87 protein-coding genes, 1 rRNA gene, 1 other RNA gene and 3 pseudogenes (1 of these 92 running past the window's edge) are annotated in these 115,343 nt (G+C 66.8%); 51 read left to right on the top strand and 41 right to left on the bottom strand.

Annotated elements, in window-relative coordinates; translation table 11 throughout:
• The 4 genes from gyrB to dnaA form a co-directional block, all read right to left on the bottom strand.
• A protein-coding gene (gyrB, locus tag ABQ137_RS00455; protein WP_349780923.1) for a DNA topoisomerase (ATP-hydrolyzing) subunit B crosses the window boundary here: on the bottom strand, positions 1-1,165 show its 5' end (the start). 1,280 nt of this gene lie to the left of the window's left edge; only the first 1,165 of its 2,445 coding nucleotides appear in the window; its start codon is at positions 1,163-1,165; its stop codon lies off the left edge, out of view.
• A 114-nt stretch (positions 1,166-1,279) separates the two neighbouring features.
• Positions 1,280-2,386 carry a DNA replication/repair protein RecF gene (recF, locus tag ABQ137_RS00450; RefSeq protein ID WP_046345195.1) on the bottom strand — a complete coding sequence of 369 codons (1,107 nt, stop codon included), beginning with the start codon at positions 2,384-2,386 and terminating at the stop codon, positions 1,280-1,282.
• 1,089 nt (positions 2,387-3,475) lie between these two features.
• Positions 3,476-4,576, bottom strand: coding sequence for a DNA polymerase III subunit beta (gene dnaN / locus ABQ137_RS00445; protein WP_016901842.1), 1,101 nt, complete (start codon positions 4,574-4,576; stop codon positions 3,476-3,478).
• Between the two features lie 277 nt (positions 4,577-4,853).
• Positions 4,854-6,182 carry a chromosomal replication initiator protein DnaA gene (dnaA, locus tag ABQ137_RS00440; protein WP_024939149.1) on the bottom strand — a complete coding sequence of 443 codons (1,329 nt, stop codon included), beginning with the start codon at positions 6,180-6,182 and terminating at the stop codon, positions 4,854-4,856.
• A gap of 242 nt (positions 6,183-6,424) precedes the next feature.
• On the opposite strand from dnaA, the gene rpmH reads away from it, so the two are divergent.
• The 5 genes from rpmH (at position 6,425) to mnmE (ending at position 12,944) form a co-directional block, all read left to right on the top strand.
• Positions 6,425-6,565 (top strand): 50S ribosomal protein L34, encoded by a 141-nt coding sequence (gene rpmH, locus ABQ137_RS00435; RefSeq protein ID WP_002805908.1) that lies wholly within the window; start codon positions 6,425-6,427, stop codon positions 6,563-6,565.
• A 38-nt stretch (positions 6,566-6,603) separates the two neighbouring features.
• The gene (rnpA, locus tag ABQ137_RS00430; protein WP_039512801.1) at positions 6,604-7,050 is read left to right on the top strand and encodes a ribonuclease P protein component; all 447 of its coding nucleotides are present in this window, start codon (positions 6,604-6,606) and stop codon (positions 7,048-7,050) included.
• Positions 7,051-7,065: 15 nt separating this feature from the next.
• Complete coding sequence (yidC, locus tag ABQ137_RS00425) at positions 7,066-8,787, top strand: membrane protein insertase YidC (RefSeq protein ID WP_349780922.1); 1,722 nt, start codon at positions 7,066-7,068, stop codon at positions 8,785-8,787.
• A 93-nt stretch (positions 8,788-8,880) separates the two neighbouring features.
• Complete coding sequence (locus tag ABQ137_RS00420; RefSeq protein ID WP_184614943.1) at positions 8,881-11,583, top strand: polysaccharide deacetylase family protein; 2,703 nt, start codon at positions 8,881-8,883, stop codon at positions 11,581-11,583.
• 20 nt (positions 11,584-11,603) lie between these two features.
• On the top strand, positions 11,604-12,944 hold the full coding sequence (gene mnmE, locus ABQ137_RS00415; RefSeq protein WP_166771427.1) for a tRNA uridine-5-carboxymethylaminomethyl(34) synthesis GTPase MnmE: 1,341 nt from the start codon (positions 11,604-11,606) through the stop codon (positions 12,942-12,944).
• A 161-nt stretch (positions 12,945-13,105) separates the two neighbouring features.
• On the opposite strand, the gene ABQ137_RS00410 is transcribed toward mnmE, so the two are convergent.
• Complete coding sequence (locus tag ABQ137_RS00410; RefSeq protein ID WP_184515138.1) at positions 13,106-13,966, bottom strand: acid phosphatase; 861 nt, start codon at positions 13,964-13,966, stop codon at positions 13,106-13,108.
• A gap of 195 nt (positions 13,967-14,161) precedes the next feature.
• Between ABQ137_RS00410 and ABQ137_RS00405 the strand changes: the two genes are divergently transcribed.
• Positions 14,162-16,462 carry a TonB-dependent receptor gene (locus tag ABQ137_RS00405; RefSeq protein WP_184515135.1) on the top strand — a complete coding sequence of 767 codons (2,301 nt, stop codon included), beginning with the start codon at positions 14,162-14,164 and terminating at the stop codon, positions 16,460-16,462.
• Positions 16,463-16,712: 250 nt separating this feature from the next.
• Entirely contained in the window at positions 16,713-17,813 is a 1,101-nt protein-coding gene (locus ABQ137_RS00400) for a glycerophosphodiester phosphodiesterase (RefSeq protein ID WP_024939156.1), read from the top strand.
• Positions 17,814-17,899: 86 nt separating this feature from the next.
• Here ABQ137_RS00400 and ABQ137_RS00395 read toward each other — a convergent pair whose 3' ends face one another.
• Complete coding sequence (locus ABQ137_RS00395) at positions 17,900-18,685, bottom strand: rhomboid family intramembrane serine protease (protein ID WP_024939157.1); 786 nt, start codon at positions 18,683-18,685, stop codon at positions 17,900-17,902.
• 401 nt (positions 18,686-19,086) lie between these two features.
• A complete protein-coding gene (locus tag ABQ137_RS00390; protein WP_024939158.1) occupies positions 19,087-20,043 on the bottom strand; it encodes a TerC family protein in 957 nt (318 codons plus the stop codon).
• A gap of 261 nt (positions 20,044-20,304) precedes the next feature.
• On the opposite strand from ABQ137_RS00390, the gene ABQ137_RS00385 reads away from it, so the two are divergent.
• A complete protein-coding gene (locus tag ABQ137_RS00385) occupies positions 20,305-21,471 on the top strand; it encodes a class I SAM-dependent rRNA methyltransferase (protein WP_024939159.1) in 1,167 nt (388 codons plus the stop codon).
• A 31-nt stretch (positions 21,472-21,502) separates the two neighbouring features.
• Entirely contained in the window at positions 21,503-21,820 is a 318-nt protein-coding gene (locus ABQ137_RS00380; RefSeq protein ID WP_102585320.1) for a hypothetical protein, read from the top strand.
• A 224-nt stretch (positions 21,821-22,044) separates the two neighbouring features.
• Here ABQ137_RS00380 and ABQ137_RS00375 read toward each other — a convergent pair whose 3' ends face one another.
• Entirely contained in the window at positions 22,045-22,542 is a 498-nt protein-coding gene (locus tag ABQ137_RS00375; RefSeq protein ID WP_349780921.1) for a hypothetical protein, read from the bottom strand.
• Between ABQ137_RS00375 and ABQ137_RS00370 the strand changes: the two genes are divergently transcribed.
• From ABQ137_RS00370 to ABQ137_RS00305, 14 genes and pseudogenes are all read left to right on the top strand, one after another.
• Positions 22,533-22,892 (top strand): DUF3088 family protein, encoded by a 360-nt coding sequence (locus ABQ137_RS00370; protein ID WP_349780920.1) that lies wholly within the window; start codon positions 22,533-22,535, stop codon positions 22,890-22,892. The two genes, ABQ137_RS00375 and ABQ137_RS00370, sit on opposite strands and share 10 nt — an antisense overlap.
• Positions 22,893-22,993: 101 nt before the next feature.
• Entirely contained in the window at positions 22,994-23,581 is a 588-nt protein-coding gene (locus ABQ137_RS00365; protein WP_104543847.1) for an RNA polymerase sigma factor, read from the top strand.
• Between the two features lie 2 nt (positions 23,582-23,583).
• Positions 23,584-24,552, top strand: coding sequence for a FecR family protein (locus ABQ137_RS00360; protein ID WP_024939164.1), 969 nt, complete (start codon positions 23,584-23,586; stop codon positions 24,550-24,552).
• 156 nt (positions 24,553-24,708) lie between these two features.
• Complete coding sequence (locus ABQ137_RS00355; RefSeq protein WP_349780919.1) at positions 24,709-27,471, top strand: TonB-dependent receptor domain-containing protein; 2,763 nt, start codon at positions 24,709-24,711, stop codon at positions 27,469-27,471.
• A gap of 11 nt (positions 27,472-27,482) precedes the next feature.
• Positions 27,483-29,609 carry a penicillin acylase family protein gene (locus tag ABQ137_RS00350; RefSeq protein ID WP_349780918.1) on the top strand — a complete coding sequence of 709 codons (2,127 nt, stop codon included), beginning with the start codon at positions 27,483-27,485 and terminating at the stop codon, positions 29,607-29,609.
• Positions 29,610-29,691: 82 nt separating this feature from the next.
• On the top strand, positions 29,692-30,168 hold the full coding sequence (locus ABQ137_RS00345; protein ID WP_016904927.1) for a hypothetical protein: 477 nt from the start codon (positions 29,692-29,694) through the stop codon (positions 30,166-30,168).
• Between the two features lie 122 nt (positions 30,169-30,290).
• Positions 30,291-31,547, top strand: a complete 1,257-nt coding sequence (locus ABQ137_RS00340; RefSeq protein ID WP_127158663.1) for a dipeptidase — start codon at positions 30,291-30,293, stop codon at positions 31,545-31,547.
• 355 nt (positions 31,548-31,902) lie between these two features.
• Complete coding sequence (locus ABQ137_RS00335) at positions 31,903-33,213, top strand: MFS transporter (RefSeq protein WP_349780917.1); 1,311 nt, start codon at positions 31,903-31,905, stop codon at positions 33,211-33,213.
• Between the two features lie 25 nt (positions 33,214-33,238).
• The gene (locus ABQ137_RS00330) at positions 33,239-34,408 is read left to right on the top strand and encodes a glycerate kinase (protein WP_039518172.1); all 1,170 of its coding nucleotides are present in this window, start codon (positions 33,239-33,241) and stop codon (positions 34,406-34,408) included.
• A 164-nt stretch (positions 34,409-34,572) separates the two neighbouring features.
• Complete coding sequence (locus ABQ137_RS00325; RefSeq protein ID WP_349780916.1) at positions 34,573-35,751, top strand: sugar diacid recognition domain-containing protein; 1,179 nt, start codon at positions 34,573-34,575, stop codon at positions 35,749-35,751.
• Between the two features lie 121 nt (positions 35,752-35,872).
• Positions 35,873-37,624, top strand: a complete 1,752-nt coding sequence (locus ABQ137_RS00320) for a sensor domain-containing diguanylate cyclase (RefSeq protein WP_349780915.1) — start codon at positions 35,873-35,875, stop codon at positions 37,622-37,624.
• 137 nt (positions 37,625-37,761) lie between these two features.
• The gene (locus tag ABQ137_RS00315) at positions 37,762-38,154 is read left to right on the top strand and encodes a DUF2628 domain-containing protein (protein WP_016902101.1); all 393 of its coding nucleotides are present in this window, start codon (positions 37,762-37,764) and stop codon (positions 38,152-38,154) included.
• A gap of 578 nt (positions 38,155-38,732) precedes the next feature.
• A pseudogene (locus tag ABQ137_RS00310) lies at positions 38,733-38,954 on the top strand (hypothetical protein); the annotation flags it as partial.
• Positions 38,955-39,113: 159 nt separating this feature from the next.
• Positions 39,114-41,591 carry a GH92 family glycosyl hydrolase gene (locus tag ABQ137_RS00305; protein WP_349780914.1) on the top strand — a complete coding sequence of 826 codons (2,478 nt, stop codon included), beginning with the start codon at positions 39,114-39,116 and terminating at the stop codon, positions 41,589-41,591.
• 427 nt (positions 41,592-42,018) lie between these two features.
• Here ABQ137_RS00305 and ABQ137_RS00300 read toward each other — a convergent pair whose 3' ends face one another.
• Together ABQ137_RS00300 and ABQ137_RS00295 are read right to left on the bottom strand one after the other, a co-directional pair.
• A complete protein-coding gene (locus ABQ137_RS00300; RefSeq protein WP_065046939.1) occupies positions 42,019-43,434 on the bottom strand; it encodes an amino acid permease in 1,416 nt (471 codons plus the stop codon).
• A 180-nt stretch (positions 43,435-43,614) separates the two neighbouring features.
• On the bottom strand, positions 43,615-43,995 hold the full coding sequence (locus ABQ137_RS00295; RefSeq protein WP_104591313.1) for a hypothetical protein: 381 nt from the start codon (positions 43,993-43,995) through the stop codon (positions 43,615-43,617).
• A gap of 306 nt (positions 43,996-44,301) precedes the next feature.
• On the opposite strand from ABQ137_RS00295, the gene ABQ137_RS00290 reads away from it, so the two are divergent.
• The 3 genes from ABQ137_RS00290 (at position 44,302) to ABQ137_RS00280 (ending at position 47,123) form a co-directional block, all read left to right on the top strand.
• Positions 44,302-45,837, top strand: a complete 1,536-nt coding sequence (locus ABQ137_RS00290) for a DNA recombination protein RmuC (RefSeq protein WP_349781481.1) — start codon at positions 44,302-44,304, stop codon at positions 45,835-45,837.
• A 182-nt stretch (positions 45,838-46,019) separates the two neighbouring features.
• A complete protein-coding gene (locus tag ABQ137_RS00285; RefSeq protein WP_349781479.1) occupies positions 46,020-46,424 on the top strand; it encodes a hypothetical protein in 405 nt (134 codons plus the stop codon).
• Between the two features lie 153 nt (positions 46,425-46,577).
• Complete coding sequence (locus ABQ137_RS00280) at positions 46,578-47,123, top strand: glutathione peroxidase (protein ID WP_102252982.1); 546 nt, start codon at positions 46,578-46,580, stop codon at positions 47,121-47,123.
• Positions 47,124-47,370: 247 nt separating this feature from the next.
• On the opposite strand, the gene ABQ137_RS00275 is transcribed toward ABQ137_RS00280, so the two are convergent.
• From ABQ137_RS00275 to ABQ137_RS00250, 6 genes are read right to left on the bottom strand one after another with little or no spacing between them, the layout of a single operon-like run.
• A complete protein-coding gene (locus ABQ137_RS00275) occupies positions 47,371-48,420 on the bottom strand; it encodes an MlaA family lipoprotein (RefSeq protein WP_349780913.1) in 1,050 nt (349 codons plus the stop codon).
• Positions 48,421-48,430: 10 nt separating this feature from the next.
• Positions 48,431-48,730: an STAS domain-containing protein gene (locus ABQ137_RS00270; RefSeq protein WP_349780912.1), complete on the bottom strand. Its 300-nt coding sequence runs from the start codon at positions 48,728-48,730 to the stop codon at positions 48,431-48,433.
• On the bottom strand, positions 48,720-49,382 hold the full coding sequence (locus ABQ137_RS00265; RefSeq protein ID WP_024940545.1) for an MlaC/ttg2D family ABC transporter substrate-binding protein: 663 nt from the start codon (positions 49,380-49,382) through the stop codon (positions 48,720-48,722). The genes ABQ137_RS00270 and ABQ137_RS00265 overlap by 11 nt, the downstream gene beginning before the upstream one ends.
• Positions 49,379-49,924, bottom strand: a complete 546-nt coding sequence (gene mlaD, locus ABQ137_RS00260; RefSeq protein WP_016902127.1) for an outer membrane lipid asymmetry maintenance protein MlaD — start codon at positions 49,922-49,924, stop codon at positions 49,379-49,381. Before mlaD ends, ABQ137_RS00265 begins: the two co-directional genes overlap by 4 nt.
• An 11-nt stretch (positions 49,925-49,935) precedes the next feature.
• Positions 49,936-50,685: an MlaE family lipid ABC transporter permease subunit gene (locus tag ABQ137_RS00255; protein WP_016902129.1), complete on the bottom strand. Its 750-nt coding sequence runs from the start codon at positions 50,683-50,685 to the stop codon at positions 49,936-49,938.
• Positions 50,685-51,479: an ABC transporter ATP-binding protein gene (locus ABQ137_RS00250; RefSeq protein ID WP_102257241.1), complete on the bottom strand. Its 795-nt coding sequence runs from the start codon at positions 51,477-51,479 to the stop codon at positions 50,685-50,687. Before ABQ137_RS00250 ends, ABQ137_RS00255 begins: the two co-directional genes overlap by 1 nt.
• A 235-nt stretch (positions 51,480-51,714) precedes the next feature.
• On the opposite strand from ABQ137_RS00250, the gene ABQ137_RS00245 reads away from it, so the two are divergent.
• A complete protein-coding gene (locus ABQ137_RS00245) occupies positions 51,715-52,002 on the top strand; it encodes a DUF6916 family protein (protein ID WP_024940543.1) in 288 nt (95 codons plus the stop codon).
• On the opposite strand, the gene ABQ137_RS00240 is transcribed toward ABQ137_RS00245, so the two are convergent.
• From ABQ137_RS00240 to ABQ137_RS00225, 4 genes are all read right to left on the bottom strand, one after another.
• Positions 51,995-52,564: a GNAT family N-acetyltransferase gene (locus ABQ137_RS00240; RefSeq protein WP_184515098.1), complete on the bottom strand. Its 570-nt coding sequence runs from the start codon at positions 52,562-52,564 to the stop codon at positions 51,995-51,997. The genes ABQ137_RS00245 and ABQ137_RS00240 overlap by 8 nt on opposite strands.
• A gap of 4 nt (positions 52,565-52,568) precedes the next feature.
• Complete coding sequence (locus tag ABQ137_RS00235) at positions 52,569-53,108, bottom strand: phage tail protein (protein WP_024940541.1); 540 nt, start codon at positions 53,106-53,108, stop codon at positions 52,569-52,571.
• Between the two features lie 59 nt (positions 53,109-53,167).
• Positions 53,168-53,695, bottom strand: a complete 528-nt coding sequence (locus ABQ137_RS00230) for a phage tail protein (protein WP_104544315.1) — start codon at positions 53,693-53,695, stop codon at positions 53,168-53,170.
• 65 nt (positions 53,696-53,760) lie between these two features.
• Complete coding sequence (locus ABQ137_RS00225) at positions 53,761-54,306, bottom strand: phage tail protein (protein WP_126967920.1); 546 nt, start codon at positions 54,304-54,306, stop codon at positions 53,761-53,763.
• Between the two features lie 258 nt (positions 54,307-54,564).
• On the opposite strand from ABQ137_RS00225, the gene ABQ137_RS00220 reads away from it, so the two are divergent.
• From ABQ137_RS00220 to ABQ137_RS00195, 6 genes are all read left to right on the top strand, one after another.
• Positions 54,565-59,787, top strand: coding sequence for a putative Ig domain-containing protein (locus tag ABQ137_RS00220; protein ID WP_503021173.1), 5,223 nt, complete (start codon positions 54,565-54,567; stop codon positions 59,785-59,787).
• A 358-nt stretch (positions 59,788-60,145) separates the two neighbouring features.
• On the top strand, positions 60,146-63,550 hold the full coding sequence (recC, locus tag ABQ137_RS00215; RefSeq protein WP_184515092.1) for an exodeoxyribonuclease V subunit gamma: 3,405 nt from the start codon (positions 60,146-60,148) through the stop codon (positions 63,548-63,550).
• Entirely contained in the window at positions 63,547-67,869 is a 4,323-nt protein-coding gene (locus ABQ137_RS00210) for a UvrD-helicase domain-containing protein (RefSeq protein WP_349780911.1), read from the top strand. The genes recC and ABQ137_RS00210 overlap by 4 nt, the downstream gene beginning before the upstream one ends.
• A 353-nt stretch (positions 67,870-68,222) precedes the next feature.
• Positions 68,223-70,358 carry an exodeoxyribonuclease V subunit alpha gene (gene recD, locus ABQ137_RS00205; protein WP_349780910.1) on the top strand — a complete coding sequence of 712 codons (2,136 nt, stop codon included), beginning with the start codon at positions 68,223-68,225 and terminating at the stop codon, positions 70,356-70,358.
• Positions 70,359-70,496: 138 nt separating this feature from the next.
• Entirely contained in the window at positions 70,497-71,189 is a 693-nt protein-coding gene (rhuM, locus tag ABQ137_RS00200) for a RhuM family protein (protein WP_349780909.1), read from the top strand.
• Between the two features lie 494 nt (positions 71,190-71,683).
• Positions 71,684-72,046, top strand: a complete 363-nt coding sequence (locus ABQ137_RS00195; RefSeq protein WP_349781539.1) for a hypothetical protein — start codon at positions 71,684-71,686, stop codon at positions 72,044-72,046.
• A 60-nt stretch (positions 72,047-72,106) separates the two neighbouring features.
• Here ABQ137_RS00195 and ABQ137_RS00190 read toward each other — a convergent pair whose 3' ends face one another.
• The 5 genes from ABQ137_RS00190 to ABQ137_RS00170 all read right to left on the bottom strand — a co-directional run bounded on the left by ABQ137_RS00190 (position 72,107) and on the right by ABQ137_RS00170 (position 77,252).
• Complete coding sequence (locus ABQ137_RS00190) at positions 72,107-72,361, bottom strand: type II TA system antitoxin, ParD family (RefSeq protein ID WP_166771413.1); 255 nt, start codon at positions 72,359-72,361, stop codon at positions 72,107-72,109.
• Positions 72,362-72,940: 579 nt separating this feature from the next.
• Complete coding sequence (locus ABQ137_RS00185) at positions 72,941-73,273, bottom strand: lipoprotein (protein WP_039513672.1); 333 nt, start codon at positions 73,271-73,273, stop codon at positions 72,941-72,943.
• 156 nt (positions 73,274-73,429) lie between these two features.
• The gene (locus ABQ137_RS00180) at positions 73,430-74,677 is read right to left on the bottom strand and encodes a TIR domain-containing protein (protein ID WP_349780908.1); all 1,248 of its coding nucleotides are present in this window, start codon (positions 74,675-74,677) and stop codon (positions 73,430-73,432) included.
• Between the two features lie 117 nt (positions 74,678-74,794).
• Entirely contained in the window at positions 74,795-75,622 is an 828-nt protein-coding gene (locus ABQ137_RS00175; RefSeq protein ID WP_349780907.1) for a restriction endonuclease, read from the bottom strand.
• Between the two features lie 238 nt (positions 75,623-75,860).
• Positions 75,861-77,252: an alpha/beta hydrolase gene (locus tag ABQ137_RS00170; RefSeq protein WP_349780906.1), complete on the bottom strand. Its 1,392-nt coding sequence runs from the start codon at positions 77,250-77,252 to the stop codon at positions 75,861-75,863.
• A 175-nt stretch (positions 77,253-77,427) separates the two neighbouring features.
• On the opposite strand from ABQ137_RS00170, the gene ABQ137_RS00165 reads away from it, so the two are divergent.
• Both ABQ137_RS00165 and ABQ137_RS00160 read left to right on the top strand, forming a co-directional pair.
• Complete coding sequence (locus ABQ137_RS00165) at positions 77,428-78,324, top strand: pseudouridine synthase (protein WP_349780905.1); 897 nt, start codon at positions 77,428-77,430, stop codon at positions 78,322-78,324.
• Between the two features lie 118 nt (positions 78,325-78,442).
• Positions 78,443-78,781, top strand: coding sequence for a hypothetical protein (locus ABQ137_RS00160; RefSeq protein ID WP_167710189.1), 339 nt, complete (start codon positions 78,443-78,445; stop codon positions 78,779-78,781).
• Between the two features lie 28 nt (positions 78,782-78,809).
• On the opposite strand, the gene ABQ137_RS00155 is transcribed toward ABQ137_RS00160, so the two are convergent.
• Positions 78,810-79,265, bottom strand: coding sequence for a hypothetical protein (locus tag ABQ137_RS00155; protein WP_024939627.1), 456 nt, complete (start codon positions 79,263-79,265; stop codon positions 78,810-78,812).
• 302 nt (positions 79,266-79,567) lie between these two features.
• Here ABQ137_RS00155 and ABQ137_RS00150 point away from each other — a divergent pair, with 302 nt between their 5' ends.
• On the top strand, positions 79,568-79,969 hold the full coding sequence (locus ABQ137_RS00150) for an antitoxin Xre/MbcA/ParS toxin-binding domain-containing protein (protein WP_065033331.1): 402 nt from the start codon (positions 79,568-79,570) through the stop codon (positions 79,967-79,969).
• 69 nt (positions 79,970-80,038) lie between these two features.
• Here ABQ137_RS00150 and ABQ137_RS00145 read toward each other — a convergent pair whose 3' ends face one another.
• Positions 80,039-81,664: an alpha/beta hydrolase gene (locus ABQ137_RS00145; protein ID WP_104645513.1), complete on the bottom strand. Its 1,626-nt coding sequence runs from the start codon at positions 81,662-81,664 to the stop codon at positions 80,039-80,041.
• A 678-nt stretch (positions 81,665-82,342) separates the two neighbouring features.
• On the opposite strand from ABQ137_RS00145, the gene ABQ137_RS00140 reads away from it, so the two are divergent.
• Complete coding sequence (locus tag ABQ137_RS00140) at positions 82,343-82,903, top strand: hypothetical protein (RefSeq protein ID WP_349780904.1); 561 nt, start codon at positions 82,343-82,345, stop codon at positions 82,901-82,903.
• 93 nt (positions 82,904-82,996) lie between these two features.
• Here ABQ137_RS00140 and ABQ137_RS20635 read toward each other — a convergent pair.
• From ABQ137_RS20635 to ABQ137_RS00130, 3 genes and pseudogenes are all read right to left on the bottom strand, one after another.
• A pseudogene (locus ABQ137_RS20635) lies at positions 82,997-83,047 on the bottom strand (FitA-like ribbon-helix-helix domain-containing protein); the annotation flags it as partial.
• Positions 83,048-83,179: 132 nt separating this feature from the next.
• A complete protein-coding gene (locus tag ABQ137_RS00135) occupies positions 83,180-84,292 on the bottom strand; it encodes a type II toxin-antitoxin system RelE/ParE family toxin (protein ID WP_039513696.1) in 1,113 nt (370 codons plus the stop codon).
• Complete coding sequence (locus ABQ137_RS00130) at positions 84,279-84,485, bottom strand: hypothetical protein (RefSeq protein WP_349780903.1); 207 nt, start codon at positions 84,483-84,485, stop codon at positions 84,279-84,281. Before ABQ137_RS00130 ends, ABQ137_RS00135 begins: the two co-directional genes overlap by 14 nt.
• A 272-nt stretch (positions 84,486-84,757) precedes the next feature.
• Here ABQ137_RS00130 and ABQ137_RS00125 point away from each other — a divergent pair, with 272 nt between their 5' ends.
• Entirely contained in the window at positions 84,758-85,264 is a 507-nt protein-coding gene (locus ABQ137_RS00125; RefSeq protein WP_349780902.1) for a CcdC protein domain-containing protein, read from the top strand.
• 66 nt (positions 85,265-85,330) lie between these two features.
• On the opposite strand, the gene ABQ137_RS00120 is transcribed toward ABQ137_RS00125, so the two are convergent.
• Together ABQ137_RS00120 and ABQ137_RS00115 are read right to left on the bottom strand one after the other, a co-directional pair.
• Positions 85,331-86,596 (bottom strand): phospholipase D-like domain-containing protein, encoded by a 1,266-nt coding sequence (locus tag ABQ137_RS00120; RefSeq protein ID WP_054591711.1) that lies wholly within the window; start codon positions 86,594-86,596, stop codon positions 85,331-85,333.
• A gap of 178 nt (positions 86,597-86,774) precedes the next feature.
• Complete coding sequence (locus ABQ137_RS00115) at positions 86,775-87,323, bottom strand: RNA 2'-phosphotransferase (RefSeq protein WP_349780901.1); 549 nt, start codon at positions 87,321-87,323, stop codon at positions 86,775-86,777.
• A 392-nt stretch (positions 87,324-87,715) separates the two neighbouring features.
• On the opposite strand from ABQ137_RS00115, the gene ABQ137_RS00110 reads away from it, so the two are divergent.
• Positions 87,716-89,077 carry an MFS transporter gene (locus ABQ137_RS00110; RefSeq protein WP_024939637.1) on the top strand — a complete coding sequence of 454 codons (1,362 nt, stop codon included), beginning with the start codon at positions 87,716-87,718 and terminating at the stop codon, positions 89,075-89,077.
• A gap of 237 nt (positions 89,078-89,314) precedes the next feature.
• On the opposite strand, the gene ABQ137_RS00105 is transcribed toward ABQ137_RS00110, so the two are convergent.
• The 5 genes from ABQ137_RS00105 to ABQ137_RS00085 all read right to left on the bottom strand — a co-directional run bounded on the left by ABQ137_RS00105 (position 89,315) and on the right by ABQ137_RS00085 (position 94,663).
• Positions 89,315-91,516, bottom strand: coding sequence for an FUSC family protein (locus ABQ137_RS00105; protein ID WP_349780900.1), 2,202 nt, complete (start codon positions 91,514-91,516; stop codon positions 89,315-89,317).
• Complete coding sequence (locus ABQ137_RS00100) at positions 91,513-92,973, bottom strand: efflux transporter outer membrane subunit (RefSeq protein ID WP_126966931.1); 1,461 nt, start codon at positions 92,971-92,973, stop codon at positions 91,513-91,515. Before ABQ137_RS00100 ends, ABQ137_RS00105 begins: the two co-directional genes overlap by 4 nt.
• Positions 92,970-93,890, bottom strand: a complete 921-nt coding sequence (locus ABQ137_RS00095) for an efflux RND transporter periplasmic adaptor subunit (protein WP_046345151.1) — start codon at positions 93,888-93,890, stop codon at positions 92,970-92,972. The genes ABQ137_RS00100 and ABQ137_RS00095 overlap by 4 nt, the downstream gene beginning before the upstream one ends.
• The gene (locus ABQ137_RS00090) at positions 93,887-94,105 is read right to left on the bottom strand and encodes a DUF1656 domain-containing protein (RefSeq protein ID WP_024939640.1); all 219 of its coding nucleotides are present in this window, start codon (positions 94,103-94,105) and stop codon (positions 93,887-93,889) included. The genes ABQ137_RS00095 and ABQ137_RS00090 overlap by 4 nt, the downstream gene beginning before the upstream one ends.
• 102 nt (positions 94,106-94,207) lie before the next feature.
• Positions 94,208-94,663, bottom strand: a complete 456-nt coding sequence (locus ABQ137_RS00085) for a MarR family winged helix-turn-helix transcriptional regulator (protein ID WP_166772967.1) — start codon at positions 94,661-94,663, stop codon at positions 94,208-94,210.
• Between the two features lie 131 nt (positions 94,664-94,794).
• Between ABQ137_RS00085 and folE the strand changes: the two genes are divergently transcribed.
• From folE to ABQ137_RS00065, 4 genes and pseudogenes are all read left to right on the top strand, one after another.
• Positions 94,795-95,397 (top strand): GTP cyclohydrolase I FolE, encoded by a 603-nt coding sequence (folE, locus tag ABQ137_RS00080; RefSeq protein WP_016902173.1) that lies wholly within the window; start codon positions 94,795-94,797, stop codon positions 95,395-95,397.
• A gap of 19 nt (positions 95,398-95,416) precedes the next feature.
• Positions 95,417-96,886: a DUF3375 domain-containing protein gene (locus ABQ137_RS00075; protein ID WP_016902174.1), complete on the top strand. Its 1,470-nt coding sequence runs from the start codon at positions 95,417-95,419 to the stop codon at positions 96,884-96,886.
• Positions 96,873-97,574: a DUF4194 domain-containing protein gene (locus tag ABQ137_RS00070; protein WP_039518266.1), complete on the top strand. Its 702-nt coding sequence runs from the start codon at positions 96,873-96,875 to the stop codon at positions 97,572-97,574. The genes ABQ137_RS00075 and ABQ137_RS00070 overlap by 14 nt, the downstream gene beginning before the upstream one ends.
• Before the next feature lie 388 nt (positions 97,575-97,962).
• A pseudogene (locus ABQ137_RS00065) lies at positions 97,963-101,476 on the top strand (ATP-binding protein); the annotation flags it as partial.
• 659 nt (positions 101,477-102,135) lie between these two features.
• Here the strand turns inward: ABQ137_RS00065 and ABQ137_RS00060 are convergent.
• Positions 102,136-102,915, bottom strand: a complete 780-nt coding sequence (locus ABQ137_RS00060; protein WP_184380536.1) for a sulfite exporter TauE/SafE family protein — start codon at positions 102,913-102,915, stop codon at positions 102,136-102,138.
• An 82-nt stretch (positions 102,916-102,997) separates the two neighbouring features.
• Between ABQ137_RS00060 and ABQ137_RS00055 the strand changes: the two genes are divergently transcribed.
• Positions 102,998-103,387: a YchJ family protein gene (locus tag ABQ137_RS00055; RefSeq protein ID WP_104553812.1), complete on the top strand. Its 390-nt coding sequence runs from the start codon at positions 102,998-103,000 to the stop codon at positions 103,385-103,387.
• Positions 103,388-103,559: 172 nt separating this feature from the next.
• Here ABQ137_RS00055 and ABQ137_RS00050 read toward each other — a convergent pair whose 3' ends face one another.
• Positions 103,560-104,318 carry an SDR family NAD(P)-dependent oxidoreductase gene (locus ABQ137_RS00050; protein WP_065046747.1) on the bottom strand — a complete coding sequence of 253 codons (759 nt, stop codon included), beginning with the start codon at positions 104,316-104,318 and terminating at the stop codon, positions 103,560-103,562.
• Positions 104,319-104,414: 96 nt separating this feature from the next.
• Here ABQ137_RS00050 and ABQ137_RS00045 point away from each other — a divergent pair, with 96 nt between their 5' ends.
• The 6 genes from ABQ137_RS00045 (at position 104,415) to bphP (ending at position 112,465) form a co-directional block, all read left to right on the top strand.
• Positions 104,415-105,287: a LysR family transcriptional regulator gene (locus tag ABQ137_RS00045; protein WP_184515046.1), complete on the top strand. Its 873-nt coding sequence runs from the start codon at positions 104,415-104,417 to the stop codon at positions 105,285-105,287.
• A gap of 264 nt (positions 105,288-105,551) precedes the next feature.
• A complete protein-coding gene (locus ABQ137_RS00040) occupies positions 105,552-105,758 on the top strand; it encodes a hypothetical protein (RefSeq protein ID WP_024939646.1) in 207 nt (68 codons plus the stop codon).
• Positions 105,759-106,070: 312 nt separating this feature from the next.
• Positions 106,071-108,233, top strand: a complete 2,163-nt coding sequence (locus ABQ137_RS00035) for a lytic murein transglycosylase (RefSeq protein WP_184515043.1) — start codon at positions 106,071-106,073, stop codon at positions 108,231-108,233.
• Positions 108,234-108,608: 375 nt separating this feature from the next.
• Positions 108,609-109,874 (top strand): TCR/Tet family MFS transporter, encoded by a 1,266-nt coding sequence (locus ABQ137_RS00030; RefSeq protein ID WP_349780899.1) that lies wholly within the window; start codon positions 108,609-108,611, stop codon positions 109,872-109,874.
• A 99-nt stretch (positions 109,875-109,973) separates the two neighbouring features.
• The gene (locus ABQ137_RS00025; RefSeq protein ID WP_104577442.1) at positions 109,974-110,567 is read left to right on the top strand and encodes a biliverdin-producing heme oxygenase; all 594 of its coding nucleotides are present in this window, start codon (positions 109,974-109,976) and stop codon (positions 110,565-110,567) included.
• Entirely contained in the window at positions 110,564-112,465 is a 1,902-nt protein-coding gene (gene bphP, locus ABQ137_RS00020; protein WP_104569434.1) for a bacteriophytochrome BphP, read from the top strand. Before ABQ137_RS00025 ends, bphP begins: the two co-directional genes overlap by 4 nt.
• Positions 112,466-112,504: 39 nt before the next feature.
• On the opposite strand, the gene ABQ137_RS00015 is transcribed toward bphP, so the two are convergent.
• Together ABQ137_RS00015 and ABQ137_RS00010 are read right to left on the bottom strand one after the other, a co-directional pair.
• Positions 112,505-112,575: non-coding RNA, sX9 sRNA (locus ABQ137_RS00015), on the bottom strand.
• A 54-nt stretch (positions 112,576-112,629) separates the two neighbouring features.
• Positions 112,630-113,805, bottom strand: a complete 1,176-nt coding sequence (locus ABQ137_RS00010; RefSeq protein ID WP_349780898.1) for a benzoate/H(+) symporter BenE family transporter — start codon at positions 113,803-113,805, stop codon at positions 112,630-112,632.
• An 812-nt stretch (positions 113,806-114,617) separates the two neighbouring features.
• On the opposite strand from ABQ137_RS00010, the gene ABQ137_RS00005 reads away from it, so the two are divergent.
• Positions 114,618-115,343, top strand: a 16S ribosomal RNA gene (locus tag ABQ137_RS00005); the annotation flags it as partial.

Genomic DNA, 115,343 nt, shown 5'->3' with positions numbered 1-115,343 from the left:
CAGCGTCGACGATCTTGCCGGTGATGGCCTTGGCTTCGTTCGGATTCTCCTGCAGGAACTCCTGCAGGCGCGCACCGAAGGCGTTTTCCACCGCCGGACGCACATCCGAGCTGACCAGCTTTTCCTTGGTCTGCGAGGAAAAGCTGGGGTCCGGCACCTTGACCGAGAGCACCGCGATCATGCCCTCGCGCATGTCGTCGCCGGTGAGCGCGACCTTGGCCTGCTTGGCGATGCCGTTCTGCTCGATGTAGGTACTCAGCACACGCGTCAGCGCTGCGCGGAAGCCGGCCAGGTGGGTGCCGCCATCCTTCTGCGGGATGTTGTTGGTGAAGCAGTACATGGTTTCCTGGTAGGCGTCGGTCCACTGCAGGGCCACGTCCACCACGATGCCATTGTGCTCGCCGGTCACCGAGATCACGTTCGGGTGCAGCGGCGACTTGAGCTGCGCCAGATGTTCGACGAAGCTGCGGATGCCGCCTTCGTAGTGGAAATCGTCGCGACGGCCGTCGCCGCGCTCGTCGATCAGGGTGATCTTGACGCCCGAATTGAGGAACGACAGCTCGCGCAGGCGGCGCGCCAGGATGTCGTAATGGAACTCGACGTCGCTGAAGATCGCCACGGACGGCTTGAAGCGCAGCGTGGTACCGCGCTTGGTCGAGGCTTCCAGCTGCTTGAGCGGGTACTGCGGCTCGCCCAGCGCGTATTCCTGCTGGTAGTGGAAGCCGTCGCGCCAGATGTCTAGCCACAGGTGCTCGGACAGCGCATTGACCACCGACACGCCCACGCCGTGCAGGCCGCCGGATACCTTGTAGCTGTTGTCGTCGAACTTGCCGCCGGCATGCAGCACGGTGAGGATCACCTCCGCCGCCGAGACGCCTTCTTCCTTATGGATGTCGACCGGCACGCCACGGCCGTTGTCGGACACCGCAACCGATCCATCGACCAGGATCTTGACCACGATGTCGTCGGCATGGCCGGCCAGGGCTTCGTCGACCGAGTTGTCGACCACCTCGAACACCATGTGATGCAGGCCGGTGCCGTCATGGACATCGCCGATGTACATGCCGGGGCGCTTGCGGACGGCTTCCAGGCCACGCAGCACGGTGATCTTGCTGGAGTCGTAGGTGCCGTTGGGGGTGGGCGAGGTGTTTTGTTCGTCGGTCATGCGTGTGCCGTTAGCTCCACAACACGGGCGCAGGCGGCAGGAGCCGCATCGCACCGTGGGAAAAGGGGGATAGCCCGGAAATTATACCAGTCGGCCCACCTGCGCCGGCGACGGTTACGCGGAGGGCGTCAGCACGGCCACATTGCCGTGTTCCACGTGGAACCGATGCAACAGCTTGCCGGATTCGGCCAGGCCGGGCGGCATTTCGGTTGCGGTGATCAGTACCTGCGCCGGTGCGGACGCCAGGCGCTGCAGCACGCGAGCCTGGTGGTGGCGGTCCAGTTCCGAGCCCAGGTCGTCCAGGGCGATCACCGGCCATTCGCCGCGCTCGTGGGCAAAGTCTTCGGCCTGTGCCAGCAAGCAGGCGAGGGCGGTGAGCTTTGCCTGGCCGCGGGAGAGCGCATCCTTGCCCGGCAGTGCATCGAAGGCTGGCGCCCAATCGGCCCGGTGCGGCCCCTGCGAGGTGTAGCCGTTCTGGCGATCACGCTCGCGGGCCAATAGCAGCGCGTCGGCCAACGACACCTCATGGCGCTTCCAGCCCGGTGCGAACGTCAGCGCGGACAGCCCGAGCGACGGGGCGATCGCGGTTGCGACCGGAATCAATCGCTCCTGCAGGCGCTCCAGATAGCGAAGGCGACGCGATGTCAGCGTTTCGCCAGATTCGGCGAGCTCGTGGTCCCAGGCATCGAGCATGCGCGGCTGCGCGCCCTGCTTGAGCAAGGCATTGCGCTGTTTGAGCGCTCGCGCATAGCGCCGCCACAGCGCCAGGAAGTCAGGTTCCACGTGGAACAGCCCCCAGTCCAGGAAGCGCCGCCGCGGCTCGCCGCCGCCACTGATCAACACGTGGCTGCCGGGCTCGAAGGTCACGACAGCCAGCGCGGCACATAAGGCGCCCAGCTGGGCGACATCTTCGCCATCCAGCCGGCCGGTCCATTCCTGGCCGCTGTGGCGCAGGCCCGCCCGCCGCGTGCGTTCCCCCGTAGCGGCGGTTCCCTCGCGCCACTCCACGAAGACTTCCAGATCGCCGGCCCCTTGCTGGATCAGCCCGTCGCGTACACGGCCACGAAAGCTGCGGCCGTAGGCCATCAGATGCAACGCTTCCAGCACGCTGGTCTTGCCCGCGCCGTTATCGCCGGTCAGCAAGTTCAAGGAACTGGCGGGGTGGAGGTCGACGGTCTCGAAACGACGAAGTCGATGGATGGACAACCGCACTACGTGCATCGATCGGTCTGCTCTGCGCTGTGATCCGGCATCCCGGTCGGAGCGGAGGATACGTGATCGATGCGGATCCTGCCCGCGCAGACGTGAAGCGACCCAAGGGACAGGCAGGGGACAACCTGTGGATAAAAAGCAGGCCCGAACAACCGCTTCCGCTTATCCACAGGTTGTGGACCCCTCTACACGGGTCTAAACACAGGGTTTCGAGGCCTAAAAGTATTTTAAAAACAAACACATAGGGTAGTTTCCGGCGAAATCTGGCCCTACCATCACCACCAAGCTCTTAAATTATTTATAGATTTAAAAGCAAAGCTCGATGTGCATAACTCAAAAACCGGCTTGAGAACGCTCACGTCAGACGCAGCTGTACGTCTTGGTTCCGAATGAACCACTTCGTTCTTGCTGAACTTGTTCAGGCTAATTCCAGTGAGTGCGATTTCGCTGGACGACAAAACCGCGGCGCATGACTAGGGAATCTCACTGAAGTTGCGACAAAACCAGCTTTCCCCAATATCGGCCGGTGACACGAAGAGAAGCCTGTTGTTCCACGTGCACGCCGTGACCCTGCCAACAGGGTCTTCGTGACTCAACAGGTCCCGGGTGAGTTGTTTACCTGCGCGGAGCACACCGATTTAGCGTGGCACTGTCCCTGGGCGAGACAGCTCAATGATCCTTGGGGCTGCCTCGAATCATAGATTGGTCAAGCATCCATGCCGACGACAGCAGCGCGCCAGACTCATGCCCCATTGTTTTGATATCGCTGGCCTACGAACTTACGCACGTCAATCCAAGCAAATGAACTGATGCGCTTGTGCGGTCGTTGAAGTCTGGCTACCCGGGAGTGGCGTCTATCGAAACGTCCTTGGCTTGGTGACCGTGCGGCGCTGCTGCTCCGAGGATCCTGCCCGAAGGCGCAGCCGCTTCGGCTAAGGCACAAAGGCATCTGGGCACCTAACCAGCGCAGAGCGGATGCCCAGAGACGTTCAAGCCTCCCAAAGCCTTACACCGCAACGACTTCAGCGCTCTCGATCTCCAAAAAACGAAAAAGCCCGGCTCTCGCCGGGCTCTTCGTGTTCCACGTGGAACGCAGCGTCAAAGGCGCAGCGGCATCACCACATGACGCGACTTCTCGCTGCTAGCCTCGCGCACCAGTGCCGACGAGTTCGCATCGCGCAGCTGAATGACCACGTGCTCATCGCGCAGTGCAGACAGCGCGTCGAGCAGATAGTTGACGTTGAAGCCGATGGCCAGATCGTCGACCTTGGTGTCGGCCTCGATTTCTTCCTGGGCTTCTTCCTGCTCCGGGTTATGCGCGCTGATCTTCAGCTGACCCGGCGACACTTCCACCCGCACGCCACGGTACTTCTCGTTCGACAGGATCGCCGCACGTTGCAGCGATGCGCGCAGTGCCTCACGGTCCACCTTGACCTCGCGGTCGGCGCCGATCGGGATCACCGCCTCGTAATCCGGGAAGCGGCCGTCGATCAGCTTGGAGGTGAAGGTCACATCGCCACGCTTGACGCGGATATGGCTACGGCCAACTTCCAGCTCCACCTCGCGGTCAGCTGCCTCCAGCAGGCGCAGCAGCTCGGTCACGCCCTTGCGCGGCACGATGATCTGGCGCTTGGCACCGCCGGATTTTTCCAGCTCGGTCTCGCATAGCGCCAGACGGTGGCCATCGGTGGCTACGCACCGCAGCAAGCCCTCGCGCAGGTCGAACAGCAAGCCGTTGAGGTAATAGCGCACGTCCTGCTGGGCCATGGCGAACGCGGTGCGCTCGATCAGCTCCTTCAACGCCGCTTCCGGCACCGCAACACGCTCGGTGGCTTCGACTTCGTCCACCGACGGGAAATCATTGGCAGGCAGCGTGGCCAGGGTGAAGCGGCTACGCCCGGCCTGCACCGTGACCTTGTCGCCGGTCTGCGAGATGGTGACGCGGCTGCCGTCGGGCAGGGCACGCAGGATGTCGAACAACTTGCGCGCCGGAATCGTGGTTTCGCCGTCCTGCGCGTCTTCCACCATCGTGCGCGAGATCATTTCCACTTCCAGGTCGGTACCGGTCAAGGAGACCTGTCCATCCTTGACCTGCACCAGCAGATTGGCCAGAACCGGCAGGGTTTGACGGCGTTCGACCACATTGACCACCTGGGCCAATGGTTTGAGGAAGGCTTCGCGCTGCAGTGTAAAACGCATGTGGTTCCGTGCCCCTATGCTTTAAAAGATAATGGAATAAATCAAAAGCTTGGTGGTGATGGTAGGGCCGTTTTCAGCGGATAACCACCATAACTGTTTGTTTCCAAAGACAAATTAGCGCCTGAAAGTCGTTGGACTAGTGCCCCTGGTCTGGCGGTAAAACCTGTGGATAGTTTTCCGCCCGACCTGCGAGGCAACGTTATCCACAGATTCTCCCGCATTTGACCCCAACGTTTCCACGCTTTTCTCCAAGCGGGCGGTCAAGACCGTTGCCGGCTTACTCGCTGAGCTTGCGAATCAGCTTTTCCCAGTCCTCGCGCAGCTTGCCGTCGGCCTCCATCAGCGTGCGGATCTGCCGGCAGGCATGCAGCACGGTGGTGTGGTCGCGGCCGGCGAAGGCGTCGCCGATCTCCGGCAGGCTGTGTTCGGTCAGCTCCTTGGCCAGCGCCATCGCCACCTGGCGCGGACGCGCCAGCGAGCGGGTGCGTCGCTTGGAGAGCAGGTCCTTCATCTGCAGGCCGTAGTAGTCCGCCACGGTCTTCTGGATGTTGGGGATGCCGATCGCCTGCTGCTGGGCGCGCAACAGGTCGCGCAGCGTCTCCTGGGCAAACTCCACCGTGATCGAGCGGCCGGTGAAGTTGGCGCGTGCAACCAGCGTGTTGAGCGCACCTTCCAGGTCGCGCACGTTGGAGCGCATCTTCTTGGCGATCAAAAACGCCACGTCGTCCGGAATCTCGGCGCCGCGCTCGCGCGCCTTGGCCAGCACGATCGCCGCGCGGGTCTCGAAATCGGGCGGGTCGATCGCCACCGACAGGCCCCAGGCCAGGCGCGACTTCAGCCGCGGCTCCAGGCCTTCGACCTCACGCGGATAGCGGTCGCAGGTCAGGATGATCTGCTGGCGGCCATCGAACAGCGCGTTGAAGGTGTGGAAGAACTCCTCCTGCGTACGGTCCTTGCCGGCGAAGAACTGGATGTCGTCGATCAGCAGCGCATCGATCTGCTGGAACTGGCGCTTGAACTGGTCCATCGCCTTGTCCTGCAGCGCCCGGATCATCGCGCTGAAGAACTGTTCCGAGCGCAGATACATCACCTTGGCGGCCGGATTGGCCTGGCGCAGCGCGTTGCCGGCGGCAAACATCAGGTGGGTCTTGCCCAGGCCGGTGCTGCCGTACAGCAGAAGCGGGTTGTGGGCGCGGTCACCCGGCTTCTGCGCTGCCTGGATCGCGGCGGCCAGACCAAGCTGGTTGCTGCGACCCTCGACGAAGTTGGCGAAGGTGTAGTGCGAATCCAGATTGCCGGCGAACGGCACGATCGGCGCGGCAACCGGTGCGCTGGGCGTGGCCATCGGTGCCGGCTGCGGTTCCGGCGCACGCGGGCGGGAGCCGACCGCCAGCGCCACTTCGCCGTTGCCGACGAAATATGCCACCAGTTCGCGGATGCGCGGCAGGTAGCGCTCGCGGACCTGGTCGACGATGAAGGCGTTCGGCGCATACAGCACGATGCTGTCGCCGCGGTCTTCGGCTTGCAGGGGTTTCAACCAGGTGTGGACGTCCTCGGGCGGGAATTCGGCTTCGAGACGTTCCAGACAGCGGGGCCAAGCATCCATCAAAGTATGATCATCTGTTGCTGGCTGCGGCGCGCAGAAAAGCGCCGTGCTCGCAGCCCGGTAGTGAAAAGAGGATGCGCCAGACTAGCACCGAGGACAGGGTTTTCCCAGACTTATTCACAGGTCCATCCACAGGGCTTGACCGCCATCACCTCCGCTAGCGTCTCTGGGGAGTTGACCCGGCCGCTGATGGCCCTATAGAATTGCCGGTTCTATTCGTCTCCATTCATGCAGAGGGCCCCATGGCCACCAAGCGTACTTTCCAACCCAGCAACCTCAAGCGAGCACGCGACCATGGCTTCCGCGCACGTATGGCAACCGCCGACGGCCGCAAGATCCTGGCTCGCCGCCGCGCCAAGGGCCGCAAGCGCCTGAGCGCTTGATTGCCGCGCCGCTCTCTGCGGCCGAGGCAGTCCCTAACGTGAACGCATCGAACCCGTGCAGGCGATTCCCTCGCTCTGCGCGGGTTCGTACGCGTGCGCAATATACGGTCGTTTTCGATACTGCACGTCGTACCTCGGACCCGTTGCTCAGCCTGCACTGGCGGACCGGCGATACGCCGCCGCGCCTGGGCATGGCGGTGTCGCGCAAGGTCGACACGCGTGCGGTGGGACGTAACCGGATCAAACGCGTATTGCGCGATGCCATGCGGCATCTGCTGCCCGAGCTTGCCGGCGGCGATTACGTGATTGTGGCGCGCTCCGCAGCCGCAAAAGCGACCAATCCACAGATTCGCGACGCCTTCCTGCGTCTGCTGCGCCGTGCCGGCGCATTGCCCCTGCCTGCTGCGCCCGGCACAATGCCGCCCGCCAGGACGATGCACCCATCCTCCCTTTCCCCGACAGAGCCGGAACCCAGTTCCGACTGAGCGAGTTGCTGCCCGATGAACCAGACCCGTGTTTTCCTGATTTTTGCCTGGCTGATGGTCGCGGCGCTGCTGTGGATGGAGTGGGGCAAGGACAAGGCCGCCGCCAATGCGCCGGTGGTTGCGGCGACGCAGTCGGTGCCGGCTGCGCGCGATCTTGACGCTGCGGCATCGTCGGCCAATGTGCCGGCGGCCCAGGCCATTCCGCAGGCGGGTGTGCCGGGCGCCGTACCGGCTACCAGCACGACTGCCGCGACGCCGGCTGCTGCCGGTGCTGCGCCGGTGATCACCCTGACCTCGGACGTGCTGCGCCTGAAGCTGGACGGCCGCAGCGTGCTCGACGCCGAACTGCTGCAGTTTCCGCAGACCAAGGACGGCACCGCGCCGGTCAGCCTGCTGACCGAAGATGCCGCGCATCCCTATAACGCCACCAGCGGTTGGGCCAGCGAGCATTCGCCGGTACCGGGCGTGGGCGGCTTCCGCGCCGAGCAGCCGGGCACCGCGTTCGAACTGGCCAAAGGCCAGAACACCCTGGTGGTGCCGTTCGTGTGGAATGGCCCCAACGGCGTGTCGATCCGCCGCACCTTCACTCTGGAGCGCGGTCGCTATGCGATCTCGATCAAGGACGAGGTGATCAACAAGAGTGGCGCGCCGTGGAACGGCTACGTGTTCCGCAAGCTGAGCCGGGTGCCGACCATCCTCAGCCGCGGCATGACCAACCCGGATTCCTTCAGCTTCAACGGGGCGACCTGGTACAGCCCGCAGGAAGGCTACGAGCGTCGCGCGTTCAAGGACTACATGGACGACGGCGGCCTCAATCGCCAGATCACCGGCGGTTGGGTGGCGCTGCTGCAGCACCACTTCTTCACTGCGTGGATTCCGCAGAAGGACCAGGCCTCGCTTTACGTGCTGAACCAGGACGGCCCGCGTGACGTGGCCGAACTGCGTGGCCCGGCCTTCACCGTGGCGCCGGGCCAGACCGCGACCACCGAAGCGCGCCTGTGGGTTGGCCCGAAGCTGGTCAGCCTGATCGCCAAGGAAGACGTCAAGGGGCTCGACCGCGTGGTCGATTACAGCCGCTTCTCGATCATGGCCATCATCGGCCAGGGCCTGTTCTGGGTGCTGAGCCATCTGCACAGCTTCCTGCACAACTGGGGCTGGTCCATCATCGGCCTGGTGGTGCTGCTGCGTCTGGCGCTGTATCCGCTGTCGGCTGCGCAGTACAAGTCCGGTGCCAAGATGCGCCGCTTCCAGCCGCGCCTGGCGCAGCTGAAGGAGCGTTACGGCGACGATCGCGTCAAGTACCAGCAGGCGACGATGGAGCTGTTCAAGAAGGAAAAGATCAACCCGATGGGCGGCTGCCTGCCGCTGCTGATCCAGATGCCGATCTTCTTCGCGCTGTACTGGGTGCTGGTGGAATCGGTGGAACTGCGCCAGGCGCCGTGGCTGGGCTGGATCCAGGATCTGACCGCGCGCGATCCGTACTTCATCCTGCCGGTGCTCAACATCGCCATCATGTGGGCCACGCAGAAGCTGACCCCGACCCCGGGCATGGACCCGATGCAGGCCAAGATGATGCAGTTCATGCCGCTGGTGTTCGGCGTCATGATGGCCTTCATGCCGGCCGGCCTGGTGCTGTACTGGGTGGTCAACGGCGGCCTGGGTCTGCTGATCCAGTGGTGGATGATCCGCCAGCACGGCGAGAAGCCGAGCAAGATCATCCAGGCCAACGCCAAGTAAGCGCAGTTGCACAGAGCCCGCCGCAAGGCGGGCTTTCTGCGTGTCGCCGCAGTTGCTGTCTGCCCTGTTGTCTTCATCGCCAAGGACGCCGTCGTGATGTCATCGCCGCTGTATCGCCTGTTGCTGTGCGCCGGTTGCGCCGGAATGCTGGCGATGGCCGGCTGCGGCAAGCAGACCGCCGGCGAGGCAGCGTCTGCTGCCAGCACCGCTGCGCCGGCCGCCACTGGTGCGCCAGCCGAAGCCGACAGCGACGACGCACGCGCACTGATCGCGCAGCTGCGCGAGCAACTGGACCGGCATCGCCGCATCATTGTGTTGCTGGCCGACGCGGATGCCCAGACGCCACGCGATCGCGCCACCTCCAGCAGCGTGGGGCAGCAGCTGTTCCATGAAAACCTCCAACAGCGCGAACGCATCGCTGCGCGATTCGAGACGGTGCTGACGTCGAACGCAGCGCGCCGCTTCGCAACGATCGCCACGGTGCTGGACGAGATCGAATCGGCACCGGATCTCTACGATGCCGACCGCTTGGCGTTTGCCGAAGTGTTGCGCGACCTGCACGCACGCATTGGCCGCGATTCGGCACTGCCGGCGGTGAAGCTGCATCAGCGCATCGGCGAGGATCTGGAAGCGCTGGACGAGATCGAGCGCAGCTACAACAAGGAACTGACGCAGATTTTCAGCCGCTTCGATCGCAGCCGCGCGATCGTGCCCAAGCGCGAGAAGTGGGACGACTACGTGGCGCATCTGCGCAGCCTGTACACGCGCGAAAAGATCCTGCGCGATCATGGCGTGGTGGAGCCGTACCCGTTCTCCGCGCGCGATAGCGACAGCGAGATCTTCGGCCGCGACCTGCCGCCCAGGACGGTGGTGCTGACCTTCGACGACGGCCCGCACAAGGCCTATACCGAGGAGATCGTGGCCATCCTCAAACGCTACGACGTGCCGGGCGTGTTCTTCGAAGTGGGCCGCAACCTGGGAAGCCTGGACGCGCAGGGCAAGCCGACACTCGCGCCGTTATCCAAGATCAGCCACACGCTGATGGAAGAAGGTTATGCGGTGGGCAACCACAGCCTGACCCATGCGCAGTTGTCCAAGACCACAGGCGATGCGTTGCGCAGCCAGGTGCTGGACACCGACACGTTGTTGCGGGCGGTGGACGACAAGCGTGCGCCGTTGTTCCGGTTTCCGTACGGGGCGCGCAATGCCGAAGGCTTGCAGCTGCTGGGCGAGGCAGGCCTGAAGTCGATCATGTGGAACATCGACTCGATGGACTGGGCCGACCCGGTACCCGAGTCGATCGTGCAGCGCGTGCTCGACCAAGTGAACAAGGAGCAGCGCGGCATCGTGTTGTTCCATGACATCCACGACCGTGCAGTGAAGGCGCTGCCGCAGATCCTGGATCGCCTGATCGCCGATGGCTACCAGTTCGCCGGCTGGAATGGCCGCGAGTTTTCGGTGGCGCACGCGCCCAGCGCGGCGGCCGAGGCAACCGTGACCACCGGCTACGCCAACTCCTGGGCGATCGTGATCGGGATCGACGACTACGCGCACTGGCCCAAGCTCGAATATGCCGCCAACGACGCGCAGGCCATCGCCAGCACCCTGACCGGCCCGTTGGGGTTTCCGTCCTCGCAGGTGATCGTGCTCAAGAACGGGCAGGCCACGCGCAACAATATTCTTGCGGCATTCCACGACCGTCTCGGCGAGGGACGCGCGCAGACCAACGACCGCGTGTTCGTGTTCTTCGCCGGGCATGGCGCCACGCGCCGGCTGGCATCCGGGCGCGACCTGGGCTACATCATTCCGGTCGACTCGGATCCGCAGCAACTGGCCAGCGATGCGATCGCGATGAGCGACCTGCAGAACATTGCCGAAAGCCTGCAGGCCAAGCATGTGCTGTTCGTGATGGATGCCTGCTATAGCGGATTGGGGCTGACGCGCGGCGGGCCGACGTCCGGCGCCTACCTGCGCGAGAACGCGCGACGCATCGCCCGCCAGATGCTCACTGCCGGCGGTGCCGATCAACAGGTGGCCGACAGCGGCCCGAACGGGCATTCGGTATTCACCTGGGTACTGCTGCAGGCGCTGGCGGGCAAGGGCGATCTCAATGGCGATGGCCTGATCACCGGTACCGAACTGGCGGCCTATGTCGCACCGGCGGTGTCGGCAGTGTCGGCGCAGACCCCGGCGTTCGGCAGCCTGCCCGGCTCGCAGGGCGGCGAGTTCGTGTTCCAGGTACCGAGTGGCGAGGAGTTCCTGACCGCCGGAACCGCGCAGTTGTCTGCCGACGCGATCGCACTCAACGGACGCGTGGATGCGGCGCGTCCCGCCGCCACCACCAGCGGTGCTGCAACAGCTGCGGCGCCGGTGACGGTGAAGACGCTGCAAGGCGGCGAAGCCAGGCTGGTTTTGCCGACGGCGGTGAAGAGCAGCGACCGCCAACGTGCGCAGCTGGCCAACGAGCGCGGCCTGCAGTTGTACAAGGAAAAACGCTACGCCGAAGCGGCCGAGCAGTTTGCCGAAGCCTTGAAGCTGCGCCCGGATTTCGCCTTGGCCGCCAACAATCTGGGCTTTGTGTACTACCGCCAGGAACGCTTTGCCGAATCGGCGCGCTGGCTGGAAAATACCTTGAAAATCGATCCGTCGCGTGCGGTGGCCTATCTCAATCTCGGCGATGCCTACGCAAAAGCCGGCGACCGTGACAAGGCACGCAAGGCCTACGCCACCTATCTGGAACTGCAGCCGCAAGGCAGCGGCGCCGAGCAGGCACGCACGCAACTGCAACGCCTCTGATCCGCGCAACCTGTCTGACTATGTCTTCTTCGCCATCGACCATTGTTGCCATCGCCAGCGCCGCCGGAACCGGAGGCATCGGCATCGTGCGCCTGTCCGGGCCGCAGGCGGCGCAGATCGCCGCCGAGCTGGGTGTCCCGAATCTGCAGCCACGGCAGGCACGCTACGCGCGCTTTCGCGATGCGCAGGGCGAGGTGATCGACGATGGCATCGCCTTGTGGTTTCCGGCGCCGCACAGCTTCACCGGCGAGGCGGTGGTGGAACTGCAGGGACACGGCAGCCCGGTGCTGTTGCGGCAGCTGGTGGCGCGTTGCATTGCGCTGGGCGCGCGGCAGGCACGCGCGGGCGAGTTCAGCGAGCGCGCCTTTCTCAATGGCAAACTCGATCTGGCGCAGGCCGAAGCCATCGCCGATCTGATCGCCGCCGGCGATCTGCGCGCGGCACGCGCTGCGCGCAGATCCTTGGACGGTGTGTTTTCGCAACGGGTCGATGCGCTCAGCGACAGCCTCACCCGGCTACGCATCCATGTGGAAGCGGCGATCGACTTTGCCGACGAGCCGCTCGACACCCTGGGCGGAGCGCAGGTGCGCGACGGGCTACAGCAGGCGCGCGCATTGCTGGCGCAACTGCTGCGCGATGCCGAGCGCGGGCGCAAGCTGCGCGACGGCCTGCACGCGGTGCTGATCGGTCCGCCCAACGCGGGTAAGAGTTCCTTGCTCAATGCATTGGCCGGTAGCGAGCGCGCCATCGTCACCGATGTCGCCGGCACCACGCGCGATACCTTGCAGGAAGCCATCCAGCTCGATGGTTTCGAACTCGTGTTGGTCGACACCGCCGGCCTGCGCGAGGGCGGTGATGCGATCGAGCGCGAGGGCATGCGGCGCGCGCGTGCCGAACTGCAGCGCGCCGATCTGGCGCTGGTGGTACTGGATGCACGCGACCCGCAAGCCGCGCGCGATGCGATCGGCGATGCCATCGATACGGTGCCGCGTCAGCTGTGGATCCACAACAAATGCGATCTGCTGGCCGAAGCCACAGCGCTCGATCGCGACGCGGTCGCGGTCTCGGCGGTGACCGGGCAGGGACTGGAGCAGTTGCACGCCCGGTTGCGCGAGCTTGCGCTGGGCGACGGAGCGGACAGCGTGGAAGGCGAATTCTCCGCACGCACGCGGCATGTCGAGGCATTGCGCCGCGCCGAACAGCATGCAGACGCAGCGGATCTGGAGCTGGGCTTCGAACAGCTCGAACTGGCCGCCGAAGAATTGCGCCTGGCACAGGAAGCACTCGGCGAGATCACCGGCAAGCTGAGCGCCGACGAATTGCTGGGCAAGATCTTTTCGAGTTTTTGCATCGGCAAGTAGACCGCTTACCTACCGCGACGCATGACGAGCCGATGCAGACGCTGGCTATTGGTGTTCTGCATCAAGGATCAGGGACGGCGACAAGCGCAACGCTTGTACAGCGGGTCACATGCCGATACCGAAACTCGAAGCGAGCGCACGCAACTGCGCTGCAAAACGCGTCACATCACACCCGGCAGCACCGTCTGCAATGCCGCGTTCTCGGCATCGCATGCTGGCGATGCAGTGGCGGTGGCAGGTTGCTTTGCATGCGCCTTGTCGATCTCGCGGCGCGCAGCGGCTAGATCCTTCTGGAACTCGGGGTTGTCGTGCAGGGCGGCGACGGTGGCGGCGCCCATGATGCGGCCCTGCAGGACGTCACTCTGCCAGTGCACGTTGCAGACCAGGCGGCTGTCGCCGAAGGCGCGGCCGCGGGCGAGCAGGGCGTCGCGCTGGGCGGGTGCCAGCTCGGCCAGGATCAGGCCCCAGCTCCAGCCGATGGCGGTGTGGCCGGAGGGGTAGGAGCCGTTCTTGCGCAGCGCCGCGTCGTCGTCGGGCGTGCACATCGGCTGGTCGTTGCGCATGAACGGGCGTGGCCGCTGGTAACGGGCCTTGGCTGCGCTGGTGCTGGTGCTGGCGTCGCGCATGCTGCGTTCGAGCAGGCGCAGCAGGTGCGGGGTGTGCGCCTGGTCGATCTGGATGCCGAGCGCGCAACTGAAGTGATTGGCGGCCGCCGGGAACGTCAGCGCAGCGTCCTGCGTGGCCAGGTCCCAGCGCGGTGTGCCGCGCAGGGCAAGCATGGATGTGGCGGTGGCCTGATCGTTGGCGAGCGCGGCGCTGCCGTCCTGCGGCGGTGGCGGTACCAGGCGCAGGCTGTCGGGCACCTGTGCTTTTTCCAGGTAGCCGTGTGCATCGGTGGCGATCACCGAGCCCGCCGGAGCCGCCTTGTCGCGCGCGCTCGCACTGCCGCATCCCACTGCCAGCACCGCGATGGCGACGCTGGTCAGCGTCCGGGAACAAGCGCGAGCAATGCGATCGGACATGCAGCAACCCTCGGACAACACGGATGGATGAGTGCGCAGATTACGACGCGCAGATGACATCTGCATGCCAGCGCAACGCAGCTGCGGCGCGCAATGCGCAGCAGCTGTCGCAGCACTGTCATGTCCCGGTCGCATCGACGCAAGACAGCTGTCGCACGCTTGCCGTCATCTTTTGACTCGTCCCCCCTGCCGCTCATGCCCAAGACCCATCTGTTAAGTGCCGCCGTCCTTACCGCGCTCGTGCTGTCGCCGGCTGCCCACGCCGCCGATCCCGAGGTGACTGCCGATACCGGCACGACCGTGCAGCAACTCGACACGGTCTCGGTGATCGGCCAGGGCGAAACGCGTCAGGTGCAGCGCATCACCCAGCAGGACATTCCGGTGTTGCCGCCGGGCACCAGCATCCAGAAACTGCTCAACCGCATGCCGGGCGTCAACGTGCAATCCAACGATGCCTTCGGTGCCAACGAGGAGTCGCAGACGATCAGCCTGCGCGGCTTCAACGGCACGCGCCTGGGCTATACGCTCGACGGCCTGCCGCTGGGCGACAACGCCTACGGCAACTACAACGGCCTCAATATCAGCCGCGCGCTGATTGCGGAAAACTTCGGCGGCGTGGAGCTGGCATCGGGCATCGGCGCACTGGGCACCGCGTCCACCAGCAACCTGGGCGGCACCATCCAGTACTACTCGGCCGATCCGTCCAGCGTGTTCGGCGGGCAGCTGTCGCAGACGGTGGGCTCCGATGCCAACCGCCGCACCTTCCTGCGCGTGGACACCGGCGACTACAACGGGTTTTCGGCGTATCTGTCCGGAATCAATGCCGAAGCCGACATGTGGGCGCGCCCGGAGTCGCCGACCACCACGCGGCAGTTCAATGCCAAGGGCGTGTACCAGTTCGACGGCGGCAAGCTGACCGCGTTCGCCGACACCTCGCGGACCTCGCAGGCCGACTATTCGTATCTGTCCAAGAGCGGCATGGCGCGTGGCCTGGGCTGGGACTGGAACCTGTACGCACCGGACTGGAACCGGGCGTTGGCCGCGGCGTACTGCGCACCGGCCACGCGCAATGCGGCGCGCTGCGGCTTCAGCGGCGGCGTGGACAACATCGACGATGCGTACTACCAGAGCCGCGCGTTGCGCGACGACGATCTGTTCTATGTGGCCGGCGACTTCCAGCCCAACGATGCCATCAGCCTGCACACCCAGGTCTACCACCACGAAAACAAGGGTCAGGGCCACTGGTGGTCGCCGGGCCAGGCGTCCAACCCGGGCACGCCGCAGGCATTGCCGATCTCCATCCGCAGCACCAATTACTGGATCAACCGCACCGGCGGCATCGCCTCGCTCGGCTGGAACCTGGGCCCGCATCATCTCGAAGCCGGGCTGTGGTACGAGCGCAATCACCACGATGTGGAGCGCAATTTCTACTGGATCGACGGGCCGGTCAGCGACGACAAGTTCCTGCAGGATCCCGACCGCCGGCTGTTCTCGCAGAACTACATCATCACCACGCGGCAGTTCTATGTGCAGGGCAACTTCAAGTTCCTCGACGAGCGCCTGAGCGTAGATCTGGGCATCAAGAGCCCGAGCACCGAAATGACCGCGCGCGAAACGCCGGGGCTGGCGGTGGAAGCGCCGGTGGCGACCGGTTCGATCAAGGCCAGCGAGTCGGTGCTGCCGCAGGTCGGTCTGGGCTATCGCATCGCAGACGGGCAGGAAGTGTTCGCCTCGTACGCGGAAAACATCGCCGCGTTCCAGGGCGGTGGCGCCGGTGGTCCGTTGCTGGTGACGCAGGCCTCCTTCGATGCCAGCGTCGGTGCACTGGAGCCGGAAAAGTCGCGCACCGTGGAAGCCGGTTATCGCTTCGTGCGTGACCGCTTCGAAGCCTCGCTGGTGGGTTACGACGTGACCTTCGACAACCGCCTGCTCTCGCTCAATCCCTGCGCCAGCATCCAGCAGGGCACCACGCCGGCCTGCACCACGCGCTTCTTCAACGTGGGCTCGGTGAGCAGCCGCGGCGGCGAACTGACCGTGATCTGGAAGCCGACCAGCTACCTGCAGTGGTACAACTCGGCTTCGATCAACCGCTCCACCTACGACGACAACTACGTGCAGAACGGCGTAACCATTCCCACTGCCGGCAAGACCACGGTGGATACGCCCAAGCGCATGTTCGCCAGCGAAATCGCCTTCAACTACGCCAACTGGAACATCAACCTGCGCGGCAAGTACACCGGCCAGCGTTATTACACCTACACCAACGACCAGGGCTTCGGCGGTTACACCTCGTTTGATGCGGGCGCCGGGTACGACTTTGGCCAGGCCGGCGTGCTGCAGGGGCTCAAGCTCTCGCTCAACGTGACCAACCTCACCGACAAGCGCTATGCGTCCAACCTCACCGCGTTCGCCAACAGCGATCGGAATGGCCGTCAGCTGGCATTCCATGCCAGCGCGCCGCGGCAGGTGTTTTTGACCTTGGATGCCAAGTTCTGAGTTAGGGATTGGGGAGTCGGGATTGGGGATTGGTAACAGCCGGTCTTATGGCTGCTGACTGATTTCCGGTGGTGATCGACGTGGATGGTTTTAGAGTGGCTGGCAAGATTTAGGCAGTGGTTGTCAGGCTAGTGCGGACGATGCGGAGAAAGCGGGATGTACACGTCGTACGTCCTGCATCAACCATCGGCAGCGCTCGCCTGGCGGTCGTGCCGTGGTGTTGATGGCTGCTTTTTTGTTGGAGAAAGGCATGATGCAGTTCCACCGTGCGTTGGTGTTGGGAGCGATGATGGTCGGCATGAGCGGGCCCGCGTTGGCAGAGGCGCCGTTGGCGAAGACGGTGCAGATCTTTGCGCACCGTGGCGCCAGCGCATTGCGCCCGGAACACACCCTGGCCTCGTATGCCAAGGCGATTGTCGATGGCGCCGATTTTGTCGAGCCGGACCTGGTGTCCACCAAGGATGGTGTGCTGGTGGCGCGCCATGAGAACGAGATCGGCGGCACCACCGATGTGGCCAGCCACCCGGAGTTCGCCGCGCGCAAGACCCGCAAGACCATCGATGGCCAGGCGATGGAAGGCTGGTTCACCGAAGACTTCACTCTTGCCGAATTGAAGACCTTGCGCGCGCGCGAGCGGTTGCCGCAGTTGCGCGGCACGCGTTGGGATGGGCAGTTTCAGATCGTCACCTTCGATGAGATCATCGATTTTGTCGCAGCCGAATCGGCAGCGACCGGGCGCACGATCGGGCTGATTCCGGAGATCAAGCACCCGAGCTATTTCAGTGGGCTGAATCTGGCGATGGAAGACAAGGTGCTGGCGAGCCTGCGTGCGCATGCCTACACGCAGACCGCGCCGGTGGTGATCCAGTCGTTCGAGACCGGCAACCTGCGTTACTTGCGCGGCAAGATCGGGCGCAACAGCACTATTCGCTTGCTGCAGCTGCTGGGCGGCGCGCAGATGGCGCTGCCCGATGCGGGCGTGGGCAACGCGCCACGCACCTACGCGCAGATGATCACGCCCGAGGGACTGAAGCAGGTCGCCGGCTATGCCGATGCGATCGGCCCGGACATCCGCAGCATCATTCCGCTGGATGTGCAGCAACGCCTGGGCACGCCGACCAGCCTGGTGCACGACGCGCACGCGGCAGGATTGCAGGTGCAGCCGTATACCTTCCGCCCGGAGAATTATTTCCTGGCCGCCAACAACCGCAGCAGTGCTGCGGTGACCGAACGTAACGAGGCCGGCGCATTGGCCGAGTTGAAGGCGTATCTGGATGCCGGTATCGATGCATTCTTTGCCGATGATCCCGGCTTGGCGCGGCGTGCGTTGAGCGAGCGTGCGACGCGTTAAACGTTGGACGCATACGCAGCCTGTAGGAGCGCGCTGGCGCGCGATGGGGCGTTCCCGATAACGCCCCGTCGCGCGCCAGCACGCTCCTACGTTCCTGGTGGCCGTTCGCGTGGCGGGAAGTGCAGCACCACGTTCTGCGAGCCGTCTTCCTGGCGCTGCCACAGCACTGGCACCTGGCGTGGCGGCGGCGGTTCCAGCACGTCGCGTTCGGCGTTGCTGATCTCCCAGGCTGCGTCTTCGTCCTCGTCTTCCCAGCTGTAGCGCGGCCTGGCCTGTTGCGGGTCGCGCAGGCGCAGCAGCAGTGCAGCGATCAGGCCGGCCACCGCGCCGCCCAGATGCGATTGCCAGGATACGCCGGCCTCGTGCGGCAGGATGGTCAGCAACATGCCGCCGTAGAACAGGAAGGCGATCATGCTGGTGGCAATCGCCGGGCGGTCGCGGCGCAGCAGGCCCAGCACGAACACCAGGAACATCAGCCCGTGGGTGACGCCACTGGCGCCCAGATGCCGGCTGCCGGGCTCGCCCAGCAACCACGCGCCCAGCCCCGAACCCAGCCACAGCAACGGCAGCGCCAGGGCGGTGGCACGCGGATATACGCTGCCGGCCAGTGTGCCCAGGATCAGCAGTGCGGCGGCGTTGGCGCCCAGATGCGCGAGCGAGCCGTGCAGCAGCGGCGCGGTGAGGATGCCGAGCAGGCCGTCGGCCTGCAGCGGTGCCACCGCCCAGGCGCGCCAGTCGAACATGTTCTGGGCGGTGAACACCGCCACCAGCAGCAGCACGGCGGCCAGGCTGAAGTTGAAGGCACGCAAGACCCGGGAACGATCCAGGCGGCTCTGGGTGGTGGGATCGGGGGCAAGGGAATGCGTTGTCATGCATTCACGGATGGCGGCGTGGTTTTGCCTTTGCAAGCCCTATTTGCGCGGGATAACCGGATCCGGCGGCGGGACAATCCTGCTGCCCGCCGGGCTGATACGAAGCCCGGCAGGCAGGCCGCGGCGGCCAATACCTCACCGCAGTTAGGTGTGGTGGCAACCAGGGCGCGGTCCCAATGCTCCGGTACCGCCTGTGGTGCGCTGCAGCCGAGTCGCGTAATGGGCGACGGAGCCGACGATCACGGCCGAAGACCACGACCGGCCCCAGTGGCGAGAGCCGAAGCGAAACCGCGGCATCCCTTGCACCATCATCTGCAGCCAAGCACAACCCCGATTCCCGATTCCCGATTCCCGATTCCCGATTCCCGATTCCCGATTCCCGATTCCCGATTCCCGGCCGGTCAGTGCCCGGCCGGCTTGGGCGGCCGCAGCAGGCTCAGCACGATGGTGAAGACCAGGATCACGATCACCACTGCCAGCGAGACCAGCACCGGGATCTTGTACAGATCGATGATCATCATCTTGGTGCCGATGAACACCAGGATCACCGCCAGCCCGTACGGCAGCAGGTGGAAGCGGTCGGCCATGCCGGCCAGCAGGAAGAACATCGCGCGCAGACCCAGCACCGCGAATACGTTGGAGGTCAGCACGATGAACGGGTCGGTGGTGATCGCGAAGATCGCCGGGATGCTGTCCACCGCGAAGATCACATCGATCACCGCAATCAGGATCAGCACCACGAACAGCGGGGTAAACCAGCGCTTGCCGTCCTTGATCACGCTCAGCGCATGGCCGTGGTATTGCGGGCTCAGGCGCAGATGGCCGCGCATCCAGCGCAGCACCGGGTTGGCTTCCAGGTCCGGCTCCTTGCCGGCGGAGAACCACATCTTGATGCCGGTCAGCAGCAGGAAGGCGCCGAACACGTACAGCAGCCAATGGAACTTGGTCAGCAGCACCGAGCCGGCGAAGATCATGATCGCGCGCAGCACGATCGCGCCCAGCACGCCGATGATCAGCACGCGCTGGCGCTGCTCCTCGGGCACGCCGAAGTAGGTCATCACCATCAGGAACACGAAGATGTTGTCGACCGCCAGCGATTTCTCGACCAGGTAGCCGGTCAGGAACTCCAGCCCGATGCGGTCGGCCGCCGCATCGCCCATGCTGCCCTGCAGGTACCACCACAGGCCGGCGTTGAAGGCCAGCGCCAGCAGCACCCAGCCGATGCTCCACCAGGTGGCTTCCTTGAAGGTGACCTTGTGGGCACCGCCGTGGCGCATCAGCACCAGATCGACCAACAGCGCCACGATCACCACGATCGCGAAGCCGCCCCATAACCAGACATTGCCAATGGTTTGCATACAAGAATCCCGAAAGTGAAACGACCTGGACAGCCGGTGGGCTGAGGCCTTGTGACACGGAAATCGTGGATTCCGGGTGACGGACCTTCGCCTGCGCGGCGAAGGTCTCGCTCACAACCGGCCGGGCCGGTTGCCGTTGCACCGGAGCGCCTGATGGCAGGGCTCGTCATGACGGCGACAACGCTGGGAGCTACTCCCCTTCTGCGCCCGATTCTGCGTGCCCGGGGCAGGCACGTCAATCCAGCCGGATACAATGGGCGGATGAATACTCCTGTCCCCGTCGTCCGACTCAAGAATGCGTGGCGCTCCAGCCACCCGTGGATCTTCCAGAAGCTGGTGGAAAAGCCCGCCGCCAAGCCCAAACCCGGCACCATCGTCGATGTGGTCGGCGTGGACGGGGAGTGGGTCGGCCGCGGCTTCTACAACGGCCACTCGCGCATCGCCGTGCGCATCCTGGAGACCGACCAGGCGGTGCCGGTGGATGCGGGCTGGTTCTCGCGCAAGATCGCCGCGGCCGTGAGTCTGCGCCGCGACTGGCTCAAGCTCGACGCGGTGTCCGATGCCTGGCGCGTGGTGCACAGCGAAGGCGACGGCCTGTCCGGCCTGGTGGTGGACCGCTATGGCGACCTGGTGGTGGTGGAGTTCTTCGCCGCCGGCATGTTCCGCCACCGCGAATGGATCTACGAGGCGCTGCGCGAGCAGTTCCCGGGCTGCCGTTTCCACAGCTTCGCCGACGAACACGTGCAAAAGCAGGAAAGCTTCGATTTCCACGGCAACACCACTACCGAAGCGTCGGTGATCACCGAGTACGGCATCAAGTTCCGTGCCGACCCGGCCGGTGCGCACAAGACCGGCTTCTTCGCCGACCAGCGCGAGAACCGCCAGTGGCTGAGCGAGCAGGTCGAAGGCAAGAGCGTGCTGGACCTGTGCTGCAACACCGGCGGCTTTGCGGTGTATGCGGCTGCGCGCGGCGCGTCCGAGGTGCTGGGCGTGGACATCGACGAGGACGTGATCGCCATCGCCAAGGGCAACGCCAAGCTCAACAACGTGCGGCCGAAGTTCGTGCAGGCCGACATCTTCCCCTGGCTGCGCGATGCCTCCAACCGCGGCGAGCAGTTCGATGTGGTGATCCTGGACCCGGCCAAGATGACCCGCGACCGCGAGCAGGTGATTCCGGCGCTGAAGAAGTACCTGGACATGAACAAGCTGGCGCTGGGCGTGGTCAAGCCCGGTGGCCTGTTCGCCACCTTCTCGTGCACCGGGCTGGTGGCCGAACAGGAGTTCCTGGACATGCTGCGGCGCGCCTCGTATTTCTCCGGGCGCACCATCCAGATCCTGAAGGTGGCCGGTGCCGGTCCGGACCACCCGTTCATGGCGCACGTGCAGGAATCGCGCTATCTGAAGGCTGTTTTCTGCCGCGTGATCTAGCGCGGCGATCAACCCCTGGAGCGGCCAGTCGATGACAGCGGACGATGAGGAACGCAAGGCGCTGACCCGGTTGCTGCGCGAGATCGAGCGGCCCCATGCCAGTCTGCTGGCCAGCAACTGGCCGGTATTCGGCGTGTGGCTGCTGTTCGCCGGCGCCTTCATGTACCTGTTCCAGACCGGCAACGGTTCGCCATTGCATCCGTTGCTGCTGGCGCTGGGCTCGACCTGCCTGGGCGTGCTCGGTGCCTGGATCGTGCTGCGCTCGGTATGGGCGCGGCAGTGGCTGCATGTGCGCGAGCACGTCGATGTCGAGAGCGTGCGCGCGCGCCTGGCCGAACTGGGCGATTGAACGACGCGCAATACCACTGCGCGCCGATCGGGCGCGTGCGATGGATTGCGCGCAAGCCAGGTCAAATCGCTTGCATGCTGCGCGCTGTGAGCAACCCATTTTGAACGTCTGATCGCTTCTGACAGCCGCGCGACATACCGCGTGTCGCAGGCCATATGCGGCCTGCGCGTATCGGTCACATCAGGCGATGACCTGCGGTGGGTTGCAGCTGCAGCGGCAACCGATCACCCAGCCACCGGCCGCGCGGTGATCTCCGGCACGGCCTGGCGCAGCTCGGCCCCGAACTCGGGATTGCGCATCGCCGCGCCATCGGCGTAGTCGTAGAACACGCCTTGGGTGGGCGTGGTGCCTTTGCGCAATTCGATATCGCCACGCACCTGCGTGGTGCCGGCAATGTTGACTGCACCGAACGCGCCCGGCCGCCTCATGAAGCCAGTACTGGGCTGCGCATCGGCGCCGATCTTTGCGCCCGCATGCCACACGGTCGGACCGCCAAGTACCGCATTGCCCTGCACGGTGCCGCCCATCGCCATGGCGTGGCCATCGCGTGGCAGCGCGCCCCTGGTGCGTGGCGCGCCTGCATAACCCAAAGCAGTCAGCTCATTGCCAACGGCCATTTCGTTGGCCGCATCTGAGCGGACATTGTCGATGTCTGCCGCGATCTGCGCGGCGGCGGTCACCAGGCTGGACACACCCGCATCGACCGCGATCGATGCTTCCACGCAGCGAGGACACCACCGCCATATCCGATTCGTCCACCTCCGCGCTGTGCAGCGCCAAACCGGTTCTGCTGTTGCTGGAGCACGACTTCGAAGATCCCAAGCAGGCCTGCCGCCGCATCTTCTGTCGCCATGGCTGGTTGCTGGAAGTTGCGTTGTCGGGCATCGACGGTGTGCGCGGCCGGCTGGAGATGCGCCGGATCGGTTTCCCGCGGCCGCGTCGCGATGTGATCGGCCTGGTCGGCGAAAGCGACCGATCGCTGCCCACGCTGGTGACCTGCAGCGCGCGCTGCGCGGGTAGTGCCATCGCAGCGAACCACCCGTCAGAGGGCATGGCGGAGTTGCGTCGCTGACGCATCGTGCCTTTGAAGAGCAGGTCAGTCGCTCGAATCCCCCGGAGAACGCAATGACTTCCTCACCTCGACGTGCGGGCACGTCAGCGGCCGCGTCCTAGATGCCGGCCATCGATTCCCAACGCGCCGCCTGGTTGGCGACGCAGATCCTGCCGCACGAGCCGGCGTTGCGGCGCTGGCTGCGCAAGCACGCCCCCGGCAACGTCGATTGCGACGATGTCATCCAGGAGACCTACGCCATCCTGGCCGGGTTGGGTGAGGTGGGCCATATCGCCAACCCGCGCGCCTATCTGTTCACCGCCGCGCAGTCGGTGCTGCTGCAGCAGGTGCGCCGCGCCAGAATTGTTTCGATCGAAAGCGTGGCGGAAATCGAGCGCCTGGACATCACACAGGACGAGCGTTCACCCGAGCGCCACGCCATTGCCGGTCAGGAGCTGCGCCGCATCGGCGAAGCGCTGGCGGCACTGCCGGACAAATGCCGCCAGGTGTTTCTGCTGCGCAAGGTCGATGGCCTGTCGCAGCGCGAGATCGCCGCGCGGCTCGGAATCAGCGAGAACACCGTGGAAAAACACATCGTGAAGGGATTGCGGCTGCTGATGGCGCGGATGGGCCGCACCCCCGCACCCGCACAGACTGCCAGCCAGGTCGCGCCGGCCAGGCGCCTGGCCGATCCGCAGCGCGGCAGCTGAGCATGCGCAGCATTGACGACATTGCCGCCGCCTGGGTGGGCCGCGAGGACGGCGACCGGCTCACGCCGGCCGAGCGCATGCAGCGCGACCGCTGGCTGGCCGAGGACGTGCGCCATCGCGGTGCCTATGCACGTGCGCACGCGGTGCACCTGCATTTCGATCGCGCGCGTGCGTTGGCGCAGGGCTTTGGCGCGGAAGCGATGCGTTCACGCCGCACGCATCGACGCGGCAGGTGGCTGGCCGCACTGGCCGCCTGTGTGGTCGCTGCGGCTACCGGCATGCTGGCATTGCAGCAGGCCGTGCCCGACCACGGCGCGCCCGGCAGCGGCCATCACCTCACCCGCATCGGCGAGGTATTGCGCCTGCCGTTGGCAGACGGCTCGGCGGTGACGCTGAACTCCGGCTCGGAGGTGGTAGTGGAGTTCAGCCCCGCCCGTCGCCAGGTCCAGTTGCTGCGCGGTGAAGCCCTGTTCGACGTGGCCAAGGACCGTCACCGCCCGTTCGTGGTGATGGCGGCCGGCGCGGAAGTGCGCGCGGTGGGCACCAGTTTCAGCGTGCGCCGGCGGCAGGACGATGCCGTCAAGGTCGTCGTGCGCGAAGGCACCGTCGACGTGGAAGCCGACCAGCGCACACCGCAGCGGGTGACAGCCAACATGCTGGCCATGGTCAGCCCGACGCGGGCGGTGCAGGTACAGCCGCTGCCAGCACGGCGCGTGCAGCAGTTGCTGGTCTGGCGCGAGGGCATGATCGCCTTCGACGGCGACACCTTGGCGCAGGCCGCTGCCGAATTCGCCCGCTACAACGACATGCGCATCCTGATCGACGACCCCGCGGTGGCGCGGCGCACCGTGGTCGGCCTGTACTCGGCCAACGATCCGGAAGGCTTTGCACGCTCCGTTGCGCTGAGCATGGGCCTGCAGATCGAACACACCCGTGGCGGCATCCACCTGCGCGGCGCACTCGCGCAGTGAGGTGCAGCGCTGCACATCATCATCAGCGATGTCGATGGCGGAAAAGCGGCGGCCACGCATCCAACAGACAGGGGGCCACACAGCAACGGTGACAACGACCGGACAGCGGCGCACGCGCGCCAGCGGAGAGCAGTGATGCAGGCAGCAAGCAGGCGTTTGAGCAAGGCCATCGGCACCGCCGTGGCGATGATGGCAGCGGGACATGCGGTGGCAGCGTCAGCGCAGGGGCGCACCTTCTCGCTCCCCGAGAGCAATGCGGTGGTGGCGCTGCCGGAGTTTGCGCGGCAGGCCGGGGTGCAGATCGTGGCGCCCGGCGAATACCTGCAGCAGGTCCGCACGCCGGCCGTGCAGGGCACGCTGGAATCGCGCGTGGCATTGCGGCAGTTGCTGGCCGGCACCGGATTGAGCGTGGTCGAAGATGATGGCGAACGCATCACGCTGGCCTCGGCGCAGCCGTTGACGGCCGCGCTCCACGGCCATCCGGGGACGGGGTATGCGCAGGTGGACGCATCCGCGCCCACGCCACCAGCGTCCATGCCACCCGCAGATGCCGCCGTCGGCAATCTGGATGCGGTGGTGGTCACCGGCGCGCGCGGCGTGCAGCGCACCGTCACCGAAAGTCCCACCCCGATTGATGTGATCGGCGCGGCGGAACTGGAAAAGACCGGTCGCTCGGGCCTGCTGGCGGCGCTCAACGATCTGGTGCCCTCGTTCAATGCGCCAGCCAAATCCGGCAACGGCACCTCGTATGTGATCGCCACCGGCGGGCTGCGCGGGCTCAATCCGGATCACACCCTGGTGCTGGTCAACGGCAAGCGCCGCCATCGCACCGCCAGCATCAACATCGCCGGCATCGTCGGGCGCGGCTCGGTGCCGGTGGACATGAGCCTGATCCCAGTCTCGGCGGTGGACCACATCGAGGTGCTGCGCGATGGCGCGGCCGCGCAATACGGTTCGGATGCGATCGCCGGCGTCATCAACATCCTTCTCAAATCCGATGCCGATGGCGGCAAGGCCGACCTGCTGTGGGGTCAGAACATTGACCGCGCCGATGGCGACAGCAGCAGCGCCAGCATCGGCAAGGGCCTGGCACTGGGCAGCGACGGCTTCGTCTATCTGGCCGCCGACGCCAGGTATCAGCAGACCTCCAATCGCGCAGTGCCGGTGGCCGACGATTACCGGCTGTACTACCCGGTCAACGGCCAGCCGGACCCCCGTGAGGCCACGGCGAATCGCCTGATCACGCGCAACTTTGGCCAGCCCTGGCAGAAGGGCGCCAACCTGTCCTACAACGCAGAACTCGGCCTGGGCGACGAGTTGCGCGGTTATTCCTACGCGACCTACAGCCGCCGCCTGAGCGACCTGGAATGGTCGTTCCGCAATCCCAACGCCAACAACACCCTGCAAGAGATTTATCCGGACGGTTACAGCCCGCGCCTGCGCATCGACGAGACCGATTACGAGTTCACTGCCGGCATCAAGGGCCTGTGGGGTGAGTGGGACTGGGACCTGGCCACCAGCTACGGCCGCAACGCCTCCGAACGCGACGGCCTGCACACGCTCAACGCCAGCCTGGGACCGACCAGCCCCACTGCGTTCTATCTGGGCCAGCTGACCTCCACCGACTGGACCACCAGCCTGGACATCACCCGCGGCCTGCAACTGGCCGAGCGCCCGCTGCAGGTATCGCTGGGCGTGCAATACCGCTACGAGAAATACCAGATCCAGGCCGGCGAGCAGGCGGCGTATGCGGCCGGTGACTACGTGTTTCCGGCGAGCCACCCGCGTGCCGGGCAGGCACCGCCGCCCGGCGCACAGGGCGCGATCACCTTCCAGCCCAATGAGGCCGGCAGCCTGGATCGCAACAGCGGCGCGGCCTATGTCGACCTGACCTGGGACGTGGCCGACAGCGTGTCGCTGGGTCTGGCCGGGCGCTACGAGCGCTTCGACGATTCGGCCGGCGACACCGCGGTGGGCAAGTTCACCGCGCGCTGGGCCATCACCCCCACCTTCGCGCTGCGTGGCGCGGCCAGCACCGGCTTCCGCGCGCCCGCGTTGGCGCAGGCCTTGTACGCGGCCACCAACAGCAGCTGGCGCACGCTGGACAACGGCGATCGCGAACTGTTCCTGGCCAAGACGCTACCGGTGGATTCCCCCGCCGCGCTGGCACTGGGCGCCGAACCGCTGAAGCCGGAGGAATCCACCAACGCCAGCATCGGCTTCACCTACAACCCCTCGCGCGCGCTCAGCCTCACCGTGGATGCCTACCGTATCGATCTGGACGACCGCATCGGCATGACCGGCTACATCACCGGTGCGGCGATCACCGACTTGCTCACCCGCGCCGGCGTGTCTGGGGTCGACAGCGCGCAGTACTTCACCAACGCCATCGACACCCGCACCGAAGGCGTGGACGTGGTCGCGACCTGGCGCATGGAGGCCGGCGACTGGGGCCGGGTCAACTGGAACCTGGGCTACAACTACAACACCACCGAGATCACCCGCATCGCCGACAACCCGGCCGCGCTGGACTCGCTGGGCGCCGGCTACGAACTGTTCGACCGTGCCTCGCGCGGCTATCTGTCGCGCACCCCGCGCAGCAAGGTGTTGCTGGGCGGCAACTGGATGATCGGCGACTTCGCGCTCAACGTACGCGTCAACCGCTTCGGCAGTTTCGATGTGCTGGAAAACAACCCGGCCAACGACGAACACGTGCCGGCCAAATGGATCACCGATCTGGAAGCGTCCTACGCACTGTCCGGGCGCATCACCTGGACGCTGGGCGCCAACAACCTGTTCAACCAATACCCGAAGAACATCGGCGCGGTCGCCAGCACCGGCAGCGGTTTCTACGTCACCAGCGTGCCGTACGGCTTCACCGGCGGGTCCTATTACACCAAGTTGACCTACACCTTTTGAGGAGTGATCCAGTGCCGCGACTTTCTTCGATGCGGGCGCAGGCGCGCAGCGCTTCCCTCTGCGCAGGGCTATTGATCGCATTGTTCTGCGCCCCGCAGGCGGCCGGCGCCGGCAAGGACAGCGGCGAAATCCTGTGGGACCGCTACGGCGTGCCGCATATCTATGCCAGGACCGAAGCCGGTACCTTCTACGGCTTCGGCTGGGCGCAGACGCATAGCCACGGCAATCTGTTGCTGCATCTCTATGGCGAAGCACGCGGCCGCGCCGCTGAATACTGGGGCGAGAAGTACGCCGAACAGGATCGCTGGCTGACCAGCAACGATGTCTACCCACGCGCGCAGCAGTGGTACCGACAACAGACCCCCGGCTTTCGGGCCGACCTGGACGCATTCGCGCAAGGCATCAACGACTACGCGGCCGCACACCCGCAGGCCCTGGACGCAGAGGTCAAGGTGGTGCTGCCGATCACCGGCGTGGACGTGGTGGCGCACGCGCACCGGTTGATGAATTACGTCTACATCGCCTCGCCGGCCAAGGTGCTGGGCGAGCCACCCAAGGACGGCCAGGCCCGCGACGGCTCCAACGCCTGGGCGCTGATGCCGAGCAAGACCCGCGACGGCCACGCCATGCTGCTGGCCAACCCGCATCTGCCCTGGGGCAGCGGCTTTTTCACCTATTACGAAGCGCATCTCAACGGACCGGGCGTGGATCTGTATGGCGCCACCCAGGTGGGCCTGCCGATCCTGCGTTTCGGCTTCAACAAGCAACTGGGTTTCACCAATACGGTGAACACGCTGCTGGGCCAGACCACCTACAAACTCACGCTGTCGGGCGAGGGCTATCTGCTGGACGGCAAAGTGCTGCCGTTCAAGCGGGAAACCAAGACCTTGAAGATCCGTCAAGCCGATGGCGCGCTGAAAGAACAGACCTTGCAAGTGCGGCAGTCGGTGCACGGCCCGGTGTTCCAGCGTTACGACGGCAGCACCGTGGCATTGCGTGTGGCCGGCCTGGATCGGCCCGACATGCTCAAGCAGTACTGGGACATGGGCAAGGCGCAGGACTTTGCGCAGTTTCAGCGCGCGCTCAAGCAACTGCAGGTGCCGATGTTCAACATCGTCTATGCCGACAACGCCGGCAACGTGCTGTTCCTGGACAACGGCATCCTGCCCAAACATGCGCAGGGCGATCTGACGTACTGGAGCGGGCTGGTGCCGGGCGATACCGCGTCCACGCTATGGCGCGATGTGCACAGCTACGACGAGCTGCCCAAGGTGATCAATCCGGCCGGCGGTTTCGTGCAGAACACCAACGACCCGCCGTGGCTGGCGAGTTGGCCGCGCGTGCTTGACCCAAAAAAATTCCCGGCCTATGTCGCACCGACGGGGCCGATGTCGCTGCGCGCGCAGAACTCGGTCAAAATGCTGGCCGAGCACGACAGCATCGACTTCGACCAGCTGGTGGCGCTCAAGCGCACCGCGCAGGCGCTGGCGGCCGATCGCACGTTGCCGCAGCTGTACGCTGCCGCCGCAGACAGCACCGATCCGGACATCGTCGCTGCGGTCAAGGTGCTCAAGGCCTGGGACCGCCACTTCGAAGCCGACAGCCGCGGCGCGTTGCTGTTCGAGCAATGGGCGCGCTTGTTCACCGGCGATGCGCGTTACCTCTCGCAGGCCGGCTACGCCACGCCGTGGTCGCTGGACGCTCCGCTGACCACGCCCAGCGGCCTGAAGGACCCGGCACTGGCGCTGCGTCAGCTCAAGCAGGCCGTTGCCAGCACCAGGCAGGCCTATGGCGCCATCGACCGCCCGTACGGCGAGGTGTCGCGCTTCCACCTGGGCGATGTCGATGTGCCCGGCCGCGGCGGTTTCGGCAATCTCGGCGCGTTCGACGTAATCACCTGGAACCCGCCCAATGCCGATGGCCAACGCCTGCCGCAGCATGGCGAAACCTGGGTCTCGCTGGTGGAATTTTCCACCCCGATCAAGGCCAAGGGCCTGATGAGTTACGGCAATGCCAGCCAGCCTGGCTCGGCGCATATCAACGACCAGTTGCAGCTGCTGTCCAAAGGCGAGTTCCGCACCTTGTGGACCACCCGCGAGCAGGTCGAACAGCACCTGGAATCACGCACCGACTTCTGACGATTACCCCCGACGATCGCCCCAGCTTGAAGCAGCTACCTGACAGCACCGCCCGCCATCCCAGCATCCAAGGACACAGACCATGCGCACCTTTCCGACCGCCGCCTTGTTCGCCATCGTGGCGTTGACCGCCACGTTCACCGCGTCTGCGGCCGACCCGCACGACGGCGCCTGGACCCTGGTGGAATCCAAATCCAACTGGAGCGACGGCAAGTTTCCCAAGGGCATGCGGCTGACTATCAACGTGCAGTTCTCCGACAACCGCATCGAATACCACTCCATCAACACCACCCGCCCTGACACTCCGTACAAGGTCGACTACGTCACCACGCTGGATGGCAAACCCAGCCCGCTCAACGAGCAGGCGCGCTTCAACCAGATCGCGGTGAGCAAGACCGGCGCCGACACCTACCAGATCCTCAAGATGAAGGACGACGACGTGATCGTCGGCGAGTTCTGGACGTTTTCCGCAGACGGCAAGACGCTGATCCGCAACGGCGTGGGCAAGTCGCCGGAAGGCAAATCCAAGGCCTACCACGAGTTCTTCGAACGCAAGTGAGTACTGGCGCGCGGTCGCGGGCAGCAATGTCTGCGGCCACGCGCCACGACAGCCAGTGATCGTGCAGCCGCCGAGGCAAGCGCGGCTATGATCGATGCACCCCCCATCTTCTGCGAGTTGCCATGACCCTGCATCGCCTGTGCACCGCCATCCTGCTCAGTCTGGCTGTGGCCGCACCCGGCCACGCGCTGGAGTTTTCCAAGGCCGAACTGGCGCGCGCCACGGCGCTGCAACAGCGCCTGGTCACGCTGGATTCGCATCTGGACACGCCGGCCAACCTGGAGCGCCCCGATTTCGACGTGTTGCAGGCGCATGCCGGCAACCGGCTGTCGCAGGTGGACTACCCGCGCATGGTCGAAGGCGCGCTGGATGGCGGCTTCTGGGCGGTCTACACCGCGCAGGGCAATCGCAGTGCGGCCGCGCACCTGGACGATCGCGATGCCGGTCTGCAGCGGCTGTTGAAGATCCACACGCTGCTGGCCGCGCAACCGCAGCGCTTCGCCTTCGCCACCACCCCCGCCGATGCCGCGCGCATCAAGGCCGATCGCAAGCGCGTGGTGTACATCAGCATGGAAAACGCCAGCCCGCTGGTGGCCGACCCCACGCTGCTGCGCTTCTATTACGCGCAGGGCCTGCGCCTGATGAGCACCGTGCATTTTCTCAACAACGAGTTCGCCGACTCGGCCACCGACCCCAAGGGGCCGGAGTGGAAGGGCCTGAGCCCGGCCGGCAAGCAACTGGTGCAGCAGGCGCAGGCGCTGGGCATCGTGATCGACCAATCGCATGCCTCCGATGCGGTGTTCGACCAGTTGATCGCACTGTCGCCGGTGCCGATCGTGCTCTCGCACAGCGGCGCGCGTGCGGTGTTTAACCATCCGCGCAATATTGACGACGCGCGGCTGAAGGTGCTGGCCGAGCACGGCGGGGTGATCCAGGTGAATTCCTACGGTGGCTATCTGGTCGACAGCGGCGCCAGCCCCGAGCGCAAGGCTGCCGAGAAGGCACTGACCGAGCAATACGGCGGCTGGGAGCACATCAAGATCGCCGACGGCACGGCCCTGAGCGCCGCGCTCAAGGAGCTGGATGCGCGCTACCCGATCAAGCGCGCCACCGAGGAGGACTTCTTCGCCCATCTGGAGCATGTGCTCAAGGTGGTCGGGCCCGAGCACGTGGGCATCGGCATGGACTGGGACGGCGGCGGTGGCGTGGTCGGCCTGGAAGACGTCTCCGACCTGCCGCGCATCACCGCCTGGCTGCTGCGCAAGGGCTATACCGAGCAGCAGATCGCCGGCATCTGGGGCGGCAACCTGCTGCGGGTGATGGGGCAGGCGCAGGCGTATGCGGTGGGGAATGGGGAATCGGGAGTTGGGAATCGGTAGAGCGCGGGATTTGGGATTTGGGATTCGCAAAGCCGAGGCGGTCTGTCGTGCTGGGCTGGGTACTGCGTCGGCGCTGGCTGTCGGCCCGGTAGTTACTTGGCCGGGTGACCGCGCGGTATCGGGTCGGCCAGCTCTGCACCAGCATGGTTGCTGCAGCGTTCCGAGCCTCGCACACGCTCGGGACACTTGATGTGGATTTGGGCATTTGCACAAAAACCCGCGTCTGCTTGTCCGCAGACAGGCAGCAGGCTGACGATGCTTCCGGGAAAAAGCTCCAACTAGAATGCGCCGACCCCTGTGTGGTGCCGGTGCCAGCACTGCGCGCCGATGGGCCCACCGACTGCTGGAGCGTGCGATGACCCAAGCCACCCGGCCACTGCCGCCCCCCGATGACATGGCCCCGACCTACCGCAAGATCCTGTGGCGGCTGATCCCGTTCCTGTTCGTCTGCTACCTGTTCAACTACCTGGACCGGGTCAACGTGGGCTTCGCCAAGCTGCAGATGCTCGGCGATCTGGGCATGAGCGAGACCGTGTACGGGCTGGGTGCGGGCATCTTCTTCATCGGCTACCTGGCCTGCGGGGTGCCGAGCAATCTGATCCTGCAGCGCATCGGTGCGCGCCGCTGGGTGGCGATCATGATGGTCAGCTGGGGCCTGCTGTCGACCTGCCTGATGTTCGTGCGCACGCCGGCCGGCTTCTACACCCTGCGCCTGCTCACCGGCGCGGCCGAGGCCGGCTTCTTCCCCGGCATCGTGCTGTACCTGACGCGCTGGTTCCCGCGCGCCCAGCATGGCCGGGTCATGACCGTCTTCATGTCGGCCATCCCGATCTCCGGCGTGCTGGGCGGGCCGTTGTCGGGCTGGATCCTCGGCCATTTTTCGGCCGGGCAGGGTGGCCTGGCCGGCTGGCAATGGATGTTCCTGCTGCAGGGCCTGCCGACCGTGCTGCTGGGCATCGGGGTGTGGTTCCTGCTCAGCGATGGCGTGCAGCAGGCCACCTGGCTGGACCCGCAGGAGAAGCAGGCACTGACCCGCGCGCTGGCCGCCGACGAAGCCGGCAAGCCGGCCGGCGCCTCCAGCTCGCTGGGCGCGGTGCTGCGCAGCCCGGCGGTATGGATGCTGGGCACGGTGTACTTCTGCATCCAGAGCGGGGTGTATGCGATCAACTTCTGGCTGCCTTCGATCATCCAGGGCAGCGGCGTCACCGACCCGACCCGGATCGGCCTGATGAGCGCCATTCCGTACCTGGCCGCGGCGGTGTTCATGCTGCTGATGGGGCGCTCGGCCGACCGCCGCCGCGAGCGCCGCTGGCATCTGGTACTCCCGTTGCTGATGGGGGCGGCCGGGCTGTGCATCGCCGCCAGCGTCACCGACAACCTGGCTCTGGCCCTGTTCGGCATGACCCTGGCCACGATGGGCGCGGTCAGTGGCTTGCCGCTGTTCTGGCCGCTGACCAACGGCTTTCTCACCGCCGCCGCTGCGGCCGGTGGGCTGGCGCTGATCAACTCCACCGGCCAGGTCGCCGGCTTCGTCAGCCCGTACCTGGTGGGCTGGATCAAGGACGCCACCCACAGCACCGAGCTGGCGCTGTATGTGCTGGCCGGGGCCATGCTGCTGGGCGCCGCGCTGGTGCTGCGGGTGCCGGCACGCGCGGTGAACCAGTGATGCGTCCGTCCCAGCGAGTGTGCCCATGAAGATCGTCATCGCCCCCGATTCCTACAAGGAAAGCCTGTCCGCGCTGGAGGTCGCCACCCAGATCGAGGCCGGTTTCCGCGAGGTGTTCCCCGACTGGCAGTACCGCAAGGTGCCGGTAGCCGATGGCGGCGAAGGCACGGTCGATGCGCTGGTGGCGGCCACCGGCGGGCGGGTGATCGACTGCACGGTCAGCGGCCCGCTCGGCACCCCGGTGCAGGCGTTCTTCGGCCTGACCGGCGACGGCCGTACCGCGGTGATCGAAATGGCCGCCGCCAGCGGCCTGGCACTGGTGCCGCCGGCCGAGCGCGCGCCGCTGCGCACCAGTACCGCGGGCGTGGGCGAGTTGATCCTGGCCGCGCTGGATGCTGGCGCGCGGCGCTTCATCATCGGCATCGGCGGCAGCGCCACCAACGACGGCGGCGCCGGCCTGGCGCAGGCGCTGGGCGTGCGGCTGCTGGATGCGCAGGGCGAGTCGATCGGCCCGGGTGGCGGCGCGCTGGCGACGCTGGCGCGGATCGACACCCAGGACCTGGACCTGCGGCTGCAGGACTGCCAGTTCGAAGTGGCCTGCGATGTGGACAACCCGCTGATCGGCCCGACCGGCGCTTCGGCGGTATTCGGCCCGCAGAAGGGTGCCACCCCCAGCATGGTGCGCCAGCTCGACAGCAACCTGCAGCGCTACGCCGATGTGCTGCAACGCGACCTGGGCGTGCGCCTGCATGACTTGCCCGGTGGCGGTGCGGCCGGCGGACTGGGCGCGGCGCTGGTGGCCTACCTGGGCGCGCAGTTGCGGCCCGGGGTGGAGATCGTGGCGCAGGCGCTCGGGCTGGATGCCCTGGTCGCCCAGGCCGATCTGGTCATCACCGGCGAAGGCCGCCTGGACAGCCAGAGCCTGCACGGCAAGACCCCGGTGGGCGTGGCGCGGCTGGCGCAGCGCCACGGCAAGCCGGTGATCGCCATCGCCGGTTGCCTGGGCAACGGCGCCGCGCTGCTGCATGGGCACGGCATCGACGCGATGTTTGCGGTGGTGCATCGCGCCTGCACGGTGGAGCAGGCGCTGGCCGAAGCCGCCAGCAACGTGCGCATCGCCGCCCGCAATGTGGCCGCGGCGCTGCAGCTGGGTCAGGCCTTGGCGCAGTTGCCTGCGCGTGCAGCCACGCGCTGACGGCAGCGCGCGGGATGCCGTGCGCAGGCTGTGCCACGCGGTCGCCACGTGATCCACTGATGCTGCCTGCCTGATGCATGCGCGCAGCACAGGACGGGGCACCGCCATGCAGCACCGAACGTGCCACCGTGTCCTCCCCGATCGCGCCAACAGACCCCATGCCCATGCTCACGCTCGACCGCACCCTGGCGCAGTCCATCGTCGACCGCGCGATGACCATCATCGACGGCAACGTCAATGTGATGGACCACACCGGCGTCATCATCGCCAGCGGCGAGCCGGCGCGCATCGGTCAGCTGCACGAGGGTGCGCTGCTGGTACTGTCCAGGCAGGGCCGGGTGGAGATCGACGCGGCGCTGGCCCAGCAGCTGGATGCGGTTCGCCCGGGCGTCAACCTGCCGCTGATCGCCGATGGCCGCATCGTCGGCTGCGTCGGGCTAACCGGCGACCCGCAGCGGATCGGGCAACAGGCCGAACTGGTGCGCATGGCCGCCGAAGCGATGCTGGAACAGGCCGGCCTGCTGCGCCTGCTGGCCCGCGATGCGCGCCTGCGCGAGGAAGTCACGCTCGGCCTGATCCGCGCCGACGGGCCGACCCCGGCACTGGCCGGCTGGGCCGAACGGCTCGGCATCGCGCTCGACCTGCCGCGCGTGGCGGCGGTGATCGAAGTGGAAAGCGACACCCTCGACCTGGACGCGATGCTGGTGGAACTGCAGCGCCTGCACACACTGCTGTCCACGCCCGAACGCGGCAACCTGATCGCCGCCACCGCGCTCAACGAACTGGTGGTGCTCAAGCCGGCACTGGACCGCCGCGGCCACTGGGATGTGGACGAACAACGCCGCCGCGCCCACACCTTGCTCGAGCGCATGCGCGCCAGCAGCCCGCTGCGGATCCGCCTCGCGCTGGGGCAGTACTTCCCGCAGCCCGGCGGGCTGGCGCTGTCGCACCAGATCGCGCGCACCACCATGCGCATCGGCAAGGCGCGCGCGCCGCAGGCCGATGCGTTCTTCTACGACGACCATCGCCTGCCGGTGCTGGTGGACGACCTGCGCCAGGCCTGGCAGGCCGACGAACTGCGCAAGCCGCTGCAGGCGCTGCTGGCCCAGGACCGCCGCGGCGACCTGGTGCAGACGCTGTCGGCGTGGTTCGGCGCCGGCATGCGCATGGCGCCCACCGCCAAGGCACTGGCCATCCACCGTAATACGCTGGATTACCGCATGCAGCGCATCGCAGAACTCTGCGGCGTGGACCTGCGCAATACCGACGACTGCGTGCGCCTGTATCTGGCCCTGCAGATGCGCGACGACACTGCGGCAAGCGGGACCGAGCCCATCCAGTGACGGAGCGTGTGGGCTGCGCACAAGGCATCTTCTGTGCGATGGCGCACGCAACGCTGCGTTAGCAGGTATGTTCGGTCCGCTAGACTGAGCGGATTGCCCGGGGGACCAAGCGAGCATTTCATTGAGCCACTGCGACACCGTCGTGTCATCCACCTCCCGCGAGGCCGAGCGGCTGTCGCGTCTGGCGCTGTTGCAGGTCGTCGACACCGATGCCGAGCCGTTCTTCGATGCGCTGGCCGCCGCCGCGCAGGCGATCGCCGGCACGCCGATCGCGCTGGTGTCGCTGGTGGACGAACATCGCCAATGGTGGAAGGCCAATATCGGCCTGCCTGATGCCAGCGAAACCCCACGCGAACTCGCGTTCTGCGCCTACACCATCCAGGACGATGCGGTGATGGAAGTACGCGATGCGCCGGCCGATCCGCGCTTTCGCGACAATACGCTGGTCACCGATGCGCCGGGGATCCGTTACTACGCCGGTGCGCCGATCGTGTTGTCCGACGGCTTGCGCATGGGCACGGTGTGCGTGATCGACCAGCGCCCGCGCGCGCTGGAACCGGCGCAACTGGCGGCCTTGCAGCAGCTGGCCCGGGTTGCCGCCGAAGGCCTGGAGCAGCGCCGGCTGATGCTGGAACGCCAGGCCGCCAACGAACAGCTGCAGCAACGCCTGCGCGAGAGCGAGGCGTTCCTGGAGCGTACCGGCCGGGTTGCCGGCGTCGGCGGCTGGGAAGTGGACGTGGCCAGCGGCACCCTGACCTGGTCGGACCAGACCTGCCGCCTGCACGATCTGCCGGCCGGCTACCGGCCGACCCTGGCCGAAGGGATCGGCTTCTACCCGCTCGATGCGCGCGCGGTCATCACCGAGGCGGTCGAGGCCTGCGTGCGCGATGGCACGCCCTGGGATCTGGAACTGCCGCTGGTCAGCGCCACCGGCCGGCAGCTGTGGGTGCATAGCACCGGCTCGATGGAGCATGTGGACGGACGCACCCGCCTGATCGGCGCGATCCAGGACGTCACCGACCGCCACCGCGCGGTGGATGCGCTGGCCGCCAGCGAACGCAAGTTCCGCAACATGTTCCAGTACAGCCTGGGCCTGATCTGCACCCACGACATGGATGGCCGCCTGATCAGCGTCAATCCGGCCGCCGCGCGCTCGCTGGGCCGCAGCGTGGAGGGCATGGAAGGCCGCTCGTTGCTGGAATTCGTCCGCCCCGAGCTGCATGCCGCCCTGCACGGCTATCTGTCGCGGATGGTGCTCGACGGCCAGGACGCCGGCGTGATCGAGCTGGTCGCCAGCGATGGCAGCTTGCGCCACTGGCAGTACCGCAACGTGCTGGACGTGGAGGCCGACGCCACCATCGTGCTGGCGCACGCCCAGGACATCACCAACCAGTACCAGCAGGAGAAGCAGCTGCTGGAATGGTCGTTCACCGACCCGCTCACCAACTGCTACAACCGCCGCTTCCTGGACGAGCTCGACAAGCGCGACCCCAGCGTGCGCTGGGGCTGCATCGTGGTGGATCTGGACAAGTTCAAGCTGGTCAACGACACCCATGGCCACCAGCGCGGCGACGAGGTGCTGGTGCAGATGGCCTGGTTCCTCAACCAGCCGCTGCGCACCCAGGACCGTCTGGTCCGCCTGGGCGGCGACGAGTTCCTGGTGCTGCTGCATCAACCCACCCAGCCGCAGCTGGCGGCCCTGGTGCGCGACTACATGGCCGCCATCGACGAGGCGCCAATCCGGTTCACCCTGGGCACCGCCCTGCGCAACGACGGCGAGGCGCTGGCGGCAGTGGTCGACCGCGCCGACCACTCGCTGTACGCGCTGCGCCGGGCGCGCCGCGGTACCGGCCTCAGCGACCAGCGTGAATAACGCGCGCTGCACCGCTGCAAGCGGCCACTGCCGAAACTGATCGGCGGCTGACCCCGTCTTCTGTCCGGCGCCCGCAAACGTGTCCGGTGAATACGCGATCGCCTATCATGTAACCGTTTTCAACTACATGGTTTGGAATGGACACCTTCGATCGCACCCAGCTCAGTCCCAAGTGGCAGTTCCGTTTCGATTTCTTCGACCGGCACGGTGGCCCCAAGGACCCCAGTTACAAGAACGCACTGAAGACCTTGAGCTTTGGTGAGAAGGTCAAGGTCGGCATGAACTTCTATGCCTTCTTCTTCGGTGTCATCTACTTCTTCATCATCGGCCTGTGGCGCAAGGCGTTGAGCCTGATCGGCATCAGCGTCGTGGTGAGCATCGTGGCCTCGTTCCTGCCGGCTGCGTTTCAGAATGTGCTGTGGCTGCCGCTGTCGTTGTTGACCGGCATGATCGCCAACTACGCCTATTACCTGGACAAGGTGAAGGGCAGCACCAGCTGGAACCCGTTCGAAGGCATGCGCTGGATCTGAGCAACTGCGTCACCGGCGCGTCGGCCCCTCCCGCCGCCACGCCAGCGTCGCCAAGCCCGGTCACTGACCGGGCTTTTTTTATGGGCCAACCACACCCCAGGAACCAAGCCCCTCTCCCCCCGGGGCGATAAGGCACAGCTTGCGCGCCAGCGTCGCGCGTGCCTGGGAGCGCCCGCGCTGCCAGCGCGGGCCGGGGCGCGGAGCGGGGGTTGGGGTGAGGGTCCGTCCCCCGACGCGCAACACGCCCTGGCGCACGCCTCTCAACCAATCACGCGCAACGCAGCCAAATCACCCCCAAGCCAGCTCATCCGTCAGCACAACTGACACGTTTCAAAACTGCAGCACCCAGCCACGTGCAACAGCCTGATTCAAAACGCCTAAACCACCGAAAAACTGCCAGAGCCCGCACACTTTGCTGCGCCGCGGTGTGCAGCCGCGGGTCGGGAATGCTTAATCTTTGCCAACTGATGACACAAGCTGTCCCGAATTTAGATCGATCCAAGTACGCCATTCCCCCGCAAGTGTTTGAAAAAAAGAAAGTCTTTCCGTCGTACCACCGCCCTCGACGAGACGCTTGAATGACCGATTACCGCCGTTGTCGCCCGCAGCAGCTGTCCCGTGCTGTGCTGCTCGCAATGCTGTCGCCGCTGTCCGCCCTCGCCCAGCAGGCCAGCGCCCCGCAACAACTCGATGCCGTTACCGTGACCGGTTCGCGCATCAAGCGCGTCCCGGCCGAAGGGCCGGCGCCGGTGCAGATCATCGGCGCCGAGGAGATCCGCAGCCGCCTGTTCAGCCCGGTCGGGCGCGAGATCGCGGCAGAATACGTGTTCGATTTCTGAGCCGCTGCCCACCTGTCGCAAGCCGCCGTCAGGCGGGTATCGACCGATCGCCGCGTCTGGGGCGTCGGCACGCGTCATCCACCTGCGGCCTCGCCCGCTCTCTCCCCCGAGGTGTCCTGCATGCCCTTCGCCGTTGCATCCGATCGCTCTTCGTCGCATTTCCCATCAACGCCGCAGTGGCGCCGCGCCGCCGCCGGCCTGTGCCTGCTCGGCATGGCGGTGTGCGCGCCGCTGGCCGCGCGGGACCCGGCGCAGGTCAACACCTTCATCGGCAGCAAGGACGACGGCAACACCTTCCCCGGTGCCTCGGCGCCGTTCGGCCTGGTCCAGGTCAGCCCGATCGGCGCGCATTACGCCGGCTGGCGCTACGACGACCCCAGCATCCGCGGCTTCGGCCACTCGTTCCTATCCGGGGCCGGCTGCTGGGAGCAGGGCGGGCAGGTCTCGGTGCTGCCGGTCACCGGCCGCATCGGCCCGGGCGGCGACTTCGACACCGGCGACGCCAAGGCCTTCGACCAGAAGCGCTATGCCGCCCGCTACACCCATGACGGCGAAGTCGGCCAGGCCGGCTACTACAAGGTGCGGCTGACCGACTACGGCGGCATCGACGCCGAAGCTACTGCGCTCACCCGCGCCGCCGCCGAGCGCTACACATTCGCCCCCGGCGCCGACACCGGGCATGTGCTGGTCAACCTGGGCCAGGCCAACGACCGCCACGTGGTGATCGGCAGCCAGCTGCAGGTGGTCGGCGACCGCGTGGTCGAAGGCAAACTGACCACGCAAAGTTTCTGCGGCGGCCACGAATACACCACCTGGTTCCGGCTGGAATTCGACCGCCCGTTCACCGCACACGGCGTCTGGGGCGAAGACGGCGGCGTGCCCGACGCGCGCCACGGCATGGGTGGCGAACTCAAGCCCAATGGCGCCTGGCTCAGTTTCCCGCTGGGCAATAACAAGAACGCGCGCGCAATGACCGTGGTCAGCGCCATCTCGCACGTGGATGCCGAAGGTGCACGCAACAACCTGCGCGCCGACGGCATGCTCGGCGGCAAGCTGCTGGGCCTGGAACAGATGCGCCAGCGCGCGCAACAGGCCTGGCGCAAGCAGCTGGCCAGCCTGCAGCTGGATGGCGCCAGCAACGACGACCGCAGCGTGGCCTACACCGCGCTGTATCACGCCCTGCTGCAGCCGCTGACCGGCAGCGATGCCGATGGCCGCTATCGCGGCTTCGACGATGCGATCCACCGCGCCGATGGCTGGACCTACTACGAGTATTTCTCGCTGTGGGACACCTATCGCTCGCAGAACCAGCTGCTTGCCTTGCTGCAGCCGGCACGCGCGCGCGACATCGGCCGCTCGCTGCTGGCGATCCATCAGCAAGGCGGCTGGCTGCCGCGCTGGGGCTATGCCAACTTCGATACCAATATCATGACCGGCGACCCGGTGACCCCGTTCCTGGTCGACCTGTGGCGCTTCGGCGCGCTGCAGGACAACCAGGCGCAGGCGTACGCAGCGCTGCGCCAGAACGCCTTCGAACAACCGCCAATCAACTCGCGCCACGCCGGCCGCTCCGGCAACGCCAGCTACCTGGCCAACGGCTTCGTGCAGTACGACCGTGCGTTCCCGTCCAAGGGCATGGACGTGGACCCGCACCACGGCGGTTCGGCCACGCTGGAATACGCGCTGGCCGACTGCGCGCTGGCACAGATGGCGCAGGCGCTCGGCCACCCCGACGACAGCGCGCTGCTGCGCAAACGCGGCGGCAACTGGCACAACGTCTGGGACGCCGGCGTGCGCGATGCCGACACCGGCTTCAGCGGCTTTCCACGGCCGCGGCTGGAAGACGGCAGCTGGTACGCCCCCTCGGACGATCGCTACAGCCCGCGCTCGCAGCACGGCTTCCATGAAGGCACCGCCTGGCAATACCAGTGGCTGGTGCAGCAGGACATCCCCGGCATGCTGCAGGCCATGCACGGCAGCGAGCAGGCCGGCCAACGCCTGGATGCCTTCTTCGCCTACGACGACCTGCTGAAGGACCCGCTCAACGCCGCGCGCACGCACTGGGTAGTCGGCCCATACAGCTACTACAACCAGTACCGCTACAACCCCAACAACGAACCGGACCTGCACGCACCGTGGATGTACACGTTGATCGGCCAGCCGTGGAAGACCGCCACCGTGGTGCGCGCCGCCCAACAGCTGTTCACCAACGCACCCAACGGCGTCACCGGCAACGACGACCTCGGCACGATGTCGGCCTGGTACCTGTTCAGCGCGCTGGGCCTGTATCCGGCGGTACCGGGCAGCGGGCAGTTCCTGCTGCATGCCCCGCGCTTCAAGCGGGCCACGCTGGACCTGGGCAACGGCAAGCGCCTGCGCATCGACGCCCCCGGCGCCGACGGCCGCGCGCTGCAATACGTGGACAGCGTGCGTTTCAACGGCACACCGCAGCGGCAGGTGTTCCTGGACTGGGCCCAGCTGCAGCAGGGCGGCACGTTGTCGTTTGCGCTGACCAAGCAGCCCCCGACGCAGGGCTGGGGCACGCAGGCAGATGCACTCCCAACCTCGTTCTGCGCCACGCCTGCAGCCGCGCCTTGAGCCAACGCTCCTCCCCGGGTTGCAGGGAGTGCGAGGGAAAGCCCTGACGTGTGCTAAAGCCCCTCTCCTGCGGGGCGATAAGGCACAGCTTGCGCGCCTCTGGCGCGCGTGCCTGGGAGCGCCCGCGCTGCTAGCGCGGGCCGGGGTGAGGGTAGGGAGCGAAGCCCCTGACCAAGTTGGATAACACCAGGCGTCGCCCGTCCCCTCATCCGGCCTTTTGGGCCACCTTCTCCCGATGGGAGAAGGGAGTGGTCAGCGTGCATCCGCAAGCAGTCGTGCAGCACGGGACTGCTACCGCCAAGACTTTCCCATCAACGATTCAACCTTGAAGGCGCGTGGCGACGCGTTCGTCATGCATGGCACTGAAAGATACCGGGGCGCCCTTGATCCGGCCCTTCTGGCCACCTTCTCCCGATGGGAGATGGAACTACCCAACCTTCGCCAAGCGGCTATTCCGCCGCCCATAGGCCACATACACCACCACACCCAGCACGTTCCAGACCAGGAACCAGCCCTGCGTGGTGCTGGGCAGGCTCCAGAACAGGTACAGGCAGCCCAGGATCGCCACCGGTCCCACCACCCATGCCAGCGGTGTACGGAAGGCCCGCACACGCGTCGGCTCGCGCACGCGCAGCACCAGCAGGCACGCCGCCACTGCGGTGAACGCGGCCAGGGTGCCGGCGTTGGCCAATGCGGCAATTTCATCCAGGCGTGCCACACCGGCCAACGCGGCCACCAGCACCGCCGTGAACAAGGTGATCGCCACCGGTGTGCCGGTGCGCGCGTTGACCTTGGACAGGCCGCGCGGCAACAGGCCATCGCGCGACATCACGAAGAAGATGCGGCTCTGCCCGTACAGAAACGCCAGCAACACCGTCGGCAGCGCGATGATCGCCACCGCGCCGATCACCAACGCCGCCTTGCCGTGGCCGAGTTCGCGCATGATCAGCGCCAAGGGCTCGGGGCTCTTGCCGAACACGGTGAAGCTCATCGCGCCCACCGCCGACAACGCCACCAGCACATAGATCAGCGTGCAGCCGATCATCGAACCGACGATGCCGATCGACAGATCGCGGCCCGGGTTCTTGGTTTCCTCGGCCGCGGTGGAAATCGCATCGAAGCCATAGAACGCGAAGAAGATGATCGCCGCCGCCGCCATCACCCCGCGCTCCACGCCATCCGGGCCCGCGGTCTTGGGGAAGCCATACGGCATGAACGGCTGCAGGTTGGCACTGTCGAAGGCCGGCAACGCGATCGCCACGAACACACCCAGCGCCACGATCTTCAGCACCACCAGCACCGCATTGAGCGTGGCGCTTTCCTTGGTGCCGGCCATCAGCATGCCGGCCACCAGGAAGGTGATCACCACCGCCGGCAGATTGACGATGCCGCCGGCGTGCGGCCCGGCCACCAGGGCATGCGGCAGGTTGACCCCCAACCACTGCAGGAAGCCGACGAAATAGCCCGACCAGCCCACCGCCACCGTACTCACCACCAGCGAGTACTCCAGCACCAGGCTCCAGCCCACCACCCAGGCGATGCTCTCGCCGAGCGCGGTGTAGCTGTAGGTGTAGGCGCTGCCGGCGGCCGGCATCATCGTGGCCATCTCCGCATACGCCAGTGCCGCGCAGGCGCACACGATGCCGGCGGCCACAAACGACAGCAGCACCGCCGGGCCGGCCTTGTCCGCGCCCACCCCGATCAACGTGTAGATGCCGGTGCCGACAATCGCGCCGATACCCAGCGCGATCAGATGCGGCCAACTCAGGCTGCGGACCAGTTGCCGACCGGCCTCGTGCACGGTGACCTGATCGATGGATTTGCGCCTGAGCCAAGACGACATGCGGACCTCGCGGGAATCAAAGAATTCCCGAGTGTCGCCCAACGCGCTGCAGCAAAGCTATCGGTCCGAGGTCATGCGTCGGTGCGGGCAGGGCAGCGCAGGCACGCCCACCGCCTGCTGTGAGCGCGCGCCACACCTCGCCGTTCCCTGGTCAAACGCGACCGCCCCGCACAATCCCGCTCACTCAACCGACGGGCGATGCGGTGGACGCACATGGCGATAGACCAACTGCACCGCCCACGCGCCCACCAGACCCACCGCACCGGCGGCAAAGTGGGTCCAGTCGAGCAGGCGTGGCGCCGCCCCGTTGGCATCATGCCCCCAGAAGTTGAACCACAGCAGCACCAATGCGGTAACCCCGATCCCGATCCAGAACCACAGCCGCGTGCCGCCGATCGCATAGAACCCGAACGGCAACGCCGCACCGATCAAAAAGTGCACCGGGAAGAAATACGCCGTGCCATACGGCCGCATCAGGTACCACACGATTGCCGCAAAGCTGCCGAGAAACGCGAACAGGCCCAGCGCGAACAGACGGGTTTGGTTGGTGGCAGTGGTCATCAGCTGGCCTGGCAGGAACGAAGCCCCACCCTAGCCATGCGCAGGTCACGTTGAGGTCAATGCGCTGCGAGCAGCCTGCAACTCCATCACCGTGGCGGTGTCTGGCCCGCTTCGCGCAGCGGTTGCAGGCATCTGCGCGAAGTGGCCCCGACGTGCTGCGTTGGCGCAGTGCGCGCGCCCCCAACTGCGCCCTGCAGCCGCCGCCGGCCGGCAAGCCACTGACGCAGCCCCTGCGACCGGCCCGGCTACACTGCGCACATGTCATCCGAATCCCTGATCCTTCTCGGACTGCTCGTCGCAGTCCTGGTGTTGCAGCTGATCGCGCTGCTGCGACGTCCTTCCACCAGCGGCCTGGAGCTGGCGCTGCGCGCCGAGCAGCGCGACGGCCGCGGCGAATTGCGCGAGCAACTCGAAGGCCTGGCGCGGCAGCAGGACAGCCGCCTGGAAACCTTCGCGCGCAATCTCACCGAACTGTCCACGCGCACCGACCAGCGCCTGGACCTGTTGCGCGATGCGCTCGGCGAAGACGCCCGCAAGGCCCGCGAAGAAAGCGCCCTGGCGCAACAACGCACCGGCGAATTGCTGACGCTGCGGCTGACCGAATTGCGCACCCAGCTCGACGGCTTCGGCCAGCAGCAGGAAACCCGCATCCAGGTGTTCGGCCAGCAACTGACCGAGCTGATCGCACGCACCGACACCCACATGGCCGCCCTGCGCGATGCGCTGGCCGAAGATTCCCGCAAGGGCCGGCAAGAGGCCGGCGAGTCGCAGCAGCGCTTCACCGAGGCCTTGGGCCAACGTCTGACCGAACTCACCCAGCGCAACGAACTGCGCATCGGCGAAATGCGCGCCACGCTGGAACAACAGCTGGCCAACCTGCAGAACGACAACGCCAGCAAGCTCGAACTGATGCGCGCCACCGTCGACGAAAAACTGCAGACCACGCTCAACACGCGCCTGGATGCCTCCTTCAAGCTCGTCTCCGAACGCCTGGAGCAGGTGCAGCGCGGTCTGGGCGAAATGCAGCAGCTGGCCACCGGGGTGGGCGATCTCAAGCGCGTGCTGACCAACGTCAAGGACCGCGGCGGCTGGGGCGAGGTGCAGCTGGAGAACATCCTCGAGCAGACGCTGACGATGGAGCAGTACGCGCGCAGCGTGCGGGTCAAGCCCGACAGCGCCGAAGCCGTGGATTTTGCGATCCGCCTGCCGGGGCGTGGCGACGACACCGTGGTGTGGCTGCCGGTCGATGCCAAGTTCCCGCGCGAGGACTACGAACGCCTGATCGATGCGCAGGAAAAGGGCGACCTGGACGCGATCAAGAATTCGACCGCGCAGCTGGAACGCGCCATCCGCATCCAGGCCAAGTCGATCAGCGACAAGTACGTCTGCCCGCCGCAGACCACCGACTTCGCAGTGATGTTCCTGCCGACCGAGGGCCTGTACGCCGAAGTGATCCGCCGCGCCGGCCTGGTCGACCTGCTGCAGCGCGAACATCGCGTGGTGCTGGCCGGCCCGACCACGTTCACCGCCCTGCTCAACAGCCTGCAGATGGGCTTCCGCACGCTGGCGATCGAGAAGCGTTCCAGCGAGGTCTGGCTGGTGCTGGGCGCGGTGAAGAGCGAGTTCGGCAAGTTCGCCGGCATTCTCGAAAAGGCCGAGCGGCAGATCAGCACGGTCGGCAAGAGCCTGGGCGAAGCCAGCCGCAAGACCCGCACCATCGAACGCCGCCTGCGTGGCGTGGAAACCCTGGCCAGCGAACAGTCCCAGGCGTTGCTGGACGATGCCGGCAGCGACGACACCGGAAGCAGCAGCGAAGACGACAGCAACGACGAGCAGGAGTGATCCATTGCGTAAGGCGATGCCACACGCCATGACGTAGGAGCGCACCCGGGCGCGACCAGGCATTACCGATAACGCCTCATCGCGCCCGGGTGCGCTCCTACCAACGCAGGCCTCCGGCGAGTCCTCCTGCGCCGATAGCGAGCACGCCGCGCAGACATCGCCACCGCGATGCTGGTACCCACCTGGTTCAAGACGAGAGTTTCAACATGGCAACCCGATGGATCCACGCAGTGCTCTGCGCGCTGCTGTTGACCGCATGCAGCAATACCCCGGCGGCCAGGCCGGACGCTGCGGCGGACGCCCCGCAGCCTCCGCGCGCCGTTTCTGCCGACGCTGCCGACTGCACGGCAAAGGGCGGGCAGCTGCGTCCGGTCGGCCGCATGCAGACGGTGCGTTGCGTGGTGCCGTACGCCGATGCCGGCAAGACCTGCAGTGACAACTCCGACTGCAGCGGCGATTGCCTGGCCACCAGCATCGTGCCGACCGGCACCGCGACCTCCGGCACCTGTCAGCGCGACAGCGACCGCTTCGGTTGCCGCCAGGAAGTGATTGGCGGCATGGGCCAGGCCGCGTTGTGCATCGATTGATGGCTGCGAACAGGGTCAAGCGCGCGCACGAGCCGATCAGTCGATCGGCCTGTGCGCGTCGCGTCAGATAGCTGCAAGTGCCATGAGCCAGCGGCATCGCTCGCTCCACCCTGGCGGTTTATGCTCTCGGCTCTACCTGTCCAGGACGCACCGATGAGCCAGACGCTGTACGACATCCCTGTGGCCCGCATCGACGGTGAGCCCGCCACGCTGGCCGACTATCGCGGCAAGGTGTTGCTGGTGGTCAACGTCGCCTCCAAGTGCGGGCTGACCCCGCAGTACGAAGGCCTGCAGGCGCTGTATCGCGACAAGCAGGCACAGGGGCTGGAGGTGCTGGGCTTTCCGGCCAACGACTTCAACGGACAGGAGCCCGGCAGCGAGGCGGAGATTGCGCAGTTCTGCCAGCTCACCTACGACGTGAGCTTTCCGATGTTTTCCAAGATCGCCGTCACCGGCGCCGAAACCCATCCGCTGTATCAGGCATTGACCAATGCCCGCCCGCAGGCCACCGGCGATGGCCCGATGCGCGAAAAGCTGGCCGGCTACGGCATCGCACCCAACCCGGCACCGGGCGTGTTGTGGAACTTCGAGAAATTCCTGATCGGCCGCGACGGCCAGGTCATCGATCGCTTCGCCCCCGACGTGCCGGCAGACGATGCGCGCCTGCGTGCAGCAGTGGATGCGGCGCTGGCGGCGTAGCACCTGGCGCGGTGGCGAACTGATTTGATCCGCGTCGCTGCGATCGCTGTTTATATTGCCGGTGATCCGCGCCATCTAAGGGGAAGGCCTTGCCGGCGGAGTTCCCTCCACGCGCGATCGCGGCCGGACGGTGCTCCAGCTACCCCAGCCGCCACCGTCAGCCGGAAGGCCGTAAAAGACCAACGCACAAAAAAAGCCCGGGATCGCTCCCGGGCTTTGTATTCATCCAAACCGCAAGCTCAACACATCAACGGATCCACTGCGGGATCGGCATCGCATCCACCGGCACGGTGCTGTCCTTGTCCTCGCGCAGGTAGTCGGGCAACTCGTTGTCCTTCTCGCGATGGCTGCGCAGATCGCGCACGATCTGGTAGTTGCGGCGCTGCATCCACGCATCGCGGGTCAGCGCGTACTCGTCCGGTGCCTGGTCGCGCAGCGAATCCAACGACATCAGTTGCGAGCGCGTATCCACCAGCTGCAAACCCTGCAAGGCGAAGCGCGCACCGCTGTCGTCGACCTGGCGCAACGGCGACAGCGGAATGTCGCCGCCCAGGCCGAAGGTATCGCGCACGGTGCGCGGGCCGAACAGCGGCAACTCGAAGTAGCGCGAATTGCGCCAGCCCCACACGCCCAGGGTCTGGCCGAAGTCCTCGCTGCGGCGCGGGATGCCCGCCGCGGAGGCCGGGTCGAACAGACCGGCCACGCCCAGTGTGGAATTCATCACGAAGCGGCCCAGCGACTGCACCGCATACACCGGGTGGCCCTGCAGCAGCTGATTGACCATGGTCAGCGGCGTGCCGAGATTGTCGAAGAAGTTGGTCACGCCCAGGCGGGCCGGACGCGGCACCACCTTGGTGTAACCGGTGGCCAACGGACGCGCCACGCCGCGGTCCACCGCCAGGTTGAAGCGGTGCATGCCGCGGTTGTAGCGCTCCCACGGATCGTAGGACGGCGCGTCACCGGGTTGTGCCGGTGCACCGTTGGCGCCGGCCTGCGGGGTGGTGGGGCCGTAGAGCGCCGCGAAGTCGTCCTCGGCCGAGGTGGGGACACCGGCCGTGCCGGCATCGGCGCTGGTCTGCTCGGCAGGCGCCGCCGCGGTGGCCGGCAGGGCGTCGGGGGCGGCAAACCCGGCGGCGGCCGGCTGCGCGGTCACACCGGCATCGTCGCGTGCCGGCGCGGGCGTCGCATCCGGGGCGGGCGCGGCAGCGGCCGCAGGCGGTGCGGGCTTTGGAGCATGGCTGGCACAGGCGCCAAGCAGCAGGCAGGCCAACAGGGAAAGGGGGCGAAGCTGGGTCATGGGGTGGCGCTCAGGCCTGGAAATCGAAAGTAGGGGACAAACGGTAGGCGGCACGCAATTCGTCCAGACCGGACGCTTCACCCACCACCGTGACAGGACCGGCACCGCTGCTGCGCACACGCGCAGCCAGTTCGGCCAGCATCGCCACGCCGGCACTGTCAAGGCGTTGTACACCCGACAGGTCCAGCGTGCGAATGTCGTCCAGCTGCGCGATCGCCTGCGGCCAGGCCGCAGTGACCGCATCGCGGTCGAGCACGCCGGTGAGTACCAGCGTGTCGCCATTGCGTTGCACCGAGCTGTTACTTGCCATTGGCCGGTGCCGGACCGACCTGCAGATTGCCACTACGCAGCTCTGCGGCGACCTTGGCGATGCCCTTCTCGCGCAGCGGGCCGTCGAACTGGGTCTTGAAGGTCTGCACGTAGGAGATGCCTTCGATCATCACATCGAAGATCTTCCACTGGCCACCGACGTTACGCATCATGTAATCGACCGGGGTCGGGTCGTTGCCGGCGCGCAGCAGGTCGGTGGATACCTTGACGCCGCGGTTGCCCGGCAGCGCGCTCTCGGACTTGGCGCGGAAGGTCGGCTTGCCTTCGAAGTTCAGCAGCGCGGTGCCGTAACGCTGCATCAGGTTGTCGGCCAGCGCATCGGCGAACAGCTTGACGTCCGCATCGGAGGCGCCACGGCCGTTGACGCCCAGCACCAGGCGGGCCGAGTAGTCGCGGTCGAAGGCCTTGTTCAATTCGCCATTGATGTACTGGCGCAGGGCGGCCGGGTTGCTGCGGAACTCGGCGCGGCGCTGATCCAGCGTGCTCAGGATGCGGGTGCTGCTGTCGATGACGGTCTTGGTCGCCGCGCCCTGCGCAGGCGCGCTGGCGGCAGCCGGCTGCGCCAGCACGGTGGCCGGTGCGCACACCAGCAGGGTCGAGGCCAGGATGGCGGAAAGCAGGGTGGTCTTCATTGGTGTGGTTCCGTAGAGGGAGAAGCGGTCTGGGCAGGCGCCGGGGCCTGGCCATCGGTGGCGGCCGGGGCATTGCTGCCACCACCGCCACCACTGAACATGTACTTGCCGACCAGCTGCAGCAGATCCACCGCCGGCTGGGTGAAGCCGATTTCTTCGCCCGGCTTGAGCGTCTCCGGGTCGCCGCCCGGCTGCAGCCCGATATAGCTCTCGCCCAGCAAACCGCTGGTGAAGATGCCGGCGGAGGTGTCGGCGGGCAGATCCTTGTATTTGTTGTCCAGCGACAGGGTGACCACCGAGTCGAACTTGGTCGGGTCCAGGCTGATGTCGGACACCTTGCCGATGGTCACGCCGCCGATCTTCACCGGCGCCTGTGCCCGCAGCTGGCCGATCTGGCTGAAGCGTGCGGTCAGCGTGTACTGGCTGGAGCCGAAGCCCCAGCGCTGGTTGGTCGAGGCCACCGCCAGCACCAGCAGCGATGCCAGGGTCAGCAGCAGAAAGGCGCCGACGGCGAATTCGAGTCGTGGTCCACGCATGGCCATAGTTATTCCACTCACCTAAACAACATTGCAGAAAGGACGAAGTTGAACATCAGCACCAGCAGCGAGGCGTTCACCACCGCACGGGTGGTGGCGATCGAGGTGCCTTCGATGGTCGGCTCGGCGTGGAAGCCCACGTAGGCGGCGACCAATGCGGCCGTGCCGCCGAAGATCGCCGACTTGAGCATCGCCACGCCGAAGTCGTCCCAGAAGTCCACGCTGTTGCTCAACCCCGACCAGAATGTGCCGTTGTCGATGCCCAACACGTGTACGGCCTCGAAGTAGCCGCCGGTGATGGCCAGCGAGCAGAACACGCCGGTGAGCAACGGCACCGTCAGCACCGCCGCCCAGAAGCGCGGTGCCACCGCCTTGGCCACCGGATCGATGGCCATCAGCTCCAGCGCCTTGATCTGGTCGGTGGCGCGCATCAGGCCAAGCTCGGCCGCGATCGAACTGCCGGCCCGGCCGATGAACAACAGCGCGGTCAGCACCGGTGCCAGTTCGCGGTACAGCGACAGTCCCAGCAAGGTGGACAGCGCATCCGACGCACCATAGGTGGTCAGCGTGCGGTAGCCCTGCAGGGTCAGCACCAGGCCGACGAAGGCGCCGCCGACGGCGATGATCGGCAGCGAGCGCGCACCGACCTTGTAGATCTCGCGCACCAGCTCGGCGATGAAATCGCGCGTGGGTACCGAGCCGCGCAGCACGGTCAGCGAGAACAGCCCGGCGCGGCCGAAGGCGCGGATCGAGTCGACCATGGCCATCAGGCAGCACTCCGGTCGCGCCGCGGCGCCGCATCGAAGGCGATCGGGCCATCCGGCTGGCCATGCAGGAACTGCTGCACCAGCGGGTCGGTGCTGTCCTGCAATTGCTCAGGCGTGCCGGCGAACACGATGCCGCCATTGGCGATGACCACCGCCTGGTCGCTGATCGGCAGGGTTTCGTGCACGTGGTGACTGACGATGATGCTGGTCAGGCCAAGGCTGTCGTTGAGGCGCTGGATCAGGCTCATGATCACGCCAGACGCGATCGGGTCCAGCCCGGTCAGCGGTTCGTCGTAGATCATCAGCGGCGGGTCCAGTGCCAGCGCCCGCGCCAACGCCACACGCCGCGCCATGCCGCCGGACAGTTCGCGCGGCCAGGCATCGGCGGCAGCCAGCAGGCCCACCGCATGCAGCTTCATCTGCACCAGGCGCTGCAGCACCGGCGCCGGCAGGCGAGTGTGCGTGCGCAGCGGCAGCGCGACGTTGTCGGCCACGCTCAGGTCGGTCAGCAGGCCGTTGCCCTGCAGCAGCACGCCGACATTGCGACGCATCTCCAGCAGTGCACGGTTGCCATGCGGGATCGCGCTGCCGAACAGGGTGACCGAGCCGGCGACCGGACGCAGTTCGCCGGTCAGTGCGGCCAGCAAGGTGGACTTGCCGCTGCCAGAAGGACCGAGCACGGCCGTAATGCTGCCGCGCGGCACATCGAGCGAGACGTCGCGCAGGATCGTGCGACCGCCGCGATCGATGCGGACACCGGACAACTGCACGACAGGGGATGCGGACGCCGTCATCGAAGCCTTTAACAGAATTCCAACGCGATAGAGTAGCCGTCATCCGGCTGAACATAACCGAACCGGCGCGTGCAGTATTGTCGCATGACGCCTGTACTGCAGCAGACGCGTCACCGCCGGCGCGTATGCAACAGGCCGTCTCATGCATGATGCAATGCAATCTTCGAACGCGCAGGTGTTGTCGCAGGTATGCCCTACGTGGATGATCGGATTCCCAGCCGACCATGAGCACAAAATGGACTTACTGACCCTGGAGCACTTTGCAGGCAGCGTCAACGACACGTTCTCGGCTGCATTGAACGAAGGCGAGGTTCCATTCGTGCTGGTCGAGGCGCGTGCGCTGCCCACCACGCACGCGGTGCATCGCGCGCCATTCTCGCTGCTGTTCCGCAACAGCTCGGCATTTCTGTTTCCGCAGCAGACCTATCGGTTACGTCACACGCGGCTGGGCGAGATCGGCATCTTCCTGGTGCCGGTGGCGCGCGAGCGCGACGGGTTTCTGTATCAGGCGATCTTCAACTGAGCTGCGTGACCGCGTCTGCTTCGGTGCCGCGCCAATGCATTGCCAGATGCGTATCGCCGGAATCGCCGGCGACGAACCCCAGACGCGCATAGAGACGTTGGGCAGCTGGATTGGCATGCAGAACGTGCAGCGATAAGCCGCATCCCGCTGCACATGCGCGGGTTTGTGCCTGCACAATCAACGCAGTGCCGATGCCTTTACCGCGCCATGCCGGCATCAGGCTGATATCGATCACTGCGTGTTGCGACGGTGCGCGCTGCAGATACAGCCGGCCGATGCGTTCGTGCTGCCACTGCACGACCATGAAGTCCGCATCGGGAAAATGGCGCAGATAATGCGCGCGCTGCAGGGCGAACTGCTGATCCAGAAACGCGCGCTTGGTTGCGTCCGGCCAGGGCACCTGCGCCAGCTCTTCGCTGCGCGTGCTCGCGTAGAGATCCTGCAGCCAGGGTAGATCGGCATCCTGCTCGGCCCGCAATGCGATGGCATGCGCATCCGGTACGGCGGCCTGGCCTGCGCCCAACGATGCTGTCATTACCTTGCTGGAAAGCAGGCGTGCCATGACGTCAACCGAAGTCTGGGTAGTCGCCGTACAACGCAATGCAGAAGTTCACTGCCAGATAGGGCTGCTGGTTCTCGTGCGCTACGCCATTGCCGGTTGGCAGCAGCGCGGTCGGCGAGAACTGCGTATCAGGCTGCGTCACCGTCACGAATGGACGTGCGGTGCTGCTGCTCATCGTCGACAGTGCCGCACCATTGGCGGGTGTGCCGGTCTTTTTGGTCGAGTCCGCTTGTGAAAATGCGTTGATGCCGTGTTGGTGCGGCGGAATCTGATTGCTCAGCAGGCTCACCCCGGCTGTGCCGAACGTGTCACCACGCTGCCGGTTGCTCAGTCCGCCGCCCTGGCCTTGCTGGCAGCCGGCGCGCGCGCAGAAGTTGGGCAACTGGAACGTACTGGAGCCATTGCCGCCGTAGGCGACACCCAGCAGCGAGTACAGCGCAGTGTTCTGAACGATCGGCAATGTGGCGCCATTGCACAGCGCCCAGCCGACGGGATTGAAATCGAAGCCAAACAGCTGGATTTCGCCGGTATAAGGTTCGGTCATGAACGCATTCCTCCGATGGAACGGGTGGGCGTCGCGATGAGTGCGGTGCGCCTAATCGATCAGCTCTGCTGTGGAAAAATGCCGGCGGTGGAGATGCAGTACTGCACCGTCAAGGTCGGCATAGTGTTGTCGTGCGCCTGTCCGCCGCCGGCGATCGTCGTCGATTGCGTCGCCATCGGCGCTGCCGTGGCACCGGTCGTATCGGTCGCGTAGAACACGTCGCCGGTCACTGTGCCGGGCAGCAATCCCGCAGGCGCGGTCGCGGTGGCGGCAGTGGGTGTGGCGACCAGCGTGTGCGTGTGCGCCGGCATCTGCAGGCTGTCGAGCGTCACCGTTTCGGTGCCAGACGTGTGGGCAATGACGTAGTTGCTCAGACCAGGGCCCTGGCCCTGGTGCAGCGGCACGCGTCCGCGCAGGTCCGGTACCGCAAAGGTGTTCTGCCCGTCACCGCCATAGAGCGTGCCTATCAGCACGAACAGGGTCTCGTACTCGGAGATCGACAGCAGGCTGCCGTCGCACGCCTGCCAGCCCTGCGGGGTGCGCCCGAAGCCGAACATGCGGATCTCGCCGATGAATGGAGTGGCCATGGTGTCCTTCCTGGTCTGTGATGCCGCGCCGTCATCGGCACGCAGCGTGTAGAAGTGCCGGCGAACTAGCTACGCGAGGGAAAGATGCCGGACAGCGCAATGCAGAAATTGATCGTGGTGTAAGGCTGCATGTTTGGATGCGGTTGGCTGCCGCCGGCAGGGCCTACCGACTTCGGGTCCAAGGACACCAGCGTCCCCGGTGCCGCATAGAGCGCAGTGGCCGGACCCGTGGTGCTGGCATTGTTGCCGAAGTTGCGGCCAGAAGGACTGCGGTTATTGCCCGCGGTGCTGGTGGATTCCAGCAGGTGGGTATGTGCGGGCAAATTGCTTGGCAGCAGCGTCACGTTCTCGCTGCCAGCCATCTGGCCCAGTGGCGGTACCGGCGGTTGCCAGCTCGGATCCGTTGACGGTGCGAAGCCGATGGGCGTGCGCCCGCGCATGTCCGGCAAGCCAAAGGTAGTGCGGCCGTCGCCACCGAAACGCGTACCAAGCAAGCTGAAGAGTGCCTGGTTTTGATTGACCGGCAGCAGTTGGCCATTGCACTGCGCGAAATACTTGGGCGCAAACGCAAAGCCGGTCATCATGATCTGACCCAAGAAGAACTCACTCATGCGGACTTCCTTCCCGTAAGTGCAACGCCGACTGCGTGTCGGAATAATTTGCACAGATACATGTCATGTTTGAATAGAGCAAGTCTTAACTATTCAGAATTGGAATGAAGTATTAAGTTTTTGTTCTTTATTCGTTAGTCAGTTCCTGTTCAAATACCCTCGCAATGTCGAAGGGAGCAATCCCACTAGGGCGACGTTGTCTTCAGGCACGAGGATCGTTGCCGGCGCCGGGGATGGCGCGCTCCAGGGGTGTGGACAGTGAATAAGCAACCTAGGTTTCCAGCGGACGCCACCGGCGGCCGCGCACGTTTGGCCGTGATGTTTGTCCTGTTCGCGATGATGCTCTTGGCGCCAGGCTGGGCGATGGCGCAAGCCTCGACCTACTGCCCGACGCTGAACGCCACCGTGGTGCAGGGCGGTTCGGTACAGATCGACGTGACGACCTGCGATGGCACGGGAGCAGACGATATCGGCATCGGCTGGAACGGCGTGCAACCCCCGCACGGCACGCTCGTGGTGCCCAATCCGAGTGGTGCGCAGGGCACGCAGATCGTCACCTACACCCACAACGGTGACAGCGCCACCAGCGATACGTTCCCGCTGGAAGATGGCCGGGGCGACACCATCACCGTCAACATCACCATCACTCCTAACCAGCCGACGCTGTCGATCAACAACGTGTCGGTGAACGAGGGCAATGCCGGCACCACCAATGCCACCTTCACCGTCTCGCTCAGCCAGCCGGCGGGCACCGGCGGCGTCAGCTTCGATATCGCCACCGCCGACGGCACCGCCACTGCCGGCGTGGACTACGTTGCCTCCAGCCTGACCGGGCAGACCATTCCCGCCGGCAGCAGCAGCGCCACCTTCACCGTGCTGGTCAACGGCGACACGCTCAGCGAGCCGAACGAGACCTTCTTCGTCAACGTCAGCAACGTCACCGGGGCGAGCGTGGGCGATGGCCAGGGCCAGGGCACCATCGTCAACGACGATGCGCTGCCCGCACTGTCGATCGACGACGTCAGCGTCAATGAAGGCAACAGCGGCACCACCACGGCCACCTTCACGGTGAGCCTGAGTGCGGCCAGCGGCCAGACCGTGTCGGTCAATTACATCACCGCCGATGGCACCGCCACCGCCGGCAGCGACTACGCCGCCCGCTCCGGCACGCTGACCTTCGCGCCGGGAGTTACCGCGCAGGGCGTGGCGATCACCGTCAATGGCGACACCGCGGTCGAACCCAACGAGACCTTCAGCGTCGGCCTGTCCGGCGCCAGCAACGCGAGCATCGCCCGCGCCACTGGTACCGGCACCATCGTCAACGACGATGTGGTGGTGGTGGTCGGGCCGGCATCGCTGCCGGCGGCGACCGCGGGCAGCGCCTATAGCCAGACCCTGAGCGCCAGCGGCGGCACCGCGCCGTACACCTTTGCCATCACGGCCGGTGCGTTGCCGGCCGGGTTGAGCCTGAGCGCTGGCGGCGTGCTGTCCGGCACGCCCACCGCCAGCGGCGGCTTCAACTTCACCGCGACCGCCACCGACAGCGGCGGCAGCCCCACCAGCGGCGCCCGTGCTTACACGCTGACCGTGGCCGTGGCCACGACCACCTTCCCGGCGACCAGCCTGCCGGCCGGCACCGCCGGCCAGGCCTATTCGAGTGCGCTCAATCCGGCGACCGGCGGCGTTGCGCCGTACACCTACGCCGTCACCGCCGGTGCCTTGCCGGCGGGCATCACGCTCAACGGCAGCAGCGGCGCCCTGACCGGCACCCCCGGCAGCGTGGGCAGCTTCAGCTTCAGCGTGACCGCCACCGACAGCACCACAGGCACGCCGTCGCAGGCCACACGTGGCTACAATTTGACCATCGCCGCGCCGCCGATCGTGGTCGCGCCGTCCACGCTGCCGGCTGCCACCCGCGGCACCGCCTACAGCCAGACCCTGAGCGCCAGCGGCGGTACCGCGCCGTATACCTACGCGCTCGCCAGCGGCACGTTGCCGGCAGGCATCACCCTGGCCAGCAACGGCACGCTGTCGGGTACCGCCACGGTGGAAGGCAGCTTCAACTTCACCGTGACCGCGACCGATGCGGGCAGCTTCACCGGCAACCAGGCCTACACCCTGACCGTGGCTGGCCCGAATCTGGTCTTGCCGGCGAGCACCCTGCCGGCAGGCACGGCCGGGCAGGCGTACTCCGCGGCGATCACGCCGGCCACCGGCGGCACGGCGCCTTACACCTATGCATTGACCGGCGGTGTTCTGCCGGCGGGTGTGGTGGTGGACGCGGCCACCGGCGCGCTCAGCGGCACGCCGACCGTGGCGGGCACGTTCAACTTCACCCTGACCGTGTCCGACAGCACACCCAGCCCGGCGGCGCAGGCCAGCCGCAGCTACACGCTGACCATCGCGGCACCTGTGGTCGTGATCGCGCCCACCACGCTGCCGGCCGCCACCCGCGGCACCGCCTACAGCCAGACCCTGAGCGCCAGCGGCGGCACCGCGCCGTACACCTATGCAGTCAGCGCGGGCAGCCTGCCGGCCGGCATCACGCTGGCCAGCAACGGCACGTTGTCGGGCACCGCCACGGTGGAAGGCAGCTTCAACGTCACCGTGACCGCGACCGACGCGAACACCTTCACCGCCACTCAGGCCTATGCACTGACCGTGGCCGGCGCGAACCTGGCGTTGCCGGCCAGCACCTTGCCGGCAGGCACGGCCGGGCAGGCGTACTCTGCGGCGATCACGCCGGCCACCGGCGGCACGGCGCCTTACAGCTATGCATTGACCGGCGGTGTCCTGCCGGCGGGTGTGGTGGTGGACGCGGCCACCGGCGCGCTCAGCGGCACGCCGACCGTGGCGGGCACGTTCAACTTCACCCTGACCGTATCCGACAGCACGCCCAGCCCGGCGGCGCAGGCCAGCCGCAGCTACACGCTGACCATCGCGGCACCTGTGGTCGTGATCGCGCCCACTACGCTGCCGGCCGCCACCCGCGGTACCGCCTACAGCCAGACCCTGAGCGCCAGCGGCGGCACCGCGCCGTACACCTATGCAGTCAGCGCGGGCAGCCTGCCGGCCGGCATCACGCTGGCCAGCAACGGCACGCTGTCGGGTACCGCCACGGTGGAAGGCAGCTTCAACGTCACCGTGACCGCGACCGACGCGAACACCTTCACCGCCACGCAGGCCTATGCACTGACCGTGGCCGGCCCGAACCTGGCGTTGCCGGCCAGCACCTTGCCGGCAGGCACGGCCGGGCAGGCGTACTCCGCGGCGATCACGCCGGCCACCGGCGGCACGGCGCCTTACCGCTATGCACTGACTGCGGGCGCATTGCCCAATGGCGTGATTGTCGATGCAGCGACCGGCGCGCTCAGTGGTACGCCGACCTTGTCCGGCACCTTCAACTTCACCCTGACCGCGACCGACAGCACGCCCAGCCCGGCGGCGCAGGCCAGCCAGAACTACTCGGTCATCATCGCGGCGGCAACGCTGGTGCTGGCGCAACCGACCCTGCCACCGGCGGTGCGCGGCAGCGCGTACAACCAGGTGATCACGGCCAGCGGCGGCGTTGCGCCCTATCGCTACAGCATCGCCAGCGGCACGTTGCCGACCGGCCTGACGCTGGCCAACGACGGCACGCTGTCAGGCACGCCGACGACGCAGGGCACCTCGTCCTTCACCATCGCGGTGGCCGATGCCGGCAATGCCAGCGCCACCCAGGCCTACAGCTTCACGGTGAGCGATGCGGCGCCGGTGGCGGTAGCGGATGTGGCGGCCACCATGTCCGATGCTGCGGTGACAGTGGCGGTGACCGCCAACGACACCGGCAACATCACCGCGATCGCCATTGGCGCTGCGCCGACCAACGGCACCGCCGTGGTCAACGGGCTGGAGCTGGTCTACACGCCGGCCGCCGGTTTCGTCGGCACCGATGTGGTGAGCTACACGGTCACCGGGAGCGGCGGCACCTCGGCGGCAGCCACCGTGACCATTGCGGTCAATGCGCGGCCGGTTGCGGTGTCGGTGACTGCGGCGGCAGTGCCGGGCGAGGCGCAGCAGGTCGACCTGACCCGCAATGCCACCGGCGGGCCGTTCGTGGCGGCGGCCGTGGTCGCGGTGCTGCCTGCGTCGGCCGGTACCGCCACCATCACCCAGGTTGGTGGTCTCGCCACCGCGGCGGCGGCACGTGCATCGGGCCCGTCGCCGGCGGCAGCTGCAATGGCCGAGACGCCCACCTTCATGCTGACCTTCACCCCGAACCCGGCCTTCGTCGGCCAGGCCACGGTGCAGTTCACCTTGTCCAACGCGTTCGCCACGTCGGTGCCGGCCAACGTGGTGTTCACCATCGCGCCGCGCCGCGACCCCAGCGTGGATGCGGAAGTGCGTGGCCTGATCGATGCGCAGTCCGAGTCCACGCGGCGTTTTGCGCGGGCGCAGATCGACAACTTCCAGCGCCGTCTGGAAGCCACCCATCGCGGCGGCAGCACCTTCAGCAACGCGGTGAGCTTCCAGCCGACCTCGCATTGCCGCCAGGCCGACCGCGGCATCAGTGCGCAGCCGTGCAGCCCGGACACGCAGGAGGCCGACAACGACTTCCGCGATGCGCCGGCAGTGGCCAGCACCGGCACCAGCACTGCGCAGGGCCAGGGCGATCTGGGGCTGTGGGTGGGCGGTGCGATCCGCTCGGGCAGCCTGGACAAGCAGTCCAACAGCAACGGCGTGGACTTCCAGACCGACGGCCTGAGCGTGGGTGCCGATTACCGGGTGGCGCAGTCGCTGGCGATCGGTGCGGGTCTGGGTTGGGGCCGCGACGACAGCGATGTGGGCAGGAACGGCAGCCACTCCAAGGCCACCGCCTACACCATGGCGTTGTATGCCAGCTTCCATCCGGGCAAGGCGTTCTTCTTCGACACCCTGGTCGGCTACCAGCTGCTGTCCTACGACCTGCGTCGCTATGTCACCGACGACGCCTCGATGGCAGAAGGTAACCGCGACGGCAAGCAGTGGATCGCCTCGCTGTCCACCGGTGCGGACCTGCAACGCGGCGAGCTGCAGATCACCCCGTATGCGCGTGTGGATGTGGCGCGCGCCACGCTGGATGGCTATGTCGAAGATGGCGTGGCGCCGTTCGCGCTGCGCTATGACGACATGGACGTGGCCACCACCACCGGCAACCTGGGCCTGCGCCTGGAATGGCGCCGCGAAGTGGCCTGGGGCCGGCTGACCCCGCAGTTGCGCGTGGAATATCAGCGCGACTTCCAGGGCCGCGGCGATGCCACGCTGAGCTACGCCGATCTGAACGGTGGGCCGTTCTACCGCGCGGGCCAGAGCGCGTTCGATCGCAACCGCCTGATGGTGGGCATCGGCGCGGCGTTGCTGACCGAGCAGGGCCTGTCGACGCGGCTGGAATACCGCGGCATCACCGATGGCGACAGCAACAACGATCAGACCTGGATGATCAACCTGGAAAAGAAATACTGATCGCCTCCAGCGTCATGCTCCAAGCCAACGCGATGGGCCGGGCGAAGACCCCGGCCCATCGCTTTTTGTGATGCCGCAGGGGTGTCGCATGGCAGTGCCGGCGCCTGGAGGCGCGTTGGTCGACGACGGCTTGCAGCGATACCGCCGAGCGCCGCGGCCGCACGGCATCGCAGGCAATCGGCAATCTGCTCGTGCCTGCTGCATTCGGGTGCAGTAGCTCCAGCGTGTCGGCCGTCATCGCCAAGGCCGGCCCCGCGTCTACCCATTCCAGTACGGCCCGAACAGCGACACCACTCGCTGCGCACCGGCCCTGGGCCAACAGCGCAGCACGGCCGCATCCGGCACAATGCGCATACGCATGCACGCCACTTCCGCGCCCGATTTCCGCCTCTATCCCTCAAATGCGCTGGATACGCTGGCTGCCTTGCTCGCACAGGAGCTGCGCCGGCCGGTGCCGGAGCAGCCGTTGCTGCAGCCGGAGGTGGTGCTGATCCCGCAGGTGGCGATGCGGCGCTGGCTGCAGTCCACGCTGGCGGCCGAGCATGGTGTGGCGGCCAATCTGGAATTCCTCACCCCCGGCGAATTCGTCGCGCGCGCGCTGGAATGCAATCTTGGCCCGGCCGACGACGATCTGGACATGGCGACCACGCAGTGGCGCCTCTATACCGCCTTGCAGGCCGACCTGGGCAGCGATGCGGCGTTGGCGCCGCTGGCCGGTTATCTGTCCGATGGCGACGCGCTCAAACCCTGGGCGCTGGCCGGCGAGCTGGGCAATGTGTTCGAGAAGTACCAGGCCTGGCGACGCGACTGGTTGCTGCGCTGGGAAGGCGGCGCCGACCCCGATGATCCGCAGGCGCGGCTGTGGCGCAGCATTGCCACCGGCCGGCAATACCGCGCGCGTCGCATCGGCCAGTATCTGGATCGCTACGCACGCCCGGACGGCCCGCTGCCGCAGGGCTTGCCCGGGCGCCTGTTCGCCTTCGCCATCTTGAACATCTCGCCCGACGTGCTGCGCGTGCTGGCCACGCAGGCGCGCGTGGGCACGCTGCATTTCTACCTGCCCACGCCCACGCAAGGTTACTGGGGCGACCTGCAAACCCTGTGGCAGCGCCGTCGCGAAGACGGTGCGGTGCAGCTGTTTGCCGAGCAGGTGCAGGAAAACCCGCTGCTGCAGGCCTGGGGCGCGGCCGGGCGCGACTTCATGGCATTGGTCGGCGACTACGAGGTGGTGCACCCGCTGGCCGAGATCGCCGCCTACGCCGACCCGCTGGAGTCCGGCCGCCGCGCACTGGCCGACGGCGGCCTGGGCGACAGCCTGTTGCGACGCATGCAGAGCGACCTGTTCCATCGCCGCGCGCCCAGCGTGCCTGCGGTGTTGCCGGCGGTGAATCTGCACGACCCCAGCCTGCAGGTGCACGCCTGCCACACCCGTCTGCGCGAGCTGCAGGTGCTGCACGACCAGCTGCGCGCCTTGCTCGACGATGCGCGCTTCGACCCACCGCTGCAGCCGCGCGAGATCGCGGTGCTGTCGCCAAATATCGACCCGTACGTGCCGTATCTGGATGCGGTGTTCGGCAGCCACGGCAACGACGATGCCTTGCCGTACGCGCTGGCCGACGCCAGCCCGTTGGCCAGCGAGCCGCTGGCCGAAGTGTTTCTGAGCTTGCTCGGCCTGCCGATCGCACGCTTCGGCCTGCACGAGATCCTTGACCTGCTCGCCAGTGCGCCGATCGCCGAAGCCGCCGGCCTGGACGAAGCCGGGCTGGAACGTCTGCGCGGCTGGCTGCATGCGGCTGGCGCGCGCTGGGGGCTGGATGCGGCGCACCGGCGCCAGCATCAGGCACCGAGCGACGACGCCTACACCTGGCGCTTCGCGCTGGACCGGCTGCTGCTCGGCCATGCCAGCGGCACCGACGACGATATCGAGGGTGTGGCGCCATGGCCGCAGCTGGAAGGCAGCGCGCTGGCCGCACTGGATATCTTGTTGAAGCTGCTGCGCGTGCTCGAACGTCACCAATCTTTATTGGCCGAGGCGATGACGCCGGTCGAGTGGCGCGAGCGGCTGCTCGGCCTGCTGGAGGCGCTGATGCCAAAAGCGCCCTCGGCACCGCGTGCGCAGCGCGCGCTGGACCGCTTGCGTAGCTTGATCGACCAGTTCGCCCGCGATGCAGTGCGCGCCGAGTACGCAGGCAGCGTGCCGGCCGAGGTGGTGCGCGCGCATTTTGCTGCGGTGCTGGGCGAGTCGGACACGCGTGCGCCGCTGCTCACCGGCGGCATCAGTTTCGGCCGCATGGTGCCAATGCGCTTGCTGCCGTTTCGCGCGATCTGCCTGCTCGGCATGAACGATGGCGACTTCCCGCGCCGCGACCCAGCCGCCGGGCTCAATCGCCTCACCGCAGAACTGGGTACCGAGCGTCGCCGGCACGGCGACCGTTCGACCCGCGAGGACGACAGGTTCCTGTTCCTGCAGTTGTTCGCCTCCGCGCAGGAAGTGTTCTACCTGAGCTACCTCGGTGCCGATGCGCGCGACGGCAGCGCGCGCGAACCGTCGGTGCTGGTCAGCGAGCTGCTGGGCAGCGCCGCGCAGTACCACGCCGACCCGGCGGCAATCGACACGCTGGTGGTGCACCACCCGTTGCAGCCGTTTGCCGCCGCTGCCTTCGGTGCGCCGGGCGATCACGGCGCCGACCCACGCCGTTTCAGCTATCGCCGGCAGTGGCGGCCTGCGGTGGACAGCCTTACCGGCCAGCGCCAGCCGCTGGCGCCGTGGGTGGCCGGCGCGTTGCCGGCCGATGACATCGCAGTGCCGACGAATGTGTCGATCGACGAACTGCGCCGCCTGTTCGCCGACCCGGCCGGGCAGTTCCTGCGCCACCGCCTGGGAATGCGCCTGCCGGATCCGGCCGGCGAAGACAGCGATCTGGAGCCGCTGCTCGCGCCCACGCGCGGGCTGGAGCAATACGGCCTGCAGCAGCATGTGTTCGACGCCGCGCTGGCCGGCGACACCGAGCGGCTCTACGAGCGTCTGCGCGCGCGCGCGTTGCTGCCGTCCGGGCCGCTGGGGCGACGCCAGCTCGATGAGCGGGTGGCGCAACTGCGCCCGTATGCCGAGGCATTCCGGCACTGGCGTGGCGAATCGGCGGCGCAATCGCGCAGGTTGCAGGTGCAGATCGGCCAGACCGAGGTGCACGGCCGTGTGCCCGGCTGGTATGCGAGCGGGGTGGGGCGGGTGCAGGTCGGCGCGCTCAGCGGCCGCAGCGCGATCCGCCACGGCCTGGAATGGCTGCTGCTGCGCGCCGCTGGCGAGCACGCGCCCTATGTGCGCTTCTTCGAAGACGAAGACGGTTTAGGCCCGCATCCCATCGATGCCGAGCCGCTGTCGCAGACGCAGGCGCAGGGCGCGTTGGCTGCGCTGCTGCAGATGTACCGGCAGGGCTTGCAGACGCCGCTGGCGTTCGCGCCCTATAGCAGCTGGAAATACCACCAGGCCGCGCGTAGCGACGACCTGGACAAGGCCATTAAGGAGGCGGCCGAGCAGTGGCAATCCAGCTTCGGCTGGAGCGAATCGCACAGCCCGGAACTGCGCCTGGTCAACCGCGGCCGCGACCCGTTCGCCGATGCGCAGCGCTTTGCCGATTTCGCCATCACCAGCCACCGCGTGTACGACCTGCTCGAGCGCGGCAACGCCGATGCCACGCTGGATCCGGAGCGATTGATCGAGAGCTGGCGCCACTGGCACGGCGCGCAGGAAGAGGCCGAATGAGCGCCAGCCCGGTCACCGACCCGTACCTGGAATTGCCGTTGCATGGCGTACGCCTGATCGAGGCCAGCGCCGGCACTGGCAAGACCTTCACCCTGGCCACGCTGTTCACCCGGCTGGTGGTCGAGCGCGGGCTGCGCATCGGCCAGATCCTCGCCGTCACCTTCACCGAGGCCGCCACCCAGGAACTGCGCCGCCGCATCCGCGAGCGCCTGGTGCTGGCCGCAACCCTGGTCCCCGACGCCCCCGTAGGAGCGGCCCCGGCCGCGACCGAGCTCGCCGACGACCCGTCGCGGCCAGGTCCGCTCCTACACGAAGCGCCCGACGCCTTTGTCGCCACGCACCTGGCCCCTGGCACCGAAACACCCACCGCCCCCGTAGGAGCGGCCCCGGCCGCGACCGACTTCGCCGACGACCCGTCGCGGCCAGGTCCGCTCCTACACGAAGCGCCCGACGCCTTTGTCGCCACGCACCGGGCCACTGGCACCGAAACACCTACCGCCCTCGTAGGAGCGGCCCCGGCCGCGACCGACCTCGCCGATGACCCGTCGCGGCCAGGGCCGCTTCTACACGAAGCGCCCGACGCCTTTGTCACCACGCACCTGGCCCCTGGCACCGAAACACCCACCGCCCCTGTAGGAGCGGCCCGGGCCGCGACCGACCTCGCCGATGACCCGTCGCGGCCAGGGCCGCTCCTACAGGACGCGCCCGATGTGCTGCTTACGCGCGCCATCCTCGCCACCCACCTGGCCACCGGCACCGAAACACCCGCGGCCCTGCGCCGCCGCCTGCAACAGGCGGTGGAAGAAATCGACCTGGCCGCCGTGTTCACCATCCACGGCTTCTGCGCGCGTGTGCTGCGCGAGCATGCGCTGGAAAGCGGCCAGGCCTTCGCCGCACCGGAACTGCTCGCCAACGACCGTGAACTGCTCGGCGAAGTCGCCGCCGATCTGTGGCGCCAGCGCGCCGCCGATGCGGCAATGGCCGAAGACCTGATCGCGCTGTGGTCGGGCGGCCCCGATGCATTGGCCAGCGATCTGCGCGCCTTGGTGCGCCATCCAACGCTGCTGCCGGCGGCAGCCACGACAAACGACGATTCCGCTGCGCTGCTGCAAGCGGTGCAGGACGCCAGTACTGCACTGGCCGCGGCATTCCAGGCGCACGGCAGCGCGTTTTTCGACACCATCATGGCCGCCATCGACGGCGGCATCCTGAGCAAGGTCAGCTACAAGCCCGAGTGGCTAACAGCGTTGTGGTACTGGTTCGACAGCTTCGCCGCCGCGCCATCGATGCACACAACGCCGCACGCCAAGCTGATCAAACTCACCGCTGCGGAACTGGCCGCCGGCACCAACAAGAAGTTCGTCGAGCGCACCCCGGCCTCGCCGCTGAGCCACGAGATCGACGGCTATCTCACCGCGCTGGCCGGTGTCGAAGCATGGCGCAGCCGTCGCCGCATCCGCCTGCTACACGCCCTGCGCGAGGACGCCATTGCGCGGCTGGCATTGCTCAAGCGCCAGCGCCGCGTGCAGACCTACGACGACCTGGTCGATGGCGTTGCGCACGCGCTGGAAGGCGCGCAGGCCCAGGCGCTGGTCACGCGGCTGCGCGCGCAATACGCCATCGCGCTGGTGGACGAATTCCAGGACACCGATGACCGCCAGTGGGCGATCTTCTCCAACGTGTTCGGCGAAGGCCCGCTCGCACGCGCGGCCGGCCTGGAGCCGGCGCTGTTTCTGATCGGCGACCCCAAGCAGGCCATCTACGGCTTCCGCGGCGGCGACGTGCGCACCTATCTGGCCGCCGCGGTCACTGCCGAACTCGCCCCGCCGCTGAGCCACAACTTCCGCTCGCGCCCCGGCGTGCTGGCGGCCATCGACGCGCTGTACGCACAGGCCGGCTACACCGACGCCTTCCTCACCGATGGCATCGCCTTCCACCCGGTGCGGCCCGGCACCAAGCGGCTGGATGCCGACCTGCAACGCGATGGCGCCGCCGCCCCGGCGCTGACGCTGTGGCGCGCCCCGGAACCGCCGCCGCCACCTGCCGCGGCAGCGGCAAAAACCAAGCAAGCAGGAAAGCCCAAACCCTGGAGCGCCAACCGCGCCCGCGAGCTGGCCACCGCCGCCTGCGTGGCGGCGATCCGTGGCTGGCTGGCCGGTGGCCGCGACGGCACCGCCACCGTCAATGGCCGCCCGGTGCAGGCCGGCGATATCGCCGTGCTGGTGCGCAGCCACGGCGAGGCCACGCGCATGCAACAGGCGCTGGGCGCGGTGGGCATCCCCGCCGTGGCGGCCGGCAAGCAGAGCCTGTTCGCCACCGACGAGGCGTTGGAGCTGCTGGCCCTGTTGCAGGCCTTGCTCGACCCGGGCGACGACAGCCGCCTGCGCGCCGCGCTGGCCACCGTGCTGATCGGCGCGGACGCCGCCGCCATCGCCGCACTCGCACACGACGGCGAGCGTCACCGCCGCTGGCAGCAGCAGGCGCTGGACTGGCGCGAGCGCTGGCAGCGCGGCGGCCCGCTCGCCCTGGTCGGCGACCTGGGCGCCGCGCACGGGCAACGCCTGCTCGCCCTAGTCGATGGCGAGCGCCGCCTCACCAACTACCTGCAGCTGGCTGAGCTGCTGCAGGAAGCCGACGCCCGCGCACTCGGCCCGCACGGTCTGGTCGACTGGCTGTCGCGCCGCATCGCCAATGCCGACGACAACGACGAAGCCCAGCAGCTGCGGCTGGAATCGGACGCGCGCCGCGTGCAGATCGTCACCCTGCACAAGAGCAAGGGCCTGGAATATCCGCTGGTGTTCCTGCCGTACATCGGCATCGGCCGCAGCGACAAGGGAGCCGGCCGCCATTGCGTGGTGCATGCGCCGGAGCTCGGCCGCCAGCTGCACTGGAAGACTGATAAAGACGACCCAACCTGGAGCGCCGCCGAAGCGGCCTGGAAGCAGGAACAACGCGCCGAAGACGCACGCCTGCTCTACGTCGGCCTGACCCGTGCCGAGCACGCGCTGTGGATCGCCAGCGGCCCGTTCCACCAGCACGAGCGCACCGCACTGTCCGGCATGCTGCGCGCACTGGACGCACTGCAGGGCGCGGCCGGCGAGGGCGCAGTGGTGGTGGACACGTCCACGCCGCCCACCAACCTGCCGCGCCTGCCGCCGCCGGTCGAAGCGCAGGTGCCGCCCGCGCGCGCGCCACAGCGGCATATCGCCCCGGACTGGTGGGTCTACAGCTTCACCCAGCTGGCCAATGCCGATGCCGGCGCCGCCGCCGACCCGATGGCCAGCGCCACGGTGGTCGGCAGTGGCGGCAGCGACGAGCCGTCCGGCAGCGAGGCCGTTGCGGTGGCCGCCGAGGTCGACGCCTTCGACCCGCGCTTTGCCGGCAACCGCTTCGGCGTGGTGATGCACGACGTGTTCGAGCGCTGCGACTTCGCCGCCTGGCAGGCCTGGCGCCCCGGCCTGCCCGCACCCGAGGGCCAGGCCGCCGCCATCCTCGAGGCGCTGCAGCGCGGCGGCTACGTCGAGAAGGAATGGGACGACGGCCTGGCCATGCTCACCGCGCTGATCGGCCACACCCTCACCGTGGCCCTGCCCGAAGGCACCACCCTGGCCGCCGTGCCCGAACCGCAGCGCCGCAACGAGATGGAATTCCATTTCGCCATGCGGCCCACCCGCGTCGATGCGCTGCTCGCGTTGCTGCACCGGTTTGGCGTGGTCGGCGACCGCCAGGCCTTCGGTGCGCGCCAGCGGCTGGAAGGCCTGATGACCGGTCTGATCGACCTCACCTACACCGTGGACGGGCGCTGGTACGTGCTCGACTACAAGTCCAACCGCCTGCCCAGCTACGACGCCGACGCCCTGGCCCGCGCCATGGCGCACAGCGAGTACGAGTTGCAGGCGCTGATCTACACCGTCGCCCTGCACCGCTGGCTGCGTTTCCGCCTGGGCGATGGCTACGACTACGCCCGCGACTTCGGCGGCGTGCGCTACCTGTTCTGCCGCGGCCTGGACGCCACCCGCAACCCCGCAGCCGACTCTAGTTTCATCCCCGGTTCCGGTTCTGACTCCGGTTACAACTCCGACTCCGTCAACGGCGCCAGCGCCGACTCCGATTCCGACCCCGTCAATGGCGCCAGCTCCATCTCCGATTCGGGTTTCGACTCCGACTCCGGCTTCGACGCCGTCAACCGCGCCACGCCCGCACCCGGCATCCACGCCTGGCGCTTCGACCCGGCGCTGGTCCAAGCCCTGGATGCCCTGTTCGCCGGCAGCGCCCCGGAGCCGACATCCAGTAACCCAGGCACGCCCGATGCCCGCTAGCGCACAGCCCCTTACCGTTGACGCACCAAAGCCCCGCTCCCCCCGGGGCGATAAGGCACTGGTTGCGCGCCACTGGCGCGCGTGCCTTGGAGCGCCCGCGCCGCTGGCGCGGGCTGGGGCGCGGAGCGGGGGTTGGGGTGAGGGTACGTCCGCCGCCGAAGCATCCAAGCCATGACCCAACAGACCGCACGCCCGATCAGCGCTGTGCGCACGCCCGGCTCCCCTCGGGGCGGGCAGACCCCGCTTGCGCACACTGGCGCGTGTGCCTGGCAGTGTCTGCGCCACGCCGCGCGGGCCGGGGTGCGCAGCGGAGGTTGGGGTGAGGGCGCCTGCGCCCGGGAGGCGTCCACCGCATGAACCACCCAACCCTCTTCAACGCCCTGATCAAGGCCGACGCCCTGCGCCCGCTGGATCTGGCCTTCGCCCAGAGCCTGCAACGCCTGGCCCCGGACACCGACCCCCAGGTGTTGGCCGGCGCCGCACTCGCCTCGCTGGCCGTCACCAGCGGCCACGCAGGGCTGGACCCCAGCCGCGCCGGCATGCTGCTGGACACGCGCGAGGGCCCAGCGCCCGCACTCCCGGACCCAGGCGATTGGCAACGCACCCTGGCCGCCTCGCGCTGGGTCGACCAACCGAATCCGCAAGACCCCGCCGCCGCCGACTGCCCGCTGGTGCTGGAACACGGCCTGCTCTACCTGCGCCGCTACCGCGAGTACGAGCGCCGCCTGGCGCTGGGCCTGCAACGCATCGCCGCCCAGTCGCCGCCCCCCTTCGACGCAGCCACGCTGGCCCCGCTGTTCGCCCAGCTATTCCCCCAGGCTTCCTCTCTCCCCCCGGGAGAGGCGGGTGAGGGCACGCGCCTACCCGAGCCATCCGTCGACCAGGAAGGTGCGGCCCCACCGGCTCCATCCCACCACCCAGACCGCCAGGCTCAGGCCGCCGCGCTGGCGCTGCGCCGCACCCTGCTGCTGGTCACTGGCGGCCCCGGCACCGGCAAGACCACCACCATCGCCCGCCTGCTGCTGCTGCGCATCGCCCAGGCACACGCCTCCAACACCCCGGCCCCGCGCATCGCCCTGGCCGCGCCCACCGGCCGCGCCGCCGAGCGCATGGCCGAGAGCCTGCGCCTTGCGGTCACGCGCGCCATCGCTGGCGGCATCGACCCGGCCCTGGCCGATGCGCTGCCCAATGGCGCCAGCACCCTGCATCGCCTGCTCGGCGTCATCCCGGATTCCCCGCACTTCCGCCACAACGCCGACAACCCGCTGCCGTTGGACCTGATCGTCGTCGACGAAGCCTCCATGGTCGACCTGCCGCTGATGTGCAAGCTGGTCGAAGCCGTGGCCGATGGCACCCAGCTGATCCTGCTCGGCGACGCCGACCAGCTGCCCTCGGTGGAAGCCGGCGACGTGCTCGCCGCCATCCTGCAGGCCGCCGGCCCCGGCGATGCCCTGCAGCCGCAGGACGCACAGGCACTGCAAGCGCTGCTCGGAAACGCGCCCAGCGCCACGCCCGCCGCCACCCACGGCGGCGGCCTGGCCGGCCACCGCGTGCACCTGCTGCGCGGCTACCGTCAGGCGCACGACTTCGCGCTCGCCCCATTGGCCGACGCCGTGCGCGCGGGCGACGCTGACACCGCCCTGGCCCTGCTGCGCAGCGGCGAGCTGGCCGGCGTGCACTTCCACGAAGATGGCGAAGACCCGCTCACCCTGGGCCGCGACGCACTGCTCGCGCACTGGCGCGCGCTGGCCGACGCGCAAGACCCGGCCGCCGCCCTGCGCGATGCCGCGCGCCTGCGCCTGCTCACCGCCGTGCGCGCCGGCCCGCAGGGCGCACGCGGCCTCAACGCCCGTATCGAACAATTGCTGGCCGAAACCGGCTCCGGTGCGCGCCGCCTCGGCGCCGCCTCGCCCTGGTTCCAGGGCCGCCTGCTGCTGATCACCGAAAACAGCTACCGCCACGGCCTGTTCAACGGCGACGTCGGCATCTGCCTGCGAAGCGACGCGAGCCCCTCTCCGGGACGCAGCGACGAAGGCGCCTCTTTAGGGCCAGGCCAGCCCGTTGGCACCGCCAGCCGCCGCGACCCAGGCACCGACAGCCGGGCCCAAGGCCCGTTGGTCGCCTGGTTCGAAGGCGACGGCGACGGCCAGGTGCGCGGCTTCCACCCCGCCGCACTGCCCGCGCACGAAAGCGCCTTCGCCATGACCGTGCACAAGGCCCAGGGCAGCGAATTCGACACCGTCTGGCTGCAACTGCCCACCCGCGACGCCCGCGTGCTCAGCCGCGAACTGCTCTACACCGGCATCACCCGCGCCCGCCGCGCCCTGCACCTGGCCGGCAGCGAGGCGGTCATCCGCAGCGCACTGGCCCGGCACGCCGCGCGCATCTCGGGCCTGGCGTGGCGGTTGGGTGCGCAGCAGCAGGCGGCACCCGCCAAGCCAGCAACAGAACCAGCTACTGCGTTGCCCGTGCAGGGTTCGTTGTTCTGATGGACGCGAGCCGGCGCAATGGCAACATCACTTACGGCAGAACGGCACGTTCGCCTATCACCATCACCGGGCATGCCCGGATAGCATCATGGACGAAGAAAAACTGGTTGTGCGGTATCGCCAGCATGGGAGGCATCAATGGCGAAAAAGCATGAAATTTCGCTCGTCCGCTCGTCGGCGGCCGAATACCTGACCTTCGTGGCCGCCGCAGGCGAGAGCGGCGTGCAGGCGGCGTATGCCGACGAAAACGTCTGGCTGACGCAGAAGATGCTGGCCCAGCTCTACGATGTCGAAACCCACACCATCAACTACCACCTGAAAAAGGTGTTCGCTGACAACGAGTTACAGCCAGATGCAGTTATTCGAAATTTTCGAATAACTGCCGCCGACAGCAAGAGCTACGACACCAAGCACTACAACCTCGCGGCCATCATTGCCGTGGGCTACAAGGTCAATTCCGAGCGCGCGGTGCAGTTCCGCAAGTGGGCCACCACCATCATCGAGTCCTTCACGATCAAGGGCTTCGCGATGGACGATGAGCGCCTGAAGAATGACGGCACGGTGCTCGGCAAGCGCTACTTCGAAGAGCAGTTGCAGCGCATCCGCGAGATCCGTCTCTCCGAGCGCAAGTTCTACCAGAAGATCACCGACATCTACGCCACCGCCCTGGACTACGATGCCACCGCGCAGGCAACCCAGCGGTTCTTCGCCACAGTGCAGAACAAGCTGCACTGGGCCATCCACGGGCAAACCGCAGCAGAAGTCGTCTACCACCGAGCCGATGCCGGCAAGCAGCACATGGGCCTGACCACCTGGGCCAGCTGTTCGTGAGCGATTTCGATCGCGTGTTGCAGCAGCTTGATGCAGGAGACCGGGTGGACGGTGCCGACGAGGACTTGCGCTAGACGGTGATGTGGGAAGCGCCAAAGCGTCAGGTCCCCAACCGCGCGCGATAGTGCACGTTGGATTGAAAGATCGCTCCGAGGATGAATCGCGACTAGCGTCTGCCCAGGAGTCGCCCGCCACGGTGGTTCCGCCCGTCCAGGGCTCGTACCCCAAGCCGGAGAGATGGCATGAGAACTGACGACAAAGAAGCGCTTGCGCGTAAGAGGTGAATGATGAAGGCGATATGGGTTCTTGGGATTCTCGCGCTGTCAGCCTGCTCCAGCGCGACTGCGGCTGGGAGGCTGGAGATCAGACTCCAAAACAGACAGGCAGCGCATACAGCGACAGCTGGAGCATCCGTCTCAGTCACGATGGCCAACGCAGGTGACCAGCCCATCGAGCTACCTGCCTCGTATGTTCCAGACGTAGACAAAGGCGGGGTGTTGCAGACCAATCTGTTCAAGGTCCTGCAAGAGGACGGCAGCCCCGTCGACTATCGCGGCATCTATGTGCACAACGTCCGAGGTTCCACGCCATCTCTTGTCCTGAAGCCGGGGCAGTCAATCGTCAGGACGATCAATCTGTCATTGAGTTACCAGATCATGCCTGGGCGCAATTACTCGGTCGGGGTACACCCACTTATACGTTATCGGGAGCAGCAGGAATCAAAGAGTAAAACCACCTCAGCCGATATGACGTCGCTGAAGACTGCTACATCCAACATCATCGAGATCACGCCTCGCCTCGATAGGTCTGCGATGTATCGGCGAACCTGCGCCTGGCCCCAGCGTGCCGAGGTGTAGCGGATGATCCCGCGCAGATCGGCTTCGGCTTCGGCTGCTCGGTGAGGACTTAGCCGTGCATCAACCGCGACGGCCCTCGGCGAATTCTTCATACAGGATGGTGCTGATGCTCCTGGTAGACACGTTGCCGGCAAGGCCTTCCTCCACACGTCCCCCAAGGAGGGTTTTCAACTCCTGCCATGCCTGATCGGCGTTTAGGTCGCCAGGGAACAGGCGTTCAAGCGCGTATTGCTTGATGGTCTTGCCCTGCAGAGCCGCCAGCGCCTTCAGGCTCTGATGCTGCTGATCGCTTAGATCGATGGTCAAACGGCTCATGACGAGCTCCAAATCCGCACAAACCCACATTAGTGCAGCAGCTTTGGCCGGGTCGTTGATCGGTCTGCTGCAGCGTTGGGGTGCTACCGCAGGTCATGCCAGCGGTGAGTGGGAGAGTCCGACAGGCCGAGTTCGCAAGCCAACGCTCAGCCCCTAGTGAAACGTCCAAAAAACGCGAGGTCAGGCGATCCGCCTGACCTCGTCTGCCGTCTGGCAGGCCGGGCGGCTTACTTGCCCTTCTTTTCCTGCTTGGCCGCGCGCTTTTCCTTCAGCGTCTTGGTCGGCTCTTTCTTCTGGCTCTTCTTCTGGTCCATCCCCTTGCTCATGACACCCTCGTAGTTGCTGGATTGATCGGTCGGGCAGCGCCATGACCCTGGCGTGCCTGCGCACTGTACGGCTTGCGCGGGGTGGAATGGCAGCGGCAGCGCAAGGTCGGGCGACGGGCGGTGTGTCCGGCCCGGCGCCCGCGCGACGCAGCGTGCACCAGTAGCCCTTCGGCGTGGCCGGCTAGGCCACAAACGCAAACGCCCGCGTGCGACCGGCAAGGTCCGCACGCGGGCGCTGGCGACAGCGGTGGGCTTACTTGGCCGGCACGCGCTGGTACTGCTCGCCACCGGTGTTGAGGTGGCCGTTGGCCGCGTCGATGGCGAAGTTCACCGTCTCGCCATCGTTGGTGACCTGCAGCGCCCCGTCCTTGTAGACCGCCGGGTAGCTCTCGGTCTTGGGCTTGCGGCTGAAGAACTTCGGCGTGGTGCTGCGGACCATGAAGGTCTCGCCATTGCGCTCGATGTCCATCGTCTCTTCCTGCGTCTGCACGTTGACCCAGTGGCCGACGAACTTCTCGCCCTCCTCCTTGGCGCAACCGCTCACCAGCAGTGCCGCGGCCAGCGCGGTGCCCATCCACTTCATCATCGTGTGTTCTCCAGTTGAGTCTGCGGCGAGGATGGCGGGTGGCGGATGTATGGGAGATCAAGAGTCAACACAATTGTTTAAAAAAGTAAGATTTAAGCAACCTTGATTTAGCTAAAAAGCTCTGGGCCAAAAATTACTCCGGCCGCTTCCAGTTTTCTAATCCACTGGATCTGTAGGCAGCGCATAGTTCTTGATGTCCTTGATTGCCTCCAAAAGCTTTATAGCCGCATGTGCGTCCAATTTATCATCGACGTAACGCACCTCGTAAAGTCCTTGCAGGTTTGAGGGAAGCTTTACGCCATCTCGGACTAAAAGAATAAAGCGCCGACCATAGAATGCCATAGCCGCGCCTATTTCGATGAGCACGTTGGGATTAAGGATTACATGCTGCTCGCCATCCTCAGACTTTATAGTGCGATCAGCGTCGACATGGATGATCGCGGCACCGCAAGATCTCATGTCATCCATAACCTTCTCGGGAACTGGTTTAGATACCGATTGCCTATCCACCGAAACCACCGGGATCATCTCTCCGTAGTCCAGCATCTTTTTAATTGGATCAACCAACTCGCGGCTCTTACCATGGGTAATAAAGACACGGCGTCTACGAGCATCATCTGCAATGGCAGTTGCCATCATCGACGATGAAGTTCTCTCAGCCTTTGCTTCTTTATAAGGCGCGTATTCTTTCTCATTTTCTTGACTGGCATACTGCCTTTCTACAGAGCCATCTTCTTCAGGACTATCATCGTCTTCAGTTTGGTTGGTGTCGCTTTGCGAAGTCATGTCTCCTGCACTCTGAAGAGAGACAAACGACTTATTCTTAATGTCTTCAATGAGCCCCACGCTGCGCGCACTAGCTTCAATGCGAGCAAGTACCTCAGGAGCCTTAGTTCGCGGCACTCCCATTTCTTCAAGTACGTTAACCGCAATATCTTCTCTTGGAAAACTATGCCCGTCGTAGTTCTGCAGAAAATCTCGAAAGACTCTTGGAGTGAGTATCGATTGCCTTCTAGCCTCTCTTGGCTCATTTTCCGACTTCGGCCGCAGGATCCGTTTTGCCAAATCGCTGACTGATATTGCCGCAGCTTGTGAACCCCCGTCAGTTAAGCCAAATGCGATGGCTGCACCACTAAGTAATTTTAGCTGGGAACCCTTGGGGTCAACATTAAGCGCTTTTGCCAGTTGTAGAGGTGAAACTGGCTTGCCAGCATAGTGTTCTAGAATTGCCGCTGGTACCCGTAATGCTTCATCCAGCGAAGCTGCGGGAACATCTGCTTGCTTGAGGTACTGTCTTTTTTCCTGCAGGTCCTGAGTTTTTTTTATCACTCTGGGCGGTTTTGTGGCAGCTTTTTTTACTACTCTCTTGGTTGGTACGCGAGCTTTCTTAGAACTGTTTGCCATGGCGCTTCCTTACGGCTGAGGTCAAGCTAGGTTGAACGACATGCCTTCTCGACGCAACTGCGTCGCATGTGCACTACAAAAGCTAGTAAATTTAGGTGGAAAAGGGGTCAGGTCCATTTACTCAGTTCCTCTGCACTTCGGAAACTGGCTGCAGCCTAAGAAGTTCTCGCTCGTGCGCCGGTTTCTTCTCTGTACTAGCGCGCTGCCGCAGCGCGCGCAGCTCGATGTGGCAACGGCCGCGGAAGCAGCAGAAGTAGAAGTAAAAGTGGGCTCGATGCGTGACGGTGCCGGCTGTGCTGCGACTTGTTGTTGCACCGCTTGAATCATTTTCAGCAGCTGTTCGCCACTAATTAGCTCAATCGGCTTACCTTCAGCGAATCGCTCCGCATCTTTCGTGTAGGTACCGATACAGGCGATCTTTACCGCGTGGGCTTGGTGATGAGCGAGCAGGCCGAACATTTCGCGCACGACGCTGACGCCGACCTGCTGGCGCTTCCACTGTTTGCATTGCACCAGCGTGCGGCGGCCGTCCTTGCGCAGGATCAGGTCGATGCCGCCGTCGGCGCCGCCCAGGCCGGTTTCTTCGACGCTGTAGCCCTGGCGGCGAAATGCTTCGCCCACCAATCGTTCGAACTGGCGCCAGCCGCCGGCGGCCAAGCTCTCCAGTGTTGTGCGCGTCTCCAAAAAGCGTCGCCGGCTGCGTGTGCGCAGATAGGAGAACAGCGCAGCAAGCCAGCAGACGCCGAGCAGCGTCCACGCCAATGGCGCGAACATTCCACTCGATTGCTGGGCGAAGCCCTGCGACAGCATTCCGCTCTGGTGAGAGAACCACCAGGCGATGCCATAGCGCACCACCAGATATGCAGCGATTCCCATCATGAAGCCAACCGGCCACGGCAATGCGGCCAATGCTTCGAATCCGCTCTGCTTCTTTCTGCGTCCCATGCAAGAACCCCCGTTCCAGGTTCGAACATAACCGCTGGAACAAGGTTTGTCAGCAAACCAACCGGCGTTGCGATCTATCTCCCATTAACTGCGCTGCATTAAGTGCTCCGTTGCGGTAGAGCTCGCCGTTGTGCCAATGCTTGAGTTTGCTTGTGTCGCTATCAGCGCATCTTCGTAGGCCGCAGACGGGGAGCGCTTTAAATACTGAGCAATAAGATGGCAGTTCTATAGCCCATCATCATTCCCCAGGCTCACGACAGCGCTCAGCAACGTTCCGGCGCCCCACAAACTCAGCAACCGCACTCGCAAAACACGCAGGGGCTGCAAACGCGAGCAGATGCGCGCCACGCTCAACGGTGCTGAAGGTCATCGGGCCTGCGGCTTTCAGCAGCGCGGCATGCGCCTGCGCGCCGGCGTACGGGGTGTTGGGATCTAGCGTGCCGTGGATGACCAGCGTGCGTGGCAGGGTGGCGGGGCTGCGGCCGAACCAGGCGTCGCGCGGGTAGGTGGGCAGGCCGGCGTCCACCAGCAGGCCGGGGATGGGGCTGACGAACAGGGCGTCTTTGGCTTCGGCCGCGACCGTTTCGCGGGTGAGGGTTGGCCGCGCATTGTTTTCGGACGCGGCAATCAGCATGACCAGCGGCAATGCGGGCTGGTTATCGCCGCCTTGGCCCATGGCTGCAAGTGATGTCTGCAGATCGGTGATAGTGGCAGTGAGCAACGTGGCGTCGTCACGGGCAAGGCCGTCGATGATCGCGGGGATCCGGTCGCGCAGCCTGGGGAAGTTGAGCAGCATGCCGAGAAAGCGCTTGAGGTCTTTGCCGGGGATTTGCGTGCGCCATGCGGCGCTGTCGCCGCGATCGAGCACGCTGCGATAGGTAGCGATGTGTGCGTCGTCCAACAGCGCGCGGCCTACCGCATCGACCACCGCGGTGCGGTGGCTCAAGTCCCATTGCGCGGCAGTCTCCGGTGGCACCAGGCCATCCAGCACCAGCCCATCCAACGGGATGGGCGCCACTTGCAGGGTGCGCAGTGCCAACTGCGTGCCATAGGACACGCCGTACAGCAGCACCTTGCCCTTGCGTCGTTGCTGGCGGATCAGCAGTGCAAGATCTTGCGCCGCTTCGGTGATGGTGAAGGCCTTGGTTCTTTGCGCATCTGCATACAGCGCGCCGATGCACGGGCCCCATTCGGCGCCGGCCAGGCCCACGCCGTCTGCGCTTTGCGGCGCTTCCTGCGCGGGGCACAGGCGGGCCGAGCGCCCAGTGCCGCGATGGTCCGGAATGATCAGGTCATAGCCGGGAAAGGCGCGCCGGTAAGTGCTGATCATCGGGTACAGCGATGCGCCGGCTTCGCCCGGCCCGCCCGCAATCAGCCAGACTTCGCCGCGTCGCTTGCTCTGGCCCGGCGTAGGAAAACGGCGAACGAACAGCTCGATCGTGCCAGCATCCGCGGCTTCATGACGCAGCGGCACGTCGGTGATCAGGCATTCGCTACCGGCCAATGGTGTGTGTGCCGCAGCGTCGGCACATGCGGTGAATGATGGCGGTGGCGTCTGCGCCGCGGCGGCAACCGGTGCAAGGAATGCAGCAACGCAGGCAACGGCCGCGTAGATCGTAGGACGACGCATCGAGTTCCATCTCTCGGCAAAGACCCGCAGCATTACCTAATGGGGCTGCGCGCGTATCGCCCGAAAGTCATTCTTCGCCGATGAGCTGCGCATGTCGCTGCGCAGATTGTGCAACAGTCAAGCGCGCGCGCGGTACGATCCAACCCCATCTGTTTGAGCGCGCATCGCTGTCGCCATGGTTTCAACACGCCCGATCCTCGATGGCATGGCCGCCAGCCAGTTCCAGCTCCCAATGGGAAGCTGGGCCACGGTATTGGAGGCGCTATGCGCATGTTTCCCGAGTGTGGATGCGGCCACGTGGCGTGACCGCTTCGCGCGTGGGCGTGTGCTGGACGCGCATGCGCAGGTGCTGGATGTGTCGGCGCCGTATCGATTGGGTGCGGAGATCTATTACTTCCGCGAAGTGGCAGATGAGCCCGTCATCGCGGCGGCTGAAGCCGTGGTGCATGCCGACGCGCACGTGGTGGTGGCGTGCAAGCCGCACTTTCTGCCGGTGGTGCCCGCAGGCGTGTATGTGCGCGAGACGTTGCTCACGCGGCTGGTGCGGCATTTCGATAACCCCGCGTTGGTGCCACTGCACCGCATTGATCGTGACACTGCGGGACTGGTGTTGTTCTCGGCGAATCCTGCAACACGCGGGATCTATCAGGCGCTGTTCCGCGAGCGGCGTATTCGCAAGCATTACTTGGCAGTCGCACCGCCGCTGCCGGGGCTGACGTTTCCGTATGTGCATCGCAGCCGGCTGGAGCCGGGCGAGCCGTTCTTCCGCATGCGCGAGGGCGTGGGTGAGCCGAACAGCGAGACGGTGATCGATGTGGTCGCGCGTGGTGCATACACGTGGACGTATCGATTGGAGCCGGTCACCGGGCGTAAGCACCAGTTGCGCGTGCATATGGCCGCGCTGGGCGCGCCGATCCTGCATGACCGTTTCTATCCCGAGCTGGAAGACCAGCGGCCCGATGATCCGGAGCGGCCGCTGCAGTTGTTCGCGCATACGTTGGCGTTCGATGACCCGATTACTGGTGAGCCTCGGCGCTTCACCGCAACGATCGAACCGACAAAATCGGCTTGAGACGCAAACCTGCGCTGCGCTAAAAAATCAGGCGAAATATCTGGTTTTCAGATATCCGAAAAAGCGCGTTACGGTGGCCTTGCGGACATCCCGTCCGCTCACGTCGAGGACAGACGGCATGAGCACTTCGAGAGCCCTTACGACCAATACTCGGCAGCGCGTGCGGCCAGCGGCCAAGATAGAAGCGCACGCAGAGCCCTTCACCTTCGGCGTCACCCTGCAGCAGATCGACCAGTTCCATACGCTTCTGCGCACGATCACTGCGCAGAGCGACATGGTGGCGGTGTGCAGCGGCAAGCCGCTGGATGCCACCAGTCTGTCGGTTCTGGGCGAAAGCATCTTCAATGCCGCCCGCGCGGTGCGCGGTGTAGTCGATGAGATTTACGAGCAGCGGCTCGGTGGCGATGGCCCGGCCGATGCGGCCGAAGCGAGCGGGCAGGGCGGCGCCAGGGTCTGACCGGGCGCCGCGTGCAATCGCGTCAGCCTCAACGCACCTTGTACAACACCGCCGCACCCGGCTTGGGCTCGAACATCGGCACGGTCTGCTGCTTGAGCGCGGTGCCCTTGGCGTCCCACACCAGCGTCTCGGCGGGGTATTCCTCGTTGCGGGTCATGGTGTCGATCTGCTTGACGATCACCGTCTTGCCGGCGGGCACTTCCGGGTTCCAGGCGAACACGCCCAGGCGGCCGTAGAACACCGCCGGCGCGGCGGCATCCAGGCGGCGGTCGGGGCACATGACCAGGCCGCGTTCCAGCATCACCCGTAGTGCGCCCACGGGCACGGCCTTGACGGTGGGCGCGGTGCGGTCGGTGCTGTGGCCGGGGCAGACATTGGCCGAGCGGGTGAGCATGTCCTCGACCACCTGGCGGTCGGACTGGGCCAAGGCCGGCAGCGCGGCGGTGGACAGGGCAAGCACGGCGAGAGCGGATTTCCAGGGCATCTGACAACTCCTCATGAGATGACACTCCAATACGGCAGCCCTGCAGGCGGGCTGCTGCCAGTGACGCGGCCGGATGCTAGCAAGCCCCGCGTTAAGCGCCGCCAATGGCTGGCGCCGCTTCCAGGCGGGCGCGCAAGCGGGAATCGGCCACCGAAGCCGCCGTCGGCCCGCCAACCGCGCACGGGCCGGCCGGCGCGTAATGCAACCGCCGCTGACGCCCGTTGCCGCTGTCAGGAGACTCCTGATTGAGCGGCGGCGGCGACACGGATAGCGTGCGCGCTATCACACCGTTGGACTGCTTTATGGAACGCGCCGACCTCATTGCATCACTGCTCACCGGCATGCGGCGTGCCGAAGACTTCCGCGCGCACGGGGCGGCCTACAACACCGCGCACAGCCAGCAGATGGCGGTCGACCACGGCAAGGCCGCCGACGCCGAGCTGGTGCTGTCGCTGTTCGCCTTCACGCCGGAGCACCTCAAGCTGCTGGGCAGCACCGGCATTGAGAACCTGGGCGAGATCGTGTGCCATGCCTGGGCCTTGAATGGCGGCAACAACGAGGCGTTGATCGGCTGGTTCCGCAAGCCCATGAACGCGCTGGACGGGCAGACGCCGGCCGCGCTGGTCCGCAGCGGCAGCCTGAAAGTGCTGCTGCTGGTGCTCAGGCAGCAGCTGGAGTGGGAATTGCCCAAGCGCTCGGCCTGAGCAGCGGGCCGGTGAGACCGCGCCCTGGCGTGCCGGTGGCCGGCACGCCGATCGGCAGCGCCGGCGCGCTTACTGTTTGGGCCGCGCCACGGCGTACATCTCCCAGGCAATCTTCTTCATCAAGGCGTTGCTGTCCTCGCCTTCCTTGTACAGGTCGAAGTGGGTGCGGCCTTCCAGGTAGCGGAAGTCGCTTTTTGCGCCCAGGCCGTCCAGCACCGCCTGGAACTTGCGCGCCGCCCCATCCAGGTAGAACGTGTCGGCGGTGCCGACGATCAGGTGGATCTTGCCGTCCAGATCCGGCTTGAGCGTGGGCCACTGCGCGGCCACGCGCGCGGCGATGTCGTAGTGCGTGCGCCAGTAGGCCACCACGGCCGGGTCCACCTTGCCGGTGTCGCGGTCGAACATCGGCACCGGGCGGCCGTCGGGCCCGCGCGGCGAGAACACCCAGTCGAACGAGGTCATCTGCCCGCCATACGGGCCTAACACGCGTTCGAGCTTGGCGAAGGTTTCTAGGTCGGCCACCACCTTGCCCTGGTCGCGGATCAGCGGGAACTGGCTGCCGTCCGGGCGCCGGTAGACGTTGGCATTGGGCGCGTACAGATCCGGCCCGGTGAAGTCGTGGAAATCGCTCGAATCGGGCGAGGTGGACCAAGTACCGCCGAACAGCTTGGGGTAGCGCGTCTGCAGCCACAGCGTGGCCCAGCCGCCGGACGAATGCCCGTTGAGGAACCGGCCCTTGGCGTTGCCGTCCATCTTGTATTGCCGCTCGAGCGCGGGGATCAGCTCTTCGGTCAGCGCGGTGCCCCAGGGGCCGTTGTTGACCGAGTCGGCGAACTCGTGGGTGCCGGTGGGCGTGGACTGGTCCAGGAACACCCAGATCATCGGCGGCATCTGCTTGGCCGCCATTGCGCTCCAGGTGGCGGCGATGCTGCCGGCAAAGCGGTTGTAGTTGCCGCCGAAGCCGTGGGTGACATACACGGTGGGGTAGCGCGTGCGGGCCTTGGCATCGTAGCCGGGAGGGGTGAGCACGCGGGCGCGCAGCGACACCGGCCGGCCCCAGAACGCGCTCAGCGACGGGCTGACCAGCGAGGCGTCCGCGCTATGCAGCCTGGCCTCCGGGATAGCGTCGCGGATCGCCTGCGGCGCCCGCGGCGACACCTGCCACGGGTCGTCCGACGCCGGCACCTGCTTGCTGAGCGTCAGCGTGGGCAACGGCTTGCCCTTGCCCTGCGTCACCGCGGTGACCTCGCTCAACAGGTCGCCGCCATCGCGGCCGGCATAGCTGTAACTGTGGTCCGGATCCAGCACGGCCTGGAACAGGTACTCGCCGGCCGGCAGCGCAGAAAAGCCGCTGGGGAAGGCGATGTTGTCCAGGTCGATCTCGACGCTGGCACCGGGGGCGAGCGCGGTCACCTCCTGCGCCGCCACCGCCACCGCGGTCGGGCGGAACGGGTTCACGCTCACCTCCTCCACCTTGCCGGCTTTGCCGTCCTTGCCATCCTTGGCTGCGGCCTGGGCGTCCTTGGCCAGGGTGGCGAAGACCAGCAGGCGCCCGGACACGGGCTGGTCGCTCGCCCCGTCCAGCGTGACGCGCAGCAGGCGATGGGCCGCTGCCGGTGCGGCGGCGTGCGCGCAGCAGGCGCACAACAGGCCAACGGCCAGACCCAGGCGGGGGGCAAGACGATGCAGAGACATGCAGATCCTTGGGAACGCAGGTGGATGGAGCGGGCGCACACGGCCCTGTGCAGACTGTAGCCAGTTCCCGGCCGGCCGTGCGCCACCAACGCGAGGTCTGGTCACCGTATCCGATCTGCCTGCTCCAGCGCTCACATCATCAACCGGACGCGACACAAACTCTGGCCGGCATCGCGAGCGGTAGCGTGAAGCTGGGCCAGCCCCAAGTAACCAAAAACGAAAGCCAGCGTCAGTTTCAATTCGGCAAATGTCTGACAGACAGCCAATCCAATGTCGGCTTTAGATTTCGCTTTTCCCGGTGAGGCGCACTTGCTGCGGCCGATTATGTTTGGTCTTGTGGTCGATGCGTTGCGTGCGGTCTGGACTGATGTCTGATTCGAGAAACAGACACGGTGTTTGCACCGAATTTCAAACTGCATCACGCAACGACGTCGTTGAGACGATTTGCCGGGTTTGCGAGGCCTTGGTCTTCAACGATGAACCCACCAGCGGCGTGGCCACTGGGTGGCGTAGGTGTGGTGCTGCCACACACACGCATGTCGTCATCGTACGCAATCGATCATCTGCCGCTTGGCGTTATGCACAGGTGCCGTTGCGAATGTCCATTCAAGGCGCAAGCGGCAGCCGCGCGTACAGCCGCTGCCAAAACCTTGCATCACACACCAGGGAACGATCGAAATGAAACGTAAAACCAGCTATCGCGGTGCGCTTGCGGCCTGTGGCTTCTCACTCGTCGTGGCCGCGTTGTGCATGGACGCTGCCGTTGCCGCACCGGTCACCGGGACGGACACGGTCACGCTGAGCTATGTCTTTGCCACGCTGCAGACGGGCCAGCAGGATCAGAAACCCGAAGACATTGCGGCCTGTCGCAAGCAGGTTTCCGCACCGGGTTCCAAGTACCTGGGCTCGGCGGTCACCACCAAGTACTCCATCGACGTGCAGTCCAAGATGATGTCTGCGTCCTCGTCGCTGCCATCCCCGGGGGGCACGCAGCCGATGACGGTGACGATACCGCTGTCACCGTTGGGCTTGTCCGGGGAGTATGCCTTCGGTGCGTTTCGGCCGAGCGCGCTGCCTAACACCTATGTGCTGTTCTCGGTCGGGCTGGACTTCAAGGGGCCGCAGTCGTCCGTGCTGGTTCTCAACAGCGACAAGACCTACAACTGCCTGGTGACCAGCAATCCGGCGCCGTTCAAGGGAGCACTGGGTACCAAGCTGGGCAAAGACCAGGGCCGCTGATGTCTGCAACCGCCGGGTAATCGACGAACGCGCCGAAGGCAGCTTCGGCTCGTTCGCCTCGGTGCTGCGGCCGTGCAGTGCAGCCCTCGCGCGGATTGCACGATGCACGTCGTCGGGAATATTGCAGACGGTGAAAGAAGGCATGTCGCCCTCGCGCAGGAATCAGGTTGTTTGCACGTTAGGAAAGTGCAAGCACTCAAACAACGTCACCGGTATCGAAGCAGTCATCCCCGCACCAGCAAGAAGTGAAATCCGGGGCCAACCTGGCCCCACTACTCACCGATACGGTCCGGGCCCGCGCCATACCGGCTCGCCTTGCTTGTAGACCTCCATCATGTTGATGACCTCGCGGGCATCGCCGATGTCTTTGAGCTCCGGCGAGTCCGGCGGCAGCAGGCGGCATTTGCTGGAGCCGCGCTTGAGCGCGACTTCCAGCGGGCAGACCATGCGGTACTGGGTGCCGGGCAGGATGATGGCCACTTCCTTCATGCCCTGGTCGCGCCAATTGCGCAGCTGGGTTTCGCTGCGCACTTCGTAATAGACCTGGTAGCCGCCCACATCCATGCTGGGTTGGGCGTTGTTGCGATCGCGGCGGCGGCCTTCGCTGATGGTGGGCGTGTTGGACATGCCGTCTTCGGCGGCATCAGCTTCTTCTTCGAGCATGCCCGGTGGGCGGCCGGTCCAGGTTTCGGGGCGGCGCTGCGGCGGCGACGAGGGTTCTGCCGGCGGTTGCGGCGGGGTGGGGCGCTGCACCGGTTGCGTCTGGCGCTGCTCGACCAGGCCGCCGCGGCGGGTGTTGCCTGCCGGCGGGATCGGGTTCTTGGCAGTCTTGACCAGGGTGGACTGCACCGGCGAGGCGGCCGGCGGCGGTTGCACGGGTGCGGGCGTTTGCGACGGCGGAGTCGGGGTCGGCGAGGGCGTGGGTTGCTCGGGCGTGGCGGTGTCGCCGACAAAATCCACCTTGGTGCGGCCGCCGCTGGCCGAGCCCTGTGGCGGGGTCATGGTGGGCGTGGAGGCCGACAGCAGGATCAGCAGCATCAGCACATGCAGCAGGGCGCTGATCAGCGCGGCGATCCAGGGCTCGATGCGTTCGATCAGCGGCTCGGTGCGCGGCAGCCAGTCCTGCGTCTGCAGGCGGACGTGCAGCAGCTGCAGCGCGTCGTCGCGCACGCGGTAGACCAGCACATAGGGCGTTTGCTTGACCACCCATTCGCGGGTGCCGGCGACCCGGCCGGCGCGGCCGCGGCCGGGTTGCTCGGCCAGGGTGCGGGTGGCTTCCAGCACCTGCCGCGCCATCGCGGCGGCGGCGGTCGGGTTGAGCGCGTGGTAGTGATCCTGGGCGTGTGCGAGTTGCCTGGCGGCCGGGACGGTCCAGTCACGCCGCAACATCAACGCCCCATCTGGCGAACAGTGCGCCCACCTCTGCCGGCGCGGCAAAGGCGCCCTGATCCGCTGCGGCCATGCCGTCCAGCACGGCGGCCTCGAAGCTGGCGGTGTCCACGACGCGAACCACGTCGTCCCATCCTGCCGTCTCGGGCAGCGTGTCGATCAGCGTGCGGGCTTCTTGCTTGATGGCGGACATGGCACTGCGGTGGGGGAACTCTGCCGGCAAGTCTACCCGTGCGGCTCCGCTTCGCGTGTGGCAATGGCTGGCGCGCGTGGTTGGGGCGTTCACAGGCAGTAGCCGGCAGGCCGGTCCTGCGCGAAGGTCGGTCGTTTGTCGCGATTGCCGCGCACGGCGGCGGCCGCCCGGGCAATCCGCCTGTGCACGCAGAAAGTGACACTTGGCACCTTGTTCGTTACGGGGGCCGGTTTCATTCTGCGTTGGTCACCTCACCCCGCAAAGGAATCGCCATGCCCGCTGCTGCCATCGCACCGCTGACGCCGTATCTGTCGATGGCGGCCATCGCCTTGCTCTACTACCGGCGCATCCGGCGCAGCTTCGGCCGCCAGCCGTGGAAGCCGGTCGGCACTGCAGTGCGTACCGTGGTGCTGCTCATTGCGGCGGCAGCGTTGGCGTTTGCGGTGTATGGCCTGCCGCAGGTTCGGCTGGGGATCGCCGCCGGAACGCTGGTCGGCATCGGGCTGGGCGCGCTGTCGCTGCGCTACACGCATGCCGAATGGGTGGAAGGGCGCGGCTGGTATACGCCCAATCCGTGGATCGGCGGCGGCCTGACGCTGGTGCTGCTCGGGCGCCTGGCCTGGCGCTGGGCCGATGGCGCCTTCAGCGCGGGCGCGGCGGCGGCCGGCTCGCAGGCCAGCCCGTTGACGCTGGGCATTGCCGCAGCGCTGGTGCTGTACTCGCTGGTGCACGTTGGCGGGCTGTGGTGGCGGCTGCGCCAGCTGCGGCTGCAGGCGTGAGCGCTTGCTCGAGTGTGCAGCGCTGAGCGCGGGTGCGCTCACTGCCAAGTGGGGGAAGGCCGTTGCCTACACCTGCGAGCGGAACGGGACCACCAGCTTCTCGCCCAGCTTCTGCCGCAGCGGCCGCGTGCGCCAGCGCTCCAGCGTGTACAGCTCGGCCCGTTGCAGGTCGCGCTCGAACACCTCGGTCATCTGCGCGGCCAGGTCCCGGTCGTAGACATTCAGGCTGGCCTCGTCGTTGAGGCGGAACGAGCGGATGTCGAAATTGGTCGAGCCCACCGAGACCAGCAGGCCGTCGATGATCAGCAGCTTGGTGTGCAGCATGGTGGGCAGGAATTCGTGGATGGCGATGCCGGCCTGCAGCAGCGGTTCCCAGCTGGCCTTGGAGGCCAGCCGCACCGAGACCGCATCGATATGCTTGCCCGGCAGCAGCACGCGGATGCGCACGCCGCGCGCACGCGCTTCCAGCAGCGAGCGGGTGATCAGCGCATCCGGCACGAAGTAGGCGGCGGCCAGGTCGATGGAGCTGCGCGCCGCGGCGATGGCGATGAGATACATCAGGTGCATGCTCTCGCTGCCGCCGGCCGGCGAAGCCACGAACAGCTGCGCGTCGCTGTCGCCGGCCGGTGCCAGCTCGGGGTAGTACTCGGCGCCGTTGAGCACGCGGCCGGTGCTCTTGATCCAGTTGTCGTTGAAGGCGGCCTGCACCTGCGCCACCACCGGGCCTTCGATGCGGTAATGCGAGTCGCGCCAGTGCTCCGGGTCCTGTGCATCGCCCATCCACTGGTCGGCCACGCCAACGCCGCCGGTGAAGCCGATGCGGCCATCGATCACCAGCAGCTTGCGATGGGTGCGGTTATTGACGCGGTGCAGGTTGTACCAGGTCAGCGGGCGGTAGCGATGCACCTCCACCCCGGCGTCGGTCATGTCCTGCACCAGCGAGGCATCCATCTTCAGGCTGCCGCCCCAGTCGATGGTGACGCGCACCTTGACCCCGGCACGCGCGCGCTCGGACAGCGCCTGGCTGAACTCGCGGCCGATCTCGCCCGACCAGTAGATATAGGTTTCGAAGGTGATGGTGCGCTGCGCGCTGCGGATGGCGGCCAGCATCGCCGGAAAGATCTCGCTGCCGTTGTGCAGCACCTGGATCTTGTTGCCGGGCAGGATCGCCGGACCCAGCAACACCGACATCTCGCGTTTGAACTGCGGGTCGGCGACGTCGTAGCAATGGCTGGGGATGTGCTCGAGCTTTTTCTCGGGCGTGGCGAAGTTGAGCAGCAGCAGCCCCACCACCAACGTGGTGACGACAGTGGCCACGATGATCCATGTCATGCATCCAACTCCGGTTCCCCTGCCATCGACAGCCCCAAGCGGCCGGCATTCTGGCAAGGCGGGCGGCATGGGGGCCGTGAAGGGGGATGCGTCCGGCGTCTGCGCGTGTCCATGCCGGCCCAGGTGCTGGCCGACACCGCGCACCGATGCCGGTGGCCGGCCTGCGGCGTGCCTCAGCTCAGCGCGGGCGGGTCAGGAACGCTGCCGGAACCTGCGCGGTGAGCCAGACGCCGTTGTCGGCCTGGAAGAACGGCAGGCCGTCGCGATGCATGCGCCCGGCGTCGACCTGCAACACCACCGGCTCGCCGTAGCGCTGCCCCACCGATGCGGCGGTCTGCGGGTTGTCGGACAGATGCACATGGTGGCGCTGGCCGGGGCGCAAGCCCTCGGCCATGATCGCTTCGAGAAAGCGCGTGGCGGTGCCGTGATACAGCACCTCGGGCGGCACCCTGGTTTCGAGCTGCAAGGCCACGGTTGGGGTGGAATGCCCCTGCACTGCGCGGATCCGTTGCCCATCGGCAGACAGCGCAAAGCGTTTCTTGTCGCTGCCGGCGACCACTGCCTGGATCAGCTCCAGATCGAGCGCGGTGCCGTGGGTCCCGGCGCCGGCAATCAACGCGTCCAGCTCGGCCCAGCCCTCCGAGTCGAGCGTGAGTCCGATGGCCTGCGGTTCGTGGCGCAGCACGAAACTGAGGTACTTGCTGATGTCGGTGTGGTGCTTGCTCATGCGGCGGCGCCCGAAGCGTCCTTGCGGCCAGTGATGCCGGCAATGTTGACGCATCCAGGTGGCCAACGCGCGTGCGCGAGCAATGGTGTCCGGTGGTGCCGGGACTGGTGCTGTATGAGCCGGGGCATCGACAGATTCCCCCGGGCTGCGTGCATTCATCGAGACGCTCAGGCAGGTGCTGCCGTAGCGAGTGCCGGGCGTCACTGGCAGAAACCAGCAGGTGCGCTGTTGCCTGCGGCCGCAAGCACCACACCGACGACCGTCGGAAGCGGGCTGAAGCGCGCGCCGCTGCCGGCCGTTGCCGGGCCTGTATATGCGCCGAAATGCTTACATGCGTCACACAAGCACGCACCTATACTTCCGGGGTGTCCCACCCACGAGGTTCTGACTGCATGAGCGCACCCCCAACGTCTCCGATCGCCGCCGGTTCTGGCGCAGCCCCCGGTAGCCTTCGCCGTTCGGTGTCCAACACGCTCAAGGGATCGGCCGGCAATCTGGTCGAGTGGTACGACGTCTACGTCTACTCGGTGTTTGCCACCTACTTCGAATCGCAGTTCTTCTCCAAGGAAGACAAGAACGCCACGATGTTCGTGTGGGCGATCTTTGCGATGACCTTTCTGATGCGCCCGATCGGTGCGTGGTACTTCGGCCGCTTCGCCGACCGCTACGGCCGCCGCCTGGCGTTGACCATCTCGGTGTCGATGATGGCGCTGTGCTCGTTCGTCATCGCGGTGACGCCGACGGTGGCCACGATCGGCATCGCCGCGCCGATCATCCTGTTGCTGGCGCGCCTGCTGCAGGGCTTTGCCACCGGCGGCGAGTACGGCACCAGCGCCACCTACATGTCCGAGGCGGCGATTCCCGGCCGGCGCGGGTTCCTGTCCTCGTTCCATTACGTCACGCTGGTCGGCGGGCACGTGCTGGCGCAGACCACCTTGCTGGTGATGCTGCATTTCTTCGATGCGCCGCAGGTGTCCGAGTGGGGCTGGCGCGTGGCGTTCGGCCTGGGCGGCATCGGTGCGTTGGTGGTGTTCTGGCTGCGCCAGACCATGGACGAGTCGCTGAGCTCCGAATCCATCGCCGATTCGCGCACCGGCAAGGCCAAGGCGTCGGGCTCGATGCGCGAGCTGTTCGTCAACCAGTGGCGCCCGCTGCTGCTGTGCTTCCTGATCACCGCCGGCGGCACGATCGCGTTCTACACCTATTCGGTCACCGGGCCGAAGATGATCCAGACCGCGTTCGCCGGTGGCGACGTGATGGCCGGCACCATCATCAACCTGGTCGCGCTGACGGTGCTGATGCTGATGCAGCCGGTTGGCGGCTGGTTGTCGGACATCGTCGGGCGCAAGAGCCTGCTGGTGTTCTTCGGCATCGGCGGGGTGCTCTACACCTGGTTCCTGGTGATGGAGCTGCCCAAGCAGACCGACTGGCTGACCGCGTTCGCGATCCTCACCGTGGGCTTTGTGATCCTGACCGGTTACACCTCGATCAATGCGGTGGTGAAGGCGGAACTGTTCCCCACCCATGTGCGTGCGCTGGGCGTGGGCCTGGGCTATGCGCTGGCGAACTCCGCCTTTGGCGGCACCGCGCCGCTGCTGTACCAGGCCTCGTTGAAGACCGGCCATGTCAGCGAGTTCGTGATCTACGCCACGGCAGTGATCGCGGTGTCGTTGGTGGTCTACATGTTCTTCCTGACCAACAAGGGCAGCAACTGGCTGGACGACGAAGCGGCGATGCATCAGCGCAAGCGCTGATCCTGCTTTGCCCTTCTCCCGTCGGGAGAAGGGCGCCGAAGGAGCGGATGCGGGGCGCCTCCGGTGACTGGCACGCCGACCGTGGTGAGCGCGTCGCCACGCGCCGCAAGGTGAAGCATCGATCCTGCGGTCGTGGAGTGGTACACGACCCCTCACCCCAACCCGCACCGCGCCCCGGCCCGCGCCAGCAGCGGGGGCGCTCCAAGGCACGCGCGCCAGTGGCGCGCAGGCAGTGCCTTATCGCCCCGCAGGGAGAGGGGCCAAGGGCGGACGAGTATCGGCGTTTGCCTGGGTATGCGGCGCCGTCTGCGCAAACACGCTGTAATGCAAGCCGATCAACCCCAGCAGCGCTTCATCGCGATGCGCACCCGCCGGCACCTTGCCGACGCGCGCCAGCGAGGCATCCAGACGCGCACGCAAGGCATCCGGCGCAGGCAGCGGGCGCTTGTGCGCGATCTGTTGCCGGTAGTGCGCGGCAACATCGGCCAGGATCGCGTTCACCGCCTCAACGCTCGGCTGCGGCAAACCATGCCGCGCGCTGCGCAGTTGCAGGATGTTCAAGCCCACGCGCACTTCGTTGAGCATATCCACCGAGGCCAGCTCGCTGCCTTCCGGGGTCAATGCCAGCCGGGGCGCGAGCAGGCCAAGCAGGTCCAGCATGCGGGCGGCAAAGTGCTGCCGGTCCTGCACGCCGCGGCCCTCGGCGGCATCGGCCAGCGTGCGCCAGCCCTGGCGCACCAGCCGGCGCGCGCTCCATTCCGCACCCACCGAGCGAAACAAGCGCGTCAGCACCACGGCAAATCCAATCCCCAGCACCATCGCCACCGCCGCGTTGACGAAGCTCTGGATATTGGCGTTGTAGGTGTTCTGCAGGCTCAGCAGCGCGGTGAGGTTCACCACCAGCGGCAGCGCGATCAGCATGGTCTTGGGGCGATGCAGCAACGCGCCGATCGGCAGGAACACCGCCGCCAGCACCAACACCAGCATCGGGAAATCGTGGATGGCCGGGAAGATGCCGAACAGATAGATGCCGGCGACCACGCTGGCCACCACCGCCCAGGTCAGGAACGACAGCATGCTCGGCGCCGGGTCGTCCTGCGCGGCGAAGAATGCGGCCGTCACCGCCGCCATCATCGCGCCGTTGCCGCCGCCTTCCCAGCCGATGCCGATCCACAGCACGCAGTACGCCATCAACGCAAAGCCCGCGCTCAGGGCGGAAAACGCGGCCATGCCGAAATCAATATGGCGGGTGGTGCTGGCCGCTGCCGGCGCGTCGGTTGTGTCGCGCGGTGACCAGGTCAGGCGCTGCAGCAACGAGGGTTGCGTGTGCGAACGCATAGCAGGTTCGCCGTGTGCCGCGTCAGCCCGTTCGGATGATTCCGCCGTTGCAGCTTGTCTCGCCGCCGCCGGCATCGCGCGCAGCACCGGCGTCGCCGTGCCGTGCACCACCGCCTGCTGCAGCGCGCGGCAGTCCTGCCACAGGTCGAGCAGCTCTTCCAGCCGCAGCAGCAGGCTGGCCAGCAACAGATGCTCGATGTCCTGATCCACCACCGGGCGCAGTGCGGCGATGCGTGCGCGCAAGGCGCCGACGTCTGCATCGCTGGGTGCGTCCTCGCCCTGGTCCACCCAGGCTGCGACGTCCTCCAGCAGCGCGGCGGTGGCGAGCGGCAACGCAGACCCATCGCGCTGTAACGCATCCAGCCGATCGGCCATCGACGACAGCACCGGCAGCAGCATCAGCATGCGTGCGCGCAGCTGCTCCAGCGTGGGGACGGCACCGGCATGGCGTGGGTCGTCGTGGCGCACGAAAGCGATCAAGGCCTCGAACTGCACCAGGTCCGCCGCCAGCCGATTGCGCGGTGCCTGCGACGGGCCGCGCTGCAGCACCTGCCGGCACCATTGCGCGGCGTCCTGCATCCAGTTGCCGATGCGCGCGGTGAGCATCGGCTTGACCGAGGCGGGGAAGACCAGCGCGGCGAACAGCACCGCCATCACCGTGCCCAGGATGATCTCCTCGCTGCGCGCCACCACGGTGTCGAAGATGCCCTCCGGCGCGGTCACCGCCGGGAAGCCGATGAAGGCGGTGGTGTAGCCGGCCAGCAAAAATGCATAACCGCGCGGGCCGCGATTGAGCAGCGCCAGGAACAGGCAGGCCGACAGCCACAACGCCATCGCCGCGCTGAGCAGCAGCGGCGTTTCCACCAGGTTCGGCAGCATCACCAGGGTGGCCGCGCCGGCCAGCAAGGTGCCGAGCACGCGATACACGCCTTTGGCGCGGGTAGGGCCGAGCAGCGGCTGGGAGACGATGTAGACCGTGGCCATCGCCCAGTACGGCCGCGACAGGTTGCCGGCCAGCCCCACGTACAACGCCGCGATCGAGGCGGCGAAGGTCTTGGCCGAAAACAGCCAGGCCTGGCGATCGCGCAGCAGCGCACTCATCGCGCGGCAGTCGGGTCGGTGCGGCCGGCGGCCGCTTCCCAGCCGCCGCCCAGCGCCAGGAACAGCTGCAGTTGATCCTGCGAGACCTGCGCCTGCGCATTGGCCAGCGTCATGTCGGCGGTGGCCAGCGTGCGCTCGGCGTCCAGGCTGGACAGATACGGCGTGCGCCCGCCCTGGTACAAGCGCCGGTTCTGCGCCGACGCCAGGTCGGCCTGTTGCTGCGCCTGTTCCAGCAGATGCAGGCGGTCCAGATCCTGCGCGTAACGCGACAAGGCGGTCTGCACCTCGCGCAGCGCCTGCAGCACGGTGTTGTCGAACTGCGCCAGCGCTGCGTCCGCGCCGGCTTCGGTGGCGCGCACGCGCGCACGCGCACCGCCGGATGGCAGCGTCCACGAGATCAGCGGGCCGAACGACCAGGCATGCGTGGCCGGCTCGCCGAAGTCGGCCAGCAGGCCGGTGGCACCGATCGAGCCGCCCAGACGGATATCCGGATACAGCTCGGCGGTGGCCACGCCGATGCGCGCGGTGGCTGCCGCCAGCCGGCGTTCGGCCTGGCGCACATCCGGGCGACGCGCCAGCAGCGCGCGGCCGTCGCCGATCGGAATCGGCCGCTGCAGGGCCGGCGCGTGCGCGCAGCTGTCCACACCGGCCGGCACCTCGCCGGGGGTCTTGCCGAGCAGCGCGGCCAGTTGGTAACCGGCGGCCTGGCGGCGCGCGCGCAGCGGCGGCAGCGCCGCTTCCAGCATTGCCACCTGCGCGGTGGCGCGGGCCAGATCGGGCGGGGTGCCGCGGCCGGCAGCGATCAGGCGCTGGGTGATGTCGCGGCTGCGCTGCTGCAACTGCAGCGAATGCTCGGCCACGTGCAGCTCGTGGTTGGCGTGGCAGATCTCCACGTAGCTGCCGGCCACCTGCGCGGCCACGTTGACGCGCGCCAGGTCGATCGCGGCCTGGGCGACCTGCGTGTCGGCCTGCGCGGCCTCGGCGCCGCGTTGCAGCTTGCCGAACAGATCGAACTGATACGACACCCCGAACTTGCCGTCGGCCAGGTTGAACACCGGCAGCTTTTCCTGCTGCAGGAAGGCCTCGGCCGAGACCTGCGCGCGGCTGACGCCGGCCTCCACCTCGTAATCGAAACCGCCCGCGTCCAGCGCCTGTTCGTACACCGCCGCGGCGCGGCGCAGGTTGGCACCGGCTACCTTCAACTCGACGTTGTCGCGCAAGGCCTGTTCGATCAGGCCATCCAGCATCGGGTCCTGGTACAGCGCCCACCAGCGTGCCGGCAGCGGCGCGCCGGCCTGCACCTGGTCGTTGCCGGTGTCGCCAAACGCGGCATTGGCGGCCGGCCGCTGGTAGGCCGACTCCGCCGGCACCGCGTAGTTCGGGCCGACCGTGGTGCAGGCGCTCAATGCGGCCAGCAGCGTGGCCAGTCCCAGGGGACGCAATCCGGTGCGGTTCATGGCGCGGCCTTGGCCGGCACGCGGGCAGGCGCGGTGGCGGCGTCGCGCGCGGCGTCCGGCAGGATGGTCACGGTGGCGGTGCGCCCGGCGATCAGCTGCACATGCGCTGGCACCCGATCCAGCACGATGCGCACCGGGATGCGCTGCGCCAGCCGCACCCAGTCGAACGCCGGCGTGACGTTGGGCAAGGCGCCGGCACTGCCGCTGCGGTAACGGTCCTCGATACCGGCGGCGATGCTCTGCACATGCCCGTGCAAGGTGGCCGGCTCGCCCATCAGGTGCACGTCCACGCGCTGGCCGGCATGCACGCCCTGCAGGCGGGTCTCTTCGAAATAGCCATCGACGCGGAACGAGCCGGTATCCAGCACCGCCACCACCGGGCGCCCGGCGCTGACGTAATCGCCCACGCGCACGGTGCGGTCGCTGACATGGCCGTCGGCCGGGCTGCGCACCTGCGTGCGGTCCAGGTTGAGCTGGGCCAGGTCCACCGCCGATTGCGCGGTGGCCACCGCCGCCTGCGCCTTCTGCACATTGGAGCGGCGTACCTCGGCATCTTCGGCAGCCACCAGGTCCTGCAGGCTGCGGTCGCGCGCGATCTCGCGGCGCAACTGGCTCAAGGTGGCCTGGCGCTCGGCCAGCGCGGCGCGCGCCTGTTCCAGCGCGATCGCATAGCGTGCGCGGTCCACCACGAACAGCAACTGCCCGCGCCGCACCGCCTGGTTGTCGGCCACCGCCACTTCCTCCACCAGCCCGGACACATCCGGCGCCACCTGCACCACATCGGCGCCCACGTGCGCATCGCGCGTCCACGGCGCTTCCATGTAATAACGCCACAGGTGCTGCAGCACCACGGCTGCCACCACCACCATTGCCAGGGTCAACAGCGCCGGCCCCGCGTTCTTGATCAGCTTTTTCACGATTGCATCCAACGGGTAAGGGAAAACAGGCCGCCCAGCAGCGCGATGTACAGCGCCAGGTTGAACAGCGCCGGGTGCCAGATATGCCGGTACGCACCGGCCCGGGTCAGCAGCGCGCCGATGGCGCTGTTGAGCAGGTAGGCCAGCGTCATCAACGCCAGCAAGGTGGGAACGAACACACCGTAGAGACTGAACTCGCCGTACATCGGGCACATCCTGGGCAATGGGGAACAACCACGTCCGGCGCCGTGCGCAATGCGCACCGGGCCATCCGGAACGTCACAACCGGCGTCGCAGCGCGACGCCCGACAGCGGGCTCAGTCGGACTGACTCAACCGCGCGTGCGCCTGCGCGATCTGCTCCCACAAGGTCAGCACCACCTGCACCTGCGACTCGCTGAGCGCGCCGAACACCTCCGCGCGCAGCGCATCCAGGCGGATCTCGATGCGCCCGACCAGCGCCTGGCCTGCGTCGGTGAGCCACAGCTGGTTGGCGCGGCGGTCGCTGCTGTCGGCCTCGCGGCGCACCAGCGCCTGCGCGCACAGCTTGTCCAGCAGCCGCACCAGGGAGGGGCCTTCCATGCCCAGTTGCTGGGCCAGCGCCACCTGGCGGATGCCGCCGCCGGAGCGGCCAATCATCAACAACGGCCCGGTGCAGGCGCTGGATAGCCCGAATTCGGCAAATGCCTGGTCGGCCAGCCGCTGCCACTGGCGGGCGGCGACCAGCAGGCCGGAGCTGAGCTGGGCGCGGGGAGAGAGAACGCTGTTCGTCATAATAGATAGGATGCTATCAATTCAACAATGAATCAATAGTCACTGAACCCCGGCAAGCCGGCGCAACCGTCACTGGGGCCGCCGGCCCGTCCTCGGGTACCATGCTCGCCCCCTTTGGGTGCACCCTGCGCATGAGCCAGTCCGACCAGCCCGATTCCCCCGTCACCCAGGCCCAGGCCGAAGATGCCGTGCGCACCCTGCTGCGCTGGGCCGGCGAAGACCCGGCCCGCGAAGGCCTGCTGGATACCCCGCGCCGGGTCGCCGAAGCCTATGGCGACTGGTTCAGCGGGTACCGCGAGGAACCGCGCGAGTACCTGGAACGCACCTTCGAGGAAGTGGCCGGCTACGACGAGCTGATCGTGCTGCGCGACATCTCCTACGAAAGCCACTGCGAGCACCACATGGCGCCGATCATCGGCAAGGTGCACGTGGGCTATCTGCCGCGCGGCAAGGTGGTCGGCATCAGCAAGCTGGCGCGCGTGGTGGAAAGCTATGCGCGGCGCTTCCAGGTGCAGGAAAAGATGACCGCGCAGATCGCCCAGTGCATCCAGGACGTGCTGCAGCCGCGCGGCGTCGGCGTGGTGGTGGAAGGCTCGCACGAGTGCATGACCACCCGCGGCATCCACAAGCGCGGCGTCAGCATGGTGACCTCCAAGATGCTGGGCAGCTTCCGCGAGGACGCGCGCACCCGCGCCGAGTTCCTGCAGTTCATCGAAGTGGGCGGCAAGCGTTGAGGCAGCCGTTGCCGTCGCCATGAAGCACCAGGCACGTATCGCCGGCTATCGCCAATTGCGCGAGCAGCCGGTGTGGAAACTGCTGGCCGCCGACCACGCGCCGGAGCTGATCGGCCTGCTGCAGACGGTGTTGCTGGACGGCGAACGCCGCCTGCCCTCGGCCGTGCTGCACGAGCGCCTGCAGCGCCAGCTCGACGCGCTGCGCGCCGACGAGCTCTCGCGCGAGTTGCCACGCACCGCGCAGGCCTATCTGGCGCATTGGCTGGCGCAGGGCTGGCTGGAACGCCGCCTGCCCGAGGGCGCGGCCGAAGAAGAGTACGAGCTGTCGCGCGCGGCCACCCAGGCCATCCGCTTCATCGTCGGCCTGCGCGAGAGCAGCAGCAGCGCCACCGAAAGCCGCCTGTCGCTGGTGATCCAGCAGCTGGTGCAGCTGGCGGGCCAGACCGAAGCCGACCCGGAGCTGCGCCTGGCCGCCCTGCGCGAAGAACGCGCGCGCATCGATGCCGAGATCGAACGCGTGGCCTCCGGCCGCGTGGCTGCGCTGGACGGCAAGCGCGCGCTGGAGCGCGCCCGCGACCTGATCCATCTCTCCGACGAACTGGCCGAAGATTTCCATCGCGTGCGCGACGATTTCGAACAGCTCAACCGCCAGTTCCGCGAGCGCATCATCGACGACGAAGGCGCGCGCGGCGATGTGCTGGAGCAGCTGTTCAACGGCGTGGACGTGATCGCCGACAGCGAGGCCGGGCGCACCTTCGAGGCGTTCTGGAGCCTGCTCAACGACACCCAGCAAAGCAGCCAGCTCGATCAGGCGCTGGATGCGCTGCTGGCACGCGGCTTCGCGCGCAAGCTGGACCGGCGCGAACGCGCCTTCCTGCGCGGGTTGACCGGCACGCTGCTGGAGCGTGGCGGCGAGGTGCACACGGTGATGCAGCACTTCGCCCGCAGCCTGCGCGGTTTCGTGCAGAGCCGCGGCTATCTGGAGCAGCGCCGGCTCAATCAATTGCTCAAGCAGGCGCAGGGCGAAGCCTTGCAGCTGCGCGACAGCCTGCACGCCACCACCGCCACCGGCTACACCCAGGCGTTGAGCGCTGCCCGCCTGCGTTCGCTGTCGCAATGGCGCCTGCACGACCCGCGCCTGACCCAGGTCGATGGCCGCGTGCAGGCTGCCGACGCGGCAGACATCTCGCTCGACAGCGTGGGCGATCTGGTCGCGCAATCGGAGATCGACGTGCGCAGCCTGCGCCGCGACCTGCACGAGCTGCTCGGCCAGCGCCCGCGCCTGACCATCGGCGATGCGCTGCAGCAGCGCCCGGCCGCGCAGGGCCTGGGCAGCGTGATCGGTTACCTGTCGCTGGGCACGCGCCACGGCGTGGTGATCGACGGACAGATGGAAACGGTGCAATGGGAAGGCGGCGACGGCGCCCTGCGGCGCGCACGCATTCCGCTGGTGTGGTTCACCCGGGAGAAACGCAATGAACTGGACTGAGGACACCCGCCTGGACGCGGACGAGGACAGCGGCGCGTCGGCCGATGCCGGCCGCACGCCGCTGACGGAGACATCGCCTGCACAGCCGCGCGGCGAACTGTTCCTGGGCGACACCGGCACGCTGCCGTTCGACGCGCGGCGCGCGCTGTGCCAGCTGCTGGCCGGCCCCAGCATCGATGCGCAACGCCACGGTGCGTTGTGGCCTGCGCTGCTGCGCAACGAGGCGGCGATCCGCCAGGTGTTGTGCGAGCTGTTCCTGGAGCTGGTGCTGGACCGCGAGGGCGGGGTGGCCTTCACCCGTCAGGCCGACACCGCCGAGCTGGAATCGCCGACCCTGCTGCGCAGTGCGCCGCTGACCTTTATCGAGTCGGTGCTGCTGCTGTTCCTGCGCCAGCAACTGGCCGAAGCCGATACGCGCGGCGAGCGTGCGGTGGTGGACGAGGCGCAGTTGGTGGAAGCCTTGTCGGTCTACGAGAAGAACGTGTCCACCGACCGCGCCGGATTCGCGCGACGGGTGCTGACGGCGATCGGCAAGATGCGCGAGAACCAGTTGCTGTCGCGGCTGCGCGGCAGCGAGGAGCGCTACGAGGTCTCGCCGGTGCTGAAGTTGCTGTTCTCGGCCGAAGACGTGCAGGCCCTGGTGGTGGCGTATCGCGGCTTGCGCGAGGGAGACGTTGCGCTCGACTAAGTGCCTTCCCCCATTGGGAGAAGGTGCCCGAAGCGCGGATGAGCGGACGGCCGATCGCGATGCCCGATGTATGACGCCCGGGATGCGTGGAGTTTGTGTAGTCGTGCGTTGTGCGACGGATATCGGCTCTCACGCCCGATCAAACGCGATCACTTTTTCCACGGGCTGCAGCAAGGCATCCAGCTTCCTTATCGGCTGCCCCCGCCGCCCCACGTCAACGCAGACCACCGCACCCGTAGGAGCGGCCCCGGCCGCGAAGGGGCCGTACCGAATCACTCCCAGACCACAGCACCGCCACCAGCCCAGCAGCACGCAACACCCCGCTACAAACAGTCCTGATGTACGTCGTCTTCAGCGTTACCCGTCATCCCGTTTTGGTGAGTGAGCCATGAATTCCCAGTCCAACCTGTCGCCGGCGCAGCCGGGCGCGTCCCTGTTTACTGATTCGCTTGCCGAGCAGCGCGCGCAGCAGTTCCGCATGCGGCGCTTGCAGGTGCACAACTGGGGCACGTTCAACGGCTTGACCGAGGTGCCGATCGCCGAGAAGGGCTTCCTGTTTGTCGGGCGCTCCGGGTCGGGCAAGTCGACCCTGCTGGATGCGATGTCGGCGTTGCTGACCCCGCCCAGCATCGTCGACTTCAACGCCGCCGCACGCGAGGCCGAGCGCAGCGGGCGCGATCGCAGCCTGGTGTCGTATGTGCGCGGTGCCTGGGCCGATCAGCAGGACAGCGCCTCGGGCGAGATCGCCACCCAATACCTGCGCAAGGGCGCCACCTGGTCGGCGCTGGTACTGGAATACCGCAACGCGCACGGCGAGACGGTCAGCCTGATTCGCCTGTTCTGGATCGCCGGCAGCGGCAATGCCGCAGCCGATGTGCGCCGCCATTACATGGTCGCGCCGCGCAGCTTCGATGTGGCCAGCGAGCTGGATGGCTTCGATCTGGATCTGCGCAGGCTCAAGGCGCGTCTTGGCGAGGAGGTCGCGCATTTCGACGGTTTCGCCGGCTACGCAGAGCGCTTTCGGCATGCGCTGGGCATCGGCAACGAGATGGCGTTGCGGTTGCTGCACAAGACCCAGTCGGCCAAGAACCTGGGCGATCTCAATGTGTTCCTGCGCGGCTTCATGCTGGACGAGCCGCGCACGTTCGAGGCGGCCGACCGGCTGGTGGAAGACTTCGCCGAACTCGACGGCGCACACCATGCGGTGGTCACCGCACGCCGGCAGGTGGAAACGCTCAGCCCGGCACGCGAGCACCATGCGGCGCTGATGGCCTTGCGCCACAGCGTCGGCGAGTTGCGCGAGCTGCAGCTGGGCGTGGACAGCTACCGCGAACAGCAGCGTCTGGCCTTGCTGGAGACGCGCCTGCACGAACTCGACAGCCAGGACCGCGGGCTGGCCGGCGAAGAAGGCCAGCGGCGTGAGTCGCTGGACAATCACGAACAGAAGCTCGCCGGGCTGGAACGCGAACAACGCGCCGCCGGTGGCGAGCAGATCGAGGAACTCGAACGCGAGCGCGCCCGGGTCGAGCGCGAGCGTGACGAGCGCCTGCGGCGGCGCGTGCAGATCGAACAGGCCTGCCGCCAGCTCGGCACCGCCCTGGCCGCAGGCGCCAGCGGCTTTGCCGAGCAGATCGCGTACGCGCAGACCGTGCTCGAGAACGGCAAGCACGACGCCAGCGCGCTGGACGAGGCGATCGCCGAGCGCATGGGTGTGCGCCGCGACGATGAGCGGCGCTTTGCCGAGATCCGCGCCGAACTGGATGCGTTGAAGCGTGCCCCGTCCAGCATGCCGGCACCGATGCAGGCCTTGCGCGCGCGCCTGTGCGAGGACACCGGCATTGCCGAAGCGGCGCTGCCGTTCGTCGGCGAACTGGTGCAGGTGCGCGAGGATCAATCTGCCTGGCGCGGCGCGATCGAGCGCGTGCTGAGCGGTTTTGCGCAGTCGCTGCTGGTGGACGACCGCCATTACGCGCAGGTCAGCGAATGGGTCAACCGCACCCAGCTCGGCACGCGGCTGGTGTATTTCCGGGTACGGCGCAACGATGCGCTGCATGCGCGCACGCCGGATGCGCGTGCATTGCCGGGCAAGCTGCAGCTGCGCGAGCATGCCTTCACCGAGTGGCTGCGCAACGAGTTGATGCGTCGCTTCGACTACGAATGCGTCGACAACGCCGCCGCGCTGCGCAATGCCGACCGTGCCATCACCCGCGAAGGGCAGGTCAAGCATCCCGGCGACCGTTACGAAAAGGACGACCGCCATGCGGTCAACGACCGCAAGCGCTGGTTGCTGGGTCACGACAACCGCGACAAGCTCAAGGTGTTCGAGCGCGAAGCGCAGACGCTTGCCCAGCGCATCGCCGGTTGCGATGCCGACGTGGCCGCGCTGCGCAAGCAACGCGAACAGGACCAGGAACGGCAGCTGGCCGCGCACACGCTGGTGGAGCGCGACTGGGACGAGATCGATGTCGGCCCCAAGCTGCAGCGCCTGAGCGATATCGACGAACAGCTGCAGCAGCTGCGCGAAGGCAACAGCGGCCTGCGCGCGCTCGGCCAGGCGATCGAGACCGCACGTACCTTGCGCGACCAGGCCAAGCGCACTTACGAGGACGTGCGGCTGGAGCGCGCGCAGCTGGCACGCGAGCGGGTCCGGCTGGAACAGCAGCACGCTGCCTGTGCCAGCCGTGCCGGCACCGCCGCGCTCACGCCCACCCAGCTGCAGGGCCTGCGCGAGCGCCTGGCGGCGTTGGCACCGCTGTCGCTGGACAATCTGGAGGCGCATTTCCGCGTGGTCGAGCGTGGCCTGGCCGAGCAACTGGCCGAGAGCCAGGGCCGCGACAGCCGGCTCAGCGCGCAGCTGCTCGATTGCTTCCGCAAGTACTGCCAGCAATGGCCGGAAGACAGCGGCGATTTCACCGTGAGCCTGGCCAGTGCCGACGATTTTCTCGCGCGCCTGGATCGCCTGGAGAGCGATGGCCTGCCGCGCCACGAGCACCGCTTCTTCGATTTGCTGCAGACCCAGAGCAAGAACAACTTGCTGGCCCTGCAGCGCCACACCGCCGAGGCCCACAAGGGCATCAAGCAGCGCATGGACGAGGTCAACGCCAGTCTGGAGCAGGTGCCGTTCAATCGCGGCACGCTGCTGACCATCGAGGTCAGCGACCGTCGCCTGGGCGAGGTGCAGGAATTCCAGCAACAGCTGCGCGCGGTGTTGTCGCATCAACAGACCGAAGACCGCGCACTGGCCGAAGCGCAGTTTTCCACCCTGCGCGCGTTGGTGGCACGCCTGGGCGCGCAGGAACCGGACGCACGCCGCTGGCGCGAGCAGGTGCTGGACGTGCGCCAGCATGTGGAATTCATCGGCGTGGAGCTGGATGCGCAGACCCGCGCGCAGGTGGAGATCTACCGCAGCGGCGCCGGCAAATCCGGCGGTCAGCGCCAGAAGCTGGCAACCACCTGCCTGGCCGCCGCACTGCGCTACCAGCTCGGTGGCGAAGACGGCGAACTGCCGCGCTACTGCGCGGTGGTGCTGGACGAAGCCTTCGACAAGGCCGACAACGAATTCACCGCGCTGGCGATGAACATCTTCGAGAACTTCGGTTTCCAGATGGTGGTGGCCACGCCGCTGAAATCGGTGATGACGCTGGAGCCGTTCATCGGCGGTGCCTGCTTTGTGGAAATCAGCGGCCGGCACAACTCCGGCGTGCTGCTGATCGAATACGACGAGCAGGCGCAGCGACTCCAGTTGCCCGAGCGCTCGCGCGGGGACGAGGCCGCTGCTGCGGTGACGGAACAGGCGGTGAGTGCTGCGCAGGACGAGGATGCGGCGCGTTCGACGCAGGGTGAAACGTGGATGGACAGCACCGCTGCCGTCTCTGGCGCTGAGGGCGCGGCACTTCACGACGTCCCTGCACAGGACGACGTGGCGGCCAAGGCGGGCAGGCGCGCCAGCAAGGTCGCGCCGGCATCGACGCCGGCCGTTCAAGCCGCGCCGAAGCCATCAAAAACAGCCGCTGCCAGCGCACGTGCGGGATCAGGCACGTCGGCAGCGGCGAAGACCGCAGCGGGCAAGGCCGTGTCCGGCAAACCTGCATCAGCCAAGCGTGCATCGCCTGCAGCGGGCACAGCGCGCAAGCCGGCAACGCCGACCAAACCGGCCAAAACGCTAGCGAACACCGGGACGGCACCCAGGCGCGCGACCGCGTCCGTCAAACCGACTCCCCAGCCGAACAAGGCCGCGACAACAGCGGCAGCGCCGAAAAAGCCCGCTGCCAAGTCGACGGTAGCGACCAGGCGCGCCACCACATCGCTGGGTGGCGCAACCAAGGCAACCAGGGCAGCTGCGGCGCGTAGCGCGGCCAGGCCCGCGCCAGCCAAGCCCGTGGCCAAGGCGCGTCCTGCGCCCACGCGCGGATCTGCAGGCAAGCCGCGCGGAAAACGCTGAGCGCGCCACCTGGATGCCTGCGTCACCGCGCTGCGGTCGCAGGCGTCGCAGGTCGGGGACAGCAGACCACCACTCTCCCGGCGCACCGTGCACCGTGTCGGCGACGCTGAGTATGGAGTTCTAAGCGCCGTGCAGCAGATCCCAGCCCATCTTGCCGATCAGCACGATGACCAGCACCAGGAACAACGTGCGAATCAGCGGCGTGCCGCCGCGTAGCGCCATCCGCGTGCCGGCGACCGCACCGGCCACGTTGGCCACCGCCATCGGGATGCCGATCGCCAGCATCACCTGGCCGCTGGGCAGGAAGAACGACAGCGCCGCCAGGTTGGTGGCCAGGTTCACCACCTTGGCCGCGGCCGAGGCGCGCAGAAAGTCCAACCCGAAGAAGCGGATGAACAGGAAGATCAGGAAACTGCCGGTACCGGGCCCGAAGAACCCGTCGTAGAACCCGATCGCCGCGCCCATCGCCAAGGCAGTGATCAGTTCGCGCCGGCCGATCTGGCGTGGGCGATGCAGCGCACCGAAGTCCTTCTTGATCAGCGTGTAGACCAGCATCGCGATCAGCAGCACCAGGATCAGCGGCCGCACTGCCTGCTTGGGCATCAGGCTGACCGCGGTCGCGCCCAGAAACGAAAACGTAAACGCCGCCACCGTCGCGTACAGCACCGGCCGCCACGGAAAGCGCACAGTGCGCGCATAGCGCCATGCCGAGGCACCGGTGCCGAACATCGCGCTGAACTTGTTGGTGCCCAGAATCAGCGACGGCGCCTGCTGCGGCAGGGTCGCAAACAATCCCGGCAACTGGATCAGGCCACCGCCGCCGACCGCCGCATCCACCAGCCCGGCGATAAACGCGATGCACAGCAGCCACGGCAATTCGGTGGGAATCAGTTCCAGCAAGGCGGTGCTCCGCACGACGGGGCGACAGCATAAACGCGCAGAAACCCCGCCTCCCACTTCCCACTTCCCGCACAATCGCCAGATGCCGACTTCCACTTCCAACGATCCCTGTCCCTGCGGCCGCGCCGCCACCTACGCGCAGTGCTGCGGGCACTACCACGCCGGCGCCGCCGCGCCCGATGCCGAAACCCTGATGCGTGCGCGCTACAGCGCCTACGTCCGCCGCGATGTGGCGTACCTGCTCGCCAGCTGGCATCCGTCCACGCGCCCACCCGAGCTGTCGCTGGACGAGGGCGGCCGCACCACCTGGCTCGGCCTGACCGTGCAACGCGCCATCGAGACCGGCACCGACACCGCCGAGGTGGCGTTTCTGGCCCGCTACCGCATCGGCGGCGGCAGCGCGGTGCGCATGACCGAACACAGCCGCTTCGTGCGCGAAGACGGCCGCTGGTATTACCTCGACGCGCGCTGAGCACGGCCCGGCACTGTCGCTGCCGGGACACCACCAGGACGCGGCAGGGTCTAACGCTCGTCGGCACCTGCGTGCCGGCACCGCGCCGCTGCGGCCGCGGCCCTGGACGCTGCGGCCGATATCGGCCTGCCGGGCCCCCACCGGCCCTCGGTAACGTCGGTAGTCGGTCGTACTAGTGGGCGAAGGCGTGCAGGCCGCCGTCCACGGCAATCACCTCACCGGTCAGATAGCGTGCAAGTGGCGAGGCCAGATAGGCGACCAGATGAGCGATGTCGTCGGGTTCGCCGAAGTAGCCGATCGGCACATGGCGCGCGATGAAGGCCTGGCGCGCTTCCGGCGTGGGATGGAGCTTGTCCAGCACTTGTTCGGAGTTGATGCGTCCGGGTGCGATGGTATTGACCGTGATGCCCTCGGCCGCCAGCTGCGAGGCCATGCCCTTGGCCCAGAACTGCAGCGCTGCCTTCGCTGCGCCGGCGCCGTTGACCTCGCGGGGCTCCATGCTGCCGCTGAAGTTGATGATCCTGCCCCAGCGCCGGTGGCGCATGCCGGGCAGCAGGGCCTGGGTCATGCGCCGGGCACTGCCGAAGTTGAGCGCGAAGGCTTCGTCCCAGTCCGCATCGCTGGCCTCCAGCGCAAAAGGGCGTGCGCCACCGGCGGTATTGACCAGGATCTCGATCCGGCCCAGCGCCTGGCTGGCATCCCGGGCGATGCGCGTGATCTCGGTCGCGCTGGTGATGTCGCCGGGGATCACCAGCGGGCGCGGGTGACCCTGTGCCGCGATGTCGCTGGCCAGCTGTTCCAGCCTGTCGGCGCGGCGCGCGGTGATCGCCAGCTGTACCCCCTCGGCCGCCAGCACGCGGGCAATGCCGGCGCCGATTCCGGTGCTGGCGCCGGTCACCAGTGCCGTGTGTTCACGCAATTGCAGATCCATCGACAACGTCCGTCTGAGTGAGGGCCCCAGCCTGATCCGTTATCGAGCCGCGATAAACGCCGTTATCCTGCATTGATTGGCAACCAGGAGTGTTGAATGGATCTGCTGGACAGCATGCAGGTGTTCGTCCGCGTGGTGGACGGCGGCAGCCTCGCCGCGGCGGCGCAAGCGCATGGTATTTCCCCGACCATGGCGGGCAACCACCTGCGCGCCCTGGAGCAACGTCTCGGTCTGCAGTTGTTGGTGCGGACCACGCGACGGCAGCGATTGACCGCGTTTGGCGAGGCCTACTACGGGCGTTGCCGGGAGATTCTCGAGCTGGTCGCCGATACACAGGTGCAGGCTGACGGTCAGCGCCTGGAACCGGCCGGGCTGCTGCGGGTCGCCGCACCGGTGTCGTTCGGAACCTATGGGCTCACGCCGGTGCTTGGCGAGTATCTGCAGCGCCATCCCCAGGTGAGCCTGGATCTGCAGCTCAGCGATCGGGTGCAGGATCTGGTCGACGAGGGTATCGATGTAGCCGTCCGCATCGGGGCGCTGGGCGAGTCCTCGCTGGTGGCGCGCGCGCTGCAGCCTTATCGCCTGTGGTGCTGCGCGACGCCGGCCTATCTGCACCGCAACGGTACCCCGCAACGGCTTGCCGACCTGGCCGGGCACCAATGCCTGGGGATGGATGCCAAGGCGCTCGGCCAGTGGCAGGACTACACCGGCGAGCGAATTGGCCCGCTGTCGCGCGCGCAGTTGCATCTCACCAGCGGCCCGGCCTTGCATCTGGCGGCCTTGCAGGGCCTGGGCATCGTGCTGCAGCCGGCGTTCCTGTTGCGTGCCGACGTGGAAGCGGGCCGGCTGGTGCGGCTGTTTCAGGACCGGGAGCTGCACCGTCCACTAAGCGTGCTCTATCCCCAAACCCGCTGGCGCTCGGTCACGGTACGCAGCTTCGTCGATTTCCTGCTGGAGCGGTTTGCCTGAAGCCGCCGGGCGTCAGACGGACCCCGTGGCAACGCGCGTTGCCGGAGCCTGGCTGGAGCGGCGAGCGTGCGGGGCGATCAATGCGCCGCGTTGCTGCTGCAATCACGCCGGTTGTCTCCATCGCCCGGGTGATCTAACGCGATAGCCGGCACCCCGTTCGTTCCGACGAACGGCAGGCACGGCCGTGCTTTCTCGACGCCACGTTCGCAGCCGATCCCGGAAGCTTGCCGCCTCGGCGGAGCTCGCCGCGGGGCGGACACGATGATGGCAACCTTCAATCTCTGGCAGTGGGTGCTTGTGGCCATCGTGGTATTTGCGATCGTGCTGCCGGCGTGCCTGGCCACGGCACTGATCTGGTTCGGCCCCCGCCACGACGCCCCGCGCAGCGCGCGCGCCCGACGTATGCCCGACACCAGCCCCTCCAGCCCGGCGTTGTCGCTGCTGACCGGCATCACCGGCGACGGTAGCTAGGCGCGGCGATCGACGCGGCTGGGTTGCCGCGGCGTCTTCGCCAGGCGGGCCGGACCGATGCCACTCCATCGGCACGCAACATCATTCTCCGACTCGCGCCACACGATCTCTGCGTCGTGCCCATCGCGCTGAAAAGCGTACGCACCGCACAGTCACCCCTGCGTATCGCTGCCGACCAGCGCAGCGCACGATGCCGTCGCAACATCACGACCTGCACGCCTGCAACCAGCCAGGTTGGCTATCCTCGGCGGCTCGACCTGCCGCAGGAGCACTCCATCGCATGACCTCCGTCCACACGCCGGCCATCGTGCCGTGACGCCGACCCGGCGCGTCCTGCCTGCGCTGTTGGCGCTGGCGCCGCTGATCGCCTGCGCCGATCCGGCCTTCGACCGCTGCCTGGCCGGCCTGCAGACCCAGGCCGCCGCCAAGGGCGTGGGGGCCGCCGACTTCCAGCGCTTCACCGCCGGCCTGGCGCCCGATCCCAGCGTGTTGCCGCTGCTCGATGCCCAGCCCGAATTCACCACCCCGATCTGGGACTATCTCGCCAGCCTGGTCGACAGCCAGCGTGTCGCCGACGGCCAGGCCATGCTGGCCACCCACCGCGATTTGCTTACGCGCCTGTCCGAACAGACCGGGGTCGATCCGGCCACCATCGTGGCGGTCTGGGGCGTGGAGAGCGACTACGGCCGTGTCACCGGCAAGCGCCCGCTGCTGGTCTCGCTGGCCACGCTGTCGTGCGCGGGCCGCCGCCAGCCATTCTTCCGTGGCGAATTTCTTGCCTTGCTCGGCCTGCTGCAGCAAGGCGATCTGTCACCGGATGGCTTGACCGGCTCCTGGGCCGGCGCCTTCGGGCAGACCCAGTTCATGCCTTCCACCTATGCCCGCATCGCGGTGGATGGCGACGGCGACGGCCGCCGCGACCTGGTCGCCAGCATTCCCGACGCGCTGGCCTCCACCGCCAACTATCTGGTCAAGGCCGGCTGGGAGCGCGCCCGCCCCTGGGGCATGGAAGTCCGCCTGCCTGCCGGCTTTGACGCCAGCAAGGCCGGCCGCACCCGGCGTCAACCGCTGCAGGCCTGGCAAAACGCCGGCCTGCTCGGCACCGACGGCAAGGCGCTGGCGCCGGCCGGTCTGCCCGCCGAAACCCCGGCCGCCCTGCTGCTGCCGGCCGGCGCGACCGGCCCGGCATTCCTGGTGTTCCGCAACTACGACGCGATCTACGCCTACAACGCCGCCGAAAGCTACGCGCTGTCGATCGCCCTGCTCGCCGACCGCCTGCGCGGTGGCGCCGGCCTGGTCGCCGCCTGGCCCACCGACGACCCCGGCCTGGGCCGCCCCGAACGGCGCGAACTGCAGCAATTGCTGCTGGCGCGCGGCCATCTGATCGGCGAGGCCGACGGCATGATCGGCACCGCCAGCCGGCGCGCCATCCAGGTCGAGCAGACCCGCCTGGGCCTGCAGCCGGCCGACGGCCGCCCCGGCCAACGCATCCTCACCGCCCTGCGCGCCGCCCCACCGGTCGCCGGCGCGGCGGCCATCCGTGCCACGGCGTTCAAGCTGCCGGCCGCCTATCCCGCATTCGTCCAATCCCCCATCGTCCAGAAGGCACCCCCCATGTCCGACCTCACCGGCCTGCGCACAGGCGACTTCCACGGCTTTCCCTCGCTGTTGATCGACACCCCGTTCTCCACCGCCGCCATCAGCCTGTTCGGCGGCCAGCTGCTGTCGTTCGTGCCCAAGGGCGGGCAGGACGTGATGTGGCTGTCGCCCACCGCCAAGCAGCCGCCCACCCCGATCCGCGGCGGCGCGCCGGTGTGCTGGCCGTACTTCGGCCGCCAGGACCAGACCGGCGAGGTCCCCGCGCACGGCTTCGTGCGCACCGTGCCCTGGCAGCTCACCGAGAGCCGGCGCGAGGACGACGGCACCCTGGTGCTCACGCTGACCCCGCCCAGCTTCGACGACCTGGCGCTGCGCCTGCGCATGATCCTGCGCATCGGCCGCACCCTCGAACAAAGCCTGATCACCGAAAACACCAGCCCGGCCCCGGTGCGCTTCACCCAGGCGCTGCACAACTACTTCCGCGTCGGCGACGCGCTCACCGTCAGCGTGCAGGGCCTGGACGGGCTGGACTACCTCGACAAGTACGAGAACTACGCCACCGCCCACCGCCAGCAGGGCGACTGGAGCCTGCGCGACCCACGCGACCCCGGCCGCAGCGACCGCATCTACACCAACGCCGGCGGCCGCTACACCCTGACCGACCCGGTACTCGGCCGCCGCATCGTCATCGCCACCAAAGGCAGTCGCTCGCTGGTGGCCTGGAACCCGGGCCAAGAGGCGGCCGCCAAGATGGCCGACGTGGGCGAGGGCTGGCGCGATTACGTCTGCCTGGAAGCGGCCAACGCCGGCCCGGACGTCATCGAACTCGCCCCCGGCGCCAGCCACACGCTGACCCAGACCATCAGCGTCGAGTAAGCGCAAGTTGGCACCAGGATCGCCCAGATCCTGCGCTGCCTTCCAACAGGATGAAGCAGCACGGCACCTTCTCCCGCCGGGAGAAGGTGCCCCGAAGGGGCGGACGAGGGCGCGGGCGAAGCCTCGTGCCACCTCACAATGCCTGTGGCTTCGCACGTACCCTCATCCCAACCCGCGCTCGGCGCCCCGCCCGCGCATGAGGCGCAGGCGCTCAAATGCACGCGCGCCAGTGGCGCGCAAGCCATGCCTTCTCGCCCCGCGCGAGAGGGGCTTTCAGTGATGGGGACCTTGGGCGTATCAGGCGACAGCTCATCCCCACAACTGCGCCACCCGGTCCACCGCTACACTCGCCGCTTCGCCCCACTGCGCAGCGCGATGTCCCTCCCAGCAGATTCCGCTCCCGCCACGGGCCGGCGCCGCGCCGCGCTGATCTTCATCTTCATCACCGTGCTGATCGACGTGCTGTCGTTCGGCGTGATCATTCCGGTGCTGCCGGATCTGGTGCGCCAGTTCACCGGGGGCGACTACGCCGTCGCCGCCGGCTGGATCGGCTGGTTCGGCTTCTTGTTCGCCGCCATCCAGTTCGTCTGCTCGCCGCTGCAGGGCACCCTGTCCGACCGCTATGGCCGCCGCCCGGTGATCCTGCTTTCCTGCCTGGGCCTGGGCCTGGACTTCATCCTGATGGCGGTCGCCCATTCCCTGCCGATGCTGCTGCTGGCGCGGGTGATCTCCGGGGTGTGCTCGGCCAGCTTTTCCACCGCCAATGCCTACATCGCCGACGTCACCCCGGCCGACAAACGCGCCGGCGCGTTCGGCATGCTTGGCGCCGCGTTCGGTATTGGCTTTGTCGCCGGGCCGTTGATCGGCGGCTGGCTGGGCAGCATCGGCCTGCGCTGGCCGTTCTGGTTTGCCGCCGGGCTGGCGCTGCTGAACGTGCTGTATGGCTGGTTCGTGCTGCCCGAATCCTTGCCTGCCGAACGCCGCACGCCACGCCTGGACTGGTCGCATGCCAACCCGCTCGGCGCACTCAAGCTGCTGCGCCGTTATCCGCAGGTGTTCGGCCTGGCCTCGGTGGTGTTTCTGGCCAACCTGGCGCACTACGTCTATCCCAGCATCTTCGTGCTGTTCGCCGGTTATCAATACCACTGGGGCCCGCGCGAGGTGAGCTGGGTGCTGGCTGGCGTCGGCGTGTGCAGCATCATCGTCAATGCGCTGCTGGTCGGCCGGCTGGTGCGCTGGCTGGGCGAACGCCGTGCGCTGCTGCTGGGTCTGGGCTGCGGGGTGGTCGGTTTCGTCATCTACGGGCTGGCCGACAGCGGTACCGCGTTCCTGATCGGCGTGCCGATCAGTGCGTTCTGGGCGATCGCCGCACCGGCCGCGCAGGCCTTGATCACCCGCGAGGTCGGCGCCGATGCGCAGGGCCGCGTACAGGGCGCGCTGACCAGCCTGGTCAGTCTGGCCGGCATCGCCGGTCCGCTGTTGTTTGCCAACGTGTTCGCCTGGTTTATCGGCACGGGCGCACCGCTGCATCTGCCCGGCGCCCCCTGGTTGCTGGCGGGTGTTCTGCTTGCCGCAGGCTGGGTCATGGCCTGGCGGCGGGCAGGGCGGGGGGGCGGCACGGCCCCCGCGGCACAGGGATGATGCCAACCTATTCAGCTTGTGCTCGCGCCTGCTTTATCTGATTTGCGCAGTCACTGCTAGGCTGATGCATTCCGTGCTGCGGCACCGCCTCCACTCATTATGTGTCCTGACACCCTGGCTGTTCCGCCCTCGGCCGCGCTCGCGCTGCGCCATGCCACGCAGGACGCCCACCGCCTGGTCGAGACGGTTCCGCTGATGCAGGCGCTGGGGCAGGGGCGGGTCGATCGCGCTGCCTACACGCTGATCCTGCGCCGGCACCATGCGCTGCTGGCCGGCTTCGAAGCGCAATTGAGCGACTGGCTCAGCACCCTGATCGGTGCCGGCTGGCAGTACCGCCGCCGCGTCCCGGCCCTGCGCGAGGACCTGCACACGCTCGGGCAGCCGCCACAGGCGCCCATCGCGGCGCCTGCCGCCGGCAACGATGCCGCGCGCTGGGGCATGCTCTACGTCATCGAAGGCTCGCAGCTCGGCGGGCGGATGATCGCGCGCACCTTGCGCAAGCAGCAGCCCGCGCTGGCTGACGCCTTGCGCTATTTCGAACTGGCCAACGACGACCCGGCCGGCTGGCGCCGGTTCCAGGCCATGCTCGATCAACGCCTGGACACCTCTTCCGCGCGCGCGTCCGCCATCGACGGTGCGCAGCGCATGTTTGCCCACTTCCATACCTGTCTTGCAGCGGAGCCGCGCCCGTGAATCAGCCCACCGAACCCCTGGATATGGATGTCTGTGCACGTGAGCCGATCCATATCCCCGGCCTGATCCAGCCGTACGGCGTGCTGCTGGTGATCGAGCCGGCCGACGGCCGCATCGTGCAGGCCAGCACCACCGCCGCCGACCTGCTTGGTGTGCCGCTGGCCGAGCTGCTGGGCATGGTCTACACGCAAGCGCTGGAACTGCCCGGCGAGCAGCCGTTTGCGGTCGAGGACCAGGCGCAGCATCTGCTGCATGCCGACGTGCGCTTTCCCCTGCGTGCAGCACCCACCGAGCACCCCTGGGTGGCCGCCTGGCATCTGTATCCGGAGCAGTGGCTGGTGGAAATCGAGCCGCGCGACGCACGCCTGATGGACGTCACCCTGCGCGAAGCGCTGCCGCTGCTGCGCAGCATCGAGCGCGATCCCGGCATCGCCGAAGCCGCCGTGCGCGCCGCCAAGGGGCTGCGCAGCATGATCGGCTTCGACCGGGTGATGGTGTACCGCTTCGACGAAGAGTGGAATGGCGACATCATCGCCGAAGCGCGCCAGCCCGAGCTGGATGCCTATCTCGGCCTGCATTACCCGGCCACCGACATCCCGGCCCAGGCGCGCGCGCTGTACCTGCGCAACCGCGTCCGCCAGATCGCCGACGTCGGCTATCGGGCCTCGCCGATCGAACCCACCCTGCATCCGCGCCTGGGCACCCCGGTGGACCTGAGCGATGTCAGCCTGCGCAGCGTCTCCCCGGTGCATCTGGAATACCTGGCCAACATGGGCGTGACAGCCACGCTGGTGTCCTCGATCGTCGTCAACGACGCGCTGTGGGGGCTGATCGCCTGCCACCACTACAGCCCGCACTTCACCAGCCACGCCATGCGCGATGCCACCGATGCGGTGACCCGCGCGCTGGCCGGGCGCATCGGCGGTTTGCAGGCGGTGGCGCGTGCGCACATGGAATCGGTGCTGCTCACCGTGCGCGAGAAGCTGATCACCGACTTCAATGACGCCGACCAGATGACCGTGGAAATGCTCGCCGACATGGCGCCCGACCTGATGGACGTGGTCGACGCCGACGGCGTGGCGATCTTCCATGGCGGCGAGATCAGCCGGCATGGCAGCACCCCGGACGCGGCCGCGCTGCGCCGCATCCGCGACCACATCGAATCCGAACACCACGATGCCCTGCGCGAAGATGCGGTCGGCGCCCTGCATGTGGATGCGATCGGCGAGGTGTTCCCCGAGCTGGCCGACCTCGCCCCGCTGGCGGCCGGTTTCATTTTCGTGCCGCTGATGCCGCAGTCGCGCAGCGCCTTGCTGTGGACCCGCCGCGAGCAGGTGCAGCAGGTCAAATGGGCCGGCAATCCGCAGCTGGCCAAGCTGCAGGACATTCCCAATTCGCGCTTGTCGCCACGCAAGAGCTTCGACCTCTGGCAGGAAACCGTGCGCGGTCGCGCGCGACGCTGGTCGCCGCTGCACCTGGAATCGGCGCGCAGCCTGCGCGTGCTGATCGAACTGATGGAGCGCAAGCGCTTCCAGCAGGATTTCACCTTGCTCGAAGCCTCGCTCTCGCGGCTGCGCGATGGTGTGGCCATCATCGAACGCGGCACCGCGGACGCGCACCGGCTGATGTTCGTCAATCCGGCCTTCGCAGAACTCAGCCAGACCGAAGTGGCCGACCTGATCGGTTGCGACATCCTATCCCTGCTGGCCAGCGATGCCGCCCCGTCCAAGGTGGAGCTGCTCGAAGACGCGCTGCGGCAAGGGCGCGCCGCCTATGTCACCCTGCCGCTGCGCTCGCAGGGGGGCGCGCCGGTCTACCGTCAGTTCCACCTCGAACCGCTGCCCAGCCCCAATGGCGTCACCGCCCACTGGCTGCTGCAGCTACGCGACCCCGAATAAGCGCAACCCGCAACCGAATCGCCTGCCGCGGCCAGCAGTGGCTGACAAAACGTAGCCTGCAGTCGCCAGCGGGGTGCGGACGGCGCGGAAATACCGCAGTGTTGAGGACTCCGCGCACCGGCCGCGCCCGCCTGGCGGTGTGCGCCGTCGTTTTGATCGCTGCCCTAGGCCCGCGGTCGCAACACCAGCAAGGTGATTGTTCCGGCCACCAGGCCCCAGAACGAGGCGCCGATCCCGCCCAACGTCAGCCCCGATGCGGTCACCAGGAAGGTGATCAAGGCCGCTTCGCGCTCGCTGTCCTGCTGCAAGGCGGCCGCCAGGCTGTTGCCGATCGTGCCTAGCAAGGCGATCCCGGCGATGGCCATCACCAGCTCGCGCGGAAAGGCGGCAAACACCGCCGCCACGGTCGCGCCGAACACGCCGATCAGCACATAGAACACGCCCGCGCTCACCGCAGCGGTGTAACGCCGCGCCGGATCCTCGTGCGCCTCGCGGCCCATGCAGATCGCCGCGGTGATGGCCGCCAGGTTCAAGGCATAGCCACCGAAAGGTGCCAGCAGCGTATTGACCACCCCGATCCAGCCGATCGTTGGCGAGATCGGCACCGCGTAGCCGGAGGCGCGGATCACCGCCACGCCCGGCACGTTCTGCGAGGCCATGGTGACCACGAACAACGGAATCGCCAGCCCGAACAACGCCGCCCACGACAACGACGGCACCACCAGCACCGGCCGGGCCAGTTCAAGCTGCACGCTCTTCCACTGCATCAACCCGCTGCCGGCCGCAATCGCCACGCCGACCAACAAGGTCGCGATCACCGCGTAGCGCGCAAACCAGCGCCGCCCGGCCAGATAGGCCGCCAGCATCGCCAGCGCCAGCCACACCTGGCTCTGCATCGCCACGAACAGGTCCAGCCCGAAGCGCAACAGCACCCCGGCCAGCATGCCCGAGGCCAGCGAGATGGGTATGCGTCGGATCGCCTTCTCAAATAACCCCGAGAAGCCGGCCAGCATGCCAAGCACCGCCGCCAGCACAAACGCACCGACCGCCTCGCGCAACGGCACCCCGGCCGCACTGCCGATCAGCATGGCCGCACCCGGCGTGGACCAGGCCGTCACCACCGGCACCCGGTAGCGCAGCGACAGCCCGATGCAGGTCACGCCCATGCCAATGCCGAGCGCCCACATCCATGAGGCGATCTGCGCCTGATCCGCCCCCAGGTGACGCGCCGCCTCGAACACGATCACCGCAGAACTGGCAAAGCCCACCAGCACCGTGACAAAGCCAGCGGTTATCGCAGGCAGGGACAGATCGCGAAGCAGGCTGCGTAAGGGAGACATTGGAGCTCTCTATCTAGTGCATGCATTCTTACCGAGCACGCCGGTGATCGATAGCGCAGCACCTTGCGTGGTCGGCTCTCTATCGACGCTCTTGTTGTCCTGCCTGGAAAGCACGACGTCGCTGCAATGCGGACACATGGTCCTATGACCCTGATAGAGAGAGCAGGCCGGATACACCGAAAAGTGCGTGGAATCAGGCCTGGCGCATGGGCGCAATGACGCCCGTGTCATGCCAGTGTCAAAAAGTGCTTGCACTTCTGCACAGTCTCGATAAACTGCGCGGCCTCGCTCAGGACGGCGGCGCTTCTCGAAGCATCGCAACAACGAACGGGGCGAATCGGAAACATCACAAGGTGTTGACGAAACGAAAAAGCCGGCTATGATGGGCGGCTCGCTACACGGAAAGACGCTACGGCGGACTGAAGTGCAGCGGCGGCAACTTCCTCTTCACGAGGGGTTGACGAAGATGAAAAGCCTGCTAATATGGCCGGCTCGCTTCGCAGAAAACCTTCAGGTCGAAACGAAGCAGCGTCAACCACCTCGAAATGAGGTGTTGACGGCAAGAAAAAGTCCGCTATAATGGGCGGCTCGCTTCGACGGAAACGACGAAGCTGACGGGAACGGCGCTGAGGCCACTTCCCAATGTTCTTTGACAGTGTGCGCAGGTAATTTGTGCGGACGCCTGCAGGAAGGATGATTGTCCATCTTGCAGACGTTTAATCAAAATGCAACATATTAATTGCTTTGCAAGCGATAAGTTGCCAGTGGTTGAACTTCTGCAGCTAAAGTATTTGCCTTCGGGCATGTAATTTTAAGTGAAGAGTTTGATCCTGGCTCAGAGTGAACGCTGGCGGCAGGCCTAACACATGCAAGTCGAACGGCAGCACAGTAAGAGCTTGCTCTTATGGGTGGCGAGTGGCGGACGGGTGAGGAATACATCGGAATCTACTCTTTCGTGGGGGATAACGTAGGGAAACTTACGCTAATACCGCATACGACCTACGGGTGAAAGCGGAGGACCTTCGGGCTTCGCGCGATTGAATGAGCCGATGTCGGATTAGCTAGTTGGCGGGGTAAAGGCCCACCAAGGCGACGATCCGTAGCTGGTCTGAGAGGATGATCAGCCACACTGGAACTGAGACACGGTCCAGACTCCTACGGGAGGCAGCAGTGGGGAATATTGGACAATGGGCGCAAGCCTGATCCAGCCATGCCGCGTGGGTGAAGAAGGCCTTCGGGTTGTAAAGCCCTTTTGTTGGGAAAGAAAAGCAGTCGGTTAATACCCGATTGTTCTGACGGTACCCAAAGAATAAGCACCGGCTAACTTCGTGCCAGCAGCCGCGGTAATACGAAGGGTGCAAGCGTTACTCGGAATTACTGGGCGTAAAGCGTGCGTAGGTGGTGGTTTAAGTCTGTTGTGAAAGCCCTGGGCTCAACCTGGGAATTGCAGTGGATACTGGATCACTAGAGTGTGGTAGAGGGTAGCGGAATTCCCGGTGTAGCAGTGAAATGCGTAGAGATCGGGAGGAACATCCGTG

It is taken from the genome of Xanthomonas sp. WHRI 8393 (assembly GCF_040203315.1).
Classification (GTDB): domain Bacteria; phylum Pseudomonadota; class Gammaproteobacteria; order Xanthomonadales; family Xanthomonadaceae; genus Xanthomonas; species Xanthomonas arboricola.
This window is presented reverse-complemented; position numbering and strand designations above follow the sequence as displayed.

What these genes read in the sequence shown, in the direction of transcription:
- ABQ137_RS00120 (WP_054591711.1), bottom strand. Translation starts at nt 86,596, where the DNA reads ATGACATGGATCATCGTGGCCACTGTCGTCACCACGTTGGTGGTGGGG.
- ABQ137_RS00165 (WP_349780905.1), top strand. Translation starts at nt 77,428, where the DNA reads ATGGTTTCAACACGCCCGATCCTCGATGGCATGGCCGCCAGCCAGTTC.
- rhuM (WP_349780909.1), top strand. Translation starts at nt 70,497, where the DNA reads ATGGCGAAAAAGCATGAAATTTCGCTCGTCCGCTCGTCGGCGGCCGAA.
- ABQ137_RS00045 (WP_184515046.1), top strand. Translation starts at nt 104,415, where the DNA reads ATGGATCTGCTGGACAGCATGCAGGTGTTCGTCCGCGTGGTGGACGGC.
- rpmH (WP_002805908.1), top strand. Translation starts at nt 6,425, where the DNA reads ATGGCCACCAAGCGTACTTTCCAACCCAGCAACCTCAAGCGAGCACGC.
- ABQ137_RS00170 (WP_349780906.1), bottom strand. Translation starts at nt 77,252, where the DNA reads ATGCGTCGTCCTACGATCTACGCGGCCGTTGCCTGCGTTGCTGCATTC.
- dnaA (WP_024939149.1), bottom strand. Translation starts at nt 6,182, where the DNA reads ATGGATGCTTGGCCCCGCTGTCTGGAACGTCTCGAAGCCGAATTCCCG.
- ABQ137_RS00030 (WP_349780899.1), top strand. Translation starts at nt 108,609, where the DNA reads ATGTCCCTCCCAGCAGATTCCGCTCCCGCCACGGGCCGGCGCCGCGCC.
- ABQ137_RS00395 (WP_024939157.1), bottom strand. Translation starts at nt 18,685, where the DNA reads ATGACAACGCATTCCCTTGCCCCCGATCCCACCACCCAGAGCCGCCTG.
- mlaD (WP_016902127.1), bottom strand. Translation starts at nt 49,924, where the DNA reads ATGGCCATGCGTGGACCACGACTCGAATTCGCCGTCGGCGCCTTTCTG.
- ABQ137_RS00180 (WP_349780908.1), bottom strand. Translation starts at nt 74,677, where the DNA reads ATGGCAAACAGTTCTAAGAAAGCTCGCGTACCAACCAAGAGAGTAGTA.
- ABQ137_RS00160 (WP_167710189.1), top strand. Translation starts at nt 78,443, where the DNA reads ATGAGCACTTCGAGAGCCCTTACGACCAATACTCGGCAGCGCGTGCGG.
- ABQ137_RS00250 (WP_102257241.1), bottom strand. Translation starts at nt 51,479, where the DNA reads ATGACGGCGTCCGCATCCCCTGTCGTGCAGTTGTCCGGTGTCCGCATC.
- ABQ137_RS00385 (WP_024939159.1), top strand. Translation starts at nt 20,305, where the DNA reads ATGAATACTCCTGTCCCCGTCGTCCGACTCAAGAATGCGTGGCGCTCC.
- ABQ137_RS00130 (WP_349780903.1), bottom strand. Translation starts at nt 84,485, where the DNA reads ATGTCCGCCATCAAGCAAGAAGCCCGCACGCTGATCGACACGCTGCCC.
- ABQ137_RS00225 (WP_126967920.1), bottom strand. Translation starts at nt 54,306, where the DNA reads ATGAGTGAGTTCTTCTTGGGTCAGATCATGATGACCGGCTTTGCGTTT.
- yidC (WP_349780922.1), top strand. Translation starts at nt 7,066, where the DNA reads ATGAACCAGACCCGTGTTTTCCTGATTTTTGCCTGGCTGATGGTCGCG.
- recC (WP_184515092.1), top strand. Translation starts at nt 60,146, where the DNA reads ATGCACGCCACTTCCGCGCCCGATTTCCGCCTCTATCCCTCAAATGCG.
- ABQ137_RS00150 (WP_065033331.1), top strand. Translation starts at nt 79,568, where the DNA reads ATGGAACGCGCCGACCTCATTGCATCACTGCTCACCGGCATGCGGCGT.
- ABQ137_RS00380 (WP_102585320.1), top strand. Translation starts at nt 21,503, where the DNA reads ATGACAGCGGACGATGAGGAACGCAAGGCGCTGACCCGGTTGCTGCGC.
- folE (WP_016902173.1), top strand. Translation starts at nt 94,795, where the DNA reads ATGAGCCAGTCCGACCAGCCCGATTCCCCCGTCACCCAGGCCCAGGCC.
- ABQ137_RS00245 (WP_024940543.1), top strand. Translation starts at nt 51,715, where the DNA reads ATGGACTTACTGACCCTGGAGCACTTTGCAGGCAGCGTCAACGACACG.
- ABQ137_RS00410 (WP_184515138.1), bottom strand. Translation starts at nt 13,966, where the DNA reads ATGTCCGATCGCATTGCTCGCGCTTGTTCCCGGACGCTGACCAGCGTC.
- ABQ137_RS00185 (WP_039513672.1), bottom strand. Translation starts at nt 73,273, where the DNA reads ATGATGAAGTGGATGGGCACCGCGCTGGCCGCGGCACTGCTGGTGAGC.
- ABQ137_RS00110 (WP_024939637.1), top strand. Translation starts at nt 87,716, where the DNA reads ATGAGCGCACCCCCAACGTCTCCGATCGCCGCCGGTTCTGGCGCAGCC.
- dnaN (WP_016901842.1), bottom strand. Translation starts at nt 4,576, where the DNA reads ATGCGTTTTACACTGCAGCGCGAAGCCTTCCTCAAACCATTGGCCCAG.
- ABQ137_RS00010 (WP_349780898.1), bottom strand. Translation starts at nt 113,805, where the DNA reads ATGTCTCCCTTACGCAGCCTGCTTCGCGATCTGTCCCTGCCTGCGATA.
- ABQ137_RS00305 (WP_349780914.1), top strand. Translation starts at nt 39,114, where the DNA reads ATGCCCTTCGCCGTTGCATCCGATCGCTCTTCGTCGCATTTCCCATCA.
- ABQ137_RS00315 (WP_016902101.1), top strand. Translation starts at nt 37,762, where the DNA reads ATGGACACCTTCGATCGCACCCAGCTCAGTCCCAAGTGGCAGTTCCGT.
- ABQ137_RS00085 (WP_166772967.1), bottom strand. Translation starts at nt 94,663, where the DNA reads ATGACGAACAGCGTTCTCTCTCCCCGCGCCCAGCTCAGCTCCGGCCTG.
- ABQ137_RS00105 (WP_349780900.1), bottom strand. Translation starts at nt 91,516, where the DNA reads ATGAGTGCGCTGCTGCGCGATCGCCAGGCCTGGCTGTTTTCGGCCAAG.
- ABQ137_RS00155 (WP_024939627.1), bottom strand. Translation starts at nt 79,265, where the DNA reads ATGCCCTGGAAATCCGCTCTCGCCGTGCTTGCCCTGTCCACCGCCGCG.
- ABQ137_RS00360 (WP_024939164.1), top strand. Translation starts at nt 23,584, where the DNA reads ATGCGCAGCATTGACGACATTGCCGCCGCCTGGGTGGGCCGCGAGGAC.
- ABQ137_RS00190 (WP_166771413.1), bottom strand. Translation starts at nt 72,361, where the DNA reads ATGAGCCGTTTGACCATCGATCTAAGCGATCAGCAGCATCAGAGCCTG.
- ABQ137_RS00125 (WP_349780902.1), top strand. Translation starts at nt 84,758, where the DNA reads ATGCCCGCTGCTGCCATCGCACCGCTGACGCCGTATCTGTCGATGGCG.
- ABQ137_RS00400 (WP_024939156.1), top strand. Translation starts at nt 16,713, where the DNA reads ATGATGCAGTTCCACCGTGCGTTGGTGTTGGGAGCGATGATGGTCGGC.
- recD (WP_349780910.1), top strand. Translation starts at nt 68,223, where the DNA reads ATGAACCACCCAACCCTCTTCAACGCCCTGATCAAGGCCGACGCCCTG.
- ABQ137_RS00115 (WP_349780901.1), bottom strand. Translation starts at nt 87,323, where the DNA reads ATGAGCAAGCACCACACCGACATCAGCAAGTACCTCAGTTTCGTGCTG.
- ABQ137_RS00280 (WP_102252982.1), top strand. Translation starts at nt 46,578, where the DNA reads ATGAGCCAGACGCTGTACGACATCCCTGTGGCCCGCATCGACGGTGAG.
- recF (WP_046345195.1), bottom strand. Translation starts at nt 2,386, where the DNA reads ATGCACGTAGTGCGGTTGTCCATCCATCGACTTCGTCGTTTCGAGACC.
- ABQ137_RS00365 (WP_104543847.1), top strand. Translation starts at nt 22,994, where the DNA reads ATGCCGGCCATCGATTCCCAACGCGCCGCCTGGTTGGCGACGCAGATC.
- ABQ137_RS00145 (WP_104645513.1), bottom strand. Translation starts at nt 81,664, where the DNA reads ATGTCTCTGCATCGTCTTGCCCCCCGCCTGGGTCTGGCCGTTGGCCTG.
- ABQ137_RS00390 (WP_024939158.1), bottom strand. Translation starts at nt 20,043, where the DNA reads ATGCAAACCATTGGCAATGTCTGGTTATGGGGCGGCTTCGCGATCGTG.
- ABQ137_RS00075 (WP_016902174.1), top strand. Translation starts at nt 95,417, where the DNA reads ATGAAGCACCAGGCACGTATCGCCGGCTATCGCCAATTGCGCGAGCAG.
- ABQ137_RS00100 (WP_126966931.1), bottom strand. Translation starts at nt 92,973, where the DNA reads ATGAACCGCACCGGATTGCGTCCCCTGGGACTGGCCACGCTGCTGGCC.
- ABQ137_RS00330 (WP_039518172.1), top strand. Translation starts at nt 33,239, where the DNA reads ATGAAGATCGTCATCGCCCCCGATTCCTACAAGGAAAGCCTGTCCGCG.
- ABQ137_RS00405 (WP_184515135.1), top strand. Translation starts at nt 14,162, where the DNA reads ATGCCCAAGACCCATCTGTTAAGTGCCGCCGTCCTTACCGCGCTCGTG.
- ABQ137_RS00345 (WP_016904927.1), top strand. Translation starts at nt 29,692, where the DNA reads ATGCGCACCTTTCCGACCGCCGCCTTGTTCGCCATCGTGGCGTTGACC.
- ABQ137_RS00270 (WP_349780912.1), bottom strand. Translation starts at nt 48,730, where the DNA reads ATGGCAAGTAACAGCTCGGTGCAACGCAATGGCGACACGCTGGTACTC.
- ABQ137_RS00140 (WP_349780904.1), top strand. Translation starts at nt 82,343, where the DNA reads ATGAAACGTAAAACCAGCTATCGCGGTGCGCTTGCGGCCTGTGGCTTC.
- ABQ137_RS00135 (WP_039513696.1), bottom strand. Translation starts at nt 84,292, where the DNA reads ATGTTGCGGCGTGACTGGACCGTCCCGGCCGCCAGGCAACTCGCACAC.
- ABQ137_RS00070 (WP_039518266.1), top strand. Translation starts at nt 96,873, where the DNA reads ATGAACTGGACTGAGGACACCCGCCTGGACGCGGACGAGGACAGCGGC.
- ABQ137_RS00210 (WP_349780911.1), top strand. Translation starts at nt 63,547, where the DNA reads ATGAGCGCCAGCCCGGTCACCGACCCGTACCTGGAATTGCCGTTGCAT.
- ABQ137_RS00040 (WP_024939646.1), top strand. Translation starts at nt 105,552, where the DNA reads ATGGCAACCTTCAATCTCTGGCAGTGGGTGCTTGTGGCCATCGTGGTA.
- ABQ137_RS00300 (WP_065046939.1), bottom strand. Translation starts at nt 43,434, where the DNA reads ATGTCGTCTTGGCTCAGGCGCAAATCCATCGATCAGGTCACCGTGCAC.
- ABQ137_RS00265 (WP_024940545.1), bottom strand. Translation starts at nt 49,382, where the DNA reads ATGAAGACCACCCTGCTTTCCGCCATCCTGGCCTCGACCCTGCTGGTG.
- ABQ137_RS00090 (WP_024939640.1), bottom strand. Translation starts at nt 94,105, where the DNA reads ATGTGCCCGATGTACGGCGAGTTCAGTCTCTACGGTGTGTTCGTTCCC.
- mnmE (WP_166771427.1), top strand. Translation starts at nt 11,604, where the DNA reads ATGTCTTCTTCGCCATCGACCATTGTTGCCATCGCCAGCGCCGCCGGA.
- ABQ137_RS00230 (WP_104544315.1), bottom strand. Translation starts at nt 53,695, where the DNA reads ATGGCCACTCCATTCATCGGCGAGATCCGCATGTTCGGCTTCGGGCGC.
- ABQ137_RS00340 (WP_127158663.1), top strand. Translation starts at nt 30,291, where the DNA reads ATGACCCTGCATCGCCTGTGCACCGCCATCCTGCTCAGTCTGGCTGTG.
- ABQ137_RS00235 (WP_024940541.1), bottom strand. Translation starts at nt 53,108, where the DNA reads ATGACCGAACCTTATACCGGCGAAATCCAGCTGTTTGGCTTCGATTTC.
- ABQ137_RS00025 (WP_104577442.1), top strand. Translation starts at nt 109,974, where the DNA reads ATGTGTCCTGACACCCTGGCTGTTCCGCCCTCGGCCGCGCTCGCGCTG.
- ABQ137_RS00275 (WP_349780913.1), bottom strand. Translation starts at nt 48,420, where the DNA reads ATGACCCAGCTTCGCCCCCTTTCCCTGTTGGCCTGCCTGCTGCTTGGC.
- ABQ137_RS00175 (WP_349780907.1), bottom strand. Translation starts at nt 75,622, where the DNA reads ATGGGACGCAGAAAGAAGCAGAGCGGATTCGAAGCATTGGCCGCATTG.
- ABQ137_RS00255 (WP_016902129.1), bottom strand. Translation starts at nt 50,685, where the DNA reads ATGGCCATGGTCGACTCGATCCGCGCCTTCGGCCGCGCCGGGCTGTTC.
- ABQ137_RS00335 (WP_349780917.1), top strand. Translation starts at nt 31,903, where the DNA reads ATGACCCAAGCCACCCGGCCACTGCCGCCCCCCGATGACATGGCCCCG.
- ABQ137_RS00055 (WP_104553812.1), top strand. Translation starts at nt 102,998, where the DNA reads ATGCCGACTTCCACTTCCAACGATCCCTGTCCCTGCGGCCGCGCCGCC.
- ABQ137_RS00050 (WP_065046747.1), bottom strand. Translation starts at nt 104,318, where the DNA reads ATGGATCTGCAATTGCGTGAACACACGGCACTGGTGACCGGCGCCAGC.
- ABQ137_RS00370 (WP_349780920.1), top strand. Translation starts at nt 22,533, where the DNA reads ATGCTTCCACGCAGCGAGGACACCACCGCCATATCCGATTCGTCCACC.
- ABQ137_RS00240 (WP_184515098.1), bottom strand. Translation starts at nt 52,564, where the DNA reads ATGGCACGCCTGCTTTCCAGCAAGGTAATGACAGCATCGTTGGGCGCA.
- ABQ137_RS00325 (WP_349780916.1), top strand. Translation starts at nt 34,573, where the DNA reads ATGCTCACGCTCGACCGCACCCTGGCGCAGTCCATCGTCGACCGCGCG.
- ABQ137_RS00295 (WP_104591313.1), bottom strand. Translation starts at nt 43,995, where the DNA reads ATGACCACTGCCACCAACCAAACCCGTCTGTTCGCGCTGGGCCTGTTC.